The sequence below is a fragment of the Sphingomonas canadensis genome (genome assembly GCF_026013525.1).
Lineage (GTDB): Bacteria > Pseudomonadota > Alphaproteobacteria > Sphingomonadales > Sphingomonadaceae > Sphingomonas > Sphingomonas canadensis.
The window spans coordinates 40,412-148,811 of the sequence record NZ_JAPDRA010000004.1 but is presented as its reverse complement, the minus strand read 5'-3'; the positions used below and the strand labels follow the sequence as shown (position 1 = coordinate 148,811).

The 108,400-nt window shown below is 69.3% G+C and carries 122 protein-coding genes, 1 tRNA gene, 1 pseudogene and 1 riboswitch (1 of these 125 only partly in view); of the genes and pseudogenes, 69 read left to right on the top strand and 55 right to left on the bottom strand.

Annotation, left to right across the window (positions count from 1 at the left end; all coding sequences use genetic code 11):
- On the top strand, positions 1–174 hold the end of the coding sequence (locus tag OM513_RS10390) for an energy transducer TonB (protein WP_264944139.1). 198 nt of this gene lie to the left of the window's left edge; only the last 174 of its 372 coding nucleotides appear in the window; the start codon falls outside the window, past its left edge; its stop codon occupies positions 172–174.
- A gap of 42 nt (positions 175–216) precedes the next feature.
- On the opposite strand, the gene OM513_RS10385 is transcribed toward OM513_RS10390, so the two are convergent.
- Together OM513_RS10385 and OM513_RS10380 are read right to left on the bottom strand one after the other, a co-directional pair.
- Positions 217–630: a hypothetical protein gene (locus tag OM513_RS10385; RefSeq protein WP_264944137.1), complete on the bottom strand. Its 414-nt coding sequence runs from the start codon at positions 628–630 to the stop codon at positions 217–219.
- Complete coding sequence (locus OM513_RS10380; RefSeq protein ID WP_264944135.1) at positions 627–1,319, bottom strand: EI24 domain-containing protein; 693 nt, start codon at positions 1,317–1,319, stop codon at positions 627–629. Before OM513_RS10380 ends, OM513_RS10385 begins: the two co-directional genes overlap by 4 nt.
- A gap of 55 nt (positions 1,320–1,374) precedes the next feature.
- Between OM513_RS10380 and OM513_RS10375 the strand changes: the two genes are divergently transcribed.
- Entirely contained in the window at positions 1,375–2,373 is a 999-nt protein-coding gene (locus OM513_RS10375; RefSeq protein ID WP_264944134.1) for an adenosine kinase, read from the top strand.
- Positions 2,374–2,473: 100 nt separating this feature from the next.
- Here the strand turns inward: OM513_RS10375 and OM513_RS10370 are convergent, their stop codons facing one another.
- The 9 genes from OM513_RS10370 to hisB all read right to left on the bottom strand — a co-directional run bounded on the left by OM513_RS10370 (position 2,474) and on the right by hisB (position 8,173).
- Positions 2,474–4,033 carry an amino acid permease gene (locus tag OM513_RS10370; RefSeq protein ID WP_264944133.1) on the bottom strand — a complete coding sequence of 520 codons (1,560 nt, stop codon included), beginning with the start codon at positions 4,031–4,033 and terminating at the stop codon, positions 2,474–2,476.
- A gap of 69 nt (positions 4,034–4,102) precedes the next feature.
- Complete coding sequence (locus OM513_RS10365) at positions 4,103–4,480, bottom strand: histidine triad nucleotide-binding protein (RefSeq protein WP_264944132.1); 378 nt, start codon at positions 4,478–4,480, stop codon at positions 4,103–4,105.
- A 111-nt stretch (positions 4,481–4,591) separates the two neighbouring features.
- Positions 4,592–4,906 carry a phosphoribosyl-ATP diphosphatase gene (locus tag OM513_RS10360; protein ID WP_264944131.1) on the bottom strand — a complete coding sequence of 105 codons (315 nt, stop codon included), beginning with the start codon at positions 4,904–4,906 and terminating at the stop codon, positions 4,592–4,594.
- 47 nt (positions 4,907–4,953) lie between these two features.
- A complete protein-coding gene (locus tag OM513_RS10355) occupies positions 4,954–5,163 on the bottom strand; it encodes a hypothetical protein (RefSeq protein ID WP_264944129.1) in 210 nt (69 codons plus the stop codon).
- Positions 5,164–5,207: 44 nt separating this feature from the next.
- Positions 5,208–5,966, bottom strand: a complete 759-nt coding sequence (gene hisF / locus OM513_RS10350) for an imidazole glycerol phosphate synthase subunit HisF (RefSeq protein WP_264944128.1) — start codon at positions 5,964–5,966, stop codon at positions 5,208–5,210.
- Positions 5,963–6,715 (bottom strand): 1-(5-phosphoribosyl)-5-[(5-phosphoribosylamino)methylideneamino]imidazole-4-carboxamide isomerase, encoded by a 753-nt coding sequence (gene hisA, locus OM513_RS10345; RefSeq protein ID WP_264944126.1) that lies wholly within the window; start codon positions 6,713–6,715, stop codon positions 5,963–5,965. Before hisA ends, hisF begins: the two co-directional genes overlap by 4 nt.
- Positions 6,703–7,305 (bottom strand): imidazole glycerol phosphate synthase subunit HisH, encoded by a 603-nt coding sequence (gene hisH, locus OM513_RS10340; protein WP_264944124.1) that lies wholly within the window; start codon positions 7,303–7,305, stop codon positions 6,703–6,705. The genes hisA and hisH overlap by 13 nt, the downstream gene beginning before the upstream one ends.
- Complete coding sequence (locus tag OM513_RS10335; protein WP_264944122.1) at positions 7,302–7,586, bottom strand: YciI family protein; 285 nt, start codon at positions 7,584–7,586, stop codon at positions 7,302–7,304. Before OM513_RS10335 ends, hisH begins: the two co-directional genes overlap by 4 nt.
- On the bottom strand, positions 7,586–8,173 hold the full coding sequence (gene hisB / locus OM513_RS10330) for an imidazoleglycerol-phosphate dehydratase HisB (protein ID WP_264944121.1): 588 nt from the start codon (positions 8,171–8,173) through the stop codon (positions 7,586–7,588). Before hisB ends, OM513_RS10335 begins: the two co-directional genes overlap by 1 nt.
- Positions 8,174–8,295: 122 nt before the next feature.
- On the opposite strand from hisB, the gene OM513_RS10325 reads away from it, so the two are divergent.
- The 7 genes from OM513_RS10325 (at position 8,296) to OM513_RS10295 (ending at position 13,290) form a co-directional block, all read left to right on the top strand.
- Positions 8,296–8,781, top strand: coding sequence for an SspB family protein (locus OM513_RS10325; RefSeq protein ID WP_264944119.1), 486 nt, complete (start codon positions 8,296–8,298; stop codon positions 8,779–8,781).
- A 331-nt stretch (positions 8,782–9,112) separates the two neighbouring features.
- Positions 9,113–9,619 (top strand): hypothetical protein, encoded by a 507-nt coding sequence (locus tag OM513_RS10320; protein WP_264944118.1) that lies wholly within the window; start codon positions 9,113–9,115, stop codon positions 9,617–9,619.
- Positions 9,606–10,154: a DUF2846 domain-containing protein gene (locus tag OM513_RS10315; protein WP_264944117.1), complete on the top strand. Its 549-nt coding sequence runs from the start codon at positions 9,606–9,608 to the stop codon at positions 10,152–10,154. Before OM513_RS10320 ends, OM513_RS10315 begins: the two co-directional genes overlap by 14 nt.
- Positions 10,155–10,314: 160 nt before the next feature.
- A complete protein-coding gene (gene fumC / locus OM513_RS10310; RefSeq protein ID WP_264944116.1) occupies positions 10,315–11,706 on the top strand; it encodes a class II fumarate hydratase in 1,392 nt (463 codons plus the stop codon).
- A gap of 59 nt (positions 11,707–11,765) precedes the next feature.
- Positions 11,766–11,954, top strand: a complete 189-nt coding sequence (locus tag OM513_RS10305) for a hypothetical protein (protein WP_264944115.1) — start codon at positions 11,766–11,768, stop codon at positions 11,952–11,954.
- Between the two features lie 99 nt (positions 11,955–12,053).
- The gene (gene gmk, locus OM513_RS10300) at positions 12,054–12,707 is read left to right on the top strand and encodes a guanylate kinase (protein WP_264944114.1); all 654 of its coding nucleotides are present in this window, start codon (positions 12,054–12,056) and stop codon (positions 12,705–12,707) included.
- 10 nt (positions 12,708–12,717) lie between these two features.
- The gene (locus OM513_RS10295) at positions 12,718–13,290 is read left to right on the top strand and encodes a hypothetical protein (RefSeq protein ID WP_264944113.1); all 573 of its coding nucleotides are present in this window, start codon (positions 12,718–12,720) and stop codon (positions 13,288–13,290) included.
- Here OM513_RS10295 and OM513_RS10290 read toward each other — a convergent pair.
- The 8 genes from OM513_RS10290 to OM513_RS10255 all read right to left on the bottom strand — a co-directional run bounded on the left by OM513_RS10290 (position 13,287) and on the right by OM513_RS10255 (position 18,353).
- Positions 13,287–13,982 (bottom strand): ATP12 family chaperone protein, encoded by a 696-nt coding sequence (locus OM513_RS10290; RefSeq protein ID WP_264944112.1) that lies wholly within the window; start codon positions 13,980–13,982, stop codon positions 13,287–13,289. The genes OM513_RS10295 and OM513_RS10290 overlap by 4 nt on opposite strands.
- Positions 13,979–14,236, bottom strand: a complete 258-nt coding sequence (locus OM513_RS10285) for a hypothetical protein (RefSeq protein ID WP_264944111.1) — start codon at positions 14,234–14,236, stop codon at positions 13,979–13,981. Before OM513_RS10285 ends, OM513_RS10290 begins: the two co-directional genes overlap by 4 nt.
- Positions 14,233–14,892 carry an HAD-IA family hydrolase gene (locus OM513_RS10280; protein WP_264944110.1) on the bottom strand — a complete coding sequence of 220 codons (660 nt, stop codon included), beginning with the start codon at positions 14,890–14,892 and terminating at the stop codon, positions 14,233–14,235. The genes OM513_RS10285 and OM513_RS10280 overlap by 4 nt, the downstream gene beginning before the upstream one ends.
- A 16-nt stretch (positions 14,893–14,908) precedes the next feature.
- Entirely contained in the window at positions 14,909–15,409 is a 501-nt protein-coding gene (locus OM513_RS10275) for a hypothetical protein (protein WP_264944109.1), read from the bottom strand.
- Between the two features lie 50 nt (positions 15,410–15,459).
- Positions 15,460–16,074 carry an FMN-binding negative transcriptional regulator gene (locus OM513_RS10270; protein WP_264944108.1) on the bottom strand — a complete coding sequence of 205 codons (615 nt, stop codon included), beginning with the start codon at positions 16,072–16,074 and terminating at the stop codon, positions 15,460–15,462.
- Complete coding sequence (locus OM513_RS10265) at positions 16,074–17,186, bottom strand: RluA family pseudouridine synthase (RefSeq protein WP_264944107.1); 1,113 nt, start codon at positions 17,184–17,186, stop codon at positions 16,074–16,076. Before OM513_RS10265 ends, OM513_RS10270 begins: the two co-directional genes overlap by 1 nt.
- On the bottom strand, positions 17,183–17,560 hold the full coding sequence (gene crcB, locus OM513_RS10260; RefSeq protein ID WP_264944106.1) for a fluoride efflux transporter CrcB: 378 nt from the start codon (positions 17,558–17,560) through the stop codon (positions 17,183–17,185). Before crcB ends, OM513_RS10265 begins: the two co-directional genes overlap by 4 nt.
- Positions 17,561–17,630: 70 nt before the next feature.
- Positions 17,631–18,353 carry a hypothetical protein gene (locus OM513_RS10255; protein WP_264944104.1) on the bottom strand — a complete coding sequence of 241 codons (723 nt, stop codon included), beginning with the start codon at positions 18,351–18,353 and terminating at the stop codon, positions 17,631–17,633.
- A gap of 149 nt (positions 18,354–18,502) precedes the next feature.
- On the opposite strand from OM513_RS10255, the gene OM513_RS10250 reads away from it, so the two are divergent.
- A complete protein-coding gene (locus OM513_RS10250) occupies positions 18,503–18,730 on the top strand; it encodes a hypothetical protein (RefSeq protein ID WP_264944102.1) in 228 nt (75 codons plus the stop codon).
- A gap of 129 nt (positions 18,731–18,859) precedes the next feature.
- Here OM513_RS10250 and OM513_RS10245 read toward each other — a convergent pair whose 3' ends face one another.
- Complete coding sequence (locus OM513_RS10245; protein WP_264944101.1) at positions 18,860–19,429, bottom strand: glycine zipper 2TM domain-containing protein; 570 nt, start codon at positions 19,427–19,429, stop codon at positions 18,860–18,862.
- A gap of 76 nt (positions 19,430–19,505) precedes the next feature.
- Positions 19,506–20,330: a class I mannose-6-phosphate isomerase gene (locus OM513_RS10240; RefSeq protein WP_264944100.1), complete on the bottom strand. Its 825-nt coding sequence runs from the start codon at positions 20,328–20,330 to the stop codon at positions 19,506–19,508.
- A 120-nt stretch (positions 20,331–20,450) separates the two neighbouring features.
- Between OM513_RS10240 and OM513_RS10235 the strand changes: the two genes are divergently transcribed.
- From OM513_RS10235 to OM513_RS10225, 3 genes are all read left to right on the top strand, one after another.
- On the top strand, positions 20,451–21,260 hold the full coding sequence (locus OM513_RS10235; protein WP_264944099.1) for an outer membrane protein assembly factor BamD: 810 nt from the start codon (positions 20,451–20,453) through the stop codon (positions 21,258–21,260).
- A 58-nt stretch (positions 21,261–21,318) separates the two neighbouring features.
- Entirely contained in the window at positions 21,319–22,980 is a 1,662-nt protein-coding gene (gene recN / locus OM513_RS10230) for a DNA repair protein RecN (protein ID WP_264944098.1), read from the top strand.
- 143 nt (positions 22,981–23,123) lie between these two features.
- Complete coding sequence (locus OM513_RS10225) at positions 23,124–23,507, top strand: hypothetical protein (protein WP_264944097.1); 384 nt, start codon at positions 23,124–23,126, stop codon at positions 23,505–23,507.
- 69 nt (positions 23,508–23,576) lie between these two features.
- Here OM513_RS10225 and OM513_RS10220 read toward each other — a convergent pair whose 3' ends face one another.
- The 3 genes from OM513_RS10220 to tgt form a co-directional block, all read right to left on the bottom strand.
- Positions 23,577–24,596 carry a cell wall hydrolase gene (locus OM513_RS10220; protein ID WP_264944096.1) on the bottom strand — a complete coding sequence of 340 codons (1,020 nt, stop codon included), beginning with the start codon at positions 24,594–24,596 and terminating at the stop codon, positions 23,577–23,579.
- A 151-nt stretch (positions 24,597–24,747) separates the two neighbouring features.
- Complete coding sequence (locus tag OM513_RS10215; RefSeq protein WP_264944095.1) at positions 24,748–25,068, bottom strand: hypothetical protein; 321 nt, start codon at positions 25,066–25,068, stop codon at positions 24,748–24,750.
- A 110-nt stretch (positions 25,069–25,178) separates the two neighbouring features.
- A complete protein-coding gene (gene tgt / locus OM513_RS10210; protein WP_264944093.1) occupies positions 25,179–26,309 on the bottom strand; it encodes a tRNA guanosine(34) transglycosylase Tgt in 1,131 nt (376 codons plus the stop codon).
- A gap of 93 nt (positions 26,310–26,402) precedes the next feature.
- Here tgt and OM513_RS10205 point away from each other — a divergent pair, with 93 nt between their 5' ends.
- The gene (locus OM513_RS10205) at positions 26,403–26,717 is read left to right on the top strand and encodes a cupin domain-containing protein (RefSeq protein ID WP_264944091.1); all 315 of its coding nucleotides are present in this window, start codon (positions 26,403–26,405) and stop codon (positions 26,715–26,717) included.
- A 43-nt stretch (positions 26,718–26,760) separates the two neighbouring features.
- On the top strand, positions 26,761–27,492 hold the full coding sequence (locus tag OM513_RS10200) for an NYN domain-containing protein (RefSeq protein WP_264944090.1): 732 nt from the start codon (positions 26,761–26,763) through the stop codon (positions 27,490–27,492).
- A 492-nt stretch (positions 27,493–27,984) separates the two neighbouring features.
- Here OM513_RS10200 and OM513_RS10195 read toward each other — a convergent pair whose 3' ends face one another.
- Genes OM513_RS10195 through OM513_RS10185 form a run of 3 tightly spaced genes read right to left on the bottom strand, consistent with a single transcriptional unit; the run spans position 27,985 to position 30,168 of the window.
- Positions 27,985–28,632, bottom strand: a complete 648-nt coding sequence (locus tag OM513_RS10195; RefSeq protein ID WP_264944089.1) for an HAD hydrolase-like protein — start codon at positions 28,630–28,632, stop codon at positions 27,985–27,987.
- Positions 28,625–29,581: a cation diffusion facilitator family transporter gene (locus OM513_RS10190; protein ID WP_264944088.1), complete on the bottom strand. Its 957-nt coding sequence runs from the start codon at positions 29,579–29,581 to the stop codon at positions 28,625–28,627. Before OM513_RS10190 ends, OM513_RS10195 begins: the two co-directional genes overlap by 8 nt.
- Positions 29,582–29,616: 35 nt before the next feature.
- Positions 29,617–30,168 carry an EF-hand domain-containing protein gene (locus OM513_RS10185; protein ID WP_264944087.1) on the bottom strand — a complete coding sequence of 184 codons (552 nt, stop codon included), beginning with the start codon at positions 30,166–30,168 and terminating at the stop codon, positions 29,617–29,619.
- Positions 30,169–30,446: 278 nt separating this feature from the next.
- Here OM513_RS10185 and OM513_RS10180 point away from each other — a divergent pair, with 278 nt between their 5' ends.
- Both OM513_RS10180 and OM513_RS10175 read left to right on the top strand, forming a co-directional pair.
- Positions 30,447–30,824, top strand: coding sequence for a TrbC/VirB2 family protein (locus tag OM513_RS10180; RefSeq protein WP_264944085.1), 378 nt, complete (start codon positions 30,447–30,449; stop codon positions 30,822–30,824).
- A gap of 54 nt (positions 30,825–30,878) precedes the next feature.
- Positions 30,879–31,523, top strand: a complete 645-nt coding sequence (locus OM513_RS10175) for a DUF2238 domain-containing protein (RefSeq protein WP_264944084.1) — start codon at positions 30,879–30,881, stop codon at positions 31,521–31,523.
- 1 nt (position 31,524) lies between these two features.
- Here OM513_RS10175 and queA read toward each other — a convergent pair whose 3' ends face one another.
- The 7 genes from queA to OM513_RS10140 all read right to left on the bottom strand — a co-directional run bounded on the left by queA (position 31,525) and on the right by OM513_RS10140 (position 38,578).
- On the bottom strand, positions 31,525–32,550 hold the full coding sequence (gene queA, locus OM513_RS10170; RefSeq protein WP_264944083.1) for a tRNA preQ1(34) S-adenosylmethionine ribosyltransferase-isomerase QueA: 1,026 nt from the start codon (positions 32,548–32,550) through the stop codon (positions 31,525–31,527).
- A 26-nt stretch (positions 32,551–32,576) separates the two neighbouring features.
- Entirely contained in the window at positions 32,577–33,284 is a 708-nt protein-coding gene (locus OM513_RS10165) for a peptidylprolyl isomerase (protein WP_264944081.1), read from the bottom strand.
- Positions 33,285–33,390: 106 nt separating this feature from the next.
- On the bottom strand, positions 33,391–33,897 hold the full coding sequence (coaD, locus tag OM513_RS10160; RefSeq protein WP_264944080.1) for a pantetheine-phosphate adenylyltransferase: 507 nt from the start codon (positions 33,895–33,897) through the stop codon (positions 33,391–33,393).
- A gap of 64 nt (positions 33,898–33,961) precedes the next feature.
- A complete protein-coding gene (locus tag OM513_RS10155; RefSeq protein WP_264944079.1) occupies positions 33,962–34,861 on the bottom strand; it encodes a polyprenyl synthetase family protein in 900 nt (299 codons plus the stop codon).
- 9 nt (positions 34,862–34,870) lie between these two features.
- Entirely contained in the window at positions 34,871–35,116 is a 246-nt protein-coding gene (locus tag OM513_RS10150) for an exodeoxyribonuclease VII small subunit (protein ID WP_264944077.1), read from the bottom strand.
- Between the two features lie 64 nt (positions 35,117–35,180).
- On the bottom strand, positions 35,181–36,869 hold the full coding sequence (locus OM513_RS10145; RefSeq protein WP_264944075.1) for an AMP-binding protein: 1,689 nt from the start codon (positions 36,867–36,869) through the stop codon (positions 35,181–35,183).
- A gap of 77 nt (positions 36,870–36,946) precedes the next feature.
- The gene (locus tag OM513_RS10140) at positions 36,947–38,578 is read right to left on the bottom strand and encodes a GGDEF domain-containing protein (protein WP_264944074.1); all 1,632 of its coding nucleotides are present in this window, start codon (positions 38,576–38,578) and stop codon (positions 36,947–36,949) included.
- 200 nt (positions 38,579–38,778) lie between these two features.
- On the opposite strand from OM513_RS10140, the gene OM513_RS10135 reads away from it, so the two are divergent.
- Positions 38,779–39,981 (top strand): DUF418 domain-containing protein, encoded by a 1,203-nt coding sequence (locus OM513_RS10135; RefSeq protein WP_264944073.1) that lies wholly within the window; start codon positions 38,779–38,781, stop codon positions 39,979–39,981.
- Between the two features lie 77 nt (positions 39,982–40,058).
- Positions 40,059–40,580: a UrcA family protein gene (locus tag OM513_RS10130; protein ID WP_264944071.1), complete on the top strand. Its 522-nt coding sequence runs from the start codon at positions 40,059–40,061 to the stop codon at positions 40,578–40,580.
- A gap of 208 nt (positions 40,581–40,788) precedes the next feature.
- On the opposite strand, the gene clpA is transcribed toward OM513_RS10130, so the two are convergent.
- Together clpA and OM513_RS10120 are read right to left on the bottom strand one after the other, a co-directional pair.
- Entirely contained in the window at positions 40,789–43,110 is a 2,322-nt protein-coding gene (gene clpA / locus OM513_RS10125) for an ATP-dependent Clp protease ATP-binding subunit ClpA (protein ID WP_264944070.1), read from the bottom strand.
- Positions 43,111–43,248: 138 nt separating this feature from the next.
- Positions 43,249–43,446, bottom strand: a complete 198-nt coding sequence (locus tag OM513_RS10120) for a DUF1192 domain-containing protein (protein ID WP_264944069.1) — start codon at positions 43,444–43,446, stop codon at positions 43,249–43,251.
- 94 nt (positions 43,447–43,540) lie between these two features.
- Between OM513_RS10120 and OM513_RS10115 the strand changes: the two genes are divergently transcribed.
- The 6 genes from OM513_RS10115 to OM513_RS10090 all read left to right on the top strand — a co-directional run bounded on the left by OM513_RS10115 (position 43,541) and on the right by OM513_RS10090 (position 48,650).
- Positions 43,541–44,542, top strand: a complete 1,002-nt coding sequence (locus OM513_RS10115) for an NAD(P)H-quinone oxidoreductase (RefSeq protein ID WP_264944067.1) — start codon at positions 43,541–43,543, stop codon at positions 44,540–44,542.
- A gap of 5 nt (positions 44,543–44,547) precedes the next feature.
- Positions 44,548–45,120, top strand: coding sequence for a hypothetical protein (locus OM513_RS10110; RefSeq protein ID WP_264944065.1), 573 nt, complete (start codon positions 44,548–44,550; stop codon positions 45,118–45,120).
- Between the two features lie 101 nt (positions 45,121–45,221).
- On the top strand, positions 45,222–45,839 hold the full coding sequence (locus tag OM513_RS10105) for a glutathione S-transferase family protein (RefSeq protein ID WP_264944063.1): 618 nt from the start codon (positions 45,222–45,224) through the stop codon (positions 45,837–45,839).
- Positions 45,840–45,935: 96 nt separating this feature from the next.
- Positions 45,936–46,814: a UDP-2,3-diacylglucosamine diphosphatase gene (locus tag OM513_RS10100; protein WP_264944062.1), complete on the top strand. Its 879-nt coding sequence runs from the start codon at positions 45,936–45,938 to the stop codon at positions 46,812–46,814.
- A gap of 14 nt (positions 46,815–46,828) precedes the next feature.
- Positions 46,829–47,851, top strand: a complete 1,023-nt coding sequence (locus tag OM513_RS10095) for a glycosyltransferase family 4 protein (protein WP_264944060.1) — start codon at positions 46,829–46,831, stop codon at positions 47,849–47,851.
- 139 nt (positions 47,852–47,990) lie between these two features.
- Entirely contained in the window at positions 47,991–48,650 is a 660-nt protein-coding gene (locus OM513_RS10090) for a cell cycle transcriptional regulator TrcR (RefSeq protein WP_380916318.1), read from the top strand.
- 72 nt (positions 48,651–48,722) lie between these two features.
- Here the strand turns inward: OM513_RS10090 and OM513_RS10085 are convergent, their stop codons facing one another.
- Complete coding sequence (locus OM513_RS10085; protein WP_264944059.1) at positions 48,723–49,541, bottom strand: arylamine N-acetyltransferase family protein; 819 nt, start codon at positions 49,539–49,541, stop codon at positions 48,723–48,725.
- Positions 49,542–49,632: 91 nt separating this feature from the next.
- On the opposite strand from OM513_RS10085, the gene OM513_RS10080 reads away from it, so the two are divergent.
- The 3 genes from OM513_RS10080 to OM513_RS10070 are packed head-to-tail and all read left to right on the top strand — an operon-like array spanning position 49,633 to position 51,752.
- Complete coding sequence (locus OM513_RS10080) at positions 49,633–50,502, top strand: dienelactone hydrolase family protein (protein WP_264944058.1); 870 nt, start codon at positions 49,633–49,635, stop codon at positions 50,500–50,502.
- A complete protein-coding gene (locus tag OM513_RS10075; RefSeq protein WP_264944057.1) occupies positions 50,499–51,083 on the top strand; it encodes a hypothetical protein in 585 nt (194 codons plus the stop codon). The genes OM513_RS10080 and OM513_RS10075 overlap by 4 nt, the downstream gene beginning before the upstream one ends.
- A 45-nt stretch (positions 51,084–51,128) precedes the next feature.
- A complete protein-coding gene (locus OM513_RS10070) occupies positions 51,129–51,752 on the top strand; it encodes a glutathione S-transferase family protein (protein ID WP_264944056.1) in 624 nt (207 codons plus the stop codon).
- A gap of 132 nt (positions 51,753–51,884) precedes the next feature.
- On the opposite strand, the gene OM513_RS10065 is transcribed toward OM513_RS10070, so the two are convergent.
- The 3 genes from OM513_RS10065 to OM513_RS10055 form a co-directional block, all read right to left on the bottom strand.
- Positions 51,885–52,079: a DUF1289 domain-containing protein gene (locus OM513_RS10065; RefSeq protein ID WP_264944055.1), complete on the bottom strand. Its 195-nt coding sequence runs from the start codon at positions 52,077–52,079 to the stop codon at positions 51,885–51,887.
- A gap of 9 nt (positions 52,080–52,088) precedes the next feature.
- Positions 52,089–53,531 carry a DEAD/DEAH box helicase gene (locus OM513_RS10060; RefSeq protein WP_264944054.1) on the bottom strand — a complete coding sequence of 481 codons (1,443 nt, stop codon included), beginning with the start codon at positions 53,529–53,531 and terminating at the stop codon, positions 52,089–52,091.
- A 135-nt stretch (positions 53,532–53,666) separates the two neighbouring features.
- Complete coding sequence (locus OM513_RS10055; RefSeq protein ID WP_264944053.1) at positions 53,667–54,128, bottom strand: hypothetical protein; 462 nt, start codon at positions 54,126–54,128, stop codon at positions 53,667–53,669.
- Between the two features lie 77 nt (positions 54,129–54,205).
- On the opposite strand from OM513_RS10055, the gene OM513_RS10050 reads away from it, so the two are divergent.
- From OM513_RS10050 to OM513_RS10040, 3 genes are read left to right on the top strand one after another with little or no spacing between them, the layout of a single operon-like run.
- Positions 54,206–55,654, top strand: a complete 1,449-nt coding sequence (locus OM513_RS10050; protein WP_264944052.1) for an FAD-binding oxidoreductase — start codon at positions 54,206–54,208, stop codon at positions 55,652–55,654.
- A gap of 49 nt (positions 55,655–55,703) precedes the next feature.
- Positions 55,704–56,483 (top strand): SapC family protein, encoded by a 780-nt coding sequence (locus OM513_RS10045; protein ID WP_264944051.1) that lies wholly within the window; start codon positions 55,704–55,706, stop codon positions 56,481–56,483.
- A gap of 4 nt (positions 56,484–56,487) precedes the next feature.
- On the top strand, positions 56,488–57,036 hold the full coding sequence (locus OM513_RS10040; RefSeq protein ID WP_264944050.1) for a cytochrome b: 549 nt from the start codon (positions 56,488–56,490) through the stop codon (positions 57,034–57,036).
- A gap of 203 nt (positions 57,037–57,239) precedes the next feature.
- Here OM513_RS10040 and OM513_RS10035 read toward each other — a convergent pair whose 3' ends face one another.
- Positions 57,240–58,079 (bottom strand): N-formylglutamate amidohydrolase, encoded by an 840-nt coding sequence (locus tag OM513_RS10035; RefSeq protein ID WP_264944049.1) that lies wholly within the window; start codon positions 58,077–58,079, stop codon positions 57,240–57,242.
- A gap of 117 nt (positions 58,080–58,196) precedes the next feature.
- On the opposite strand from OM513_RS10035, the gene cpdR reads away from it, so the two are divergent.
- The 6 genes from cpdR (at position 58,197) to OM513_RS10005 (ending at position 63,603) form a co-directional block, all read left to right on the top strand.
- Entirely contained in the window at positions 58,197–58,574 is a 378-nt protein-coding gene (cpdR, locus tag OM513_RS10030) for a cell cycle two-component system response regulator CpdR (RefSeq protein WP_264944048.1), read from the top strand.
- 90 nt (positions 58,575–58,664) lie between these two features.
- Positions 58,665–58,739 (top strand) — tRNA-Val (locus OM513_RS10025).
- 88 nt (positions 58,740–58,827) lie between these two features.
- Positions 58,828–59,017: riboswitch (cobalamin riboswitch) on the top strand.
- A 125-nt stretch (positions 59,018–59,142) separates the two neighbouring features.
- Positions 59,143–61,029, top strand: a complete 1,887-nt coding sequence (locus tag OM513_RS10020) for a TonB-dependent receptor plug domain-containing protein (RefSeq protein ID WP_264944046.1) — start codon at positions 59,143–59,145, stop codon at positions 61,027–61,029.
- Positions 61,026–61,871 (top strand): ABC transporter substrate-binding protein, encoded by an 846-nt coding sequence (locus OM513_RS10015; RefSeq protein WP_264944045.1) that lies wholly within the window; start codon positions 61,026–61,028, stop codon positions 61,869–61,871. The genes OM513_RS10020 and OM513_RS10015 overlap by 4 nt, the downstream gene beginning before the upstream one ends.
- Complete coding sequence (locus OM513_RS10010; RefSeq protein WP_264944043.1) at positions 61,868–62,839, top strand: FecCD family ABC transporter permease; 972 nt, start codon at positions 61,868–61,870, stop codon at positions 62,837–62,839. Before OM513_RS10015 ends, OM513_RS10010 begins: the two co-directional genes overlap by 4 nt.
- Positions 62,830–63,603, top strand: coding sequence for an ABC transporter ATP-binding protein (locus OM513_RS10005; RefSeq protein WP_264944042.1), 774 nt, complete (start codon positions 62,830–62,832; stop codon positions 63,601–63,603). Before OM513_RS10010 ends, OM513_RS10005 begins: the two co-directional genes overlap by 10 nt.
- 125 nt (positions 63,604–63,728) lie before the next feature.
- On the opposite strand, the gene OM513_RS10000 is transcribed toward OM513_RS10005, so the two are convergent.
- The gene (locus tag OM513_RS10000; RefSeq protein WP_264944041.1) at positions 63,729–64,598 is read right to left on the bottom strand and encodes a LysR family transcriptional regulator; all 870 of its coding nucleotides are present in this window, start codon (positions 64,596–64,598) and stop codon (positions 63,729–63,731) included.
- 109 nt (positions 64,599–64,707) lie between these two features.
- Between OM513_RS10000 and OM513_RS09995 the strand changes: the two genes are divergently transcribed.
- A complete protein-coding gene (locus OM513_RS09995; RefSeq protein ID WP_264944040.1) occupies positions 64,708–66,204 on the top strand; it encodes a CoA-acylating methylmalonate-semialdehyde dehydrogenase in 1,497 nt (498 codons plus the stop codon).
- Positions 66,205–66,233: 29 nt separating this feature from the next.
- Here OM513_RS09995 and OM513_RS09990 read toward each other — a convergent pair whose 3' ends face one another.
- Both OM513_RS09990 and OM513_RS09985 read right to left on the bottom strand, forming a co-directional pair.
- Positions 66,234–67,019, bottom strand: a complete 786-nt coding sequence (locus OM513_RS09990; protein WP_264944039.1) for a sterol desaturase family protein — start codon at positions 67,017–67,019, stop codon at positions 66,234–66,236.
- A gap of 96 nt (positions 67,020–67,115) precedes the next feature.
- The gene (locus tag OM513_RS09985) at positions 67,116–68,168 is read right to left on the bottom strand and encodes an AraC family transcriptional regulator (RefSeq protein WP_264944038.1); all 1,053 of its coding nucleotides are present in this window, start codon (positions 68,166–68,168) and stop codon (positions 67,116–67,118) included.
- 69 nt (positions 68,169–68,237) lie between these two features.
- Between OM513_RS09985 and OM513_RS09980 the strand changes: the two genes are divergently transcribed.
- The 7 genes from OM513_RS09980 (at position 68,238) to OM513_RS09950 (ending at position 75,080) form a co-directional block, all read left to right on the top strand.
- Positions 68,238–69,176, top strand: coding sequence for a polysaccharide deacetylase family protein (locus tag OM513_RS09980; RefSeq protein WP_264944037.1), 939 nt, complete (start codon positions 68,238–68,240; stop codon positions 69,174–69,176).
- Between the two features lie 34 nt (positions 69,177–69,210).
- Positions 69,211–69,945 (top strand): glycoside hydrolase family 19 protein, encoded by a 735-nt coding sequence (locus OM513_RS09975; RefSeq protein WP_264944035.1) that lies wholly within the window; start codon positions 69,211–69,213, stop codon positions 69,943–69,945.
- 78 nt (positions 69,946–70,023) lie between these two features.
- Positions 70,024–71,169: an acyl-CoA dehydrogenase family protein gene (locus OM513_RS09970; protein WP_264944033.1), complete on the top strand. Its 1,146-nt coding sequence runs from the start codon at positions 70,024–70,026 to the stop codon at positions 71,167–71,169.
- Entirely contained in the window at positions 71,166–72,233 is a 1,068-nt protein-coding gene (locus OM513_RS09965) for an enoyl-CoA hydratase/isomerase family protein (RefSeq protein ID WP_264944031.1), read from the top strand. The genes OM513_RS09970 and OM513_RS09965 overlap by 4 nt, the downstream gene beginning before the upstream one ends.
- Positions 72,230–73,003 carry an enoyl-CoA hydratase gene (locus OM513_RS09960; RefSeq protein WP_264944030.1) on the top strand — a complete coding sequence of 258 codons (774 nt, stop codon included), beginning with the start codon at positions 72,230–72,232 and terminating at the stop codon, positions 73,001–73,003. The genes OM513_RS09965 and OM513_RS09960 overlap by 4 nt, the downstream gene beginning before the upstream one ends.
- Positions 73,004–73,120: 117 nt before the next feature.
- Positions 73,121–73,996 (top strand): 3-hydroxyisobutyrate dehydrogenase, encoded by an 876-nt coding sequence (gene mmsB / locus OM513_RS09955; RefSeq protein ID WP_264944029.1) that lies wholly within the window; start codon positions 73,121–73,123, stop codon positions 73,994–73,996.
- A gap of 145 nt (positions 73,997–74,141) precedes the next feature.
- The gene (locus OM513_RS09950) at positions 74,142–75,080 is read left to right on the top strand and encodes a right-handed parallel beta-helix repeat-containing protein (RefSeq protein ID WP_264944028.1); all 939 of its coding nucleotides are present in this window, start codon (positions 74,142–74,144) and stop codon (positions 75,078–75,080) included.
- An 84-nt stretch (positions 75,081–75,164) separates the two neighbouring features.
- Here the strand turns inward: OM513_RS09950 and OM513_RS09945 are convergent, their stop codons facing one another.
- Positions 75,165–76,829 carry an alkaline phosphatase family protein gene (locus tag OM513_RS09945; RefSeq protein ID WP_264944027.1) on the bottom strand — a complete coding sequence of 555 codons (1,665 nt, stop codon included), beginning with the start codon at positions 76,827–76,829 and terminating at the stop codon, positions 75,165–75,167.
- Positions 76,830–76,899: 70 nt separating this feature from the next.
- On the opposite strand from OM513_RS09945, the gene OM513_RS09940 reads away from it, so the two are divergent.
- Positions 76,900–78,990: a protein-disulfide reductase DsbD family protein gene (locus tag OM513_RS09940; protein ID WP_264944026.1), complete on the top strand. Its 2,091-nt coding sequence runs from the start codon at positions 76,900–76,902 to the stop codon at positions 78,988–78,990.
- 27 nt (positions 78,991–79,017) lie between these two features.
- Here the strand turns inward: OM513_RS09940 and OM513_RS09935 are convergent, their stop codons facing one another.
- Positions 79,018–79,701 (bottom strand): hypothetical protein, encoded by a 684-nt coding sequence (locus OM513_RS09935; RefSeq protein WP_264944025.1) that lies wholly within the window; start codon positions 79,699–79,701, stop codon positions 79,018–79,020.
- A gap of 203 nt (positions 79,702–79,904) precedes the next feature.
- Between OM513_RS09935 and OM513_RS09930 the strand changes: the two genes are divergently transcribed.
- Genes OM513_RS09930 through OM513_RS09920 form a run of 3 tightly spaced genes read left to right on the top strand, consistent with a single transcriptional unit; the run spans position 79,905 to position 83,106 of the window.
- Positions 79,905–81,350: a circularly permuted type 2 ATP-grasp protein gene (locus OM513_RS09930; protein WP_264944024.1), complete on the top strand. Its 1,446-nt coding sequence runs from the start codon at positions 79,905–79,907 to the stop codon at positions 81,348–81,350.
- A 5-nt stretch (positions 81,351–81,355) separates the two neighbouring features.
- Positions 81,356–82,291, top strand: a complete 936-nt coding sequence (locus OM513_RS09925) for an alpha-E domain-containing protein (protein ID WP_264944381.1) — start codon at positions 81,356–81,358, stop codon at positions 82,289–82,291.
- Positions 82,292–82,302: 11 nt separating this feature from the next.
- Positions 82,303–83,106, top strand: a complete 804-nt coding sequence (locus OM513_RS09920) for a transglutaminase family protein (protein WP_264944023.1) — start codon at positions 82,303–82,305, stop codon at positions 83,104–83,106.
- A 91-nt stretch (positions 83,107–83,197) separates the two neighbouring features.
- On the opposite strand, the gene OM513_RS09915 is transcribed toward OM513_RS09920, so the two are convergent.
- Together OM513_RS09915 and OM513_RS09910 are read right to left on the bottom strand one after the other, a co-directional pair.
- Positions 83,198–83,986, bottom strand: a complete 789-nt coding sequence (locus OM513_RS09915; protein ID WP_264944022.1) for an arginyltransferase — start codon at positions 83,984–83,986, stop codon at positions 83,198–83,200.
- 331 nt (positions 83,987–84,317) lie between these two features.
- Entirely contained in the window at positions 84,318–85,580 is a 1,263-nt protein-coding gene (locus OM513_RS09910; protein ID WP_264944021.1) for a threonine ammonia-lyase, read from the bottom strand.
- A 157-nt stretch (positions 85,581–85,737) separates the two neighbouring features.
- On the opposite strand from OM513_RS09910, the gene OM513_RS09905 reads away from it, so the two are divergent.
- Together OM513_RS09905 and OM513_RS09900 are read left to right on the top strand one after the other, a co-directional pair.
- Entirely contained in the window at positions 85,738–87,414 is a 1,677-nt protein-coding gene (locus OM513_RS09905) for an amidohydrolase (protein WP_264944020.1), read from the top strand.
- Between the two features lie 10 nt (positions 87,415–87,424).
- Entirely contained in the window at positions 87,425–88,123 is a 699-nt protein-coding gene (locus tag OM513_RS09900) for an HPP family protein (protein ID WP_264944019.1), read from the top strand.
- 58 nt (positions 88,124–88,181) lie between these two features.
- Here OM513_RS09900 and ctrA read toward each other — a convergent pair whose 3' ends face one another.
- Positions 88,182–88,883 (bottom strand): response regulator transcription factor CtrA, encoded by a 702-nt coding sequence (ctrA, locus tag OM513_RS09895; protein ID WP_264944018.1) that lies wholly within the window; start codon positions 88,881–88,883, stop codon positions 88,182–88,184.
- A gap of 335 nt (positions 88,884–89,218) precedes the next feature.
- Here ctrA and OM513_RS09890 point away from each other — a divergent pair, with 335 nt between their 5' ends.
- The gene (locus tag OM513_RS09890; RefSeq protein ID WP_264944017.1) at positions 89,219–92,176 is read left to right on the top strand and encodes a TonB-dependent receptor domain-containing protein; all 2,958 of its coding nucleotides are present in this window, start codon (positions 89,219–89,221) and stop codon (positions 92,174–92,176) included.
- A 153-nt stretch (positions 92,177–92,329) separates the two neighbouring features.
- On the opposite strand, the gene OM513_RS09885 is transcribed toward OM513_RS09890, so the two are convergent.
- Positions 92,330–93,253: a LysR family transcriptional regulator gene (locus OM513_RS09885; RefSeq protein WP_264944016.1), complete on the bottom strand. Its 924-nt coding sequence runs from the start codon at positions 93,251–93,253 to the stop codon at positions 92,330–92,332.
- Between the two features lie 101 nt (positions 93,254–93,354).
- Here OM513_RS09885 and OM513_RS09880 point away from each other — a divergent pair, with 101 nt between their 5' ends.
- On the top strand, positions 93,355–94,053 hold the full coding sequence (locus OM513_RS09880) for a pirin family protein (RefSeq protein ID WP_264944015.1): 699 nt from the start codon (positions 93,355–93,357) through the stop codon (positions 94,051–94,053).
- A gap of 125 nt (positions 94,054–94,178) precedes the next feature.
- Positions 94,179–94,781, top strand: coding sequence for an NAD(P)H:quinone oxidoreductase (gene wrbA, locus OM513_RS09875; protein WP_264944014.1), 603 nt, complete (start codon positions 94,179–94,181; stop codon positions 94,779–94,781).
- A gap of 12 nt (positions 94,782–94,793) precedes the next feature.
- Here the strand turns inward: wrbA and OM513_RS09870 are convergent, their stop codons facing one another.
- Positions 94,794–95,648 carry a M15 family metallopeptidase gene (locus OM513_RS09870; RefSeq protein ID WP_264944013.1) on the bottom strand — a complete coding sequence of 285 codons (855 nt, stop codon included), beginning with the start codon at positions 95,646–95,648 and terminating at the stop codon, positions 94,794–94,796.
- 111 nt (positions 95,649–95,759) lie between these two features.
- Here OM513_RS09870 and OM513_RS09865 point away from each other — a divergent pair, with 111 nt between their 5' ends.
- The 5 genes from OM513_RS09865 to OM513_RS09845 all read left to right on the top strand — a co-directional run bounded on the left by OM513_RS09865 (position 95,760) and on the right by OM513_RS09845 (position 99,125).
- On the top strand, positions 95,760–96,365 hold the full coding sequence (locus OM513_RS09865; RefSeq protein WP_264944012.1) for a mannan-binding lectin: 606 nt from the start codon (positions 95,760–95,762) through the stop codon (positions 96,363–96,365).
- Between the two features lie 55 nt (positions 96,366–96,420).
- On the top strand, positions 96,421–97,071 hold the full coding sequence (locus OM513_RS09860) for an RluA family pseudouridine synthase (protein ID WP_264944011.1): 651 nt from the start codon (positions 96,421–96,423) through the stop codon (positions 97,069–97,071).
- Entirely contained in the window at positions 97,064–97,465 is a 402-nt protein-coding gene (gene arfB / locus OM513_RS09855) for an alternative ribosome rescue aminoacyl-tRNA hydrolase ArfB (RefSeq protein WP_264944010.1), read from the top strand. Before OM513_RS09860 ends, arfB begins: the two co-directional genes overlap by 8 nt.
- A 75-nt stretch (positions 97,466–97,540) precedes the next feature.
- A complete protein-coding gene (locus tag OM513_RS09850; protein ID WP_264944379.1) occupies positions 97,541–98,029 on the top strand; it encodes a GAF domain-containing protein in 489 nt (162 codons plus the stop codon).
- A gap of 115 nt (positions 98,030–98,144) precedes the next feature.
- Positions 98,145–99,125 carry an RcnB family protein gene (locus OM513_RS09845; RefSeq protein WP_264944009.1) on the top strand — a complete coding sequence of 327 codons (981 nt, stop codon included), beginning with the start codon at positions 98,145–98,147 and terminating at the stop codon, positions 99,123–99,125.
- Positions 99,126–99,327: 202 nt separating this feature from the next.
- On the opposite strand, the gene OM513_RS09840 is transcribed toward OM513_RS09845, so the two are convergent.
- A complete protein-coding gene (locus OM513_RS09840; protein ID WP_264944008.1) occupies positions 99,328–100,605 on the bottom strand; it encodes a M28 family metallopeptidase in 1,278 nt (425 codons plus the stop codon).
- A gap of 106 nt (positions 100,606–100,711) precedes the next feature.
- Between OM513_RS09840 and OM513_RS09835 the strand changes: the two genes are divergently transcribed.
- Positions 100,712–101,455, top strand: coding sequence for a serine protease (locus tag OM513_RS09835; RefSeq protein WP_264944007.1), 744 nt, complete (start codon positions 100,712–100,714; stop codon positions 101,453–101,455).
- A gap of 6 nt (positions 101,456–101,461) precedes the next feature.
- On the opposite strand, the gene OM513_RS09830 is transcribed toward OM513_RS09835, so the two are convergent.
- Positions 101,462–101,914, bottom strand: coding sequence for a universal stress protein (locus OM513_RS09830; protein ID WP_264944006.1), 453 nt, complete (start codon positions 101,912–101,914; stop codon positions 101,462–101,464).
- A gap of 120 nt (positions 101,915–102,034) precedes the next feature.
- Here OM513_RS09830 and OM513_RS09825 point away from each other — a divergent pair, with 120 nt between their 5' ends.
- The 8 genes from OM513_RS09825 (at position 102,035) to OM513_RS09790 (ending at position 106,850) form a co-directional block, all read left to right on the top strand.
- A complete protein-coding gene (locus OM513_RS09825; RefSeq protein ID WP_264944005.1) occupies positions 102,035–103,324 on the top strand; it encodes a pyruvate dehydrogenase complex dihydrolipoamide acetyltransferase in 1,290 nt (429 codons plus the stop codon).
- A 13-nt stretch (positions 103,325–103,337) separates the two neighbouring features.
- Positions 103,338–103,562, top strand: a complete 225-nt coding sequence (locus OM513_RS09820; RefSeq protein WP_264944004.1) for a hypothetical protein — start codon at positions 103,338–103,340, stop codon at positions 103,560–103,562.
- Positions 103,555–103,953: an acyl-CoA thioesterase gene (locus tag OM513_RS09815; RefSeq protein ID WP_264944003.1), complete on the top strand. Its 399-nt coding sequence runs from the start codon at positions 103,555–103,557 to the stop codon at positions 103,951–103,953. The genes OM513_RS09820 and OM513_RS09815 overlap by 8 nt, the downstream gene beginning before the upstream one ends.
- Positions 103,950–104,378 carry a hypothetical protein gene (locus OM513_RS09810; RefSeq protein ID WP_264944002.1) on the top strand — a complete coding sequence of 143 codons (429 nt, stop codon included), beginning with the start codon at positions 103,950–103,952 and terminating at the stop codon, positions 104,376–104,378. The genes OM513_RS09815 and OM513_RS09810 overlap by 4 nt, the downstream gene beginning before the upstream one ends.
- Positions 104,371–105,768: a dihydrolipoyl dehydrogenase gene (gene lpdA / locus OM513_RS09805; protein WP_264944001.1), complete on the top strand. Its 1,398-nt coding sequence runs from the start codon at positions 104,371–104,373 to the stop codon at positions 105,766–105,768. The genes OM513_RS09810 and lpdA overlap by 8 nt, the downstream gene beginning before the upstream one ends.
- A 35-nt stretch (positions 105,769–105,803) precedes the next feature.
- Positions 105,804–105,926 carry a hypothetical protein gene (locus OM513_RS09800; RefSeq protein WP_264944000.1) on the top strand — a complete coding sequence of 41 codons (123 nt, stop codon included), beginning with the start codon at positions 105,804–105,806 and terminating at the stop codon, positions 105,924–105,926.
- Positions 105,899–106,312 (top strand): hypothetical protein, encoded by a 414-nt coding sequence (locus tag OM513_RS09795; RefSeq protein WP_264943999.1) that lies wholly within the window; start codon positions 105,899–105,901, stop codon positions 106,310–106,312. The genes OM513_RS09800 and OM513_RS09795 overlap by 28 nt, the downstream gene beginning before the upstream one ends.
- 112 nt (positions 106,313–106,424) lie before the next feature.
- Positions 106,425–106,850 carry an MAPEG family protein gene (locus OM513_RS09790; protein WP_264943998.1) on the top strand — a complete coding sequence of 142 codons (426 nt, stop codon included), beginning with the start codon at positions 106,425–106,427 and terminating at the stop codon, positions 106,848–106,850.
- A gap of 82 nt (positions 106,851–106,932) precedes the next feature.
- On the opposite strand, the gene OM513_RS09785 is transcribed toward OM513_RS09790, so the two are convergent.
- Together OM513_RS09785 and OM513_RS09780 are read right to left on the bottom strand one after the other, a co-directional pair.
- Positions 106,933–107,367, bottom strand: a complete 435-nt coding sequence (locus tag OM513_RS09785) for a bactofilin family protein (protein WP_264943997.1) — start codon at positions 107,365–107,367, stop codon at positions 106,933–106,935.
- 28 nt (positions 107,368–107,395) lie between these two features.
- Positions 107,396–108,058 (bottom strand): hypothetical protein, encoded by a 663-nt coding sequence (locus OM513_RS09780; RefSeq protein WP_264943996.1) that lies wholly within the window; start codon positions 108,056–108,058, stop codon positions 107,396–107,398.
- Between the two features lie 262 nt (positions 108,059–108,320).
- Here OM513_RS09780 and rpsL point away from each other — a divergent pair.
- A pseudogene (gene rpsL / locus OM513_RS20815) lies at positions 108,321–108,400 on the top strand (30S ribosomal protein S12); the annotation flags it as partial.

Below are 108,400 nucleotides of genomic sequence, written 5' to 3'. Positions count from 1 at the left end.
GCGCAGGGCGTGCCTGCCGGATGCACCATCCTCGATTCCAGCGGCGTGGAGGAGATGGACGCGCTGGTCTGCCGCTTGATGCGCCAGCTCGCGCGGTTCGAACCCGCCCGCGACGCGCAGGGCAACGCCGTGCCTTCCACCTGGGAAAGCAAGTTCAGGGCTTCCAACTATTGATCCGCGCGCGGCCCGCGACGGGCCGGGCGCGAACGGGATGGCTCAGGATCCCGTTCGCGTAAGCGCGGCGACGCAGCCGGCTTCGTCGGCGGGATTGCCGTCGCGGCGGCGGGCGTCGACATGGGTGACCACCGCTTCGCGCCCGCCAGCGGCGGCGTAGAGATAGGTGTCCAGCACGCAGCTCGTCCCCAGGAACTGGAGCTTGCGGCCCTTGCCCTCGGTCGTGTCGATGCGCGGCTTGCCGAAGCGGGCGATCAGCGCGCGCGCGTCCTGGCCGCGGACGTTTGCGGGCAGCGCGGCGGCTGCGCCCGGCTGCGCCGCCGTGCCGCTCACCGCGCCGGGAACGGGGACATAGGGCGCGGGCTTGGCCGCCACGCTGGACGGGCGTGCCACCTGCGCCTCGCCGCATCCGGCCAGCAGCAGCGCCAGCGCCCCGATTGCCGCGAACCGAGTCATTTCCGTCTCCCCAGGTGAAAGGCATGCGCCGCCATCGCCGCGCCGAGCACGGGGGCAAGCAGGTTGAGCACCGGCACCAGGAACATGCCGGTGCCGATCGCGCCAAGCGCAAAGCGGCGAAAGCGCGTCCGCTTGCGCCAGCCCGCCAGATCACGCTGCGGCATGTGGCGCGCGGCCACCATGTCCCCCAGATCGCGGCCCAGCAGCCAGGCGTTCACGGCGAAGAAGGCCAGCGCCGTGCCCACCCCGGTGATCAGCAGCGCGATATAGAGCGGCGACAGCAGCAGGTTGACCAGCAGCAGCCGCCCGGCCGATCCTAGCCCCATCAGCAGCGAACGGCCGAACGGCACGTCGATCGCGGCGGCATGGGCGCCGGGATAGTGGCGGGCCTCCACCGCCATCACCACCTCGTCGGCGAAGATGCCGATCACCGCCACGGCGATCGCGCGGAACAGCAGCCAGCAGGCGAAGGCCAGCACCACGATCGTGCCGACATCGGCCAGCCCGCGCGCCATCTGCGCCCCGCCCAGCCACGCCGCGAAGCCCTCCGCCAGCCGGTGCATCCCCAGCCACACGCCCACCGCGGCGGCAGCGAAGATCACCAGCGTCACCAGCAGCGACTTCACGAACACCGCCGCCACCCGCCGATCGAGCAACTGGCCCAGCGAAAGGAAGAATGTATGCAACATTGCGCTCTCCTTTGCCTGTCCCTAGGCAGCCTAGGCAACCAAAATGGAGCAGCCGGTGACCGCACCCACCTATGACGTCATCGCGATCGGCAACGCGATCGTCGATATTCTATCCCAGGCCGAAGACAGCTTCATCGTCGAACAGGGCATGACCAAGGGCTCAATGGCGCTGATGTTCTCGCCCGAGGAGGCGGATGCGCTCTATGCCAAGATGGGGCCGGGGCGCGAGGTTTCGGGCGGATCAGCGGCCAACACGGTTGCGGGCATCGCCGCGCTGGGCGGCCGCTGCGGCTTCATCGGCCAGGTGGCCGACGATCAGCTCGGCGAGGTGTTCGCGCACGATATCCGCGCGGCCGGCGTCGATTTCGACACCGCCCCGCGCGCCGGCGCGCCGACCACCGCGCGCTGTCTGATCTTCGTCACGCCCGATGGCCAGCGCACGATGAACACCTTCCTGGGCGCGTCGCAGTTCCTGCCCGCCAGCGCGCTGGACGAGGATCTGATCGCCAGCGGCGCGATCCTCTATCTGGAGGGCTATCTGTGGGATCCGGAGGAGCCGCGCGCGGCGATGCGCAAGGCGATCGAGATCGCGCGCGCCAACGGCCGCAAGGTGGCCTTCACGCTCTCCGACGTCTTCTGCATCTCGCGCCATGGCGGCGATTTCCGCGCGCTGATCGCCGATGGGCTGATCGACATCCTGTTCGCCAACGAAAACGAACTGCTCGCGCTGTGCGAGCATGAGGATTTCGAAAGCGCGGTGGCGCACATCCACGGCAAGGTGCCCGTGCTGGTGGTGACGCGCAGCGAGAAGGGCGCGATCGCGCTGGTCGGCGACGAGCGCGTCACGGTGTCCGCGGAGCCGATCGAGGCGGTGATCGACACCACCGGCGCGGGCGACCTGTTCGCCGCGGGCTTCCTGCACGGCCAGGCGCAGGGGCTGGGGATCGAGAAGTCGCTGAAGCTCGGCGCACTGTGCGCGGCCGAGATCATCCAGCACTACGGCGCCCGCCCGGAAGCGGACCTGAAGGAACTGGCCGCCGCCCGGCTGGGCTGAGACCTCCCCTCCCCGGCGCCGAAGCCGGGCCGGAAAAGGAAAAGGGCCGGAGGAGCGATCCTCCGGCCCTTTGCTTTGGGTGCCCGCGGGCGGGAAGGGATCAGTCCTCCACCGGCCCGGGGAACTCGTGCATCTCCGGTCCCGGGTCCTGCGGCTCGCCATGCTGCAGGTTCGAGTTCCAGATGCCGTAGGCGAAGTAGAGCACGACGCCGCCCAGCATGTACCACAGGAAGAACTTGAGGACGTCCCAGGGCACGGTGGTGATCAGGTACACGCACGAAAGGATGCCCAGCACCGGCAGCACCGGATAGAAGGGCACCTTGAACCCGCGCGGAAGCTCCGGCGCGGCGCGGCGCAGGTAGATCACCGAGAGGCAGACGATCGCGAAGGCCGCCAGCGTGCCGACCGAGGTCATGTCGCCCAGCACGTTGATGTCGAAGAAGCCCGCCGCCACCGCGGTGATGACGCCCACCAGCACGGTGTTGAGCGCGGGCGTCTTGAACTTCGGATGGACGTGGCTGAACACCTTGGGCAGCAGGCCGTCGCGCGCCATGGTGTAGAAGATGCGGGTCTGCGCATACATCAGCACCAGGACGACCGAGGTGAGGCCGATGATCGCGCCGACCTTGATCGTCTTGGCCAGCCAGCTCCAGCTTTCGCCGAAGCTGTCCACCACCACCGCGACCGGATCGGGCACGTTGAGCGACGAATAGGGCACCAGCAGCGTCATAACCGCGGCGACCAGCATGTAGATCACGGTGCAGACCACCAGCGATCCGATGATGCCGAACGGCATGTCCTTGGCGGGGTTGCGCGCCTCCTGGCCCGCGGTGGAGACCGCTTCGAAGCCGATATAGGCGAAGAACACGATCGACGCCGCGCGCATGATGCCGTCGACGCCGAACTTGCCGTCGCCCTGGTTCTCCGGAATGAACGGCACCCAGTTCTTGGCAGCCAGTTCGGAGAAGTTGGAGAGCACGATCAGGCCGCCGACGACGATGAACGCGGTCAGCACGCTCACCTTGATCGCGACGATCACGTTGTTGACCTTCGCCGATTCGGAGACGCCGAGCACCAGCAGCGCCGCGAGCGCGAGACAGATCAGGAAGGCGGGCAGATTGAAGATCGTCGTCACCGTCTGGCCGTCGACCAGCACGGGCGCGCCGTCCTTCATCAGCGTGTATCCGGCCGGGCCGGTGAGCTGTGCGGGTATGTGAAGGCCGAAGTCCGCCAGCAGGCTGACGACATAGCCGCCCCAGCCCACCGCGACGACCGAGGCCGCCAGCCCATATTCGAGCAGCAGCAGCGCGCCCATCACCCAGGCGACGAACTCGCCCAGCGTGGTGTAGCCATAGGTATAGGCCGATCCGGAAACCGGCAGCGTCGACGAAAGCTCCGCATAGCAGAGGCCGGCGAACGCGCAGACGATGCCCGCGACGACGAACGACAGCAGCACCGCCGGGCCGGCGTGCAGCGCCGCCGCGCTGCCGGTGCGGACGAAGATGCCCGCGCCGATGATGCAGCCGACGCCGAGCAGCAGCAGGTTCCACTTGCCCAGCGTGCGCTTCAGCTCGCTGGACTCGGTCTCGCGCTGCACCTGCGCGATCGTCTTGCGGGCGAACATGCGCCCGATGATGCTTTTATTGGGTGCCGAAGCCATCAATGATCCCCCAATGGCCGGATGAAGAGTGGCGCGGAGCCTAGTCGCAAATGGGGGCGGCGCAATCCCCTATCGCGCCAGCATCGGCCCCAGCGGCCTTCCCGCGAAAAGGTGGATGTGCAGGTGCGGAACCTCCTGGTGGCCGTTCAGTCCCACATTGGCGAGCAGCCGGTATCCGGGCTCGACGAAACCCAGGTCGCGCGCCACCTTGCCCACCGCGCGCACGAAGCCAGCGATCTCCGCCTCCGAAGCCCGCGCGCTGAAATCGTCCCACGAGACATAGGGGCCCTTGGGGATCACCAGGATATGGTGCGGCGCCTGCGGATTGATGTCGTGGAAGGCGAGGGCGTGATCGTCCTCATGCACCTTCTTCGACGGAATCTCGCCGCGCAGGATCTTCGCGAAGATGTTCTGGTCGTCATAGGGCTGGGTGGCGTCGATGGGCATGCGATCCTCCCGCCTGCGGGAGGGGTTTGGGGAGGGGTGTCCTCCACGGTTCCCGCCGGGGCGTTCGCGCCATGCCCTCCCCAGACCCCTCCCGCAAGCGGAAGGGGAGATTCAGGCGGGGCGCGATGCCTTCTCCGCGATCCCGGACACGCCCTCGCGCCGGGCAAGTTCGGCGCGGACGTCGGCGAGGGAGAGGCCGGCGTCGGCGAGCAGGACCAGCAGGTGGAACACCAGGTCGGCGGCCTCCTTGGTCAGCTCCTCGCGGTCGTCGGCGATGGCGGCGATCACGGTTTCCACCGCCTCCTCGCCCAGCTTCTGCGCGATCTTGGCGCGGCCGCGCGCGCTGAGCTTGGCGACATAGGAGGTGGAGGGGTCCGCGCCGCGGCGCTCGCGGATCACGGCTTCCAGGGCGTCGAGCGGGTCCATGACGGTGCGCTGCGGGAGCGGCGCGCGCCTGTCAATCCTTGGGCCTGTCAATCCTTCGGAATGCGGCGGAAGCGCGCGCGCAGCGCCCGGCGGGCCAGCCACACGCCCGCCACCGCGACCGCGAACAGCAGGAAATCGGAGAGCTCCGGCATCGAACGGGTGGCGATCGCGCCCGAATGCGGCGCCACCGCCAGCGCGGGCGCGGCAATGGCGGCGAGGGCCAGCAGGGCAAGGGCGGGGGCGATGGTCCGGCGCATGGCGAGGGTCTAGCGCGCGCGGATTGGGGAAGCGTTAAGGCGGATCAGCGCCGCACGGGTATCCCCGCCGCCGCCAGGGCGGCATGCGCGTCGGCGATGCTCGCCTCGCCGAAGTGGAAGATCGACGCGGCCAGCACGGCGGAGGCATGGCCCTCCACGATCCCCTCGACCAGGTGCTGGAGATTGCCCACGCCGCCGCTGGCGATCACGGGCACGGCCACCTGGTCGGCGATGGTGCGGGTCAGCTCCAGATCGAAGCCGCCGCGCGTTCCGTCGCGGTCCATCGAGGTGACGAGCAGCTCGCCCGCGCCCAGCGCCGCGAGCCGCAGCGCATGCTCCACCGCGTCGATTCCGGTGGGGCGGCGGCCGCCGTGGGTGAACACCTCCCAGTGATCGCCCGACCGGCGCGCGTCGATCGAAGCGACGACGCACTGGCTGCCCATCCGCTCGGCGATCTCGCTCACCACCTCGGGCCGGGAGACGGCGGCGGAGTTCACCGCCACCTTGTCCGCCCCGGCGAGCAGCAGCGCGCGCGCATCCTCCACGCTGCGCACGCCGCCGCCGACGGTGAGCGGCATGAAGCACACCTCGGCGGTGCGGCGCACCACGTCCAGGATGGTGCCGCGCGCCTCATGGCTGGCGGTGATGTCCAGGAAGCAGAGCTCGTCGGCGCCGGCGGCGTCATAGGCGCGCGCCTGCTCGACGGGATCGCCCGCGTCGCGCAGCTCGACGAAGTTGACGCCCTTGACGACGCGGCCCTCGGCCACGTCGAGGCAGGGGATCACGCGCGCCCGGACGGTCACGCCTTCGCCACCTTCAGCGCCTCGGCCAGGTCGAGGCGGCCGTCATAGAGCGCGCGGCCGGTGATCACGCCTTCGACGCCGTCCTTCACATGGCCGGCCAGCGCCTCGATATCGCCCAGGTTGCTCACGCCGCCGCTGGCGATCACGGGGATGCGCACCGCCTTGGCCAGCGCCACGGTGGCCTTGACGTTGCAGCCCTTGAGCAGCCCGTCGCGGCCGACATCGGTGAAGAGCAGGGCGGCCACGCCCGCGTCCTCGAAGCGGCGGGCGAGATCGGCGACCGCCACATCGGTGACATTGGCCCAGCCGCGCGTCGCGACCATGCCGTCGCGCGCGTCCACCGCCACCACGATGCGGCCGGGGTGCAGCCGGGCGGCTTCCTTCACCAGATCGGGGTTCTCCAGCGCGGCGGTGCCGATCACGGCGCGGTCGACGCCCAGCGCCAGCCAGCCCTCGACCGACTTGAGCGTGCGGATGCCGCCGCCGAGCTGAACCTTGCCGCGGAACCGGGCCAGGATATCGGCCACCGCACGCCCGTTCACCGATTCGCCCGCAAAGGCGCCGTCCAGGTCCACCACATGCAGATATTCGCTGCCGGCCGCGGCAAAGGCGGCCGCCTGCGCACCCGGATCGTCGCCATAGACGGTGGCGCGCGCCATATCGCCCTCGGCCAGGCGCACGACCTGCCCGGCCTTCAGGTCGATCGCGGGAAAGATCTTCAGGCGCGAAACCTGGCCTACGGACGCCATGACAGGAACCTTTCGAGCAGCGCGATGCCATAGCGCTGGCTTTTTTCCGGATGGAACTGGACGCCCGCGATATTGTCGCGCGCGATCGCGGCGGTCACCGGGCCGCCGTGGCCGGTGATCGCCACCACGCCCTCGCCCTCATAGGCGAAGCCGTGGAGGAAATAGGCCTCGCCCGGCACGATCAGCGGGTGGGGCAGGGTGGGGGTGACGTCGTTCCAGCCCATGTGCGGCACGCGGATGCCGGGCCGCGGCGCGATCGCGCGCACCGCGCCCGAAAACCAGCCGAGCCCGGCATGGGTGCCCAGCTCCTCGCCATGTTCCGCCAGCAACTGCATGCCCACGCACACGCCCAGGAAGGGCGCGCCGCCGCGCAGCACGCGCTGCTCGATCGCCTCCACCATGCCCGGGATCGCGCGCAGCCCGCCCGCGCAGGCGCCGAACGCGCCGACCCCGGGCAGCACGACGCGCTCCGCGGCCAGCACGGCATCGGGATCGGCGGTGACGGCCACGTCGCGCGCGCCCGCCGCCTTCAGCGCATTGTGGACCGAATGGAGATTGCCCGCGCCGTAATCGATCAGCGCGACGCTCATGGCGCCAGCGTCTCCAGCCCCGGCGCCACCAGCGTCACGGCCACTTCGGTCAGCAGATATTCGGCCACGCCGCCGGTGACGAACGGATCGGTTGCGGACCAGGCGCGCACCGCGTCGATCGTGCCGCGCGCCAGGATCATGCCGCCCACCGGGGGCACCTGGCGCCCGGCGGCGAGCACGCGGCCCTCGGCGATCGCGTCCTTAAGCCATTCGACATGCGGCTCGCGCAGCGCGGCGACGGCTTCGGGGGCGGCCAGGTAACGCACGGTCGCGACGATCATCACAGCACTCCCTTGGTGCTCGGCACCATGCCCGCCTTGCGCGGATCGATCTCCACCGCCTCGCGCAGCGCGCGGGCCAGGCCCTTGAAGCAGCTTTCGGCGACATGGTGGTTGTTGGTGCCGTACAGCGTCTCGACGTGCAGCGTGATGCCCGCCGCCTGGGCGAAGCTCTGGAACCAATGCTCGAACATCTCGGTGTCCATCTCGCCCAGCCGCTTCTGGGTGAAGGCGGTGTTGAACACGCAATAGGGCCGGCCGGAGATGTCGATCGCGACGCGCGTCAGCGTCTCGTCCATCGGCGAAAGCGCGTCGGCATAGCGGCGGATGCCCTTCTTGTCGCCCAGCGCGCGCAGGATCGCCTCGCCGATCGCAAGGCCGGTGTCCTCCACCGTATGATGCTGGTCGATGTGCAGATCGCCGATCGTGCGGATGTCCATGTCGATCAGCGAGTGGCGGCTGAGCTGTTCGAGCATATGGTCGAAAAAGCCGATGCCGGTGGAGACGCTGTAGGCGCCGGTGCCGTCCAGGTTGACGGTAACGTCTATCGCGGTCTCGCTCGTCTTGCGGCTGATCGTGGCGGTGCGCATGGATGGCGCACATAGCGCCTGTGCGGGCGGGCGCAATCGCGAGCGCGCAATGTTATGCGCCCCGATCGCCCGCGCTGCGCAATCTTGTTGACCCGCAAGCGCCATCCGCTACCCAAGGGGCCATGAACGGCACCGTGCCAGACAGCATGATTCCCTATGACGAGATCGTCCAGGAGGCGCTCCGTGCCGTGGTCGGCCGCGTGCTGGGATCGGTCGCGCAGACGGGCGGGCTGCCCGGCTCGCATCATTTCTACATCACGTTCAAGACGCATGGCGCCGGGGTCGATATTCCCCAGCGGCTGATCGAGCGTTTCCCGGACGAGATGACGATCGTGCTCCAGCACCGTTTCTGGGACCTGAAGGTGGACGGCGAGAAGTTCTCGGTCGGCCTCAGCTTCAACCAGGTGCCCGCCACGCTGACGATCCCCTTCTCGGCGATCACGGGCTTCCACGATCCGGCGGTGAATTTCGAGCTGCGCTTCCAGGCGCAGGAAGGCCCCGACGGCCCCGGCCCGCATGACGAGGCGGAAAACGACGCCCCTCCCGCCGCCGCTCCGGTGGAGGACGGGTCCAACGTCGTCTCGGTGGATTTCAAGCGCAAGAAGTAGACGCGGGCCGCGCGGCGATGCCGTTGGCTGAAGTAATGATCCTGGCGCATTTCGTTGCGCTAGTGGCGCAATAGTGACCGCTTCGAATCTATTTGCGGAAACCTGCGGGTCGAACTAAGCCGACGGTAGTTCGGGGGGACTGTTCTTGTTTCTGCAAATATTTATTGGGTGCGCGGCGATAGCCGGGCTGTGCGCGGGGCCGCTTGCCGGGGAGCTGCGTGCCGCGGTCCAGGAGGCGCAACCGCCTACGGCTGGCGAGCCAGTGCGGCAGGCGCCTGCGGACGCGACGTGCGAGGGCTGCGTCACCATCCCCGCGCTCACTCTGGTGAGATTGGAGATACTGGCGCCGCTGGGCAGCAAGGTCAGCAAATCCGGCGATACCTTTCCGATCCGCCTGGCTGAGCCGATCCTTGTCGGCGGCAGAGAGATTATCCCTGCCGGTGTGACCGGCATGGGCGAGGTTGTCCATGCCAAGAAGAACGGCGGCGGCGGCGGCGCAGGCGAACTGGTGCTTGCCGCGCGCTACCTCGACATCGGTGCGCGCCGGCTCCGCCTCCGCAGTCTTCGGCTGACCGAGGTCGGAGAGTCTCGGATCAATACGGTCAACGCGATGAACCTTGCGAGTGCCGCAAGCCCGTTGCCGGTCGCGCTGATTGGCTTCCTTATCAAGGGCGGTGAAGTCACGGTTCCCGCAGGCCGCGTGGCCGAGGCCAAAACCGCCGAGGCATTCGTACTGCCGCTTCCTACTCCCGTCGCAGTGGCGCCTCCGGTCCCGGCCGCGGGCAACGCGCCTGAAAACACATCCTCAGTGGAAGGAAATGCCAATGAAGTTCCGTAAGCCGGCGATTGCCGTCATCACGCTCGCCACCCTCGCGGCGCCGCAGTTCGCTGCCGCCCAGGCCAAGGAGAAGGCCAAGAGCGAGCCGATCGCGATTCCCGCGCCGCCGCCGGGCAAGGGGCAGATCGTCTTCTTCCGCCCCGGGGGCATGGGCTTTGCCGTCGGCTGTTCGGTGAACGAAAAGGGCCAGAAGGTCAGCTCGCTCGGCGCGGGCAAGTATTTCATCATGGTGGCCGAACCCGGCCGGCACGAATTCAGCGTGAAGAGCGAGGCCAAGGACGTGCTCGCGCTTGAGGTCGAGGCCGACGAAACCCAATATGCTTCGTGCAAGATCAAGATGGGTATCATGGTCGGCCGTCCCGACATCCGCCCGGCGACCGAGGTCGAGTTCCGCGGCACCAAGAACCTCAAGATGGTCGATGTCGACGACATGGGGCCGGGCGAAGGCGCGCTCCGTCCGGAGCAGGTGGCGGCCGCGCTTGCTGGCCCCGCCCCGGTCGCTGAGGCTCCCGCGCCGGAAAACCCGCAGCCCTGACGCAATCGCGGCGGGTGGCCCTCGCCCCCCGCCGCGATCGCCAAGAGTATCGTAAGCTTACCCGGGTGGCACGCGCGTGCCCCCCTCCCGCTGGCATCGCCGGGATGCAGCCGCTACAGGGCGCGGCGACTCCCGCTGTCACGGGGCCAAGGAGGTAAGCTTGAGCAACACCCGCACCGAAACCGATTCGATCGGCGCCATCGAAGTTCCCGCCGATTGCTATTGGGGCGCGCAGACGCAGCGTTCGATCCAGAACTTCCCGTTCGGCGCGATGGAGCGCATGCCGCTGGGCATCGTCCACGCCCAGGCGATCGTGAAGCAGGCCGCCGCGCGGGTGAACGTGAAGCACGGGCTGGACCCCAAGATCGCCGAGGTGATCGACCGGGTCGCGCAGGAGATCGTCGACGGCAAGCTGGACGATCAGTTCCCGCTGGTGATCTGGCAGACCGGCAGCGGCACCCAGACCAACATGAACGTCAACGAGGTGATCGCGGGCCGCGCCAACGAGATATTGACGGGCCAGCGCGGCGGCAAATCGCCGATCCATCCCAACGATCACGTCAACATGGCGCAATCGTCGAACGACAGCTTCCCCACCGCGCTGCATATCGCCGCCGCGCGCGCCGTGACGATGAAGCTCTATCCGGCGCTCGATACGCTGCACGCCTCGCTCCAGGCGAAGGTCACGGCGTGGGATCACATCGTCAAGATCGGCCGCACCCACCTGCAGGACGCGACGCCCCTGACGCTGGGCCAGGAATTCTCCGGCTATGCCGCGATGCTCGAATCGGCGAAGGCGCGCTTCGCATCGGTGCTGGATCTCGACATCTTCAAGCTGGCGCTGGGCGGCACGGCGGTGGGCACCGGGCTCAATTCGCCCCCGGGCTATGCCGAGGATGTGGCGGCGGAGATCGCGAAGATCACCGGCCTGCCCTTCGTCACCGCGCCGAACAAGTTCGAGGCGCTGGCCACCAAGGACCAGCTCGTGAACCTCTCCGGCGTGTGCAACACGCTGGCGGTGTCGCTGACCAAGATCGCCAACGACATCCGCCTGCTGGGCTCCGGCCCGCGTTCGGGCCTGGGCGAGCTGGACCTGCCGGCGAACGAGCCGGGCAGCTCGATCATGCCGGGCAAGGTGAACCCGACGCAGAGCGAATCGCTGACGATGGTTGCAGCCCAGGTGATCGGCAACCACACCGCCGTCACCGTCGGCGGCATGCAGGGCCATTTCGAGCTCAACGTGTTCAAGCCGCTGATCGGATCGAACGTGCTGCGCTCGATCGAGCTGATGTCGGTGGGCATGGTGAGCTTCGCCGAGCGCGCGGTGGACGGCGCCCAGGCGAACGAGGCGCGGATCAAGGAACTGGTCGATCGATCGCTGATGCTCGTCACCGCGCTGGCGCCCGCGATCGGCTATGACAACGCCGCCAAGATCGCCAAGAACGCGCATGAGAAGGGGCTGACGCTGAAGGAGAGCGGCCTGGCGCTCGGGCTGGTCGATGAGGCGACGTTCGACCAGTATGTCCGCCCGGAAACGATGATCGGCCGCTGATCCGCGGAACCGCCGACGCCGTTCGTGCGATTCTTGCCTGAGCTTTCAGGGAGTTTCGCATGATCGGCAAGGCAATCGCGGGATGGATCGGCAGCCGGATCGACCGGCGCGACGGCAAGGGCGGGCCGCTGGGCGCGATCGCGGGCGTGGCGGCCTATTCGCTGGGCCGGCGTTTCCTGCCCGTGGCGTTGCTGGCCGGCGGTGCGATCGCGGGCGCGCGATTCCTGCGCGGCAGGCGCAAGGGCTGAGCGCGCAGGGCCGCACCCGCGCGATTTCGGGGCGATTCAGGGCCGGGGCGGATGAGCTCTCCGCTTGACGCGGGGCGCCCTCCCACGCCACTAGCGCCCATGCCCCATCGTACCGAGACAGACCCGCACGGATTCAAGCGCCGCGGGGTGTTGTTCGTCCTTTCCTCGCCCTCCGGCGCCGGCAAGTCGACGATCGCGCGCAAGCTGCTCGCCGCCGATTCGCAGCTCGAGATGTCGGTTTCCTACACCACCCGCCCGCCGCGCCCGGGCGAGGAGGACGGCAGGGACTATCACTTCGTCGATCTCGAACAGTTCCGCGCGATGGTCTCGAACAACGAGTTCCTCGAATGGGCGCATGTGTTCAACCACCGCTACGGCACGCCCAAGGCGCATGTGGACGCGATCCTTTCGTCCGGCCGCGACGTGTTGTTCGACATCGACTGGCAAGGCGCGCAGCAGCTCTTCCAGCTCGCGGGCGGCGATGTGGTGCGCGTGTTCATCCTGCCGCCGTCGCTGAAGATCCTGCGCGAGCGGCTGGTGAACCGGCGCACCGATTCGCCCGATGTCATCGACGCCCGCATGGCCCGCGCCGAGGCCGAGGTGAGCCATTGGGACGGCTATGACTATGTCCTCGTCAACGAGGACGTCGAGCAATGCTATGAAAGCGTGCATACCATCCTGCGCGCGGAACGGCTCAGGCGTTCGCGCCAGACGGGGTTGATCGGGTTCATCCGGGGGCTGAACAAGAGATAGGGAGGCGCAGATGCGGCGGCTTGTGTTGGGCAGCTTCGCGGCGGGGCTGGCGATGTGGGTCGTCGGCTTCATCTTCTGGGGGCCGCTGCTGGGCTGGATTCCCTTCACCGCCGCATCGGAGGCCAATCAGGCGACGCTGCAACAGGCGCTGCGCACCACGCTCGGCCCCACGGGCACCGGCGTCTATGCCGTGCCGTCGCCCGATACCCAGATCGGCACGGTGCTCCACGCCCAGGGGCCGGTGGCGATCGTGCAGTTCACCAACGCGGGCTTTCCGGCGTTCGACACCCAGGCGCTGCTCTGGGGCCTGGTGCTGGCGATCGTCTGCGGCTTCGTGATGGGGCTGGGGCTGCGCATCGCGGGCGCACATCTGGGATTTGGCGACCGGGTGAAGCTGGTGCTGCTCGTCGCCGTGGCGGTGGCCGGATACAGCGACATCGGCCAGCCGGTGTTCAACCATGCGCCCTGGCGCTACTGGACCTTCGCCTTCGTTGCCGATGTCGCGGCCTGGGGCGTGGCGGGGGTGATCTTCGCCCGCTGGTTCCTGCCCCAGCCCGACGTGGGGCCGGCGCAGGGATATTAGGACAGCAGCGACAGGAAGCGGACGCCCGCCTCGAAATCGGCCTGATGCGCCTCGCGCGTGCGCAGCGCATGGGGATCGTCGCCCCAATGTTCGACCTGCCAGTCCTCGTCCACCTGCGCCGCGCGCCACAGCGTTTCGCCGTTCGCCTGACCCTCTGCCAGTGCCAGCGCGCCGACCAGCGATCCGCTGACCGTCACGACATGGCTGAGCCCGGCGAGGCGGAAGGGATCGAGCGCCGCCACCGCATCGTGGAGCCGCGCCAGCGTCGCCTCCGGCTGGGGCCTGTGGATGACCCCGGCCGCGACCTCGAAATGCACGTCGTAGCGGCGGCGTGCCCAGTCGAGCAGCGGGTCCCAATGCGCCGCCTGCCGCGCGACCAGTGGCGCGGGATCGCTCGCGCGGTAGCAGAGCAGGTCGCTCTCGCCATATTTGGCCAGCCCCGCCGCGAAAGCTTCGCGCGCCGGGGCGATACGGTCGATCGCGGCGTTGGCCAGGCCGGTCAGCGGCATCGCGCGCGGGTCCACCGCCTCGCCCACCGCGCGCCATTCCTCCGCCACCGCTTCGGCAAGCTGCGGCGTGGGCAGCGCCAACGGCGCGCGGCCGGGCGTGCGCACCGGCTTACCGTCCAGCAGCAGCGCGTATCCGCCGTCCTCGCCGGGGACGGTCTCCACCTTCTTCCAGAAACGTCTCATTGGTCGGCCGGCTGCTCCGGCGGCGTGCGCCAGCGCCGCGCCATCGCGCGGGGCACCACCGCCATCATCCATAGCGAGGATAGCAGGATCGCGCCGCCCAGCACGGTCAGCTCCCATCGCTGCGCGCGCCCGGCGATCACCAGCCCGAACACCGCCCCGGCCACGGCCAGGATGTTGACCGCGTTCATCGCCAGATAGCGGTTGCGCGCCACCGTATCGGTATCGCGCGCTTCGGGTTCGGGCGGGGTCGTCATAGGTCCTCCAGCATCGCGGCGAGCTGATCGGCGTGCGCCGCCACGCGATGCGCGCCCGCGTCCGCCAGTTCGCCGGGGCTGTGATAGCCCCAGGCGACGCCGATCGCATGCGCGCCGGCCGCGCGCGCCATCGCCATGTCGAAGCTGGTGTCGCCGATCATCGCGCAGCGGTCCGCGGCCGATCCGGCTTCGGCGATCGCCGCCTCCAGCATCGACGGGTGCGGCTTGGAGGGGTGGCGATCGGCGGTTTGCAGCGTCACGAAGCGGTGGCGGATGCCGTGGTGTTCCAGCACGGCGGCCAGCCCGCGGTCGGACTTGCCGGTCGCAACGCCCAGCAGCCAGCCGGCGCCCTCCAGCGCGTCGATCGCCGCTGCCACGCCGTCGAACAGCGGCTCCGGATCGAGCGCGTTGTTCGATCGCATCGCGAAGAAGGCGCGCTTATATTCCTCCGCCATCGCGGCATGCAGCGCGGCGTCCGCATCGGGCAGCAGCCGGGCGATCGCGGGAACCAGGCTGAGCCCCACGATGCCGCGGATCGCGGCGCGATCGGGCGGTTCCATCCGGTGCGCGGCGAAGCAGGATTCCATCGCGCGGCAGATGTTCGCCTGGCTGTCGACCAGCGTTCCGTCGCAATCGAAGACGGCGAGCCGCGTCATCGCGGCGCGTGCGGCGTCACGGCGCCGCCGCGTCGACGCGGGCGACGCAGTCCTTGATCGCCGGGACCAGCGCGGCGGTGTCCTTCAGCGCCATCTCAAGGAGCGTGGCGCCGTTCAGCGTCGCGCGGATGCGATCGGCGCGGGCAAGCGGGCCGAGCAGGACGCTGCCCTTCTCGGTCTCGTGCCGCGCGTCCATGTCGTCGCTGAAGGGCTCGTAATAGGTCGCGCGCCAGTCGCCCAGCAGCGTCCGGCCGGCCAGCAGCTCGATCCTGATATACTCCACCTCGTCGTCCTCCACGTCGAAGGCGGGGGAGGCGGTCAGGCCCAGGTCGGTCTCCTCCCCGTCGGAACGCAGCGTTAAGATGGCCGTCGTGCCGTCGTCCAGATCGGTGATCGCGCGGCAGTTGTCGGGGTTCTCGAACACCGACCATGAGCCGACATTCTCCATCGGCTGCGCGAGCGCGGGGAATGGGAACAGCAGGGCTGCGGCAAGGGCGGCGGCTAGTCGGCGGGGCATCGGACCTCCTGGAATTTGCCGCGCCACCATGGCGGCGAAGCGCCGCGCGATCAACTCGCCGCGGTGCCCGCGTTGCGCATCCAGTGCGCCAGCGCCCGGCGGCCCTGCGCCTCGAGCGCATCCGTGGCGGCTTCGCGCGCGGCGGCGGGCTTGTTCTGCCCCAGCTTGCGGGTGCCGCGCCACGCCTGCACCTCCAGCCGGAAACCGGCGATGGCGCCCAGCAACTGATCGAGCCGCAAGGCGTCCATCTTGGCGCTGGTCCATTCGGGCTTTGGGGCCAGCCGCGCCTCGTTGGCGTGGCTCAGCGCGTCGACCTGGGCGCGAAGCTGCTCGCGGTCCATCCGCCGGATCGTGCCCTCAAGCTCGACCGCGACATAGTTCCAGGTCGGCACCTCGTCCGTGCCCAGCCCATACCAGTCCGGGCTGACATAGCCGTCGGGGCCGAAGGCGGTGAACAGCGCGGTTGCGCCGTCCAGGTGGCGGGCCAGCGCGTTGCCGCGCGACAGGTGCAGCCCCAGCGTCGAATCGTCGAGCCACACCACAGGCACATGCGCGACGCGCGGCCCGTCCGGCGTGGCCGCGAACAGCGCGCCGAAGCCGAGCGCGGCGACATAATCGCGCATCTCCGCGCGATCCTCCCAGCGGAACAGGCCGTTGGGGTGCATCAGCGCTTCGTGCCGCGGCTGCGCCGCTCGCCGCGCCGTTCCTTGCGCACCGTCTTGGCATGGGCGCGGGCCTTGGCCTTCTTCTGCTCGCGCGTGGCGGGCGGGGGGCCGTCATCCAGCGGCATGGCGTTGCCCGCGGCCTCCTCGAACCCCAGCGTCTCCATCGATTCGGCGAAATGGGCGGGGACGGCTGCGGTGACGTCGATCTTGCCGCCATCGGGGTGATCGATGCGGATGCGGCGGGCGTGGAGATGCATCTTGCGGCTGATCCGCCCGGTCAGGAACGCATCCTGCCCGCCATATTTGCCGTCGCCCACGATCGGGTGGCCGATCGCAGCCATATGCACGCGAAGCTGGTGGGTGCGCCCGGTGAAGGGCTGAAGCTCGACCCAGGCGGCGCGGGTGCCCGCCTGTTCGATCACGCGATAGCGGGTGCGCGCGGGCTGGCCCTCCGCCTCGTCCACATGCATCTTCTCGCCGCCCGTGCCCGGCTGCTTGGCGAGCGGGAGATCGATGATGCCGTCCTCGATATCGGGCACGCCGACCACCAGCGCCCAATAGACCTTCCGGGCGCTGCGGCCGGAGAAATGCTTGGAGAAGAACGCCGCCGCGCGCGCCGTCCGCGCCAGCAGCAGCGCGCCGGAGGTGTCCTTGTCCAGCCGGTGGACCAGCTTGGGCCGCCCCTCCGCCTCGAACTGGAGCGCGTCGAGCAGGCCGTCGACATGGTCGTGCGTCTTGGTGCCGCCCTGGGTGGCGAGGCCGGGGGGCTTGTTGATCACGATCGCGGCGGGATCGCGGTGGACCACCATCTCGCGCGCGAAGGCGGTCTGTTCCTCGCTGAGCGGCGGGCGCTGCGGCTTCGCGCGGGCTGGCGCTGCGGCGGGGGCGGGCTCGGCAGGGGGCACGCGGATCACCTGCCCCTCGGTCACGCGGTCGCCCGGCTGCGCGCGCGCGCCGTCGACGCGGAGCTGGCCGGTGCGCGCCCAGCGCGACACGATGTTGAAGCTGACATCGGCCAGATGCCGCTTGAACCAGCGATCGAGCCGGATGCCGTCGTCGTCGGCGGCGACGGTGAACTGGCGGACGGCGCCGGGATCCTTGGACGCGCTCATGCCACGGCCCGCATCACGGCCAGCCCCGCCGCCAGCGCGGCCACCGCGCCCGCGACCGAGGCAAGGATATAGCCCGCCGCGCCCAGCCATTCGCCGCGCTCCAGCATCAGCATCACCTCCAGCGAGAAGGCGGAGAAGGTGGTGAACCCGCCCAGCACGCCCACGCCCAGCAGCAGCCGCCATTGCTCGCCGCCGCCCGGGATGCGCGATACGCCGCCGGCCAGCAGGCCCATCAGGAAGCCGCCGGCCAGGTTCACCGCCAGCGTGCCCCAGGGATAGCCCGGCCCCAGCAGCGCGAGCATCGCGCGCCCGGTAAGGTGCCGCGCGCCGGCGCCGATCGCGCCGCCGAGCATGACGAGAAGAAGATGTGGCATGAGCGCGCGGTTAGCGCGGAACGGGGCGGCGCACAAATCCCGTGCCCTCGGGCCGGAGCCCGGCCCGGGATCAGACGCCGTTGTTGGCCACCAGATCGATGTCGGTGCCGCCGTCCTGGCGCGGGGTCATGAACAGCACATAGGCGCCGCCGTCGCGATCGCGCGTGCCGCCCAGGACGTGTTCGTTGCCGTCCGCCTGATGCTCGGCGGTGTACCCGGCGCGCACCGCCTTGGTGTAATACCAGTCGAGCATCGTCTGCATCGGCGCGGGCGAGGAGAAGCTGACCGCGCGCAGCGCACACTTGCCGTTGTTGCTGCCCGCCGCCTCGGTCACGCGGGCCTGGGGATAGAGCGGGATGTCCGCGGGCAGGCGCTGCGCCCAGGTGGCGGAATATTCGATCGAAGCCGCGCAGCCGCCCATGCCGCCCGCCTTCTGCCGCTCGGCGAGCCCGCCCAGCGTCGCGGCGTCGCGCGCGGAGCTGCACTGCTGGCATCCGCCCGCGGACTGCACGGGATCGGGCGCGCGCATCAGATCGCCGTCGTTGCCGCCGCCGCCGGCCGCAACGCCATCGGCAGGCACGCCCGCCGAATAGGGCTGGCCGGGCGGGCGCACGGCATCGCCATTGGCCTGCTGGCCCAGCGCGGGATCGACCATGATCTGGTCCTGGAGCGCACTCGCCACCGCGGGATCGACGCCATTGCCTTCGCCTGCCGAATCGATCGGATCGCGCGCGCAACCGGCGAGCGCGAGCGGCAGAAACACGAACAGGATAAAGCCAAGCTGGCGGATCATTCGGCACACTCCGAGAGCGTCCGGTATCCGCCGGGAAGGTTAAGATCGGGTTGGCGGCTATGGTTATCAGGCAAAGATCGCGGTAACCATGAACGGCTGAGCGGGTGTTTTATCTTGCCAACACACCAATGAGAGGACATGGTGCTGACATGCTGAACATCATCTCGATCCTGATCGGAATCATCGCGCTGCCGATCGCGCTGGTGGGGATCATCCCGATCCCCTTCGTCCCGCTGCTCAACTGGATCGCTCTGCCGATCGCCATCGTCGGCGCGGCGGTGGGCGCCATGTCCGACAGCAACGCGGGCCGCAACCTGAACCTGGTGATCATCCTGGTCAGCGGGCTGCGCCTGTTCCTGACCGGCGGCATCATCTGATCGCGGCGGAGCCCGGCCGGGCCGGGCTCCCTCCGCCGGATTCGTTTTCAGCTTCGCTGAATCGGCGCCGGGCGGGGGAGCGGGCCGGCGCCGCAACCGTTTCAGCTTGCTGAAACAAGCTCCGACGGCTCAGCTGCAGCGCACCTGGCCGCGATCGATCGCCACGCCCAGCGAAGCGCCGATCGAGGCGCCCAGCAGCGTGCCGAGCGTGGCGTTGCGGCCGTTGGACAGCGCGTTGCCGAACAGCGCGCCCGCCGCGCCGCCCACGATCAGGCCGGTCGTGCCGTCCGAACGGCGGCAATAATAGCGCCCGTCGCGCCCGCGATAGACGCGGTCGCTGCGGCTCAGCCGGCGATCGCGGTAATAGCGGCCGTCGCGATAGAAATCGTCGGCCCAATAGGTTCCGCCATAGGCCGGGCGGTTCCAGTCGTAATAGCTCCAGCTCCGCCAGTTATGGCGATCCCGGTTCCAGTCGCGCACGTCGCGGCGATATTCGCGGCGCACCTCGCGCATGTCCTTTGCGCAATCGCGCTGTTCGCGGCGGTATTCGCGCCGGTTGTCGGCATCGCGCAGGTCGCGCGCGCAATCGCGCTGCACCTCGCGCATGTTGCGGCCATATTCCTGGCGCGGCGTCTGGGCCATCGCCGGGAGCGCGGGCAGCACCACGGCGGCGGCCGCCGCGGCCATCAGGATACGCATGGTTACCTCCTCGTTCGTTTCGAACGGGGGGTGCAACGATCGCGGGTGCCGCCTGGTTTCGTCCGCCCGCGCCGGTTCAGACGCGCCGTTCGCCGGGATAGGCGAACAGCAGGTCGCTGCCCGGCGCAGCGTCGATTCGCGTGCTGCCGGTGATCGCCAGGCACTGGCCCGCCCGCCAGGCGACACCGTCCGCCACGCCTTCGCCGGTCACGGGCACCAGCCAGCCCGTCATACCTTCGGGCAGCGCCACGTCCCGGCTGCCGCCCGGCCAGCGCTCCAGCACGAACTTCGGCCCTTCGACCAGGATGGTGCGGCCCGGCGCCACCTCGCCGGGCATCGGCGGCGCCACGAAGGGTACGGGATCGGACACCGCCACGCCATCCTCCAGGTGCAGCTCGCGCGGGCGGCCATAGTCGTAGAGGCGGTAGGTGGTCTCGCTGTTCTGCTGCACCTCGATCAGCGTGATCCCCGCGCCGATCGCGTGGATCGTGCCCGACGCCGAATAGAGGAAGTCGCCGGCCTTCACCGGCTTCCAGTCGAGCAGCGCCTCGATCGATCCGTCGATCGCCGCCGCCTTCAGCGTGGCACGGTCCACCGGCTGCCTGGTGCCCAGCGCGATCGTCGAATCGGGCTCGGCATCCAGGATTACCCAGCATTCGTCCTTGCCGCGCGGCAGCCCGCGGGCGTGGGCCTGGGCATCATCGGGATGGACCTGGACCGACAGCTTCTCGCTGGTGAACAGATATTTGATCAGCAGATCGGGCGCCGTGTTGCCCGGTTCCTGGAACCAGACCTCGCCGACCGGCTCGCCGTCCGGCGCGGGATCGGCGAAGCCCGGCCACAGGCGATGACGCCCCCAGGGCTTCTCGACGCGGTGGGTAGTGAGCAGCGTGGCGGTCATCTGGCTCGCTTCCGATTCGGCTGTGTCATTCTAACGCATCCGGACCGTCCCGCGATCCGCCGCAATCGCGCCGCGAAAAGGATTGTTTGCCGCCCCAACGCTGGGCTAAGCAACCGTCCCATGCGTATACCCGCCCCCCGCACGATCGCGCTCGTGCTGATCGCCGCCGTCGCAATTCCCACGCTCAGCGGCTGCGCCCGCCGCGGCGCGCGATCCGACATCCCCTATGTCGCGCGCGACGTGGGCACGCTCTACACGGCGGCCAAGGAGCGGCTCGACCGCAAGCAATACAAGGTGGCGGCCGCGCTGTTCGACGAGGTGGAGCGCCAGCACCCCTATTCGGTGTGGGCCCGCCGCGCGCAGCTCATGGGCGCGTTCAGCTATTATCTCGACGGCAATTATTCGCAGGCGATCCAGTCTGCGCAGCGCTTCCTGGCGGTCCATCCGGGCAACCGCGACGCGCCCTATGCCTATTATCTGGTCGGCATCTCCTATTACGAGCAGATCAGCGACGTCACCCGCGACCAGAAGATCACCCAGCAGGCGCTGGACGCGCTGGGCGAGCTCACGCGCCGCTACCCGAACTCGCGCTACGCCGCCGACGCGCGGCTGAAGATCGATCTGGTGCGCGATCACCTGGCGGGCAAGGAGATGGAAGTCGGCCGCTTCTATGAGCGCCGCGGCCAGTGGCTCTCCGCCTCGATGCGCTTCCGCACCGTCGTCGACCAATATCAGACGACCACCCACGCGCCCGAGGCGCTGATGCGGCTGACCGAGACCTATCTGGCGCTCGGCCTGCCCGATGAAGCGAACAAGGCCGCCGCAGTGCTGGGCGCCAACTATCCCGGCACCGACTGGTATGAGCGCGCCTACAAGCTGATGCAGCAGAATGCGGACAAGCTGCAGCCCAAGCCTGCGGCGGCAAACTGAACGGCGCGCGCAAGACGGCTGTTCCGTTTCCGGTTCGTTCCTGTATTAGAGTGCGGGCATGCTGACCGCGCTATCCATCCGCGACGTCGTGCTGATCGAGGCGCTGGACCTTGAGTTCGGCCATGGCCTGGGCGTGCTCACCGGCGAGACGGGGGCGGGCAAATCGATCCTGCTCGACGCGCTGGGGCTGGCGCTGGGCGCGCGCAGCGATTCGGGGCTGGTGCGGCAGGGCGCGGCCCAGGCGGTGGTGACCGCCAGCTTCGAACCCGGCGCACACGGCGGCATCGCCGCGCTGATGGCCGAGAACGGGCTGGATTTCGACGCGGCCGAGCCGGTGATCGTCCGGCGGCTGGTGAAGAAGGACGGGGGCAGCCGCGCCTTCGTCAACGATCAGCCGGTGTCCGCCGGCCTGTTGCGCGAACTGGGCGCCTTCCTGGTCGAGATTCACGGGCAGCATGACGATCGAGGCCTGCTGAACCCGCGCGGCCATCGTGCGCTGCTGGATGCCTTCGCGCGTGCCGATACCGGCGCGGTCGCCGCCGCGCATCGCGGCTGGCGCGAGGCGGTGGACGCGCTTGCCGCCGCCCGCGCCGCACAGGCGGAGGCCGAGCGCGACCGCGAATGGCTGGAACATGCCGTGGCCGAGCTGCGCGCGCTGGCGCCGGAACCGGGCGAGGAGGAGCGGCTGGCCGAACGCCGCGCGGCGATGCAGCGCGGCGAGAAGGTGGCCGGCGAGCTGCAGGCGGTGGCGGAGCTGCTCGACGGATCGGACGGCGGGCTCGCCCGGCTGCGGCAGGCGGCGCGCATCCTGGACCGGATCGCGGAGGCGCATCCCGCGCTGGCCGATGCGCTGGCGGCGGTGGACCGCGCGATCGACGAGGCCGGGCAGGCGCAGGACGGCGTGGACCGCGCCGCCGAAGCGCTCGCCTTCGATCCCGCCGCGCTGGAGGCGGACGAGGCGCGGCTGTTCGAGCTGCGCGGGCTGGCGCGCAAGCACCGCGTCCAGCCCGACGATCTGGCCGCGCTCACCGAAGAACTCGCGGAACGGCTGGAGCGCGTGGAGGGCGGCGAGGCGTCGATCGCGCGGCTGGAGCAGGCGGTGGCGGCCGCGCGGCGCGACTATGCCGCGGCGGCCGAGGCGCTGTCCGCGCTGCGCGGCGAGGCGGCGGCGCGGCTGGACCAGGCGGTGGCGGCCGAGCTGGCCCCGCTCAAGCTGGATGCCGCGCGCTTCCGCACCGTCGTCCAGGAACTGGGCGAGGAGGGTTGGGGCGCCGCCGGCCGCGACCGCGTGGAGTTCGAGATTTCGACCAATCCCGGCGCGCCCTTCGCCCCGCTGATGAAGATCGCGTCGGGCGGCGAGCTTTCGCGCTTTATCCTGGCGATGAAGGTGGCGCTGGCGGAGGAAGGCGGCGCGCGCACGATGATCTTTGACGAGATCGATCGCGGCGTGGGCGGCGCGGTGGCCAGCGCGATCGGCGACCGGCTGGCCCGGCTGGCGGCGCGCACCCAGGTGCTGGTGGTGACCCACAGCCCCCAGGTGGCGGCGCGCGGCGCCCGGCACCTGCTGATCGCCAAGAGCCACGACGGCATCGTGACGCGCACCGGGGTCCACGCGCTCGATCCGGGCGAACGGCGCGAGGAGATCGCGCGCATGCTTTCCGGCGCGGAGATCACCGACGAGGCGCGCGCCCAGGCGGAACGGCTGCTGGAACCGGCCTGAACGCGCCGAACCTGAACGAAGCTTCCGCGGTTGCGACAGAATGCGACACAAAAGCGTTATCCCCGTCACAAGTTCGCGACATGAAGTCCCGATAAAGGCCTTCGACCGCAGGGACGGTCCTGTTTTGTAAGAGGAGTGTCGAAATGAAGAAGTTCATCATCCTGGCCGCGACCGCAGCCGTTGCCGCCACCAGCATTCCGGCCACCGCGATCGCGGCGCCCGCGCATGGCCCGGCCTATGGCGCCGACTATTTCCAGGGCGGCCCGTGGCAGAACATCAACGCCCGCCAGTCGCGGATCGAGGCGAAGATCGCCCAGGGCATCCGCTCCGGCGCGCTCACCCGCCGCGAGGCGACCAGCCTGCGCGCCGAGTTCCGCGCGATCGCCAAGCTCGAGGCCCGCTACCGTGCGTCGCGCCCTGGCCTGACGATGGCTGAGCGCCGCGACCTGGACCGCCGCTTCGACGCGCTGGAGCGCAAGATCCGCGTGCAGAAGACCGATCGCGACCATCGCGGCCACCGCCGCTAAGCGATTCGGGGTGGGGAATGAAGGACGGGTTCCGCCTTTGGGCGGAGCCCGTTCCCTTTTGCGCGGCCTTCAGCGGATTGGCTTGCCCGAATCCTTCCATTTATCGAGGATCTGCGAATCGGGATCGTCCGCGGGCGCGGCATAGCCGCCGACGGGGCGGCCGCTGTCGGCATAGGCGGGCTGGATCTGCGCACGCGGCGTTTCCGGGGCCTTGGCCGGTTTGGCGGGGGCGGCCGCGGGCGGCGCCGCGGCGGGAGCGGACAGCGCGGCGGCCTCGGCCTTTTCCGGCGCCAGCGGGGCATGCGGCCCCGGCGCGGGTTCGCGGCCGCGATAGGGCTGGGTGAAGGCGGCGGCGGTTCCCCATCCGCCCTTCCAGCGATGGAAAAAATGTGCGCCGAAGGTGCCGGTCATCACCATGGCCCGGTTCCATTTCGGCGTGACCGCATAGGTGTGATAGAAGGTCGCCAGCCCCACCGGGCCGAACACGCCGCCGTCCAGCGCGGCCTGCGCCACCCGTTCGGCGCGCTGCCAATATTCGCGCATCGGCCGCCGCGCCATCGCCCCGTCGCAGGCGAAGCTGAACTGGCATCCGGGCTTTTCCGATCCCTGGAACACCACGCCGCAAACGGTGGCGGGGAAGGCGGGATGGCGCACGCGGTTCAGGATCACCTGCGCCACCGCGCGCTGGCCGTCGAGCGGCTCGGTCCCCGCCTCATAATAGATGGCGGTGGTGAGGCATTGGAGCGCGCGGGCGCGATCGGCGCCGCTGCCCGCGAAGCGGAAGGGCTGGGCCGGGACGATCGACGCATCCGCGCCCAGGTCCGCCGGGGCGGCGCCTTCGGGCAGGTCGACCAGCCCGGTCATCCCCGCGGCGAACGCATCGGCATCGTCCAGCGCCAGATATTGCGCGGCGCCGGGGAAGTGATCGTCGGTCTCATAGCTGGGCTGGGCGGGCGCGGGTGCGGCCGGGGCGGGCGTGGCGGTGCGCGGCCCCAGCGCCTGGGCGGAGAAGCCCGCGCCGATCAGCGAGGCGATCGCCGCCGCCGCCAGCCCATGCGCCTGCATCCGTGTGAACCGCCGCCAGAACAAGCGCCCGCGTCCTTTCGCCCGGGCGCCCCGGATGGGCCTCCCGCAGCGTTCCAGATAGGCGATTCGCGCGCGCTTTTCGCCCCCGCAATTTCCGTTGTGCCGGGGCGAAACACTTGATGGTTAAGGTAATTTTAGGGAATCGGCCCGCGGGTCAATGGCTGCCCGGCCGCGGCATCAGCAGGAAGATCGTCGCCAGGTTCACCGCCATGCCCGCCAGCAGCAGCGGGTCCACCGGCCGCCCCGGCACCATGTACTGCGCCAGCGCGACCGAGAACACGCCGAGCGAATAGGCGCTGGCGGCGAGCAGCGCGGTGGGCGCCTGTGCGCGCGGCAGCAGCGCGGCGACCACCAGCACCACGCCCAGCACCAGATCGGGCACCTTGAAGATCGACGCGGTCATCGATCCGTCTAGCACCCTCCAGGCGGTGAATCCGCCGGTGAGGATCGCGAGCAGGCGCAGGACGAACAGCATTGGCGCAAGGCCCCCCTTGGATTTCCGCACCGGGGAATAGGGCAAGACGGCGCCGGGGTGAATCCCCCATGCGTGTGGGCGCGGAATGGGGCCGCCTGCGCGCTGGCCGGCTATTCGCGCCCGTAATAGGCGGCGCGGAAATCATTGGCGAAATCGCGCAGCCGCCCCTCGCCGATCGCCGTGCGCAGGTCCGCCATCAATTGCTGGTAGAACCAGATGTTATGCTCGGTCATCAGCATCGCGCCCAGGATCTCGCCCGCGCGGACGAGGTGGTGGAGATAGGCGCGGCTCCACTGGCCGCACACCGGGCAGCCGCAGGCGGGATCGAGCGGCCCCTGGTCCTCGGCGAATTTCGCGTTGCGGATGTTGATCGGGCCGTTGCGGGTGAAGGCCTGGCCGGTGCGGCCGCTGCGCGTGGGCAGCACGCAATCGAACATATCGATGCCGCGCTCCACCGCGCCGACGATGTCGTCTGGCTTGCCCACGCCCATCAGGTAGCGCGGGCGCGCGGGATCGAGCTGGCCGGGCGCGTAATCGAGCACGCCGAACATCGCCTCCTGCCCCTCGCCCACGGCAAGGCCGCCGATGGCGTAGCCGTCGAACCCGATATCGAGCAGCGCATCGGCCGACGCCTTGCGCAGCCCTTCGTCCAGCGCGCCCTGCTGGATGCCGAAGATCGCGTTGGCCTCCGCATGTTCGCCGCCCGCGTCGAAGCCGTCGCGGCTGCGGCGTGCCCAGCGCATCGAACGCTCCATCGCCGCCGCCTGCACCTCGCGCGTGGAGGTGGTGGGCACCAGCTCGTCGAACGCCATGACGATGTTGGAGCCGAGCAGCCGCTGGATCTCCATCGAACGTTCGGGGCTGAGCATGTGGCGGCTGCCATCGAGGTGCGATTTGAAGACGATGCCTTCCTCGCTGCGCTTGGTCAGCTCGGAAAGGCTCATCACCTGATATCCGCCGCTGTCGGTCAGGATCGGGCGGTCCCACCCCATGAAGCCGTGCAGCCCGCCCAGCCGGTGGACGCGCTCGGCGCCCGGGCGCAGCATCAGGTGATAGGTGTTGCCCAGGATGATGTCCGCGCCCGCCGCGCGCACGTCCTGCGGCTTCATCGCCTTCACGGTGGCGGCGGTGCCCACGGGCATGAAGGCGGGCGTGCGGATATCGCCGCGGCGCATGGCGATGGTGCCCAGGCGCGCCTTGCCGTCGGTGGCATGGATGGTGAACTGGAAGCGCACAGACATGGCGGCGGCAATGCCGCGTACCGGCGGGGAAGGCAAATCCGGGGGAAGCGGCCCCGATTGCCGCGGCGCGCGCCGATCGGCTAATCCGCAGCCATGCCCAGCCTGCTCTCCCCGTTGCCCGATGCCCGGATGGGCGAGGCGTTCACCGAGGTCCTGACGCGGCCCGGCGTGCGCGTGGAGCGGATCGTTTCGCTGGGCCAGGCGACCCCGCCGGACGCGCCGATGGTGCAGGGCTGGGACGAATGGGTGCTGCTGCTCGCCGGATCGGCGGGGCTGAGGATCGGGGAAGGGGCGGAGATCGCGCTGGCGCCGGGCGATCATCTGCTGATCCCCGCGGGCACGCCGCATTGGGTGACGCACACCGCGCCCGACGCGCCGACCGTGTGGCTGGCGCTCCACCTCGATTGAGGGGAGAGATTGCCGCCGGGTCCGCCGCTTGCGATACACGCCCATGGCAAACGGCAATCCCGAGGCGAACATCGCCCTTCTGATCGACGCGGACAATGCGTCGCCCGACACGCTGGATACCGCGCTCACCGTGCTGGCGGAGCTGGGCACGGTGAATATCCGCCGCGTCTACGGCAACTGGGCCAAGACCGCGCTGAAGGGCTGGGCGACGATGACGCACAGCCGCGCGCTGGACCCGCAGCAGCAGTTCGACGTGACCAAGGGCAAGAGCGCCACCGACATGAAGATGACCATCGACGCGATGGACCTGCTGATGCGCGGGCACATCCAGGGCTTTGGCATCATGTCGAGCGACAGCGATTTCATGCCGCTGGCGATGCGCATCCGCCAGGAAGGCCTGCCCGTCTACGGCTTCGGCACCGCCAAGACGCCCGAGAGCTTCCGCCAGGCCTGCACGCGCTTCATCGACGTGAGCGCGGTGAAGGAGGCGGCGGAGGCCGCGGAGGCGGCCGGGCCGGGCGAGACGGACAAGGCCGCCAAGGCGCCCCCGGTCGATGCCGCGCTGGTGGAGATACTGGGCCAGGCGGTGCGCGCGTCGAAGCGCGACGAGCGCGGCTTCGCCAGCCTCTCCGAAGTCGGCCAGCGGGCCAGCGCGCGATCCTCGTTCGATGCGCGCAACTATGGCTTCGCGCGGCTGGGCGATCTGATCGCCTCGCTGTCGAACTTCACCACCGAGAAGCGCGACGGCGCGATCTACGTCAAGCGCGTGCGATAGGGTGTCATGTTCTCCGCTCGCCTCTTGCCGAGCGTCACGACGAGTCCAATCGCGTCGGCGGCATGCTTCTCTCCAAGGGGGGCTTAGGAATTGGTCAAATCTCTCAATGTCGCTACGTAATAGGGATTTCCTCGGGTCATCCAGCCACCGCGAATCCCATTAGTCCGCGCGAGATCGAGGTGGTCCATAGGACGCTTACCCTTCTCCCTCCGGAGAGAGGATAAGACGATTTCGTCATCGCTTAGGTGGCGACACGCGAGGCGTTGCAGGATGGTACGAACTTCCAACTCCGATAGATTACCGGGCGCATCGCGCGCGAAAATTTGCCTCGCGCTGTCATAGCCGACGATCCTCCAAGCCCACTTCGCCAACTCTCTCCTCCATGCTTTCCACCAAACATAGCACATGAGGCGGCTGGCGGGACGGTGAGCCGGGCTTAGTTTACGCTGCGACACTACTAGGAAATGCTGCGGAAACCGTTCTGATGCGCGATCACCGGTGCGCCTTCACGAACGCCAGTATTTCATCCGGCGCGCGGAACATCACGTCGGGGCGGTGCTTGGCGAGGACGGCTTCGCTGGCATAGCCCCAGAGTACCGATCCGCAGCGCATTCCCACCTCGCGCGCGGCGTCCACGTCGCGGGTCTCGTCGCCTACTGCCAGCGTCTCCGCCGGAGAGACCGAGAGCTTGCGCAGCACGCGGCGGAACTTGGGCGCCTTGCCGAACAGCGAGGAGCCGCAGGCATAGAAATCGATCCGCGCCGCATTCTCCGGCCCCAGGATCGCGCGCGCGTTGCTCTCCGAATTGGAGGTGACGAGCGCGATCTTCACGCCGGTGCCCATCAACCGCTGGAGCAGGTCCGGCGTGCCGGGGAACAGCTCGATCTGGTGCGCGTGGCGGCCGACCAGCTTGCGCACGTGGCGCGCGATCAGCGGCAGCTTCCACCGCGAGATGCCGAGATGCTCGATCACCTCGCGCGAGCTCTTGTGGCGCAGCGATTCGACCTCGCCGGGCTGGACGGTGCGGAAGCGGAAACGCTGGGCGAGCTGGTCCACCACCGACAGGAACCAGTCGCCGCTGTCGGACAGCGTGCCGTCGAAATCGAAGATCACCAGGCGGATCGGGGGCGCGCTAGTCATGGGCGTGCCCGTGTTCATGGCCGTGATCATGTTCGTGCGGATGTCCATGGGCATGTCCGTCCGCATACATGCGGCATTCGGGGCCGTCTCCCAGCTCGATCTGTACGGTGCAATGGTCGATCCCGAATTCGTCCGATAGCCGGTGCTGGAGCGCGACCAGGAAATCGTCGCCCGGATGACCCGCGGGGATCACCAGATGCGCGGTCAGCGCGGCCTCGGTGGTGCTCATCGGCCAGATGTGGAGATCATGGACATGGGTGACGCCCGGCAGCGCGTGCAGCGTGCGTTCCACCGCCTCCGGATCGATGCGCGGCGGAACCGCGGCCAGCGCCAGCACCAGCGATTCGCGCAGCAGGCCCCACGTGCTCCACAGGATCACCGCCACGATCAGCAGGCTGACCACGGGATCGATCACGCCGCTGCCGGTGAAGAGGATCAGCGCGCCCGCGATCACCACGCCGGCCGATACCGCGGCGTCCGCGGCCATGTGGAGGAAGGCGCCGCGGATGTTGACGTCGCCCTTGCGGCCGCTGGCGAAGAGCAGCGCCGTGCCCAGGTTGACCGCGATGCCCAGCGCGGCCACCACCATCACCATCCGGCCTTCCACCTGCGGCGGGCTGCCCAGCCGCTGCACCGCCTCCAGCGTGATCGCGCCCACCGCCACCAGCAGCAGCAGCGCGTTGGCCAGCGCGGCGAGGATCGACGACCCCTTCAGCCCATAGGTGAAGCGCTTCGATGCCGGGCGCTTGGCCAGCTCGGCCCCGCCCCAGGCGATCAGCAGCCCCAGCACGTCCGACAGGTTGTGCCCGGCATCGGCCAGCAGCGCGACCGAATCGAACCACAGCCCCGCCGCGCCCTCCACCGCGACGAATCCCAGGTTCAGCGCGGTGCCCAGCGCGAAGGCGCGGCCGAAATCGGCTGGTGCGTGGTGATCGTGATTGGCGCCCATCGGGCTGACCTTTAGCTGCGGTGCGGCATGGAATGCTAGCGCGTCGGCTGCAATTCGCGCCGCGGGCGATCGCCGCCGCCGCGCCGCTCCTTGCCGCCTTCCGGCCGTGCGCCGATTCCGGGGCCGCGCAGCGTCACCAGTTCCGCGCGGACGATGGCGCCGTCCTTGTCCGTGTCGAACCGGGTGAAATAGGCCGCGAACCGGTCCGCAAGCTCGGCGAAGGTGATGCGGTTGTCGCCGTCGGTGTCGATCTCGAACGGGCCGGGCAGGGCGTTGCGATCGCCCAGGTAGCGCAGCGCCCAATCCGAAAAGCCGATATAGCCGATGCTGCCGCGCCCGCCGGCATCGAAGGCGTCGAAGCTGGCGCGCAGCCCGGCGTCGAACTCGGCGCGGGTGACGCGGGTATCGCCATCGGCATCGAACGCGGCGATCATCATCGCCACCGGCTCGACGATGATCGTCGCCAACGGCTGTTGCGGACCCTGTTGCCGGCCTTCCTTGGCGGGCGGGGCGGCCTCCTGCGCCAGTGCGGGCGCCGCGGCGGCCAGGGCAGCGGGCAGGCCGATGAGGAGGTGGAGACGCTTCAACCCTGTACCTCGCAATAATGGCGCACGAATCGCGCCGTGGCGGCGCGTGCCGCCCGGCCATCCCTAGAAGCGCGACTTTGCGGCGAGGGCGTGGCGGCCCGCCCGCCCGGCGCTGGGGCGGGCGTAGGCGCGTGGAAAGTCGTTTCCTTATTATTCCTTCGACAATTCAATATTATTTCGAAGGTTATGAAATACATTCCAGCGAAAATTACGAAAGCGCGCAATAAAATGTAGTGGCGTGTAGAAATATCCTTGCGCGATATGATAGGTTTAGCGGCATGGAACTGTCGCTGGCAGATCCGGCGGGGGCCGACGTATTGACCGCGGCGATGCTGTGGCTGCAGCAGACGCTGATGGGTACGATCGCGCTCACCGTGGCTACGCTGGCTGTCGCCTTCACCGGATTCCTGATGCTGAGCGGCAGGATCGCGTTCCGTCGCGGCCTGACCGTGGTGACCGGCTGTTTCGTGCTGTTCGGCGCGCCTGGAATCGCTGCGGGCATCCTGGGCGCGGCGCGGCAGGGGGTGACCGGGGCGGCGCAGGTGCCGGCGGCGGCCGGCGAACCGGCCGGATCGGCGATCGTGATCCCGCCCGATCCGCCCGGCCAGCCCAAGGGCTATGACCCTTATGCCGGCGCCTCCGTGCCGAGCGGCTGAGCGGCGCGCCGGGGTTTCCTTCCTTTCCGGGCCGTTTGCTGCCATCAGACGCGCATGGGGGGATATCTGAATAGCTGGCGGGCCTTGCCGCCGCCGCAGCTTGCGGCGTTGCTGGTCCTTGCGCTCGCGGTGGCGGCGGCGAACATCGACCAGCCCTATCCGGAGATCGCGCCGCTCCAGCATCTGCCGACCATGGCGCTGATCCTGGCCGCGCCCGCTCTGCTGACGCGCTGGCCATTGTCCAATGCGGCGGTGGGCGGGCTGTTGCTGTTCTGGCTGATGCACACGCTGGGCGGCCGCTACACCTATTCGAACGTGCCCTATGACGCCTGGGCGGATGCGCTGACCGGGCACACGATCAGCGGCGCGCTGGGCCTGGGCCGCAACGGATATGACCGGCTGGTTCACCTCGCCTTCGGCCTGTTGTGGGTACGCCCGTTCGCGGAGGTGGTCCGGCGGTCCGCGGCGATTCCGTGGCGGGCGGGTGTGTGGGCCGGGCTGCTGTTCGTCGGCACGGCGGGCGCGCTGTACGAGGTTTCTGAATGGCTGCTGACGCTCAGCCTCGCGCCGGAAATGGCGGACAGCTACAACGGCCAGCAGGGCGATCCATGGGACCCGCAGAAGGACATGGCGGCCGCGATGGCCGGCGCCGCCATCGCCGCCTCATGGCTTGGCCGCAGGCCTCCGCCCGGCGGATGACCTATGGCAGCAGCAGCGAGGCATCCCCGTAAGAGTAGAAACGATAGCCCTCCGCGATGGCGTGGGCGTAGGCCGCTTTCATCCGGTCCAGTCCCATCAGTGCCGATACCAGCATGAACAGCGTCGATCGGGGGAGGTGGAAGTTGGTGATCAGGCCATCGATGCCGCGAAAGCGGTAGCCGGGGGTGATGAAGATCGCGGTGTCGCCCGCGAACGCGCGGATCCGGCCGTCTTTCCCGGCGGCGCTTTCGAGCAGGCGCAGGCTGGTGGTGCCCACCGCGATCACGCGGCCGCCCGCTGCGCGCACGGCGTTCAGCCGGTCTGCGGTGGCGGTGTCGATGCGGCCCCATTCGGCGTGCATGCGATGCGCGTCTGTATCCTCCGCCTTCACCGGCAGGAAGGTGCCGGCGCCGACATGCAGCGTCAGCGTCTCGTGCGCCACGCCGGCATCGGCCAGCGCGGCGATCAGCGCGGGGGTGAAGTGGAGCGCGGCGGTGGGGGCGGCGACGGCGCCGGGCTCGGCGGCGAACATCGTCTGGTAATCCTCGGCGTCGCGGGCGTCGATCGCGCGCTTCGAGGCGATATAGGGCGGCAGCGGCACCCGGCCGCAGCGTTCGAGCAGCAGCTCGACCGGCTCGTCGCCCGCGAAGTCGAGCGCGAAGCTGCCGTCCTCGGCGCGATCGGCGGCGACGGCGGAGACGCCCGCGCCGAAGTCTATCGCATCGCCCTCGCGCAGCCGCTTGGCGTTGCGGATGAAGGCGCGCCAGCGGCGTGGCCCTTCGCGCTTGTGGAGCGTGGCGCCGATCCGCGCATCGCCGCGCATGCCCTGGAGCTGTGCCGGGATCACGCGCGTGTCGTTGAACACCAGGCAATCGCCGCGCCGGAGCTGGGCGGGCAGATCGCGGACGTGCAGATCGCGCGTCGCGGCGCCGTCCAGCACGAGCATGCGCGCCGAATCGCGCGGGCTGGCGGGCCTCAGCGCGATCCGTTCGGGCGGCAGCTCGAAATCGAAGAGGGCGACGTCCACCGGCGCGCCTGTGCCCGCACCCGCCCTTAGGAGCCGGACGGCCCCGGCGGCAGCGTGATCTCCTTCTCGCCCGGCGGCAGCACCGTCTTGGGCGCTTCGGGCGCATAAGGCGGGGGATTGTCCGCCGCGATATAGGCGTGGATGATCCGGGTGGGGTTCGCGGGCGGCTCGCCGCGGGCGATCTTGTCGACCCACTGCATGCCGGAGATCACGCGGCCGAACACGGTATAGTTCTGGTCGAACGCCAGCTTCGGCCCCAGCATGATGAAGAACTGGCTGTTCGCGCTGTTGGGATCGCGGGTGCGCGCGGCGGAGACGGTGCCGCGCACATGCGGCAGCGTGCTGAACTCCGAAGGCAGGTCCGGCAGGTCCGATCCGCCGGTGCCGTCGCCCTTGGGATCGCCGCCCTGGGCCATCGATTCGGGCTCGTCGATCACGCGGTGGAACTTGATCCCGTCATAGAAATGGCTGCGCGTCAGCGTCTTGATGCGCTCGACATGCTTGGGCGCGACATCGGGCCGCAGCCGGACGAGAACGCGGCCGCCCGACGAAAGATCGAGCACCCACACATTCTCCGGATCGTCGTTCGGCACGGTCGACGCGGGATCGCTGGTGCGATCGGCGGCGACGGCATCGGCGCGGAAGGGTTCGGGCTTCGGCTGTTCCTTCTGCGCCGAAGCGGGCGCGGCGGAAAACAGGGCGGCCAGGGCGGCCAGGGCTGCTACGAAACGCATCGAACTCCTCGGGATAGCGGAAGCGGTGCCGGGGCCATGGTCTGCCCCGCTGTGGCCGGAACACTAGAACAATCGCGGCGGCGCGCAAAGGGCGTCCGGCCGGGGTTCAATCGCCCTTTCGTCCGATTTCGGCCACGCGCGCGGCGACGTCGATTTCCACCGCGGGGGGCACGAACTTGCGGATCGCCCCGCCGAACAGCGCGATCTCCTTCACCAGCCGGCTCGCGATCGGCTGGAGCGAGACATCGGCCATCAGGAACACCGTCTCGATCCGGTGGTTGAGCTGCTGGTTCATGCCCGCCATCTGATATTCATATTCGAAATCGGCGACGGCGCGCAGCCCGCGCACGATCATGCTGGCGCCCTCGCGCTCGGCGAAATCCATCAGCAGCGAGTTGAAGGTCACCACCTTGATGTCGCCGGGGATGCCTGCGGTTTCGCGCTCCACCATCGCCACGCGCTCCTCGACGGTGAACATCGGGTTCTTGGACGGATTGGTGGTGACGCCGATCACCAGCCGGTCCACCAGCTTCGCGCCGCGGCGGATGATGTCCATATGGCCCAGCGTGATCGGATCGAAAGTGCCGGGATAGACGCCGATACGGGTGGTCATTGCGCGGTTCCTCGTGGTCGCGGGACGGTTGCGGTGCTTCCCCGGGGAGGAGGTGCGGCGCGCGTCAACGATCGCGTTCCATGACGTAGCGGGCGATGTCGCGCAGCAGATCGGCCTCGCTGCCGAAGGCGTGGAGATGCTCCACCGCCTGGCGGACCAGCAGCCGCGCCTGTTCGCGCGCGCGATCGAGGCCGAGCAGCGAGAGGAAGGTCTCCTTGCCGCGCCCCGCGTCCTTGCGCAGCTTCTTGCCGGCGGCTTCCTCGTCGCCCTCCGCGTCGAGGATGTCGTCGGCGATCTGGAAGGCCAGGCCCAGGTCGCGCGCATAGCCGCGCAGCCCCGTGCGCCCCTCCGGCGGGATGCGGCCCAGGATCGCGCCGCTTTCCACCGCGCAGGCGATCAGCGCGCCGGTCTTCATCGCCTGGAGCCGGGTGACCGTGGGAAGATCGAAACTGGCCTTCTCCGCCTCCAGATCCATCATCTGGCCGCCCGCCATGCCGGCCGGGCCGGCGGCATGCGCCAGCGCGCCCGAAAGCTCGATCCGCACAAAGGGATCGGGGTGCGTCGCTTCCGCCGCCAGCACCTCGAAAGCGAGCGCGTGGAGGCAATCGCCCGCCAGGATCGCGGCGGCCTCTCCGAACGCGCGGTGGACGGTGGGCTTGCCGCGGCGGATGTCGTCGTCGTCCATCGCGGGCAGATCGTCATGGATCAGCGAATAGACGTGGATGCACTCCACCGCCGTTCCCACGCGCGCGGCGCAGGCGCGATCGACGCCGAAGATCTGGGCGGTGGCCATCACCAGCAGCGGGCGCAGCCGCTTGCCGCCGCCGATCGCGGCGTGGCGCATCGCACGGTACAGGTCGGCGCGGGGATCCTGCGGAACGGGCAGCAGCAGATCGAACTGGCGGTCGATCTCGACCGCCACCTGCCGCAGCGCGGCCTGGAGAGCGAGGCTGGCTTCCCCCATCGCCGCCGGTCAGCCCGCGGCGAAGGGCGTGGTGCCCGCCGCACGCCCATCGGCGTCGACGCGGATCGCCTCGATTCGCGATTGGGCGGCGTCCAGCCGCCGCTGGCACTGGCGGCGCAGAAGGTCGCCGCGTTCATAGAGGTCGATCGCCTCCTGCAACGCGGCGTCGCCGCGCTCCAGCCGCGCGACGATATTCTCAAGCTCCTTTAGCGCTTCCTCGAACGAAAGCTGCGCGACGTCGCTGTCCTCGGCCATGGCGCCGCTATGCGGCAGCGATCCGGGGGTTGCAACCGCCTATCCGGGGCGGCGGCGGAGCCGGTCAGGAAGGCTGGACTTCCTTGAGCAGATCCTTGCGGCTCAGCTTGCCGATCATCGTCTTGGGCAGGTTGTCGCGCACCACCACCTCGGCCACGCGCTCATGCTTGCCAAGCCGCGCGTTGAGCCAGGTGCAAAGCTCCGGCCCCTCGATCGTCTCGCCCGCGTTGAGCGTGACATAGGCGTGGGGAAGCTCGCCATGATAGGCATCGGGCAGGCCGAGGACGAGCGCCTCCTTCACCGCGGGATGCCGGTAGAGCACGTCCTCGATCTGGCTGGGGAACACCTTGAACCCGCCGACCGCGATCATGTCCTTCAGCCGGTCGACGATGCAGATATAGCCGTCGTCGTCGATCGTTGCGACGTCGCCGGTGCGCAGCCAGCGCGTGCCCTCCGCGTCGGTGACGAACACGGCGGCGTCGGCTTCCGGCCGGTTCCAATAGCCCTGCATCACCTGCGGCCCGGCGATCACCAGCTCGCCCGGCTCGCCATCGGGCGCGGGCAGGGAGGGATCGCCCTTGTCCACCAGCTTCACGCGGGTGCCGACGATCGGCTGGCCGATCGTGCCGGGCTTGTTCAGCCCCTCATAGGGATTGGCGGAGACGACGCCGGAGCTTTCGGACAGGCCGTACCCTTCGATCACGCGGGCGCCGGTGACCTTTTCGAACACGGTCTTGATCTGCTCGGGCAGCGGCGCGCCGCCGGAGATGCAGAAGCGCAGGCTGGAGAAATCCTCCGTCTTCATCCCCGGCGCGTCGAGCAGCGCCTGAAACATCGTCGGCACGCCGGGCAGCGAGCGCGGGCGGGTGCGGCGCAGCTCTGCGATCGCCTGCTTGGCGTTGAAGCGCGGCAGCATCACGATCTCGCCCCCGGTCACCACGGTGCGGTTCAGCACGCAGGTATTGGCGAAAACGTGGAAGAAGGGCAGCACGCCCAGGATGCGGTCGGTCCGGCGGCCCATCTCCGGGTCCAACAGCGCCACCTGGCGTGCGTTGGCCGACAGATTCTGGTGGGTGAGCATCGCGCCCTTGGGCGTGCCGGTGGTGCCGCCGGTATATTGGATCAGCGCGATATCGCGTTCGGCGTCGATCGCGGGCGCGGCGAAGACGCCGTTGTTGGCGATCAGCGCGGAAAAGGCAGAGATGCGCGGATCATCGGGCTTGGCCGCCACCTCCTTGCCGCGGAACAGGCGGTAGAACAGCGACTTGGCCGGCGGCAGCGCGCCCGCCACCGATCCCACCACCAGCCGGTCCAGATGTGCCTTCTCCAGCACCTGGAGCGCGGTGGGCAGCAGCGACGAGGCGGAGATGGTGAACAACAGCCGCGTGCCCGAATCGGCGACCTGCGCCGAAAGCTCGTCCACCGTGTAGAGCGGCGAGAAGTTCACCACCGTCGCGCCCAGCATCAGGACGCCGTAATAGGCGGCGACATAGTGCGGCACGTTGGGCAGGAACAGGCCGATGCGGTCGCCCTTGCCATATCCCAGCCCCGCCAGGCCGGCCGCCACGCGGTTCGCGCCGTCCAGCGTCTCGGCATAGCTATAGTGCCGACCCATGAAGTCGATAAGCGGCGCCTGGGGGTGCGCGGCGGCGCTGGCGCGGAACAGATCGGCCATGGTTTCCGGCGCGAAGACCTGATCCCAGGGGCCGGGATGGCGATAGGCGTTGCGCCAGGCTTGTTCGGGCTCTGTCATTGACATTGGTGTAAGCAACGGGGGTCGCGGAGGCAATGGGCTCGCCGCAGCATAGCCGCTCCGGCGCGTGCTGGAAATCAGGCGGCTTCGCGGGCCGGCGCGTTGCGGACGCGATCGCGGCCGGCCGATTTCGCCTCGAACAGCGCCGAATCGGCGCCGCGATACAGCGCCTTCCAGTCCACCTCGGTCCCGATCGGGCCGCAGCAGGTGCCCACGCTGGTGGTGATCTGAAGATCGAAGGGCATGCGCGTGGCGCGCAGGCGGGCGAGCACGATCTCCGGCTCGACCGCTTCGTCGCGGGCGCTGAGGATCGCGAACTCCTCGCCGCCCATCCGCGCGACCAGCGCGCCGGGCGGGGCCACCTGGCGCAGCACGCGGGCGAACACGCGCAGCACCTCGTCGCCGCCGTCATGGCCCAGCGTTTCGTTGACGCTCTTGAAATGGTCCAGGTCGGCGATCTGCAGCATCTGATCGCCGGGGCGCCCGATCGCCTTTTCCAGGAAGGCGCGGCGGTTGAGCAGGCCGGTGAGCGGATCGGTCTCGGCCAGGCGCAGCGCGGCCTCCTCGCCGCGCATGGCCGCGTCGCGTTCCTTCGACAGCAGCTTGATGCGATAGGCGATCGCCAGGCTGGAAAGCACCGCCTCCGCGCACATCGACAGCACCGTCGAATTGTCGAGCCAGAAGTTCCACGGCAGCAGGTGGATATTGCCCAGCATGCGCAGGATCGCGGTGAGGATCGGCGCGCCCCAGGCGATCGCGAACAGCCACAGATAGTTGCTGCGCAGCCGCCACGCCCGCCACAGCGTGGGCACCACCACACAGGTGAGCCCGACGAAGATCGAGGTGAAGATCAGGTCCGCCGCATGGATCGCGACCGGCGCGGCGAGATAGACCAGGATGCCGGCTGCCGCGATCAGCACCGCCACGCCCTCGGCCACGCGGCCCAGCCGGCCGGTGTACACCCGCTCTTCGAAGAAGGTGCGCGCGAACATCAGCGCCGCGCCGCCCATCAGCCCCAGCCACAGATAGTTGAGCCGCATCCGATCGTTGTTCGCGATATCCGGCCAAACCCAGGCCAGCGCGCCGGACGACGAGAAGGCATAGGCGAGGAGCCCCGCCGTCATCGCGCAGTACCAGAGCTGGAACCGGTGACGCAGCGCGCCCCATAGCGCGAGGTTATAGATGATCAGCGCCAGCGCCAGCCCGCCGAACGCGGCGTACATCGCGGCCATCTTCAGGTTCGCCTCGACGCTTTCCGCCGCGGTGGAGATGCGTGCGCCGAGCAGGATGCCGCGCAGGTTCGCCGAACCCTCCACATGCCATAGCAGCCGCATCACGCGCGCCTGCGCCGGGGGCAGGCGGATTTCCGCCACCGCGCCGAGCTGGATATAGGGGGTCAGGCCGCGCGGATCGGCCGGCACGCGCACGATCCGGCCGTCTTCATAGAGGATGTCGAGCGCGATGGATTTCTGCCAGACGCTGGCGAAGCGGATGCTGAGCGGCCGTTCGGGGGTGGAACGCTCGCCGATCTCCTCCGAGAGCGCCCAATAGTCGCCCGGCCCCAGCGCATGCTGGGTGCTGGCGCAATCGAAGCGGCCCGGTTCGCGGATCAGCCGCGCGGCGGACATCGCGCCATCGTCGCGCAGCACGCAGACGCTTACGGGATGGCCGGCGACGCCCGCCTGGGCGAGCGCGGGCGCGCCCGGCATCATCAGGGCAAGCCATGCGGCGACGAGTGCGACAAACCGCGGAAACCACCCGGGAAACATTGCAGAGGGTTAAACCGGACATCACCAACAAGCCGTAAAGAAAGCCGTGCGCGGCGGGTTGCGGCCGGTGGGGCGCGGCGGGCCTTTGCCTGCGCGCGCAGTACCCTATAGGGAGCGCGAAACTGGCGGAGTGTTCGGGTTTGTCGGGTTCGCGTGAAGCGGTGAAGGGCGGCGGCGATTCGCGGCTGGAGGTGGTGGACGCGGTGCGCGGCTTCGCGCTCGCCGGGCTGTTCCTCGTCCATATGATCGAATCGTTCGAGCTCTACTGGTTCGATCCGAAGCCCGGCCCGATCTCCGACGCCATCTATTTCCTGCTGATGGGCAAGAGCTTCTCGCTGCTCGCGCTGTGCTTCGGCTTCAGCTTCTACATCCTGATGGATCGCGCCGCGCGCCGCGGGGTGGATTTCACCGGGCGCTTCGCCTGGCGGCTGACCGTGCTGTTCGGCATCGGCACGCTGCATAGCTGGGTCTATCGCGGCGACATCATCCAGTTGCTGTCGGCGATGGGTTTCCTGCTGCTGATCGCGCATCGCGTGAAGGACAATCGCGTGCTGGCCGCGGTGGCGGCGCTGTCGCTGGCGGGGCCGGTGCTGATGGTGCAGTTCCTGGCGGCCTTTTTCGGCGCGGGATGGGCCAATCTGCCGCCCAACCATTGGATCGATCCGGCGATGCCGGTCTATGTCCATGGCAGCTTTTCCGAATATGTCCGTGCCAACCTGTGGGCAGGCCAGGTGCCCAAATGGTGGTTCATGATCGAATCCGGGCGGTTGCTGAACATCCTGGGGCTGTACATCGCCGGCATGTTGCTGGGCCGGATCGGCTTCTTCGCGCGGCCGGAGGCGTTTGCGCGGGCGCGCTGGATCGCGCTTGCGGTGGCGGTGCCGCTGGGGGCCTTGCTCTATTACGTCCGCGAGCCGGCGGCGCAGTGGGTGCTGGCGGCGGGCCATGGCGAGGCGGCGGCGCGCGAGCTGCGCTATCTGCTGGGAAGCTGGTTCGATCTGTGCGGCACCACGATCTGGGCGCTGGTGGTGATCGCGCTGTGGCAGGGGCCGGCGCGCTTCCTGACGCGCCCGTTCGCGGCGATGGGGCGGCTGACGCTGACCTTCTATGTCGCGCAGAGCCTGGTGTTCGTGCCCGTATTCTATGGCTTCGGCCTGGGGCTGTGGGACGATTGGAGCCAGGCGACGCGGCTGGCGGTGGGGCTGGGCGCGGTGGCGGCGCAGATGATCGCGGCGCACGAATGGCTGCGGCGATTCCATTACGGCCCGCTCGAATGGGCGTGGCGCGCGCTGACCTATCGTTCGTGGGACGTGCCCTTCCGCAAGGCGCCCGCGGCCGCCTGAACGCCTGTCCGGTGGCGGGACGGCGGCAGTGCGAACGCGCGGTTCCGGCGCGGCGCACGGGGGAGTATGCTTAACGCATGATCCGGCCGATCCTTTTCGCCCTGGCCGCGCTGACGGCGGCGCCCGCTTCACCGGCAATGGCGGCGGGCGGGCAGGGCGAGACGCGATCGCTGGCCGTGCCTGTCGCGGATCTCGATCTTTCCACCGCCGCGGGAAGACGCGAGCTGGAGCGGCGCGTGGAGCGGGCCGTGTCGCGCATCTGCGGGCCGGACCGCCGCTGCCGCGACGAGGCCTGGGCCAGCGCCTGGGACCAGGCGAACGCGGCGATCGCGCGCGACGAATGGATGCGCCGGCTGGCCGCCGAGCGTGAGGCGCAGCTTCGCGCCTGCGGCCGATGGGCCGGCCCCTATGGCTGCCCGCCGCCGGGGCAGGCCCCGGTATGGCAGAGCCCGGTGTGGCAGGGCCCGGCCTATCCGCCGCCGCCCGCGGTTACCGTGATCGTAATCGGGCCGGGATATTATCCCCCCGCGCCGATGCCGCCGCCGGGATATTATCCGCCGCTGCCTATCCCCCAGCCGGGATACGGGCCGGGCTGGTAGGGCCGCGCGGGGCGGTTTCGAGGGTTGCCGCCGCCATCGGTATCCACCCCGGCCTGGGCGAGGTGCGCCGGAAGGGGAGGGTGCGCCTGGCTTCGTTCTGGCATCCGCCCGCTGCGTCACGCTACGCATGCCACCTCCCCCTGGCGGGGGAGGATAGGGGGGCTGCCCGAGCGGCTCCGTCTCCCCCCGGCGGGGGAGGCGGGCCGGATCATTTGGCCTTGGCGGGGACGGCCTTCTTGCCGCCCTTGCCGGGCTTCTTGGGCGCGGCGGGGGTGATCTGGAAGGACAGCGCGCCGTCCTTCAGCTTCACGTTCACCTCGCCGCCGTGGACGAGCTTGCCGAACAACAGCTCCTCGGCCAGCGGCTGTTTCACCTTCTCCTGGATCAGGCGGCCCATCGGCCGCGCGCCATAGAGCTTGTCGTAGCCGCGCTCGGTGAGCCACGCCTTGGAAGGCTCGTCGAGCTGGATATGGACGCCGCGATCCGAAAGCTGGAGCTCGAGCTGGAGGATGAACTTGTCCACCACGCGGCTGACGATCTCCGGCGGCAGATAGTCGAACGGCACGATCGCATCCAGGCGGTTGCGGAACTCCGGCGTGAACAGCTTCTTCACCGCGTCTTCCTGGACGTCGTCGCGGCTGATCTGGCCGAAGCCGATCGATTCGCGCGCCATGTCGGACGCGCCCGCGTTGGTCGTCATGATCAGGATGACGTTGCGGAAATCGACGGTCTTGCCGTGGTGATCGGTCAGCTTGCCGTTGTCCATCACCTGCAACAGGATGTTGTACAGGTCCGGATGCGCCTTCTCGATCTCGTCGAGCAGCAGCACGCAATGCGGCTGCTGGTCCACCGCGTCGGTGAGCAGGCCGCCCTGATCATAGCCGACATAGCCCGGGGGCGCGCCGATCAGCCGACTGACCGAATGGCGCTCCATATATTCGGACATGTCGAAACGCTGGAGCGGGATGCCGAGCAGCTCGGCGAGCTGCTTCGCCACCTCGGTCTTGCCCACGCCGGTGGGGCCGCTGAACAGATAGTTGCCGATCGGCTTGTCCGGATCGCGCAGGCCCGCGCGGCTGAGCTTGATCGCCGCGGACAGCACCTCGATCGCCTTGTTCTGGCCGAACACGACGCGCTTCAGGTCGGTCTCCAGATTGGCGAGTACGCGGGTATCGTCGGTGGAGACGCTCTTCGGCGGGATGCGCGCCATGGTGGCGATCACCTGCTCGATCTCCTTGGGCGTGATCACCTTCTTGCGGCGGCTGGGCGGCACCAGCATCTGCATCGCGCCCACCTCGTCGATCACGTCGATCGCCTTGTCGGGCAGCTTGCGGTCGTTGATGTAGCGCGCCGAAAGCTCGACGGCGGACTTGATCGCGTCCGGCGTGTATTTCACCGAATGATGCCCCTCGAACGCGGGGCGCAGGCCGGTGATGATCTTGATCGTGTCCTCGATGCTGGGTTCGTTGACGTCGATCTTCTGGAAGCGCCGGAGCAGCGCCCGGTCCTTCTCGAAATGGTTGCGGAACTCCTTGTAGGTGGTCGATCCGATGCACCGGATCGTGCCGCCGGAGAGCGCGGGCTTGAGCAGGTTCGATGCGTCCATCGCGCCGCCGCTGGTGGCGCCGGCGCCGATCACCGTATGGATCTCGTCGATGAACAGGATCGCGTGGGGCAGCTTTTCCAGCTCGTTCACCACCTGCTTCAGCCGTTCCTCGAAATCGCCGCGATAGCGGGTGCCGGCCAGCAGCGCCCCCATGTCGAGCGAATAGATGACGGCGGGCTTCAGCACCTCGGGCACGTCGCCCTCGACGATCTTGCGCGCCAGGCCTTCGGCGATGGCGGTCTTGCCCACGCCCGGATCGCCGACATAGAGCGGGTTGTTCTTGCTGCGGCGGCACAGGATCTGGACGGTGCGGTCCACCTCCGGCCCGCGGCCGATCAGCGGATCGACCTTGCCGTTCTTCGCCTTCTCGTTGAGGTCGACGGTGAACTGCTTGAGCGCGCTTTCGCCCTTGCCGCTCTTGGCCTCGGCCTTGGCGGGCTTCTCCTCCTCGGCGCCCTTGGGCGTCTGGGTCTCGTTCGATGCGGCGTTCTTGCCGACGCCGTGGCTGATGAAGCTCACTGCGTCGAGCCGGCTCATGTCCTGCTGCTGCAGGAAATAGACGGCGTAGCTCTCCCGCTCGCTGAACAGCGCGACCAGCACGTTGGCGCCGGTCACCTCGTCGCGGCCGGAGGACTGGACGTGCAGGATCGCGCGCTGCACCACGCGCTGGAACCCGCTGGTGGGCGAGGGATCGGTGGCCTGCTCGACCTTCAGCGCCTCCAGCTCGGTGTCGAGATAGTTGGCGACGGTGTTCTTCAGGTCGCCCAGGTCCACCCCGCACGCACTCATCACCTTGCTGGCATGCTCGTCATCGACGAGCGCGAGCAGCAGATGCTCCAGCGTCGCATATTCGTGGCGCCGCGAGCTGGCGGCTTCCAGCGCCTTGTGGAGGGTCGATTCGAGCGCGGAGGCGAAACTAGGCATTGGGTGCAACTCCAGTCGGGCCGATGGGATACGAGGCCCGGTTTCTCCCTATGTCGGGACGACGGGACCTCGCATCAAGCGCTGCGGCCCGGCACCGGAGTGTAGCGGCGTATCGCCCCTTGCCCGGTGCCCTCACGCTCATCGTTTGAATAGGGAGTCAGCGCTTGCGCGATGGTTAACGGCGCGTTCCATCCGCGCCTTTGTGCGGACGATCTCCGCCTCCAGCGCGGCGACGCGCTCGTTCAGCTCCTCGACCGACAGGGGATCAAGGTCCTGCCGGGCCAGCTCGGCCAGCAGGTCCTGCTTGCGGCGGGGCAGATTCTCTTCGAGGTCCACGGTTCGCAGCGTTGACCGGCGCGAGAGCGAAGTCAATAACGGCCAGGGTTCATACGGACCCAGGGTTGTTACGGGGTCTGCGGGGGGCAGGACCATGGCGTTTCCCGAAGTGATGCGTGCGATCGATCCGGCCGGCCCCGGCGGGCCGGAGGTGCTTGTGCCGGTCGAGCGGCCCGTGCCCAGGCCGGGCGAGGGCGAGGTGCTGATCCGCGTCGCGGCGGCCGGCGTGAACCGGCCGGACGTGATGCAGCGCAAGGGCCTTTATCCGCCGCCGCCCGGCGCATCGAGCATCCCGGGGCTGGAGGTGGCGGGCACCGTGGTTGCGGCCGGGCCGGGCGTGCCGCCGGAGCTGATCGGCCAGCCGATGTGCGCGCTGATCGCGGGCGGGGGCTATGCCGAATATGCCGTCGCGCCCGCGGGCCAGTGCCTGCCGGTGCCGCACGCGATGACGATGGTGGAGGCCGCCGCCGTCCCCGAGACGCTGTTCACCGTGTGGACCAACCTGTTCGAGCGCGGATATGCCGCGGAGGGCGATACGGTGCTGGTCCATGGCGGCACCAGCGGCATCGGCACGATGGCGATCGCGCTGTGCAACCTGTTCGGCGTCACGATCATCGTCACCGCCGGATCGCCGGAGAAATGCGCCGCGGCGCTCTCGCTCGGGGCCGATCACGCGATCGACTATCGCGCGGAGGATTTCGTGGCGCGGGTGAAGGAGATCACCGGCGGGCGCGGCGTTGCGGTGGTGCTCGACATGGTCGGGGGCGATTATGTGCCGCGCAATCTGAAGTGCCTGGGCGAGGAGGGGCGCCACGTCTCGATCGCGATCCAGCGCGGGCCGGAGGCGACGATCCCGATCTTCGAGGTGATGCGCAAGCGGCTGATCATCACCGGATCGACGCTGCGCGCGCGATCGGCCGAGTTCAAGTCGCTGGTCGCGGACGAGCTGGCACAGACCGTGTGGCCTTTCGCCGCGGAGGGGCGGCTGAAGCCCGTGATCGACGCCGTATTTCCGCTGGAGGCCGCCGCAGACGCGCACCGGCGGATGGAAGCAGGCGAGCATGTGGGGAAGATCGTGCTCGCGATGGGGGAGTGATGCCGATGCGATGGCTGCCGTTCACCGCGGTCACCTGCCTGGTGGTGGGCGTGCTGTGGTTCGCGCTGTTCTTCACCGAACGTTCCTGGACCTTCGCGGAGCGGCCGGTGGTCGCCCCGCTCGACAAGGTGGCGGCCGATCCCGAGGGCGTTTTCCGCAAGTCGCTCGACGATTACGGGCTGCATCTGGTGCGCCCGCAGACGATGTTCGACATCCTGGTGAACGGCCGCAAGCTGCCGCCGGACGAGGACGACAGCTATAATCCCGGCAAGCCCGGCCAGCTCTTCGCCGGGCGATCGATCCGCGAATATGGCGTGCTGGGCATGCCGTTCGGCTGGTCCACCGAATATGGCGACGTGGTCTATTACCGCACCGATCGCGAGACGGTCTATTCGGCGCTCAACGCCTATGGCCACGATCAGGCCAGGCGCGCGAACGGCGGCGACGTGTTCCAGGGCACGACCTTCCCCTTCTGGATGTACCTGTGGGGCTGGCTGTGGGTCGCGGGCGTGGGCCTGGCGATCTGGCTGTGGCTGCGCGTGCAGGCGAAGATCCGCGAGGAGACCGGCATCCTCTGATCATCCGGCGCATAAGCCGCGCTTATGCGTTTCGCCTTGCTTTCGATTGGACCCCGCCGCGCTTGCGGGCATGAGCGCGGGCATCGGACTGGGAGGAAGCGATGCCGGAACTGATCCTTCACGAATATGCCCGCTCGGGGAACTGCTACAAGATCCGGCTGACCGCGGCGCATGTCGGCGCCGTGCTGGAGCGGCGCGAATATGACATCATGAAGGGCGAGACGCGCACCCCCGCCTTCCTGGACGGCGTCAGCGCCAACGGCCGTATCCCGGTGTTGCAGGCCGGCGGCCGCTTCCTGCCGGAAAGCAACGCCGCCTGCTTCTACCTAGCCAGCGGCACGCCGCTGATCCCCGATGACGATTTCGATCGCGCGGACATGCTGCGATGGATGTTCTGGGAACAATATAACCACGAACCCAACATCGCGACGCTGCGCTTCTGGCACGTCTGGATCGGCGAGGCGGGGTTCAGCGACCTCCAGCGCGCCAACGAACCCGCCAAGCGCGCCGCGGGGCTGGCCGCGCTGCAACTGATGGAGGAGCATCTGGCCGCGCACGACTGGTTCGCGGCCGGCGCCTTCACCCTGGCCGACATCGCGCTCTATGCCTACACCCATGTCTGCGAGGACGCGGGCTTCCGCCTGGCGGACTATCCCAACGTCCAGGCATGGCTGGCGCGGGTGGCGGCGCGGCCCGGTCATGTCACGATCGAGGTCTGAACGGTAACCGAACTGTCGCCGCGGCGGAATCGGCGTGTAACAATCCGTGGTCATAGCGGCGCCCCAGGGCAAGGGTAATCTCTGGGGGTTCGCGACATGGCGACGGTAACCAGGCTTCCGTTCGGGCTGGATCCGGCGGACTTTTCGTCTTCGTCTCCGTCGATCCCCGAACGCGCGGTGAGCGAGCGGCGGCGCTATCGCACGGTGTGGATCTCCGACGTCCACCTGGGCACGCGCGGCTGCAACGCTGCGATGCTGATCGACTTCCTGGATCATGTCGACAGCGAGACCATGTACCTGGTCGGCGACATCATCGACGGCTGGGCGCTGAAGAAGAAATTCTACTGGCCGGCGGCGCACAACGACATCCTGTGGCGCGTGCTGAAGCGGGCCAAGCGCGGCACCCGGATCGTCTATGTTCCCGGCAACCACGACGAGATGTTCCGCCAGTTCACCGGGCTGAACTTCGGCGGGGTCGAAATCCGCCGCCACGCGATCCACGAGACCGCCGACGGCAAGCGGCTGTTGGTGCTGCACGGCGACGAATTCGATGCGATCATGCTGTCGCACCGCTGGCTCGCCTATCTGGGCGATGCGGCATATGAGGCGATCATGGGGCTGAACCGCTGGTTCAACGCCGTGCGCGCGGCGCTGGGCCTGCCCTATTGGTCGCTGAGCAAATACGCCAAGCAGAAGGTGAAGAACGCCGTCGAGTTCATCTCGCGCTTCGAAGAGGTGGTGGCGCACGAGGCCGGCGCGCGCGGCGTGGACGGTGTCATCGCGGGGCATATCCACACCGCCGAAATGCGTGCTATCTCCGGCATCGAATATTACAACGACGGCGATTGGGTCGAAAGCTGCACGGCCTTGGTCGAGCATCATGACGGCCGGATGGAGATCCTGCACTGGGCGGACGAGCTGGCAGCACGGGAAAGCGCGCCACGGAGCGATGCGATGCGGAAAGCGGCCGCCTGACGCCGCACGATCCGATGCGCATCGCGATCATCACCGACGCCTGGGAGCCACAGGTAAACGGCGTGGTCCGCACCCTTCAGGCGATGCGGGCCGAGCTGACCAAGGCGGGGCATGAGGTGCTCGTGATCTCGCCCGATCTCTTCTATTCGCTGCCGTGCCCCACCTATCCGGAAATCCGGCTGGCGGTGACGCGGGTGGCCAGCGTGGGGGCGATGCTGGAGGCGTTCGCGCCCCAGGCGATCCATCTGGCGACCGAAGGGCCGCTGTGCGTCGCCGCGCGCCGCTGGTGCCTGCGCACGAGCAATCCCTTCACCACCGCCTATCACACCCAGTTCCCGGACTATGTCTCGGCGCGGTCGGGCGTGCCGGCGGCGTGGATCTGGCGCTATATCAAGTGGTTCCACGGGCCGAGCGAGGCGATCCTGGCCTCCACGCCGTCGATCCGCCAGTCGCTGGTCGATCACGGGCTGACCCAGGTGCGCAACTGGGGCCGCGGCGTGGACCTGGACAATTTCCGCCCCGGGCTGGCGCCGCATCCGGCGATGCAGGGGCTTCAGGGGCCGGTGCAGCTCTATGTCGGCCGCGTCGCGGTGGAAAAGAATCTGGAGGCGTTCCTGGCGTGCCGCCATCCGGGGACCAAGGTGGTGGTGGGCGACGGGCCTGCGCGCGCCGCGCTGGAGGCGCGCTATCCCCAGGCGCGGTTCCTGGGCGCGATGTTCGGCGAGGAGCTGGCGAGCGCCTATGCCGCGGCGGACGTGTTCGTCTTCCCCAGCCGCACCGACACCTTCGGGCTGGTGATGATCGAGGCGCTGGCCTGCGGGGTGCCGGTGGCGGGCTATCCGGTCACCGGCCCGGTGGACGTGCTGACGGCGGAGACCGGGGCGATGGACGAAGACCTGGACGCCGCCATCGCCGCCGCGCTGACGCGCGACCGCGCGGCGTGCGCCGCCTATGGCCGCACCTTCACCTGGCGGGCGAGCGCCAGCCAGTTCCTCCACGCGCTGGCCCCGATCGGCGACGAGGCGGTGGCGGCCTGAAGCGGGCGGCCGCAAGCCATTAATTCCTCGAACAACTTGCCCCCGCCGCGTTCCGGGATTAATGCTCGCCCCGTGAACGGCCGCCCGGTGAGGGCGGCCCTTGTTGTTTCTGGAGAATATCACCGTGGCCCAGCCGCTGATGCCGCATGCGACCGCTTCCTGGCTGGTCGAGAATACGTCGCTCACCTTTGAGCAGATCGCCGAGTTCTGCGGGCTCCACATCCTGGAGGTTCAGGCGATCGCCGACGATACCGCCGCGACCAAGCTGACCGGCCGCGATCCCGTCCGCGCGCACGAGCTGACGATGGACGAGATCGAGAAGGGGCAGAAGGACGCCAACTACGTCCTGAAGATGATGAAAGGCCCCGAGCAGGTCCGCCGCACCAAGGGGCCGCGCTACACCCCGGTTTCCAAGCGCCAGGACAAGCCGGACGGCATCGCCTGGATCCTGCGCCACCATCCGGAGATTTCGGACGGCGCGATCGGCAAGCTGATCGGCACCACCCGCACCACCATCGCCGCGATCCGCGATCGCAGCCACTGGAACATCGGCAACATCGTGCCGAAGGACCCGGTGACGCTGGGCCTGACCACCCAGCGCGAGCTGGACGCCGCGGTGGCCAAGGCCGCCAAGGCCGCCGGCATCGAGGCGCAGGTCGACACCCGCCTGGAGGGCGACCGCGAGGCGCTGATCGAGCAGCTCCGCGCCGAGCGCGAGGCCGCGGCCCATGCGGCCGAGCTGGCCGCCAGCGGCGAAGAGGCCCCGGCACCCGCGTTCGAGGACCCCTTCAAGCGCTGAGCGGCGCCCAGGGCGAACGCCCAGGGACCATGCACAAGGCCCCTTCCCCGGCGGGGAGGGGCCTTTGCCGTTTCAGGCGCCTGCGGTTTCGGGGAACAGCGCGGCGTGGCGTTCGCAGATCGCGTCCCACAGCCCGGCCGCGGCGGGCACCCGGAGCCCGAATTCGTCCGCCAGAACGGCCACCAGCTCGTCCGCGCTGCCGATCGTGCGGGTCGCGACGCCGTCCGGCCCGCGCTCGCTGAACACGCGGCCGCGCAGCGTGCGGTGGCGATCGCCCACGCGCCGCTGCACCACCAGATTCTGGACGAAGGGCGATTCGGGGATATCCTGGAGCTCGGCGCACTTGGCCGCGAGCAACGCCTCGTCCGCGGGGCCGTCCAGGAAATCATAGGTAAAGGGGCTGCCGCCGTCGAACAGTTCGGCGAAGCGCCAGTGGCCGCCGGGCTCGCGCGCCAGCCATATGCGGTACGGCGGATGTTCGTGCGCGCCCTCCGCCAGCGGCACCGGCGCGGCCTGGCTGCCGCCGAAGCCGGCGTCCACCAGCCAGTCGCGCTCCAGCGACACCTTGAGCGCAAGGTGGTTGCCCATGGCCGCCTCGCCCTGCCGTTCGCGCATCACGCCGCCGCTCAGCCGGGTCACGCGGAAGCCAAGTGCGGCCAGCGCCCAGCCGAGCAGGCCGTTCTGCTCGAAGCACCAGCCGCCGCGCCGATCGCCGACGATCTTGGCATAGATCGCGGGCAGCGCGGTATCGAGCCTGCGGCCGAGCTGGACGTCGAGATTCTCGAAAGGCACGGCGGCGACGTGCGCACGCATCACGCCCTCCAGCGTCGCAAGGTCCGGCGTGCGCGGGCCGGCATAGCCGATACGGTCCAGATAGGCGTCGAGTTCCATGCCCGGGCGGTAGCGCGGCCCGCGCCGCGGCGCTACCCTTGGCCGGCCGCAGCGGGGGAACCCGGCCCGCGCGCGGACGGGAGGATGCCGCATGTGTGATCAGGATACCGCCGCCGACAACGACCGCTATCTTTCGCGCCGCGCGTTCGGCGCCGGAGTGGGGGCGGCGGGGCTGATGGCGATGCTGCCCACGCCCGCGGACGCGCGCCCGCTCAAATCGCGCGAGGTGACCGTGGCCATGCCCGATGGCAGCGCCGAAGCCTATTTCGTCGCGCCCGATGCGGGCAGGCATCCCGGCGTGCTGGTGTGGCCCGATATCGGCGGCCTGCGCCCCGCCTTCCGCAAGATGGCCGACCGGCTGGCCGCGTCGGGCTATGCGGTGCTGACGGTCAACGCCTTCTACCGTTCGGCCCGGCCGCCCTATACCCAGCCGGGCGAGGCGCCCGACGCCCCGGCGATTCGCGAGCGGGCGATGGAATATCGCAAGCTGCTGACGCCCGATGCCGCCGCCGGCGACGCCCGCGCCTTCATCGATTTCCTGGATGCGCAGGGCGAGGTGGATACCGCGCGCGGCATCGGCACCACCGGCTATTGCATGGGCGGGCCGCTGGTGATGCAGACCGCGGCGGCGCGGGCGGACCGGGTGCGCGCGGGCGCATCCTTTCACGGCGGCGGGCTGGCCACCACCGCGCCGGACAGCCCGCACCTGCTGATCCCGCAGATGAAGGCGGGCTTCCTGATCGCCGTCGCGGAGAATGACGACGGGCGCACGCCCGAGGAGAAGGTGCGGCTGCGCACCGCCTTCGACGCGGCGAAGCTTGCGGCCGAGATCGAGGTTTATCCGGGCACGCTCCACGGCTGGTGCCCGCCCGACAGCCGGGTGTACAACGAACCGCAGGCCGAGCGCGCCTGGGCGCGCCTGCTCGCGCTGTTCGAGCGCACGCTGGGCGCCGCCGCATGACCGGTGGCGCCGCGCTGGCGGGGCGCGATGCGCCGCCGGACGCGGACGTGCTGCTGGCACCGGCTTTTGTCAGCGAGACGGAGCGCCGCGCGCTGCTGGCCTGGGCGCGCGCGATGGAGCCGCATCTGCGCGCCAACGCCACCGCCTCCACCAGCGGCAACGCGCCGCGGCGGTTCCGCCGGGTGGAGCGGCTGCCGCGGATCGACCCGCTCTACACGGCGGTGCGGTTGCGGCTCCAGCATGCGCTGGGCATTCCCGCCGATGCGGAGCCCGAGCCGCAGTTCGGATGGTATCTCAGCATCATCCGCGCGGGCGGGCTGGTGCATCTGCACATCGATTCGGCGCCGCCGGGCAAACGCCATCTGCGCGCCAACCTGTTCCTCCAGCTTCCCTACAAGGGCGGGCTGCCGGTGATCGAAACGCGCGCGCGGCAGGTGGCGGAGGGAATGGTGCTGGCCTTCTTCCCCAGCGAACGGCCGCATATGTCGCAGCCGGTGTTCGGCCGCAGGCGCCGGATCATCCTGTCGTTCGGCTATCTGGTGCCCGGCGATTACGCGCTGCCCGCCGCGTTGACGCGCTGACGATTGTTCCGTATTTGTTCCAAAATCGGTTCGCAGGAGGATGTGATGGCCGGCCAGCTCGTCTTGTACACTAATCCCATGTCGCGCGGCCGCATCGCGCGCTGGATGCTGGAGGAAACCGGCGTCCCCTATGAGGCGGTGGTGGTCGATTACGCATCGACGATGAAGGCGGCGCCCTATCTGTCGGTCAATCCGATGGGGAAGGTTCCGGCGATCGTGCATGACGGCAAGGTGGTCACCGAATGCGCGGCGATCTGCGCCTATCTGGCGGAGGCGTTCCCCGAGGCCGGGCTGGCGCCACGGCCGGAGGAGCGCGCGGACTATTACCGCTGGCTGTTCTTCGCCGCCGGCCCGGTGGAGCAGGCGGTGACCAACAATCATGCCGGGTTCGTGCCCAGCGCCGATCAGGCGCGGATGTTCGGCTATGGCAGCTATGACCAGACGGTGGACGTGCTGGAAAAGGCGGTACTGGCGAATCCCTATATCGCCGGCAGCCGCTTCACCGCGGCGGACGTCTATGTCGGATCGGCGGTGGGCTGGGGCGTCCAGTTCGGCACGCTGCCCAGGCGCGACGCCTTCGCCGATTATTTCGCCCGGGTCAGCAGCCGGGAGGCCTATGTCCGCGCGACCGCGATCGACGATGCGCTGATGGCACCGGCGCAGGCATAGGCGCGCGTTGGAGTCGGCTCGCGGCCGTTCCCCGGCGTTCGGCGGGGACCGGACCGGTCCGGTCTCGCCGGACCCCATGCCGGATACATCTCGCTGGGAATTGGAACCGGCGGTCCCGGCCGTGCGGGCGGCTCAATAGCCGCGGCGCATCGCCCGCATCCGCGCGGGCAGCTCCGCCATCACGGCCTTGCGGTCGGCGTCGTCGGTCTCGCCCCAGCGGGTGATCTCGGCGGCGGTGCGGCCGCAGCCTTCGCACCAGCGCGTCTTCCGGTCGATCCGACAGATGTTGACGCACGGGCTCTCGATGACGGGAACGACCTCCCACATCGCGCGGGCTCAGCCGCCGATGGAGAAGTTGAGGAAGTCCGGCATCGGGCCGTTCCAGCCATCGTCGGGGCCGTCGTCGGCGGGCTCGTGGCGGCGCTGGCGCTCGGGACGGGGCTGGCGTTCCTGGCGGGGCTCGGAACGCGGCGGCCGTGCCTCGCGCGGTTCGCGTTGCGGACGCTCGTCGCGCTCCGCCCGCTCGGGCTTGGCGGTCCGTTCGGGCCGTTCGGCCTTGTCCGCCTGTTCGGCCCGCTCGGGCTTCTCGCCCCGGCGCGGCTTTTCGGCCCGGGCGCGTTCGCGGCGGGGCGGCGCCTCTTCGCCGGCATCGGCCGATCCGCCGCCCGGCGCGGCGATCCGCTCGATCTTCTGCCCGGTCAGCTTCTCGATCTCGGCGATGTTCTCGGCATCGTCGGGGGTCACCAGCGTATAGGCGGTGCCGGTGGCGCCCGCGCGGCCAGTGCGGCCGATGCGGTGGACGTAATCGTCCGGATGCCACGGCGCGTCGAAGTTGAAGACGTGGCTGACGCCCTTGATGTCCAGCCCGCGCGCGGCGACGTCCGACGCGACCAGGATGTTGACGTCGCCCTTCTTGAACCGGTCCAGCTCTGCCAGCCGCGCGGGCTGTTCCATGTCGCCATGGATCTCGCTCGACGCGAAGCCCGATCGCTGGAGGCTCTTGTTGAGCTCGCGCACCGTGGTCTTGCGGTTGCAGAAGATGATCGCGGTGTGCAGGTCCTCGGCGCGCAGCAGCTCGCGCAGCGCCTCGCGCTTCTTCGCCGCGGCGACGGGCACCACGAACTGGCGGATGTTGGTGTTCGTCGTGGCGGGCCGCGCCACCTCGACCCGCTTGGGATCGTTCAGGAACTTGTCGGCCAGCTTCTTGATCACCGGCGGCATCGTGGCCGAGAACAACAGCGTCTGGCGGTTCTTCGGCAGCTTGGTGCAGATCTCCTCGATATCGGGGATGAACCCCATGTCGAGCATCCGGTCCGCCTCGTCGATCACCAGCAGGCTGCAGCCGGTGAGCAGGATCTTGCCGCGGCCGAACAGGTCCATCAGCCGCCCGGGCGTGGCGATCAGCACGTCGACGCCCTTTTCCAGCGCCTTCACCTGATCGCCCATCTGAACGCCGCCGATCAGCAGCGCCATGGATAGCTTGTGGTGGACGCCGTATTTCTCGAAATTCTCGGCCACCTGCGCCGCCAGCTCGCGCGTGGGCTCCAGGATCAGGCTGCGCGGCATCAGCGCGCGGGTGCGCCCTTCGCCCAGAATGTCGATCATCGGCAGCACGAAGGCCGCGGTCTTGCCCGTACCCGTCTGGGCGATGCCGATCAGGTCCTTGCCCATCAGCACGCTGGGGATCGCCTGGCGCTGGATCGGGGTCGGCTCGGAATATCCGGCCGCTTCTACTGCGCGTAGCAGTTCGTCTGAAAGGCCGAGGTCGGCAAAGCTCATGCAAATGTCCGGAAAGGGGGCGTGGACACCACGCCGCTAACCCGCCCGGCGCTTGCCTATTTGGGAAGCGATGTCAAGCACTCTGGGCGTTCTCTTGCGGCGGAGTGGGCCGAGGCCGGCTAAACAGGGCGGCCCCTACCGCGCCGGCACCAGCGCCCGGAAGCTGTCGATGCTGCATGTGCCGCCCGATCGCGAGCGGATCGAATCGCGTTTGGCGCACATCTTCCCGTCCTTGTGCGGGCGCACGTAGAAGCCGGAATAGAAGCCCAGCGCCGGGCAGTTGGAGCCCAGCCGCGCGCGCAGCCGCTTGCCGTCGCTCAGCATCAGCTCGATCGTGTCGCCCGGGCTGACGGCGAAGCCGACGATCTTGTCCAGCTTCACGCAATCGTCCGCCTTGCGTTCGGTGAACACCATGGGCGGGGGGCGGCGGGGGAAGCTGCGCGTCACGATCGTGGTGCGCGTCACCGTCATCCGCGGCACATGGATCACCATCTGCTGGGTCGTGACTCCCCATCCGCCAGGGCTGGCCGGCGCCGCCGCGGGCACGGCGAGAAGCGCCGCCAGCGCGGACGCAGTCAGTGCAGTCTTCCTCTTCACATCGCCCGGCATAGCGCCCGGGCTTGAACATGAGATGAATTGGAACGGCCCCGCGCGCCATGCTATTGCCCGCGCCGATGACCCCGCAGCAGCAGAATCTGGTCGAAACCGTCCGCGAACGCTTCGGCCCCAAGTCCGTGACCACCGATGCCGATGCGATCGCGCCCTGGCTGAGCGATTGGCGCGGCCGCTACCATGGGGCGTCCGCGGCGCTGCTCACGCCGGGATCGACCGGGGAGGTCTCCGCGATCGTCGCGCTGGCGGCGGCGGCCGGGGTCGCGCTGGTGCCCCAGGGCGGCAACACCGGCATGTGCGGCGGCGCGACGCCGCCGGCGGACGGATCGGCGCTGCTGCTCTCCACGCGCCGGATGAACCATATCCGGCGGATCAGCGCCGAGGAGAATCTGGCGGTGGCGGAGGCGGGCGTGATCCTGGCCGATCTGCACGAAGCCGCGCTGGAGCAGGGGCGGCGCTTCCCCCTCACGCTGGGCGCGCGCGGATCGGCGACGATCGGCGGGCTGGTGTCCACCAACGCGGGCGGCACGCAGGTACTGCGCTTCGGCAACATGCGCAGCCTGGTGGCGGGCGTGGAGGCGGTGCTGCCCGATGGATCGGTCCACAACGGCCTGCCGGTACTGAAGAAGGACAATCGCGGATACGATCTCAACCAGCTCCTGATCGGGGCGGAGGGCACGCTGGGCATTGTCACCGCGGCCAGCCTGCGGCTTGTTCCCGCGGTCGCGTCGCGCGCGGTGGCCTGGGTGGGGCTGGAGACGCCGCAGGCCGCGCTAGACCTGCTGCGCGCGATGGAGGCGCGGACGAACGCGATCGAAAGCTTCGAGATCGTGCCGGCGAGCGCGCTGTCGCTGGTCCTGGAGCAGATCCCCGGCACCCGCGCGCCGCTGGCCGCGCCCCAGCCGTGGAATGCGCTGATCGAGGCGGTGGCGAGCGGCGCGGACGACGAGGCGCCCGGCGCGCTGCTCGAACGGCTGCTGGGCGATGCGCTGGAGGCCGGGATGGCGGTGGACGCGGTGGTCGCGGCCAGCGAGGCGCAGGCGGAGGGCTTCTGGCGCATCCGCGATTCGATCTCGGAGGCGGAGCGCACCGCGGGCGTCACCATCGCGCACGACATCTCCGTGCCGATCCCGGACATGCCGCGCTTCATGGTGGAGGGGGCGGCGGCCGTGGAATCGCGCTTCCCCGGCACGCTGGTCAGCCCCTATGGCCATCTGGGCGACGGCAATGTCCATTTCCATGTGCGCGCGCCCAAGGGAGCCGACGAGGTGCATTGGTATCCCGCCCATGCTCCTGAAATCACGCGATTTGTTCACGATCTGGTGGTCGCTTCCGGGGGCTCGATCTCGGCCGAGCACGGCATCGGCCAGTTGAAGCGCGCGGAGCTGGAGCGGCTCGGCCCGCCGGTGCGCGTCGCGACGTTGCGGGCGATCAAGCACGCGCTCGATCCGCGCGGTATCCTCAATCCCGGCAAGCTCGTCACGCTTGCGCCGGAAGCGCCCGCGCCATAGAGCGCAGCATCCGAGAATCCATACTACAAGCCGTTCCCAGGAGATTTCGATGGCCACCGCGCCGCAGCAGCAGCCGCTTCCTCTCTTCTACCAGGACCTCCAGCCGCTTTCGAGCCAGCTTCATGGGGAGTTCCGCGCGCGCCCTGTCGATCGCGCGCCGTTCCTTGTCCACCAGCATGCGGTGCCGGTGACGGTCGAGGAATTCCCGATCCTGCAGCGTTTCATGCCGATCGTCTTCTCGATGGGCGAAGACCCCGTGCCGCTGGCGCTGATGGGCCTGAACGAGGGCGTCAACGTCTTCTTCGACGATGAAGGCAAGCTGATCGAGCAGAACTTCTACGTCCCGGCCTATATCCGCCGCTATCCCTATATGCTGGCGCGCCTGCGGCAGGACAGCGACGAGCTGTCGCTGTGCTTCGATCCCACCTCCGACGCGATCGGCCCGGGCGAGGAAGGCGAGAAGCTGTTCGGCGAAGACGGCCAGCCGAGCGAGGCGACCAAGGGCATCCTGCAGTTCGCCGAGCAGTTCGAGCGCGCGGGCCAGAACACCGGCCTGTTCGTCAAGGAGCTGGCGGACCTGGACCTGCTGATGGACGGCGAGGTCTCGATCCAGCCCGAGGGCGCGGCCCAGCCGTTCGTCTATCGCGGCTTCCGCATGATCGACGAGCAGAAGCTCAACGATCTGCGCGGCGACCAGCTTCGCAAGATGATGCAGAACGGCATGCTGCCGCTGATCTTCGCGCACCTCTTCTCGCTAGGCCAGATGCGTGAGATCTTCGGGCGCCAGGTGCAGCAGGGCAAGATGCCCGCGCCGCAGCTTGTGAGCTGATCCGATGGCGATCCAGCGCGGCGACGGCTACAGCAAGGGCGCGATCGCCTTTCATTGGGTGATCGCCGTGCTGGTTCTTTTCAACCTGTGGCTGGGGCTGTTCCACGACGCCCTGCCGCGGGAGTGGCGGGTGATCCCGCTGCACAAGACCCTGGGCATCCTGATCCTGGTGCTCAGCGTCGCGCGGCTCGGCTGGCGGCTGGCGCACACGCCCCCCGCGCTGCCGGACGCCATGCGCGGCTGGGAACGCGCCGCGGCCAAGGCGATGCACTGGGCGCTCTATGCGCTGATGATCATCCTGTCGATGAGCGGCTGGGCGATGTCCTCCGATCCGGAACGGCCGCGCGCGGTGAGCATGTTCGGGCTGTTCGATATGCCGCTGCTGCCGGTGGGCCATGGCGCCGCCGAGGCGGCGCACGAGGCGCACGAGCTGCTGGGATTCCTGATGGCCGGGCTGGTGGTGCTGCATATCGCCGCCGCGCTGCGCCATCATTTCCTGCTGCGCGACGATGTTCTCGCGCGGATGATTCCGGGGCTGCGCCGCCGCGGCTGAGCGGAGTCCGGCTGCCGGGTTTTTTGCCCGAAATTTTGTTTTGACATGTGACCTTGAAACCACAGGTCCCGTTATTTATATTCGTGGGGTACGGCTTCGTGTTCCCCCTTTCGCGGGGTCGTACGGCACGCCTTCGGGCGTGTCTCCTCCCTGAACCTTGGCCACCTCGTGCCTAGTCACGAGGTGGCTTTTTTCTTGCCCGGCTATTCGGCGGCCAGCGCGGCCGGCATCGCCTCGTCCGCGGCGGCGTCGATCATCGCGCGCAGCGCGGCGGCGGCGGCGGCCAGCCCCAGCCCGGGGCGATCGAGCGCCGCATCGAGATAGAGCGCGCGGCAGAATTCGATCTGGATCGCGTGGATGCCGCGGCGCGGATCGCCGTGGCGGTTCAGTATGTGCCCGCCCGAATAGGGCGCGTTGGCGGCGCAGGCCAGGCCGTGCGCGCGTGCCGCGCCCTCGATCCTTCCCATGAACCGTGCCGAGGCCGATTTGCCGAACCGGTCGCCAAGCACGATCCGCGCCCTGCCGTGGCCCAGCGGCGGCATCGAATGCACGTCGAGCAGCACCGCCACGCCGAACCGGGCGCGCGCCGCCGCAAGGGCCGCCGCCACCGCTTCGTGATAAGGCCGGTGGTCCGCGGCGATGCGCGCGCGCACCTCCTCGTCCGAAAGCCGGCGGCGCAGGAAATCGCCCGCCGCGCCCGCGCGCCGCGGCACCAGCCCCAGCCCGCTGCGAATCTTGGACGATTGCGGCTGCCCGCTCAGCGAGGCGCCGTCGTCGATCCGCGGATCGCGCTCGTTCTCGGCGCGGTTCAGGTCGATCCAGGCGCGCGCGCGTCCGGCGATGAACAGCGTCTCGCCGCGCACCGCCTCCAGCGCGATGGCGTCGGCATGCCGGTCCTCCAGCGGGCGCAGCGCCTCCAGCGGAAGCTGCAGCGCCGCGCGCAGCGGCAGCGGATAGTCGCGCCCGGCATGGGGCACCGATACCACCACCGGGCTCTGCGGCTCGGACGGGCCATGGCGAAGGAAGGAGGGTGCCGGAATCACGTATGCGAAAGCTATGCCGGGCGTCCCGATACGGCAACATCGTCTGTCGGCTGCGTCTGGAAATTCTTAAGGGCTGCGGGCATATAGGGAACGCCGTCGCTCACGGATGGGACCGCAATGTACCGAATTCTGCTGGCCGAGGACGATCGCGTGATGCGCGACTATCTCACGCGCGCGCTCGAACGCTCCGGCTATGCGGTCACGGCCGTCGATCGGGGGACGGCGGCGCTGCCGCTGATCGAGGCGGAGCGGTTCGATCTGCTGCTGACCGACATCGTGATGCCGGAGATGGACGGGATCGAACTGGCCCAGCGCGCCGGCGAGATCGCGCCCGACATGCGCGTGATGTTCATCACCGGCTTTGCCGCGGTGACGCTGAAGGCGGGCAAGCAGATGCCCCAGGCGCGCGTGCTTTCGAAGCCGTTCCACCTGCGCGATCTGGTGCTGGAGGTGGACCGGCTGTTCGAGCAGGGCAGCTTCACGACGAGCGGCTAGATACCCGCATAGGATTCCTGTTTCGCAGCGCTTGCGCGGGCCAAGAGGACTCGCTAATGCGCCGCTTCCCGTTTCGGCCCGATGGGCCATGGGCGCGTAGCTCAGTGGTAGAGCACTGTGTTGACATCGCAGGGGTCGCAAGTTCAATCCTTGCCGCGCCCACCATTTAAAGGCCCGCCGTCGCAAGACCGGCGGGCCTTTGCTTTTCCGGCCCGTTTGCGCAGGCCCTTGCCGCGCCGCACCATCGGCCGCTAGAAGCGCGGCCGTGACGGGTTCCCCGCAAGGGGATCAAAAGGGAACTTCGGTGCGATGCCGAGGCTGCCCCCGCAACTGTAACCGGCGAGCAGGCGCGCCAGCATGCCACTGGGCCAGATGGCCCGGGAAGGCGGCGCGTCCGGCAGCGACCCGGGAGCCAGGAGACCTGCCCGCCACCGTCGATTCCTCTGCGCGGGCGGGGTGCACCGGGCGGACGGGGGAGGGTGACCGGCACCCGATCCCGCGCGAGCGACACCGCAACGTGCCGCCCGCGCCATTTCAGGCAGGGCGGCCCAACGAAGGGTGTCTTGTCATGAAGTTGCTGGTTTCAATCCTGTTTTCGTCGGCCGCGCTGCTGCCCGCGGTTTCCGCGCATGCCCAGATCCATAGCGACGACGCGGACGGCGGCCGTGCCTATTATGTGGAGCAGGAGGCGGACGACCTGATCGTCGTCGCCAGCGGCGTGGCGCAGCAGGCGCGCGAATCGGGCCGCGCCGTCACCGTGCTGGATCGCGCCACGATCGAGCAGCGCCAGGCGGTCTCGCTCGCCGATCTGCTCGCCACCACGCCGGGCGTCACCCTGTCGCGCAACGGCGGGCCGGGGGCGGTGACCGCGGTGCGCGTGCGCGGCGCCGAGGACGCGCAGACGCTGGTGCTGATCGACGGCGTGCGCGCCAACGATCCCTCGTCGCCCGCGGGCGCGTTCGATTTCGGCAACCTGCTGGCCGGCGCGATCGAGCGCGTCGAGCTGTTGCGCGGCCCCAATTCGGTGGTGTGGGGCAGCCAGGCGATCGGCGGCGTCGTCAATGTGGTGACGAAGCAGCCGGAGGCGGGGCTGAGCGCACGCGCCAGCGCCGAATATGGCTATGCCGACCAGGTTTCGGCCAATGCCGCGATCTCGGGCGGCTCCGATCGCGTGCAGGGGGCGCTGACCGGCGGCTGGTTCCGCACCGACGGCGTCTCGCAGGCCGCGTCTGGCACCGAGCCCGACGGATATCGCCAGTATAGCGCCAGCGGCCGTCTGAAGGTGGAACTCATCCCGGGCGTGCGCGGGGAGCTGGGCGGATATTGGGCCGACAGCCGCACCGATCTCGACGGCTATCCGCCCCCCAGCTACGGCTTCACCGATACCGCCGAATATTCCACCGCACGCGAGTTCTATGGCTATGCCGGGCTCCACGCCGATGTGGGGCCGGTGGCGAACCGGCTGAGCTTCACCGTGGCCGACATCGATCGCGACAATTTTGATCCCGCGGCAGGCGCCGCGCCGCTCTATTTCTATCGCGGGCACAGCGAGCGTTTCGCCTATGGCGGCGATGCGCGCGTGGCGGACGCGCTGCGGCTGGTGTTCGGGGCGGAGCGCGAGCGGCTGGGCTTCTTCGACGGGGCCAGCCGGTTCCGCTCGGCGATCACCAGCTTCTACGGCCAGGCGATCGTCACCCCGGTTGAGGCGGTGACGGTAACCGCGGGCGTGCGCAACGACGATCACAGCCGCTTCGGCAGCCACGCGAGCTGGGGCGCCAGCATGGCGTTGCGCCCCGCATCGGGCACGCTGCTGCGCGCGGCCTATGGCGAGGGGTTCAAGGCGCCCACGCTCTACCAGCTCTTCGCGCCCTTCTACGGCACCGGCACGCTCGATCCGGAAACGGCCAAGAGCTATGAGCTGGGCGCCGAGCAGGAGCTGATCGGCGGCGCGCTGCGGATCGCGGCGAGCTGGTTCCACCGCGATACGCACAACCAGATCGATTTCGATCTGGGCAGCTTCACCTATCGCAACATCGCCCGCACCCGCACCAGCGGCGTCGAACTGGAGATCGCCGCACGCCCGGCGGAGGGGCTGACCTTCACCGCTAGCTACAGCTTCATCGATGCGGAAAACCGTTCGCCGGGCTATGCGGGCAACCGGCTCGCCCGCCGTCCGCGCGATTCGGCGAGCGTTTCGGCCGACTGGCGGACGCCGCTGGGGCTGGCATTGGGGGCAACGGTGACGATCGTTGGCGACAGCTTCGACGATGCCGGGAACTTCACCCGGCTGGACGGCTATGCGCTGGCGGCGATCCGGGCCGAAATGCCGGTGAGCGCGGGGCTGTCGCTCTATGGCCGTGTCGAGAATCTGTTCGACGAACGCTATCAGACGGTCGCGGGCTACGGCACCTATGGCCGCGCGGCCTATGCCGGCGTGCGCGTGCGGTTGCCGTGATACGGGGCGCCGCGCTGCTCGGGACGCTGGCCGGCGTGCTCGTCGCGGGCTGTGCGGCGCCGCCCTCGCAGGGGGCGGGGGGGATCGTCTCGCTCAATCCCTGCGCCGATGCGATGCTGGTCGAGCTGGTGCCGCCGGATCGGATCGCGGCGATCAGCCATTATTCGCAGGACCCCGGCGCGACCTCGATCGACCTCGCGGTCGCGCGCCGCTTCCGTGCCACCGCGGGCACGGCGGAGGAGGTGATCGCGCTGCGCCCCGGGCTGGTGATCGCCAGCAGCTTCACCCAGGCCGCTACGCGCGAGGCGTTCGCGCGCGCCGGGCTGCGCACGCTCTATCTCGATTCGCCGGTAACGATCGCGGCCAGCCGGGCGCAGGTGGCCCGGCTCGCCCGGGCGGTGGGGGCGGAGGATGCCGGGCGGGCGATGATCGCGCGGATCGACGCGGCGATCGCCGCCGCCGCGCCGCCGCCGGGACCGCGCGTGCCCGCGCTGATCTGGATCGGGGGCAACCTTGCCTCGGGCGGGAGCAACCTGGTCAACCAGATGCTGGCGCTCGCGGGGTTCGAAGACCGGGCGGCGCGCTATGGCCTGGCCTATACCGGCTATCTGCCGGTCGAGACGGTGGCCGCCGATCCGCCGCGCGTGATGTTCGTGCCTGATGACGGCAGCGGGCGCGACGCGGGTTCGCGCGCGGCGGCGATGCGCGCGCGCGTGCTGGCGCATTCGCCCGCGCGCGTCACCGAGGCGCGGTTTCCCCGCGATCTGGTCAATTGCGGCGGCCCGGTGATCGCGCGCGCGATGACCCGGCTGGCTGAGGTGCGGCGGAGCATCGCGCCATGAGCCGCGCCGCGCTGATCGGGGGGCTTGCGGCGCTGGCCGCGCTGTTGTTCGCGGCGTCGCTGATGGCGGGCAAGGCGTGGGTGCCGCCATCGGCCTGGTTCTCGGCCGATCCGCTGTGGTGGATCGTCGTCGAGCTGCGCCTGCCGCGCGCGATCCTGGCGCTGGCGATCGGCGCCGCGCTGGGCCTGTCGGGCGCGGTGTTGCAGGGCTATCTGCGCAATCCGCTCGCCGATCCGGCGGTGCTGGGGGTCTCGTCGTGCGCGGCGCTGGGGGCGGTGGCGGCGATCACGCTTTCGGCCATGGCCGCGCCGCTGCTGCTGTTCGGCGCGGCGATGGCGGGCGCGGGCGGGGCGATGCTGCTGCTCGCGGCGCTCGCCTGGCGATCGGAAAGCCCGGTCGCGTTCGTGCTCGCCGGCACCGTGCTGGCCAGCCTGGCGGGTGCGCTCACCGCCTTCCTGATTTCGATCGCGCCCAATCCGCTGGCGGTGGCCGAGGTGATGGACTGGATCATGGGGGCGCTCACCGACCGCAGCTTCGCGGAGGTCAGGCTGGCGCTGCCCTTCCTTGCGGCCGGTTGCGGGCTGCTGCTGTTCACCGGCCGCGCGCTCGACGCGCTGACGCTGGGCGAGGACGCGGCGCGATCGATGGGCGTGCGGATGGACCGGGTACGGCTGCTGGTGGTGCTGGGCACCGGGCTGGCGGTTGGCGCCAGCGTGGCGGTGACCGGGGTGGTCGGCTTCGTCGGGCTGATCGTGCCGCATCTGCTGCGTCCGCTCGCGGGGGCCAGGCCCGGGGCGCTGCTGCTCCCCTCGGTGCTGGGCGGCGCGGCGCTGCTGCTGGCGGCGGACAGCCTGGTGCGGCTGGCCCCCGGCGCGGGCGAGGTGCGGCTGGGCGTGGCGATGGCCCTGCTCGGCGCTCCCTTCTTCCTCGTGCTGCTGCTGCGCGAACGGAGGCGGGCATGGATCTGACGGTCAGCGATCTTTCGGTCACGCTCGGCGGGCGCAAGGTGCTCGACGCGGTGGCGGCGCGGCTCCAGCCCGGCCGGGTGACCGCGATCCTCGGCCCCAACGGATCGGGCAAGTCCACGCTGGTCAAGGCGCTCGCGGGGCTGATCGACCTGGATGCCGGCCATGTGCGAATCGGCGGGCGGCTGGTGCAGCGGATCGACCCGCGCGAACGCGCCCGGACGATCGGCTATCTGCCGCAGGACGCGACGGTCCACTGGAACCTGGCGGTGCGCGAGCTGGTGGCGTTGGGGCGGCTGCCGCATCGTTCGCCCTTCGCGGGGCCATCGGCGGCGGACGAGAGCGCGGTGATCGCCGCGCTGGCCGCCACCGGCACGCTCGCGCTCGCCGATCGCGCGGTGGACACGCTTTCGGGCGGGGAGCGCGCCCGGGTGCAGCTCGCGCGCGTGCTGGCGGGCACGCCCGATTGGCTGCTGGCGGACGAGCCGCTCGCCAGCCTCGATCCCGCGCACCAGCTCGGGCTGCTCGAGCGGCTTCGCGGGCTGGCGGAGGCGGGGATGGGCGTGGTGGTGGTGCTCCACGACCTGGTCCAGGCGGCGCGCGCGGCGGACGAGGTGCTGCTGCTGCGCGACGGCCGCGTGATCGCGTTCGCCCCCGCGCGCGAGGCGCTGGCGCACCAGCCGCTTCGCGAGGCCTTCGGTGTCGAGGTGATGGTGGTCCCCGACGCGGAGGGCCGCCTGCTGCCGATCCCGATCGGGCGGAGTTAGGGAACGGCGATCCATCCTCCCCCTGGCGGGCGAGGGCGCGGAAGCGCACCGGCACGTTCTGGCATCCGCCCCCTCCGTCGCGCTGCGCACGCCCCCTCCCCCTGGCGGGGGAGAATTGGGGGACTTTAGCCCAGCGTCTCGCCCAGTTCCGCCAGCCAGGCGCAGACGGCGCGGATGCGGGGCGAGGCGTGGGTGTCGCGGTGGGTCACCAGCCAGAAGGTGCGGTGGAGCGCGACCGTCTCGCCCAGCACCACCGCCAGCCGCGCGTCGCCCGCCGCCATGAAATCGGGCAGGATGCCGATCCCGGCGCCCGCCGCGATCAGCCCGTGCTGCACGTTGATGCTGGTGCTGCGAAGCTTGGGCGAAAGGCCCGGCGCCACCTCGGCGATATAGTCCAGCTCGGGGGCGTAGATATGCTCGGGGACATATCCGATCAGCGCGCAGCGTTCGAGCGCGGACGGGTCCGCCGGGGTGCCGTGCCGCGCCAGATAGTCGTGCGAGGCATAGAGCCGCAGCCGGTATAGCGCGAACTCCGCGATGTTCAGTTGCGCGCTGCGCGGGCGGGCGAGCATCAGCGCGATGTCGCTCTCGCGCCGCGACGGGTTGAGGAATCCCGATGCTGTGATCAGGTCCAGCCGGATGCGCGGATAGCGTTCGCGGAACCCCTCGATCGCCGGCGCCAGCACGCGGGTCGCCAGCCCCTCGGCCACGCTCAGCCGTACATGGCCGGCGCCCGCCTCGCCGCCCGTCCGTTCGGTGGCGGCGATCACGGCGTCCTCGATCGTCTCGGCATGGACCAGCAGCGCCTGGCCCTCCTCGGTCAGCCGCCGGTCGCCGCCCAGCGATTCGAACAGCGGCTGCTCCGTCCGCCGCTCCAGCCGCGCCAGGCGCCGGGTGACGGTGGTCGCGTCGATCCCCAGCATGCGCGCCGCCGCCGCGATCCGCCGCGCCCGCGCCACCGCCAGGAAGATGCGAAGGTCATCCCAATCGTGCATCGCTGCCGCGTTACTGCAAAATTGCAGGCCTTGTCCGCAATTAAATCGGGTTGCATGCGAAATTGCAGAGTGAAATAGAGCCTCAAAGCCGCCAGCCGGGAGAGGTGCCATGCGTGTCGTCGATCATGTGATCGTGGGTAATCCGGGGGGCGCCGCCGCCCGTTCGGGCGAGGTGTTCGATCCCAACACCGGCCAGGTCCAGGCCCAGGTGCCGCTGGGCACGGAGGCCGATCTGGAAAAGGCGGTGGCTGCCGCGCTCGCCGCGCAGCCCGGCTGGGCCGCGACCAATCCGCAGCGGCGCGCGCGCGTGCTGTTCAAGTTCAAGGAGCTGGTGGAGGCGAACATGGATTCGCTCGCCCATCTGCTCTCGTCCGAGCACGGCAAGGTGGTCGCCGACGCCAAGGGCGACATCCAGCGCGGGCTGGAGGTGGTCGAGTTCGCCTGCGGCATCCCGCATGCGCTGAAGGGCGAATATACCCAGGGCGCAGGCTCCGGCATCGACGTGTTCAGCATGCGCCAGCCGATCGGCATCGGCGCGGGGATCACGCCGTTCAACTTTCCGGCGATGATCCCGATGTGGATGTTCGGCGTGGCGATCGCGTGCGGCAACGCCTTCATCCTCAAGCCGTCGGAGCGCGACCCCAGCGTTCCCGTGCGCCTGGCCGAGCTGATGGCCGAGGCCGGCCTGCCCGCCGGCGTGCTCCAGGTCGTCCATGGCGACAAGGAGATGGTGGACGCGATCCTGGATCATCCCGCGATCGGCGCGGTCAGCTTCGTCGGATCGTCGGACATCGCCCATTATGTGTACCGGCGCGGCGTGGCCGCCGGTAAGCGCGTGCAGGCGATGGGCGGGGCGAAGAACCACGGCATCGTCATGCCCGACGCCGATCTGGACCAGGTGGTGGCGGATCTTTCGGGCGCGGCCTTCGGCTCCGCGGGCGAGCGCTGCATGGCGCTGCCGGTGGTGGTGCCGGTGGGCGACAAGACCGCCGATGCGCTGCGTGCGAAGCTGATCCCCGCGATCGCCGCGCTGAAGGTGGGCGTCTCCACCGATCCGGACGCGCATTACGGCCCGGTGGTCAACGCCGCGCACAAGGCGCGCGTCGAGAACTGGATCCAGACCGGCGTGGACGAGGGCGCCGAGCTGGTGGTCGACGGCCGCGGGTTCAGCCTGCAGGGGCATGAGCAGGGCTTCTTCATCGGCCCGTCGCTGTTCGATCGCGTCACGCCGCAGATGCGCTCCTATCAGGAGGAGATCTTCGGCCCGGTCCTCCAGATCGTCCGCGCGCCCGATTTCGAAACCGCGCTACGGCTGCCGAGCGAGCATCAGTACGGCAACGGCGTGGCGATCTTCACCCGCAACGGCCATGCCGCGCGCGAATTCGCCAGCCGCGTCAACGTGGGCATGGTGGGCATTAACGTGCCGATCCCGGTGCCGGTCGCCTATCACACCTTCGGCGGCTGGAAGCGCTCGGCCTTCGGCGACGTCAACCAGCATGGCATGGAGGGCGTGCGCTTCTGGACCAAGGTGAAGACCGTAACGCAGCGGTGGCCCGACGGATCGGCCGACGGCGGCAACGCCTTCGTCATCCCCACGATGGGGTGACCGGGGCGATGCCCGCGGCCGATCGTGCCTCAGGCAACCACATCTTTCCGCCCGAACCAAGGGATCGCCGCGGTTTCGAAGGCATCGTGGTAGCGGGGGTGTTCGGTGCCCATCATCCGGTCCCACCAGGTGAAGTAGAGGCCGAAGTTATAGGCGCCCTGGCTGTGGTGCAGGTCGTGATGGGTGGTGGTGGTCAGCCAGCCGGTCCAGCGCGACCGGGTGAAGCCGGGCCAGGCGAGTTCATGCCCCATATGGCCGATCACGTTGCGCACGATCTGGTGGAGCACGAAGGCGATCAGCGCCACGCCATGGATGGGCACCAGGAACAGCACCAGCGGGATGAACGCCGCTTCGAACACGCCCTCGATAGGCGCGAAGCTGTACGCGGCCCAGGGCGTCGGCGTGCGCGACAGGTGATGCTCCAGATGCGCGCGGCGGAACATCGCGCGGCTGTGGAGCGCGCGGTGCATCCAGTAGAAATAGGCGTCATGCGCCAGGATCAGGCCGACGATCTCCGCCAGGCCCAGCCACAGCGGCGGGACGGCGAAGGGGATGCGGTACACGCCCAGCCCGGTCATCGCGAAGGTGTAGACCGCGACGATCGCGAAGATGCCGATCGTAAGCAGCGAGTTGACCAGCTCGCGCCGGCGGTCGTCCCAGCCGGCGATGCGCGCCTGGATGCGGCGCGGCAGCGTCCAGCCGCGGCCGAGCCACAGCAGCAGCGTGACGCTGCCCGCCGCGAGCAGATAGCGGGACGCCTCGATCATATACATGTGCAGGCCATGGTCTGCGAAACGCCGGATCCAGTCGGGCATGGCGGGTCTCCATCGGGTTCGATGGCGGGGGCCTACCGGCAGGCGGCGGGGGCGGTCGCCGCGCCGCTGGAGAAATCGCGCCGATTTCGAAATCGATCAGGGATTTCCGGGAACGGCGAACGCGGCGCGGCGAAAGTCGGTGGGCGTCTGGCCCGTCGCGTCGCGGAAGGCGCGGTTGAACGGCGCCAGGCTGCCGTACCCCAGGTCCATCGCGATGGTGAGCACCGGCAGCGCGACCTTCGCCGGATCGCTCAGCCAGGCGCGGGCGTCGGCGATGCGGTGCGCGTTCAGGAAGGCGGAGAAGTTGCGATAGCCCAGCCGCTGGTTGATCAGCGCGCGCAGCCGATGCTCTGGCACTTCCAGCCGCTCCGCCAGCGCGCCGATGCCGAGGCCGGGCTCGCGATAGACGCATGCGGCGATCGCCGCCTCCAGCTTGCCGTTGAGGACCTGTTCGGCGGGGGAGAGCGCGGGGCGGGGCGGCGGCGCGGCATCGGCGTCGAACAGCAGATCGCCGTTGCTGGAGAGGAAGACGGCGCCCATCAGCAGCACCGACACCAGCGTGCCGGCGGATTGCGCGAGCATCAGCCAGCCGTCGGTATGGGCGAAGCCGTACCAGCTTTCCGCGATGATCACGCCCAGCGCCTGGATGCCGACCAGCAGCACGAAGCCGACGCGGAACATGCGCCGCCGCTCGATCAGGTCGTCGCCGCGTTCGCGCCAGGCGATCCAGATCGCGTGCAGCGTCAGCGCCGCCGACAGCAGGTGGAAGGCGATGTTCGCGGCCACCGGCGGCCGGTATGTCCAGTGAATCGCGATCTGGAAGTCCGCCCAGCAGGCGACCACCGCGACGGCGGAGGCGATCAGCACGCGCCGGTCCACCGGCCGTTCGAGCAGAAGGTGGGTGAACAGCCAAAGCAGCAGCGGCACCGATTGCGAAGCGAGCTGGACGGGCGCCCACAGGGGCGAGCGCCACAGGTCGAGCAGCGGCGAGACGTTGGCGAGATAGGCGGCGATGCCGACGAGCAGCAGCATCGTCACGCCGCGGATGCGCCATGGCGCCGCGCCGCGTCCCACCACCAGCACGATCAGCAGCAACTGTCCCGCCGCGAGCAGGCGCAGGCAGGTGTCGAGAAGCAACAGGCGCGGCATGGGGCAGGCTTATGGCGCCGCAGCCCGGCAACGTCTATTCCCGCGCCATCGGCTGGAGGGGATCTGGGCATGCGGCTGTTCGCGAAACTGATGCTGGCGGTGGCGCTGCTGCTGGCCGGGCTGGCGCCCGCGGCGGCGCAGAAGCGGATCGCGCTGACCTTCGACGATGTACCGCGCGGGCGCGGCGCCTTCCTGACCCCCGACGAGCGCACGGTGAAGCTGATCGCCGGGCTGCGCCGCGCGGGCGTGCCTCAGGCGGCGTTCTTCGTGAACCCCGCCAACCTCGGCAATCCGGACGGCAAGGGCGGGGAGGAGCGTATCCTGGCCTATGTCGCCGCTGGCCATGTGATCGCCAACCATAGCTGGAGCCACCCGCACCTGTCGGAAACGAGTGCGGCGGATTTCCTGGCGAACATCGATCGCGCCGACGCCTGGCTGCGCCCGCGCGACGGCTTCCGCCCCTGGTTCCGCTTCCCGTTCCTGGACGAGGGCATGGCCGACAAGGCCAAGCGCGACGCGGTGCGCGCGGGGCTGAAGGCGCGCGGGCTGCACAACGGCTATGTCACCGCCGACGGCGCCGACTGGTTCCTGGAACAGCTCACGATCGACGCGGCGAAGGCGGGCAAGCCGATCGACATGGCCGCGCTGCGCGACCTGTATGTCGAGACGCATGTTGGTGCGGCGGAGTTTTTCGACGGGCTGATGGTCAAGGCGATCGGCCGTTCGCCGATCCACGTCATGCTGATGCACGAAACCGATCTGGCGGCGCTGTTCCTGCCCGATCTGGTCGCGGCGCTGCGGGCGAAGGGATGGGAAATCGTGACCGCCGACGCGGCCTTCGCGGACCCGGTCAACCAGCTTTTCCCCGACACCCCCAGCGCCAACGGCACGCTGACGGAGGCGGTGGCCTGGGAAAAGAACCTGCCGGCGCCGCGCTGGTACGAACGCAACAGCACCAAGCTGCTCGGCGCGCTGTTTGCCGCGCGCGTGCTGCACGAAGGGGAATGACGCGCCGGGATGCCCGGCCGGGGAAGGAGACGGCATGGAGAATGCAAAGCGCGCGCAGCAGCGGCTGATCTCCCGCGGCTATGCGCTCACCGCCGATGGCGATTTCGGCGCGCGCAGCTTCGCCGCGCTGATGGGCTGGATCGCGGGCAAGAAGCCGGTGACGCCGATGCGGGGCGATCTGGGCGCCGCGGCGGCCAGCCATTTCGGCGGGGTGGGGATCACCAGCGCGCTGCGCACCGCGCACGCGCTGGCGCAGCAATGCGTGGAGACCGGCGGCTTCGCGCTGATGGTCGAAAGCTTCAACTACACCGTCGCGGGGCTGCGCAGCACCTTCCCGCGATCGCGCATCAGCGATGCCGATTGCCAGCGGCTGGGGCGCAAGGCGGGCGATCCCCCGCTCGACGCCGCGACCCAGGCGGAAATCGCCAACCTGGTCTATGGCGGCGCCTGGGGAACCGCGAACCTGGGCAACAGCCAGCCGGGCGACGGATGGCGCTATCGCGGGCGCGGCGCCAAGCAGGTGACCGGCCGCGCCAACTATGCCGATGCCGCGCAGGTGACGGGCGTGGACCTGATCAACGATCCCGATCTGCTGGCGGATACCGATGTCGGCATGCGCGCGGCCTGCGCCTTCTGGGACCGGCGCAAGTGCAACCCGATCGCCGACGCGGACGATATCGAGCGGCTGACCCGCACGATCAACGGCGGCACCAACGGACTGGCCGCGCGCAAGGCGGCGCTGGCGCTGGCGAAGGAGATATTGCTCTAGGGAGCGCGTAACAAAGTTACGCCGAACGACCGGATTTCAAACTGTACCCACCCGCGCACGAGCGCCAATAGGACCACCATGACACAGCAATTCGACCTGACCGACGAGCAGCGCCAGATCCAGCAGATGGCGCAGCAGTTCACGGCGGATGCGATCATCCCCTTCGCCGCCGAATGGGACGAGCAGCACGTCTTTCCCCGCGACACGATCAAGGCCGCGGCGGAGCTGGGCTTCGCTTCGATCTATGTCTCAGAGAAATCGGGCGGCATCGGGCTGGGCCGGCTGGAAGCCGCGCTGATCATGGAGGCGATGGCCTATGGCTGCGTGCCGACCAGCGCCTTCGTGTCGATCCACAACATGGCGACCTGGATGATCGACCGGTTCGGATCGCAGACGGTGAAGGACAAATATCTCCCGTCGCTGATCACGATGGAGGCGATGGCCAGCTATTGCCTTACCGAACCTTCGTCCGGCTCCGACGCGGCCGCGCTGAAGACGCGGGCGGTGCGCGACGGCGATCACTATGTCGTCAACGGATCGAAGCAGTTCATCTCCGGCGCCGGGGTGAACGACATCTATGTCACCATGGTCCGCACCGGCGCGGAGGGTCCGAAGGGCATCACCTGCATGGTGATCGAGAAGGACATGCCCGGCGTCAGCTTCGGCGCGAAGGAGCGCAAGCTGGGCTGGAACGCCAGCCCCACCGCGGGCGTGACCTTCGAGAATGTCCGCGTGCCCGTGGAGAACATCGTCGGCGCCGAGGGCGAGGGCTTCCGCATCGCGATGATGGGGCTCGACGGCGGCCGGCTGAACATCGGCGCAACCTCGCTCGGCGGGGCGCAACGCTGCCTGGACGAGGCGATCCGTTATACCAAGGAGCGCCAGCAGTTCGGCCAGGCGATCGCGGATTTCCAGAACACCCAGTTCATGCTGGCCGACATGGCGACCGAGCTGGAGGCGGCGCGCGCGCTGCTCTATCTCGCCGCCGCCAAGGTGACGGCGAACGCGCCGGACAAGACGCGCTTCGCCGCGATGGCCAAGCGCTTCGCCACCGACACCGGCAGCGCGGTGATCGATCGCGCGCTCCAGCTCCACGGGGGCTATGGCTATCTGAAGGACTATCCGATCGAGCGTTTCTGGCGCGACCTGCGCGTCAACTCGATCCTGGAGGGCACCAACCAGGTGATGCGGATGATCGTCGGCCGCGATCTGGTGCGGCAATGAGCGGCGACGTCCTGACCTTCGTCCAGGGCTGCGCGGGCCGCATCCGGCTCAACCGGCCCAAGGCGATCCATGCGCTAAACACCGGCATGTGCGCGGCCGTGCTCGACGCGCTGGCGGCGTGGGAGGCGGACGCGGCGGTGGGCGCGGTGCTGATCGATCATGCGCCCGCGCCGGACGGCGATCCCAAATACTCGCGCGGCTTCTGTGCGGGCGGCGACATCCGCGTGATCGCCGAGAGCGGCGCGGGCGACGGGCGCGCGGCGGCGGACTTCTTCCGCGTCGAATATCAGATGAACCACCGGCTGTTCGAATATCCGAAGCCGATCGTGGCCTTCATGGACGGGATCACCATGGGCGGCGGCGTGGGTATCTCCCAGCCCGCTCGCTACCGGGTGGCGACGGAGAACACCCGGTTCGCCATGCCCGAGACCGGCATCGGCCTGTTCCCGGACGTCGGCGGCGGCTGGTATCTGTCGCGGCTGCCGGGGCACATGGGCGAGTATCTGGCGCTGACCGGCCACCGGCTGGACGGGGCGGAATGCCTCGCGCTCGGGCTGGCGAGCCACTATCTGCCGGCCGCCGCGCTGGACGAGGCCAAGGCGCGCATCGCCGCCGCTCCCGCCGCGATCGAAGCGGTGCTGGCGGAGCTTTCCGTGGAGCCGCCCGCCGCGGCGGTGCTGGCGCGCCAGGGCGATATCGACCGCCATTTCGCGGGCGCGAGCGTGGAGGCGATCCTCGCCTCGCTCGCCGCCGATCCGGGCGAATGGGCGCAGGCGGCGCTGGCCGGGTTGCGCACCAAGAGCCCCGAATCGATGAAGGTATCGCTGCGCACCGTTCACCTGGGCCGCACCGCCGCGACCTTCGCCGAAGAGATGGCGCGCGAGTTCGCCGTGGCCACGCGCGTCGTGCGCCGCCCCGATTTCGTCGAGGGAGTCCGCGCGCTGATCGTCGACAAGGACAATGCGCCGAAGTGGAACCCGGCGACGCCCGAGGGCGTCTCCGGCGCTTCGGTCGATGCGATCTTCGAACCCTTGCCCGAACAGGAGGCCTGGAAACCGGCATGACCTATGAAACCATTCTCGTCGAACGCCGCGGGCCGGTAACGCTCGTCACGCTCAATCGCCCGCAGGCGCTCAATGCGCTCAACAGCCAGGTGCTGGCCGACCTGATCCATGCCCTGGAGGCGTTCGACGCCGACGAGAGCCAGGGCTGCGCGGTGCTGACCGGCAGCGAAAAGGCCTTTGCCGCGGGCGCCGACATCAAGGAGATGTCCACCAAGGGCTTCGCCGACATGTACGGCGGCAATTTCTTCGCGGGCTATGACCGGGTTACCGCGGTGCGCAAGCCGGTCATCGCGGCGGTCGCGGGCTATGCGCTGGGCGGCGGATGCGAGCTGGCGATGATGTGCGACTTCATCCTGGCGGGCGAGAACGCGAAGTTCGGCCAGCCGGAGATCAAGCTGGGCGTTACCCCCGGCATGGGCGGATCGCAGCGGCTGGCCCGCGCCGTGGGCAAGGCCAAGGCGATGGAGATGTGCCTCACCGGCCGGATGATGGACGCGGCCGAGGCCGAGCGCGCCGGGCTGGTAAGCCGCATCCTGCCCACCGCCGAGCTGGTCGAGGAGGCGCTGAAGACCGCCGAGCTGATCGCGGGCATGGCGCCGCTGGCGGTGAAGGCGAACAAGGAGATGGTCAACGCCGCGTTCGAGACCACGCTGGCGCAGGGCATCGCGTTCGAACGCCGGCTGTTCCACGCCATCTTCGGCACCGAGGACCAGAAGGAGGGCATGGCCGCCTTCGTCGAGAAACGCCCCGGGGTGTGGAAGGGCCGGTAACCCGGGCCCGCGACGCCTCTCCCGCCTGGGGGAGGGGCCGGAACGAAAGCGGAGGCCCGGACCGGCACTCCGCCGCGCGCCGCCTGGGCGGGCGCGAGACCGCTGAGAGGAAGAACCGTGACGAGCATCGCATTCATCGGCCTGGGCAACATGGGCGGCGGCATGGCCGCGAACCTGGCGAAGGCGGGCCACGACGTCCGCGCCTTCGATCTTTCGGCAGATGCGCTGGATCGGGCGAAGGCGGCGGGATGCCTGGCGGCCGAAAGCGCCGCGGCGGCGGTGGCCGGGGCTGAGGTCGTCGTTACCATGCTGCCCGCGGGCAAGCACGTGGAGGCGGTCTATGCCGATGCGGTGCTGCACGTGGCAGCGCCCGCCACGCTGCTGATCGATTGTTCGACGATCGACGTCGCCACCGCGCGCCGCGTCGCCGATGCCGCTGCGGCCAAGGGGCTGGTGGCGGTCGATGCGCCGGTATCGGGCGGGATCGCGGCGGCCAATGCGGGGACGCTCACCTTCATGGTCGGCGGCACGCAGGACGCCTTCGACCGTGCCCGCCCGATCCTGGAGGCGATGGGCAAGGCGGTGATCCACGCCGGCGGCACCGGCGCGGGCCAGGCGGCCAAGATTTGCAACAACATGCTGCTCGGCGCGACGATGGTGGCGACGTGCGAGGCGTTCGCGCTGGCGGAGAAGCTGGGGCTCGATCTCCAGCGTTTCTACGACATCTCCTCGGTCAGCTCGGGCCAGAGCTGGTCGATGACCAGCTATTGCCCGGTCCCCGGCGTGGGGCCGGAAACGCCCGCCGACCGCGGCTATCAGGGCGGCTTCGCGGCGCCGCTGATGCTGAAGGACCTGCGGCTGGCGATGGAAGCGGCGGCATCGGTGGACGCCCAGACCCCGATGGGCGCACGCGCGGCCGAGCTTTACGAGGCCTTTGTCGCGGGCGACGGCGCTGGGCTGGACTTCTCCGGCATCATCCAGACGCTGCGCTGAGGCGCCTCCAGATTCTCCCCCCGCCAGGGCGAGGTGACGGTGGGGCGGCTTCCGGAACGAAGCGGCGGGCTGCCCCCCGCGACGCGCTCGGTTAACCCTCTATTCGCCTTCCCATGCGAAGCCTGCGCGTGAGAAGGATATCGCCATGCCTCGCGCCGTCATCCTGCTGGCCGCCGCCGCCGCGCTTGCCGCGCCCGCCATGGCGCAGCGCCAGGGCGCGCCCTTCACCATCGCGGAGACCGGCGAGGGTTTCGCCACGCTGGCCGATGCGCTGCGCCAGGCGGGGGATCGCCGCGCCACCATCCTGATCGCGCCGGGCACCTATCGCCAATGCGCGGTGCAGGAGGCGGGAGAGATCACCTTCAAGGCCGTCCAGCCCGGCACCGCGATCTTCGAGAAGGAGACGTGCGAGGACAAGGCGGCGCTGGTGCTGCGCGGCCGGGGATCGGTGGTCGATGGCCTGGTGTTCCGCCATTACGAGGTGAGCGACGGCAACGGCGCCGGCATCCGCATCGAGCAGGGCGACCTGATCGTGCGCAATTCGATGTTCCTCGACAGCCAGGAAGGCATCCTGGGCGGCAATCCTTCCGGCCAGCGGATCACGATCGATCATTCCACCTTCGCGGGCCTGGGCCAGTGCGAGACCTGGGATTGCAGCCATTCGATCTACCTCGCCAACAAGGGGCAGGTGATCATCACCAGCTCGCGCTTTGAACGCGGCACCGGCGGGCATTACGTCAAGCTGCGCGTGCCCAACGTCCAGATCCTCGATTCGAGCTTTGACGATACGGCGGGCAGCAAGACCAATTACATGATCGACCTGCCCGAAGGCGGCACCGGCCTGATCGCGCGCAACACGTTCGTCCAGGGCGTGGACAAGGAGAATTGGTCGGGCTTCATCGTCGTCGCGGCGGAGAACAAGAACTACAGCGCGGCCGGCCTGACCGTCACCGACAACGACGCATCGCTGGCGCCGGGCGTGAAGGTCAGCCCGGCCTTTGTCGCGGACCTGAGCGGCGAGCCGCTGCGCATCTCCGGCAACCGCCTTGGCCCCGGCCTGCGCGAGTTCGAACGGCGGAAATAGATTCGGGGCCGTTCAGGCGCTCCCCGCCCGCGTTCCCCTCCCCCGCGACGGCGGGAGAGGGGCGTCAACGGAGCGCTGCCCGTCTCAGCGCGCGCAGGTGCTCGCCGGTCCGGCGTCCAGGTCCAGGCAGCGGCCGTCGATCTCCACCGGAACCTTGATCCCCAGCAGACCGGCCAGCGATGGCGCGATGTCCACCGTCTCCACCGTGTGCGGCTGCTCGAAGCCGGTGATGCCCTTTCGCCAGAACAGGATCGGCACGCGCCGGTCGTAATCCCAGAAGCTGCCGTGGGTGGAGACATAGCCCGGCCCCGGCCGCGCGATCGGCATCACGCGCGGCTTCAGCGCCACCACCAGATCGCCCGCGCGCGAAGGCTCATAGGCGGCACGGGCGCGCTCCAGCAGCGTCCAGGTCTCGGGCGGCCCCTTGGGGCTTGCGGCGGCCATGATCTCGGCGCGGGTGAACACCGCCTGCACCTGCGGGTGCGCGGAAAAGGCCTTCACCGCCTCGGCCAGCACCGCGCCGCGCTTCGCCGCGGGCACGGAGGGATCGAGGTAGATGTCGCCGTTGTTGCCGCCGACCAGCACCGGCCCGGCGATGCCCAGCTTGGCGCCGATCGCCGCGCCGAACTTGGCCGCGGTCAGGTCCGGGTCGGCGCGCTGCGCCTCGGTGATGCCATGGTCGCGCGCGCGCTCCGAAATGTCGGTGCCGCCGTGATCGGCGGTCAGCACCGCGGCGTAATCGATCCCCAGCCCGTCGAGCACCGCGAACAGCTTGCCCAGATTCTCGTCGAGCGAGAGGAGCTGGAGGCACATCTCGGTGCCTTCGGTCCCGGTGCTGTGGCCGACATAGTCGGTGGCGGAGGCGCCGACGATCAGCAGGTCGGTCACGTCGCCTTTGCCCAGCTTCATGTCGCGCGCCAGCCCGGCGGCCAGCGCCAGGATCGATTCGTCGAATTCCGGCGAGACGCGATAGGCGCGCGCGTCGCCCGCCGCGCGCTCGAACCGGCCCGATCCGACGGTCACCGATCCCAGGTTATAGGGGCGGTCCTTCGCCTTGCAGAATTCGGGGAGCGGCAGCGCGGGCTGGGCGGACGCGATTCGTTCGGCGATGGTGGCGTTCATCTGCGCCACCACCGCGGGCTCGGCGCGGCCAGGATAGGAACGGAACGCCTTGTCCTTGTCCCACCAATACCAGACCTCGTCGATCTTGTGCCCGCCCATCATCACGGCGGCGCGATCCTTGCCCGCCACCGATACGACGCGGCTGGCCGGGCTGGCGGCCTTCAGCCACTCACCCAGCGTCGGCACCTTCAGATGGGTGTCGGAGACCTGATAGTTCTTGGAGCTGGTGCCGGGGACATGCTCGTCCTCGGCGCAATAGACGGTCTTGTCGTCGCGCGGGGCGGCGAAATCGGTCCATTCGTTGGCGATGATGCCGTTTCGCGAAGGGCGCGCGCCCGACAGGATCGTCGAATGGCCGGGGCAGGTCTCGGTCGCGGCATGGCTCTGATAGGCGGAGGGGAACACCACGCCCGACGCCATCCGCGCCAGCCCGAAGCGGAACTGGCCGCGATATTCGGCGAACAGGTCTGCCGAGAACTGATCGACGGAGATCACCACCATCAGCTTCGGCGGGCCTGCCGGGGCGGGCGCGGGGGCAGGCGCCGGGGCGGGAGCGGCAGTCTGTGCCACCGCCTGCGGCGCGGCCGCCGCCATTGCGATCGCGGCGATCGGATAGAGCAACTTCATGAGACCTCCGGCTTCAAACTGCGCGCTGCGCTGCTATGGTCCAGCCGCTCGCTGGCGGCAAGGACGGGGTATGGCTGCGGTACGTTTCGCGCTGATGGCGCTCCTGCTCTGCCTGGGCGCGCTGCTCCCGGGCCGCGCGGCGGCGCAGCCGGACGAGCAGCAGAAGCATGTGAAGGTCACGCTGGTCGCCGAAACGCTTACGCCCGCGGCGGGCGGCACGGTGACGATCGGCTTCGCATCGGTGCCCGATGCCGGCTGGCACGCCTATTGGAAGAACCCCGGCGACGCGGGCCTGCCGCCCGCCATGGCCTGGACGCTGCCCAGTGGCGTAACCGCCGGGGAGCCCGATTTCCCGGTGCCGCAGACGCTGATCATCGGCGGGCTGATGAACTATGTCTATGAAGGCCCATTCACCCCGCTGGTGAAGCTGACCATCCCCGCCGGGCTGGCGCGGGGGACGAAGCTGCCCGTTGGGGTGCGCTATGATTTCCTGGTCTGCACCGACAAGATCTGCGTGCCCGATCATGCGATCCTCTCCGCCGAACTGACCGTGGGCGATGGCGCGGTGGAGCCCGGCCAGCGTGCGCGTTTCGACGGCTGGCGCACGGCGCTGCCCCGGCCGCTGGGGGCGGAGGGCAGCTATCAGCTCGACGCCGGGCGCTTCCGCATCGCCATTCCCTTCCCGGCGGGCGCGGCGGCGGACGGCGCGGTCTATTTCTTCCCCGCGACCGACGGCCTGGTCGATTATGCCGCCCCCCAGACGGTGGCGCGCGAGGGCGACCGCTTCGTGATCGAGACGCGCGCCAAGCCCGATGCGAAGGCCGGGGAGGCGATCGAGGGGCTGCTCGCCTTCGGTAAGGACCGCGGCTTCGCGCTGCGCGCCGTGCCGGGGCAGGTTCCGGCAGTGCCGGGTACGGCCGGCGCGGCGCCGGGCGGCCAGCCGCTGTGGATCGCCGCGCTGCTGGCATTCGGCGGCGCCGTGCTGGGCGGGCTGCTGCTCAATATCATGCCCTGCGTCTTCCCGATCCTGAGCCTGAAGGCGCTCAGCCTGGCCAAGGCTAACGACGGCGGCGGCCGCCCGCGCGCCGAGGCGCTGGCCTATACGGCGGGCGTGGTGCTGGTGTGCCTGGCGCTGGGCGGCATGCTGCTCGCGCTGCGGGCCGGCGGGGCGACGCTGGGCTGGGCGTTCCAGCTCCAGGACCCGCGCGTGATCCTGTTGCTGCTGCTGCTCGTCACCGGCATCGCGCTCAATCTGGCCGGGCTGTTCGAGGTGATGACGCCGCGCTTCATCGGGGCCGCGGCCGGGGCGGGGAGCGGGGACGGCACGGGCGGCGCGTTCCTGACGGGCGCGCTCGCCGCTTTCATCGCCACGCCCTGCACCGGGCCGTTCATGGGCGTGGCGCTGGGCACCGCTCTGGTGCTGTCGTGGCCGGCGGCGCTGGCGGTGTTCGGCGGGCTGGGGCTGGGGCTGGCGCTGCCCTTCCTGGCGATCGGCTTCGTGCCCGCGCTGCGCCGCCGCCTGCCGCGCCCTGGGCCGTGGATGGAGGCGTTCCGCCGCATCCTTTCGATCCCGATGTTCCTCACCGCCATCGCGCTGCTGTGGGTCTATGGCCGCCAGACCGGCGTGGACGGGATGAGCTTTGCGCTGCTGGTGACGCTGGGGCTGGCGCTGGTGCTGTGGGGCGGCGGGCGCAAGCAGGCACGCGGCGGCGCCTTTGGCCCGTTCGGGCTGGCGATGATCGCGCTGGTGGCGGCGGGCGGCGTCTGGCTCGCCTCGCGCACGCCGGCCCCATCCGGCGCGGCGGACCGCAAGGTGGCGGCCGGGGCCGAGCCCTTCACCGAAGCCCGCCTGGCCGCGCTGCGCGCCGGGGGCCGCCCGGTCTTCGCCTATTTCACCGCCGACTGGTGCCTGACCTGCAAGGTGAACGAGAAGGCGGTGATCGAGACGCAGGCCACGGCCGACGCGCTTGCCGCGGGCAAGGTGGCGGTGCTGGTCGGCGACTGGACCGACGGCGACCCCGTCCTCGGCCGCTTCATCGAGGCGCACAACCGCGCGGGCGTGCCCCTGTACCTGTGGTACAAGCCCGGCGCGGCGGAGCCCGAGGTGCTGCCCCAGATCCTGACGCAGGAGATGATGCGCCGCTACGCCAGCGGGGGATGAGCGCGGGCGCCGTGCTGGCCTCCGGCCTCAGATATAGCCGCCCTCGGGGTCGTCCAGCCGGTCGCGGTTGCGTTCGGAGAAGAAGCGGAAGGCGCCATAGCCCGCAACCAGCAACGCGAGAATGAGCGCGAAGATCGCCGTGTCCCGCCCGCTGGTGCTGGGTGCCAGGCCGGCGGTGCGGCCTTCCTCGAACGGATCGACCAGCAGCGCAGTGGGCGCGAGCTGGATCTTGTCCGCTATCTCGTCGAGCGCTTTGCGCTCGTTCGACGGCTCCACCATCTGGCCGTCCAGCACCATGATCGGTCCGAAGGCGCCTTCGGCCGCGATCAGCTTCTGAAGCGCGGCGTCGCTCACATGGCCGCGCTGGATCATCTGGCCGATCGCGGGCTCGGCGTTGCTGGTGGCGTTGGTGGGATAGACCGGGGCCATCACCCAGCGATCGCTCTCCACGCCACGCTTGGTGCGCGTCAGCTCCACCATGCGGGTCACGTCGACCTGGCCTAGCACGTTCACCTCATGCGCAGGCCCGACGTTGCGGCCCTTCTGGAACTCCTCGATCTTCACCAGCGCGGGCGGTTTTCCGGCGCGCGCAGCGGCCTTCTCCGCCTCTTCGGCGCGATCCTGGAAATAGAGGGTGACCGCCATAACGACGCCGAGCGGCGCGATCGCGAAATAGGCGATGGCCGGCAGCCGAAAAAGCATCGAAAGCATGTGTTCTCCCCCAAGAACGATATTCCCGCCGCAATATTGCGTGCGCCCCGGCCGTGGTTTGCGCGGTTGTTTCCCGGCCCCGGCAAGCGCGATCGGCGATATCCCCAAACGGGGGAGCGCCCCGTTGCGACACCCCCTTGTGCGACGCAGCAAAGCGTTGCAGCATGCGTCCGGGTTGCAGCATGTTGCGCAGGGAGCTTTGTTTGGCGGCATCTGGGGCGTTCGACGAAATCTGGGGCCACGGCGGGCCTGAAGCGCCGCGACCGGAATTCGCCGCGCTTTCCCAATGGATCGCCGATACGCCCCCGGCGGAGCTGCAGCGGCGCCAGCAGGCCGCCGAACAGGCGTTCCGCCAGCTCGGCATCACCTTCGCCGTCTATGGCGACAGCGAGGCGGCCGAGCGCATCATCCCCTTCGATATCGTGCCCCGCATCTTCCTGGCCGACGAATGGGCGCGGCTTTCGGAAGGGCTGGTCCAGCGCGTCCAGGCGATCAACGCCTTCCTGGAGGATATCTACGGCGATCGCCGCATCCTGGCCGAAGGGGTGATCCCGCCCGAGCTGGTGCTGATGAACGAACAGTTCCGGCCGGAGGTCGCGGGCGTGCGGCCGCCGCACGGCGTTTGGGCGCATATCTGCGGCATCGATCTGGTGCGCACCGGCCCCGACGAATTCTTCGTGCTGGAGGACAATGCCCGCACGCCATCCGGCGTATCCTATATGCTGGAAAACCGCGAGGCGATGATCCGCCTGTGCCCGGAGCTGTTCCGCGATTTCCGCGTCGCACCGGTCGACAGCTATCCGGATATGCTGCGCCAGACGATGCAGTCCGTGGCGCCCGGCGGCAACGCCAATCCGGTGTGCGTGGTGCTGACCCCCGGCCACTTCAACTCGGCTTATTATGAGCACAGTTTCCTGGCGGATTCGATGGGGATCGAGCTTGTCGAGCCCGCCGATCTGGTGGTGGACGACGATATCGTGTGGGTGCGCACAATCGCCGGGCGGGTGCGCGTCGACGTGATCTATCGCCGGATCGACGATGATTTCCTCGATCCGCTGGCCTTCCGCCCGGATTCGATGCTGGGCGTGCCGGGGCTTATCGCCGCCTATCGCGCGGGCAACGTCGCCATCCTGAACGCGCCCGGCAACGGCATCGCCGACGACAAGGCGATCTATAGCTACATGCCGGAGATCGTGCGCTTCTATTCGGGCGGCGAGGCGAAGCTGCCCAATGTCGAGACCTATCGCTGCCGCGAGCCGGACGCGCTGAAATATACGCTCGACAATCTCGACAAGCTGGTGGTGAAGCTGGTGGACGGATCGGGCGGATACGGCATGCTCGTCGGCCCCACCGCCACCCGCGCGCAGATCACCGAGTTCCGCGCCGCGCTGGAGGCGGAGCCGCACCGCTACATCGCCCAGCCCACGCTGGCGCTCTCCACCGTGCCCACCGTGACCGAGAAGGGGCTGGCGCCGCGCCATGTGGACTTCCGCCCCTTCGTGCTGACCGGCAGCGACGGGGTGCGTGTCGTTCCCGGCGGCCTTACCCGCGTCGCGCTGCGCGAGGGATCGCTGGTGGTGAACTCCAGCCAGGGCGGCGGCACCAAGGACAGCTTCGTGCTGCTCGATCAGGGGGCGGGGGCGGCCTGATGCTGATGCTTTCCCGCACCGCCGCTGCGCTCTACTGGCTCGGCCGCTATGTCGAGCGCGCGGACTTCACCGCGCGGCTGGTCGAGGCCACCGTGCGGCTCGACGCGCTCTCCGCGCGGCCGGCGGGCGAGGCCGCGTGGCAATCCGCGCTGGCGGTCAGCTATACCGAGGAATCCTTCGCGGCGACGGGGCAGGCGGTCACCCAGGCGAACGTCGCGCGCTTCCTGACGCTCGACAACACGCATCCCGGATCGATCGTCCACTGCCTGGACATGGCGCGCAACAACGCCCGCGCCGTGCGCACCGCGCTGACGCGGGAGGCGTGGACCGCGATCAACCGCGCCTGGCTGATGTTCCAGAACCGCGCCTCGACGGGCGGCTCTACCGCGACGCTCAACCTGCTCGAACAGGTCAAGGGCGAGACCCGCGGTTTCGAGGGCGCGATCCACCGGATGCTGCGCAACGAGGCGACGCTGCTCATCCAGCTCGGCGCCGCGGTGGAGCGGGCGGACAACACCGCGCGGCTGCTCGACGTCAAATATCATATCCTGCTGCCGGAGGGGGAGCCGGTGGGCGGCGCGGTGGATCGCGACCAGTGGACCACGATCCTGCAGACCGTCTCCGCGGTCACCGCCTATCGCTGGCTCTATCGCGACGGGCTGACGCCAGCGAACGTGATCGACCTGCTGATCAGCCGGTTCGAGCTGCCCCGCAGCCTGGCCGCCTGTGTGGAGGAAGTGGTGCAGCTCCTAAGCGCGGTCGCCAAGCGCACCGGGCTCCAGGGCGAGGCCGATCGCATGGCGCGCGCCCGGCTGTCGCGCATCCAGAAGACGCGGACCAGCGATGTGATCGTATCGGGCCTTCACGAATTCCTGGGCGCCTTCATTCGTGAGAATGCGCTGCTCGACGGCGCCATCGCCCGGCAGTTCCGGTTCGTCTAGGGAGGAAGCGGATGCGCATCGCCGTCGATCATCGCACCCATTACCGCTTCAGCGAGCCGCAGGCGCGGATCGTCCAGATGCTGCGCCTGACCCCGACGGACACGCAGGACCAGACGGTGGTGAGCTGGTCGATCGGCGTCGATTGCGACGCCCGGCTGCGCCACGGCGCCGACGGTTTCGGCAATGCCATCACCATGCTCTATGCCGAGGGGCCTATCGCGGCGCTCGACATCACCGTGATCGGCGAGGTGCTGACGATGGAAGCAGCGGGCGTGATCCGCGGATCGCATGAGCCGTTGCCGCCGCTGCTGTTCCTGCGCACCACCCCGGCCACCACGGCCGATGCGGCGCTGGCGGCCTTCGCGGCCGAAGCCGCGGCCGGCGAGCCGCTCGACCGGCTGCACCGGCTCAACGCAGCCTTTCACGCCCGCTTTCCCGATGTCGCCGACGTGCGCGATCGCGGGCGCGGCGCGGCGGAGGCGTTCGGCTGCACCGCGCCCAGCTCACGCGAGGCGGCGCAGATGTTCCTCGCGGCCGCCCGGTCGCTGGGCGTGCCTGCGCGCTATGTGTCGGGATACCGCAGCGACGGCTCCGCCCATGGCGCGCCGCATGGCTGGGCGGAGGCGCATGTGGCGGGGCTCGGCTGGGTCGGCTTCGATCCGGCGACGGGGCTGAGCCCGGATGAAAGCTATGTCCGCGTGGCCATCGGGCTGGACGCTGCCGGAGCCGCGCCCACCGCGGGCACCCGCAGCGGATCGGGCGCCGAGGAGCTGGACGTCGACGTGATCGCCGAACCGCTGGGGCGCGAGGAATAGCCGCAGGCACGCTCGGGCCAGGTCAAAGCGAACGATCCACCTTCGGCATGTCCGGCATGCGCCCCGCCGGGCTGCCGCGCGTTTCGTGCGCTCAGGCCAGTTCGCGCATCATCGGCGACGGAACGGGCATCGATACCGGCGCATCGCCATCCTCGTAGCGCGACCAGCCGTTCGGCCCCAGCACCTCCATCGGGCGATAGCGCGTCTTGTACGCCATCCGCGCCGAACCCTTCACCCAATAGCCCAGATAGACATAGGGCAGCCCCGCCGCGTTCGCGCGCAGGATGTGGTCCATGATGATGAAGTTGCCCAGGCCCGGGCGGCCTTCCTCGTCGGCCAGGAAGAAGCTGTAGATCATCGAAAGCCCGTCGGCCTGCTGATCGGTGATGCAGGCGCCCACCAGCCGCCCGCGCTCGCCCTCGGCCGCAGGTTCGCGATATTCGATCACATAGGAGGAGACGGGGCTCTGCTCGACCATGTCGGCATAGTCGTTCTCGTCCATCGCGGCCATGCCGCCGCCCGGATGCCGCGCGCGCAGATAGCGGTGCAGCAGCTCGAACTGCTCCTCGGTCGCCCAGGGCTTGCAGGCGGTAACCTCCAGGTCCGAATGGCGGCGCAGCAGCTTGCGCTGGGTGGCGTTGGGGCGGAACTCGCCCGCCACGACGCGGACCGAGACGCAGGCGGTGCAGCCCGCGCAGCTCGGGCGATAGGCGACCGACTGGCTGCGGCGGAATCCGATGCGGCCCAGCGCGTCGTTCAGCTCGGCGGCGTGGGCGCCTGAAAGCTCGGTGAAGATCTTCCGTTCCTGCCGGCCCGGCAGATAGGGGCACGGGCTGGGGCTGGTCACGAAGAAACGCGGGAAACGGGAAAGTGCAGTCACCGCCTATTCGCCCCTTGCTCTCTGGCCGCCCTGAACCGGCCTTCGAGCGGGACTATGATACGGAAAAATGATGATGAAAAGCCGCTTTACCATGAAAGAGGGTTAACGGCGGGACGGTGGGAAAGCGCTCCCCGGGTGGGCCGCGGAGATACGCCCGCGGCCCGATGGGAGACTGTAGTGGCGCCATCATAGCTGCGGGGGCGAATCGTGTGAATCGCGCGGCGACTCGCTTCGCCGCACGTGCGATTCGCTTTGGCTCAGTAAAGCTACGTAGGCTGCGCGTCCGGGGCTGCGCGTCCGGACCGGCGGCTTCCCGCCGGGGGAGGAGAAACTACTTCAGGACGATCAGCTCGGTGCGGTATCCCGCCTCCGCCAGCGCATCGAGCAGCGCCTGGCGCTGGATAGCGTCGCGCGTTTCGAACTCGATCTCCGCGCGCGTTTCCTTGGCCGATCCCACGCCGAAGATGCGGTTGTGCGACACCTCCAGGATGTTCGCGTCGCAATCGGAGAAGATCTTGGTCACCTCGTGCAGCGCGCCCGCCTTGTCGGCCAGGATGATCGCGATGCGCGAAAGCCGCCCGGTGCGCGCCATGTCGCGCAGGATCACATTGGCCAGCACGCGCGGATCGATGTTGCCGCCGGTCAGCACCAGCCCCACCTTGCGCCCGGCGAACTCGCTGCGCACGCCGTTGGGCTTGGGCAGCAGCGCGGCCAGGCTGGCGGCGCCCGCGCCTTCCACCACGGTCTTCTCGACCTCCAGCAGCAGCGAGATCGAGCGTTCGATATCGCGCTCGCTCACCACCTTCATATCGGTCACCTTGCGGCGGATGATCCGCATGGTGAGCGATCCGGGCACCTTCACCGCGATGCCCTCGGCGATCGAATCGCCGCCGTCGCCGAAATCCTTGCCCTTGATGGCGTTGTGGACGGCCGGATAGCGCTTCGACTGGACGCCGATCACGTCCACCGGCCGCGGCTGCGCATGCGCCACCAGCGAGATGCCCGAGACGAGCCCGCCGCCGCCCACGGGCACGACGATGCAGTCCAGATCGGGCACATCCTCCAGCATCTCCAGCGCGACGGTGCCCTGGCCGGCGATGATCTCCGGATCGTTGAACGGATGCGCGAACACGAGGCTCTCGGCCTCCGAAAGCGACACCGCGTGGTTATACGCATCCTCGAAACGCTCGCCGTGCAGGATCACCCTGGCGCCGTGGCTGGCGGTCTGCTGCACCTTCACCGCGGGGGTGAACTGCGGCATCACGATGGTGACCGGGATACCCAGCCGCGCGCCGTGATAGGCCAGGCCTTGCGCATGATTGCCCGCCGAAGCCGCGATCACGCCGCGCGCGCGCTCCTCGTCCGAAAGCTGGAGCAGGCGGTTGAGCGCGCCGCGCTCCTTATAGGCGGCGGTGAACTGCAGGTTCTCGAACTTAAGGTACACCTCGGCGCCGGTCAGCTCCGATAGCGTCTTGCTGAGCAGCGTCGGCGTGCGCACCACCGCCCCGGCAATGCGATCGCGCGCGGCGAGTACATCGTCGAAGGTGACCTCGGGATGGTCATGGGCGTGATCGTGGTGCGTTGCGGTAGCCATGGTGGCCCCGCCCTAGACCATCCGCGCGTGCGGGGAAACGGGCATGTTGGGCGCTTGCCGCTCGCGCGCTCCGCGCTGCGGCGATGTCCGGAATCGAGCGCGCTCCGCCCGCGCCGCGTCTGGCGCCCGCCGCGGGCAGGCCCTATGCCCGGCGGCGATGAAGACCTTCGCCCGGATCGCCCGCCGCATCCCCGCCGTCGCCGCCATGCTCGCGATGCTGCTCGCGCCCGCAGCGCGGGCCGACACGCTGATCGACAACGTCAACGGCATCACCCTCGACGCGCAGGGCAAGGTGGTGCGCTTCACCGGGCTGGTGTTCGGCAGGGACGGCAAGGTCGCGAAGCTGCTGTCGCGCACCGACAAGCGCCCGCGCACCCGCGATCTGGACTGGTGGACCGACATGAAGGGGAAGGTGATGCTTCCCGGCATGGTCGATGCGCACGGCCATGTGATAGGGCTGGGCTTCAACCTGCTCCAGCTCGACCTTTCGGCGACGCGCAGCCTGGACGAGGCGCTGGCCAAGATCGCCGCGTATGCCGCCGCCAATCCCTCGCGCTGGATCGTCGGGCGCGGCTGGAACCAGGAACGCTGGGGTCTGGGCCGCTATCCCACCGCCGCCGAGCTGGACAAGGCGGTGGGCGACCGGCCGGTGTGGCTGGAGCGGATCGACGGCCATGCGGGCTGGGCCAACAGCCAGGCGATGGCGCTGGCGGGGGTGAGCGCCGCGACCGCCGATCCCAAGGGCGGGCGGATCGAGCGGCTGGCCGGCGGCGCGCCCGCGGGCGTGTTCGTCGACGGTGCGATGGCGCTGGTCGACCGCCACCTGCCCCAGCCGACCCCGCGCGAACGCAACGCCGCGCTGCTGGCGGCGCAGGAAGCGCTGCTGAAGCTGGGCATCACCGCCACCGCCGACATGGGCACCAGCGTGGAGGATTGGCTGACCTTCCGCCGGATGGGCGACCTGGGGCTGCTACGCATCCGCATCATGAGCTATGCCGCCGGGATCGAACCCGCGCTGGCGGTGGGCGGGCAGGGGCCGACGCCCTGGCTCTATGCCGACCGGCTGCGCATGGGCGGGATCAAGCTCTATGCCGATGGCGCGCTGGGCAGCCGCGGCGCCTGGCTGAAGGCGCCCTATGCCGATGCGCCGGGGCAGGTGGGGCTGCCGTTCCTTTCCGACGACCAGTTCCTCAACCTGATGGCGCGCGGGGCGATGGACGGTTTCCAGATCGCGGTGCATGCGATCGGTGATCGCGCCAACCAGCAGGTGCTCGACGCGATCGAGGTGCTCGCGGGCAGCTATACGGGCGACCGGCGCTGGCGGATCGAGCATGCGCAGGTGATCGATCCCAAGGATCTGCCGCGCTTCGCCGCGTTCGGCACGATCGCTTCGATGCAGCCCGTCCACCAGACATCGGACCGGCTGATGGCCGAGGCGCGGCTGGGGGCGGAGCGGCTGAAGGGCGCCTATGCCTGGGCGTCGATCCTGCGCGCGGGCGGGCGGCTGGCGTTCGGATCGGACTATCCGGTGGAAAGCCCCGATCCCTGGGCGGGCTGGGCCACGGCCTTCACCCGGCAGGACGCGGACCTCCAGCCCTTCGGCGGCTGGATGCCGCAGGAAGCGGTGACGCGCGAGCAGGCCTGGGCAGGCTTCACCACCGGCGCGGCCTATGCCGGCTTTGCGGAGGGGGTGTTCGGCCGGCTGGAACCCGGGCTGCGCGCCGATTTCATCATCGTCGATCGCGATCCGCTGCTTGCCTCGCCCACCGAACTGCGCGCGACGCAGGTGATCGAGACCTGGGTGGGCGGCGAGCGCGTGTGGGCGCGCAAATGAGCCTGCGCGGATGAGCCGGGCGGACCGGCTGTTCGCCCCGCTGCTGGCGGGGGCGAACTGGCGTGACCGGATGGTCGCCACCTTCGGCGCGCTGGCCGGAATCGCGCTGACCGCGCTGATCTGCACCCGGTTCGCCGGGGCCGGCGGCGGCGCGGGGCAGGGTGCGCCGCTGCTCGTCGCGTCGATGGGCGCCTCCGCCGTGCTGGTGTTCGCGGTGCCCAGCAGCCCGCTGGGCCAGCCCTGGCCGGTCATCGGCGGCAGCACGGTCTCCGCGCTGGCGGGGGAGCTGGCGCTGCACCTGCTGGGCGGCGGCTGGCTGGCCGCTGGCGTGGCGGTGGGGCTGGCGATCGCGGCGATGTCCGTGCTGCGCTGCCTGCATCCGCCGGGCGGCGGCGCGGCGTTGATCCCGGTACTGGGCGGGCCGGCGATGCTGGCGCACGGCTATGGCTTCGCGCTCTATCCCGTGGCGATCAACGCGGTGGTGTTGGTCGCGCTCGGCTGGCTGTTCCACCGTTTTTCCGGCCACAGCTATCCGCATCGCGCGCCCGCGCCGCCGCCGGGCGGCCCGCTGAAGCCCGAGGATATCGACGCCGCGCTGGCCGAGGCGGGCGAGGGATTCGACATCAGCCACGAGGATCTGACGGCGCTGATCGCCGGTGCCGAGCGCCATGCGCGGACGCGCATGGCCGCCGGACGCCGCCGAAAATGAGAAAGGCCGCGGCTCCATCCGGAACCGCGGCCCTCGCTCCCCGCGTTGACGAACTGGGTCAGGCGACCTGCGCGGCCACGTCTTCTTCCGGATCGCGCAGCACATAGCCGCGGCCCCAGACGGTCTCGATATAATTCTCGCCCTCGGTCGCCATGCTGAGCTTCTTGCGCAGCTTGCAGATGAAGACGTCGATGATCTTGAGCTCGGGCTCGTCCATGCCGCCATAGAGATGGTTCAGGAACATCTCCTTGGTCAGCGTCGTGCCCTTGCGGAGCGAGAGCAGCTCCAGCATCGCATATTCCTTGCCGGTCAGGTGCACGCGGGCGCCGTCGACCTCCACGGTCTTGGCATCCAGGTTCACCGCCAGCTTGCCGGTGCGGATCACCGACTGCGAATGGCCCTTGGAACGGCGCACCACGGCATGGATGCGGGCGACCAGCTCCTCGCGATGGAAGGGCTTGGTGACGTAATCGTCGGCGCCGAAGCCGAACGATCGCACCTTGCTGTCCATCTCGTTGATGCCCGACAGGATCAGCACCGGAGTCTGCACGCGGGCGACGCGCAGCTTCTTCAGCACGTCGTATCCGTGCATGTCCGGCAGGTTCAGATCCAGCAGGATGATGTCGTAGTCATAGAGCTTGCCGAGGTCCAAGCCCTCTTCGCCCAGGTCCGTCGTGTAGACGTTGAAGCCTTCGGTGGTGAGCATGAGCTCGATCGCCTTGGCGGTGCTCGGCTCGTCCTCGATCAGCAATACGCGCATTGCCAGTCCCCTTGCCCCCGGGTCTAACCGTCCGTGTGACAGCCGAGCCCTGAGCGATTTATTAACCTAAGCACCTCTGAAGGCAAAAGGTTAATTTTGCGCTAACCGGCCTGAATCCACGAGTCGCGGGGATTCTACGTAGGCTGGGTAGGGTAAATTGCGGTGAGTCGAGTCATTTTTCCGGGCCGTGCGCGGTTGTCACACCTGCCGGGACAATTGTTGCAGAAGCGAGAATCGCGTTTGCATTTGCGAGAACCGTTGGTCTAGCCTCTCCGGATGAGCCGCGCGCGGGGCTAAGGATGCGGGCGGCCTGCTGGAATAGGGGGCAGTCGGTCATGACCAAGTTCAAAGTAGCGTTGCTGTTCACCGCTTCGTGCCTGAGCGTTCCTGCCTGGGCGCAGGGCGAACTCCCGGCGCAGGACGATCAGTCCGCATCGGCGCCGGAAGAAGAAGCTATCCTGGTCACCGGTTCGCGCATCAAGCGCGACCCCAATGACAGCGCGCTGCCGCTGCAGATCATCTCCACCCAGGATCTGACGCGCGAGGGCATCAACAGCCCCGAGCAGTTGATGATGTTCCTCACCACCAGCGGCAGCGGCCCGGAGAACCTGGCGTCCAACGCCGACGTGGTCACCGGCGCCCAGCGCGGCACCAACGGCCTGTCCGCCGCCAACCTGCGCGGCCAGGGCAGCGCAGCCACGCTGGTGCTGCTCAACGGCCGCCGCGTCGCCGCGCACGGCCTGTCGGGCTCTGCGGTGGACGTGAACCAGATCCCGTTCTCCGCGATCGAGCGGATCGAGGTCCTGAAGGACGGCGCATCGGCCATCTACGGCACCGACGCGGTCGGCGGCGTGATCAACTTCATCACCAAGACCGATTTCACCGGCCTTGCGCTCAACGGCTTCACCGATGTCACCGAACAGGGCGGCGGCAATATCTATCGCCTGGGCGCGACGGCCGGCTACGGCGATCTCAGCGAAGACGGCTTCAACATCATGGGCGCCGTTTCCTATAGCTGGAACAAGATCCTGCGCGGTTCGGACCGCGATTTCGTCAACGGCAACCAGCCCAACCGCGGCCTTTCGGTGGATACGCGCGGCACGCCGATCGCCACCGCGTTCAACATCGGCGCCAACGCATTCCAGAATCCGGCGGGCACGCTTCTCACCGGCCTGACGCTGACCGCGCCCAACGGCGGCAACGCCGCGGCGGGCGGCATCAACATCCTCGATCTGCCCGGCGGCGCCGGCTGCGATTCGATGGATGGCGGCATGGCCTATGACGAGGTGCTCTGGGGCTCGCCGAACAACTATTATGCCTGCGCCTGGGATACGGGACGGGCGGCGGTGATCCAGCAGCCGCTGGAAACGCTTACCTATTATGCCCGCGGCACGGTTCGGATCGGCGGCATCCACGATCTCTCGCTGGAGGTCACCGGATCGGACGCGGATTCGGCCAAGAGCTTCTCCAATGCCCAGCTTTCGGCGAACACCACCAATCTCAACATCGCCTATCCGCTGAACGCGATGACCGCGGATACCTATAACGCGGTGTTCAATTCGATCCGGTCGGCATTTTCGGGCAATCCCGCGCAGGTGGCGGCGCTGAACGCCCGCTATGGCCTGCCGATCTCCTATCGCTGGCGCTGCGTCGCCTGCGGCCCGCGCGAATATCAGACGAACACCAAGACGTTCCGCGCGGCGCTGGGCCTGGAAGGGCCGCTGTTCGCCGGCTGGGATTACCGCACCGGCGCTTCCTACGCGAAGAGCGAGAGCTCGTCGCTGCTGGGCAGCGGCTATTATTACCGCGGCACGCTGGCCAACGGGTCCTACGATCCGCTGGCGCCCCAGGTGGCGGGCGCGCCCGCGGGCTATCGCGGCCTGGTCGGCGTGATGAACAGCGGCCTGATCAATCCCTTCAGCCTGAACCAGACCGCGGCCGGCCTGGCCGCGCTGGAATCGGTTTCGGCGGCAGGCACGACGCTCTACGGCGGCCGCTATGAGGTGCGCCAGTTCGACGCATCGGTGGCCGGCAGCCTGTTCCCGATCTGGGGCGGCGACGTTCAGCTTGCCGCGGGCGTCGATTATCGCCGCGAAACCTATGAGTTCAACGGTTCGGCGGCGGCCGCCGCCACCGCGCCGGTGATCTTCCTCGCCGCGTTCGACAATGTGAACGCGCTGACGCCCAAGCGCCGCAACGTGAAGGCGGCCTATGCCGAGCTGCTGGTGCCGATCCTGCCGATGCTGGAGGTGACGGGCGCCATCCGCGTGGACGATTATTCCGGCTTCGGCACCACGACGAACCCCAAGGTCTCGTTCAAGTTCAAGCCCTGGGACATGCTGATGTTCCGCGGTTCGTACAACACCAGCTTCCGTGTCCCGACCTTCAACCAGATCTTCAACGGCGTCACCGAATCGCCCTATTCGGGATCGGATCTGGCCGATCCGGTTTCGTGCCCGGGCGGCGTTCCGACCAGCGCCTATGGCAGCGGCCTGCCCTGTGCCCAGATCCGGCCGAACATCTGGACCGGCGGTACGCCCACGCTCGCCCCGGAAACCGCCAAGCAGTTCAGCCTGGGCGGCGTGTTCCAGCCGTTCAGCGATTTCAGCCTGTCGGTGGATTGGTGGTCGATCGCGGTTGACGACACGATCCAGTCGCTCACGCTGCGCCAGTTGATCGACAACGCCGCGCTCTTCCCGGATCGTTTCATCCGCGATCCCGGCACGAACGAGATCGTGACGATCGATCAGCGCTGGATCAACGCGGGTTCGCGCCGCACCGAGGGGCTGGAGTTCTCGGCGCGCGGGCGGGTTCCGGCGTTCGGCGGCGCATTCACCGGCGGATTCGACGGCACCTGGCTGCTCAAGAAGCGCGAGAAGCTGACTCCCACCGCCGCCTATGGCCCCAGCCTTGTCGGCGTCTTCACCTTCTCGGGAGACCTTGGCAACGAGTGGAAGCACAATGCGTACCTCACCTGGGCGAACGATGATCTTTCGGTCTCGCTGAGCCAGATCTTCCGTTCGGGCTACAAGAACTATGCGATCTCGGCGGCGGGCGCGGCCCGGCCCGACTATAACGCGAACGTCGATGACTATATCATCTACAATGCGTCGCTCGCCTTCACGGGGATCAAGGGGTACAAGTTCACGATCGGCGTGAAGAACCTGTTCAACACCGATCCGCCCTTCGCGATCACCTATGACGGCAACACCGGCGCCGGCAGCTCGTGGGAGCCGCGTGTGGCCGATCCGCGCGGCCGTTCGTTCACGGTGGCCGCCGAGGTCAAGTTCTGATCCGGCACGGGCGGCCGGAGCATATCGCTCCGGCCGCCCGCCATCCCGGCGATCCGGGATCTGGATAGTTTCGCTGGCCGGGCCGGGTGGCCCGGCCGTTTTTTTTGTGCGATCCGCGGCGCCGACTCGCTTCAACCCCGGCTGAATCCAGCTCTATGCCGGTTGCGCGCTGCCCTCGTTGCAAGAGCGGCGCAGGCGTTCGGTCAGGAAGTCGATCAGAAGCTCGACGCGCGCGGGCCGCACGGTGCCCGGCGGGGTGAGCAGGTGGAGCGCGGCCGATCCGCGCGACCAGTCGTCGAGCACCGTTTCCAGCGTGCCGTTCTCCAGATCTCGCGAAACCATCGCCCAGGGCAGATAGGCCAGGCCCAGCCCGGCTCGGAGCGCGGGCAGCATCGCATCGCCATTGTCGGCGCGCAGCGGGCCTTCGATCCGCACCGCCGCCTCCTCGCCGCCCGCGCGGCGGAAGCGCCACACGTCGGGCATCGCGGTGTTGGTATAGGCGAAGCAGGCGTGGTTCGCGAGGTCCGCGGGATGGCGCGGCCGGCCGCGCGCGGCGAAATAAGCGGGCGATCCGACGATATGCCCGGTCACCGGCCCCAGCCGCCGTGCGCGCAGCGAGCTGTCCGGCAGCTCGGCGATGCGCAGCGAGATGTCGAACCCCTCGTCGACGATATCGACGAAGGCGTCGGACAGGCTCAGGTCGATCCGCACGCCCGGATGCGCCGCCATGAACTCGGCGAGCAGCGGGGCCACGAGCAGGATGCCGAAGGTCATCGGCGCGGCGACGCGGACCAGGCCGGAAGGCGCGCTGGCGGCATCGCGCGCCGCCTCCTCGGCCGCCTCGCCCTCGGCCAGGATGCGCCGGGCGCGATCGGCCAGCTCCTGCCCGCTGGCGGTGAGCGTCAGCCGGCGCGAGGTGCGGTGGAACAGCGTGGTGCCCAGCCGCGCCTCCAGCCGCGCCACCGCCTTGGACACGGTGGCCTTGGAAACGCCCAGCACCGCCGCCGCGCCGCTGAAGCTGCGCTGCTCGACCACCGCGGCGAAGATAGCCCAAGCCTCGAAATCGGGAAGTTTCATGTCTGGATGGCTATCACACGAAACGATCGGTTTCCAACGTTTCCATTTACGCGATCTTGGGGCACCCTATCTTGGCGGCAACCAATCGGGAGTTTCCTCCAATGATCGACCGCCGACCCTTTGAGACGCTGGGCCACGAAAACCATGGCTGGCTCAACGCGCGTCATCACTTCAGCTTCGCCAACTATCACGATCCGGCCCGGATGGGCTGGGGCGCGCTGCGCGTGTGGAACGATGACGAGATCGCGCCGAACAGCGGCTTCCCGCCGCATCCGCACCGCGACATGGAAATCATCACCTATGTCCGCAAGGGCGCGATCACCCATCAGGATTCGATGGGCAACACCGGCCGCACCGCCGCCGGCGATGTGCAGGTGATGAGCGCCGGATCGGGCGTCCGCCATGCCGAGTATAACCTGGAGCCGGAATCGACCACGCTCTTCCAGATCTGGATCCTGCCGCGCCAGGCGGGCGGGCTGCCGAGCTGGGGCACCAAGCCCTTTCCCAAGGGGGACCGTTCGGGCCGTTTCGTCACGCTGGCTTCGGGCTTTTCCGAGGATGGCGACGCGCTGCCGATCCGCGCCGACGCCCGGGTGCTGGGCGCGACGCTGAAGGCCGGCGAGAGCGTGGAGCATAGCGTGGGCGAAGGGCGGCACGCCTATCTCGTCCCCGCGGCCGGCACCGTTACCGTCGACGGCGAGCGGATCGAGACCCGCGACGGCGTCGGCCTGGCGGGCGGCCGGACCTACACCATCGCCGCGATCGACGAGGCGGAGATCGTCCTAGTCGATTCGCAATAAACCCATCCCCCTCCCGCTCCGGCGGGAGGGGCCGGGGGAGGGCCTGTCATTCTCCCCCTCCATGGACAGACCCTCCCCCTTAGTCTCCCCGCGCCTGCGGGAACGCATCAGAAAGGACCCGACCTATGCCCAAGATCCTGGTTCTCTACTATTCCTCCTACGGCCATCTCGCGAAGATGGCCGACGCCGTGGCCGAAGGCGCGCGCGAGGCGGGTGCCGAGGTGGACGTGCGCCGCGTGGCCGAGACCGCCCCGTTCGAGGTGGCGAAGGCCGCCGGCTTCGTGGCGGACGGCAGCCATCTCCAGCTCGACGATCCCAATGAGCTTGCCAATTATGACGGCATCGTCGTCGGCGCGCCCACGCGCTTCGGCCGGATGCCGAGCCAGATGGCGGCCTTCTGGGACAAGGCGGGCGGCGTCTGGTTCCAGGGCAAGCTGATCGGCAAGGTCGGCGCGGCCTTCACCTCCACCGCCACCCAGCACGGCGGGCAGGAGACGACGCTGTTCTCGATCCTCACCAACCTGCTGCACTTCGGCATGACGATCGTCGGGCTGGACTATGGCTTCGCCGATCAGAATGGCGTGGACGAGGTGAAGGGCGGCGCGCCCTATGGCGCCACCACCATCGCCAACAACGACGGCAGCCGTCAGCCGAGCGGCACCGAACTGGCAGGCGCCCGCCACCTGGGCGCCCGCGTGGCGCGGACGGCGGCGAAGCTGGCGGCCTGAGCCGGACGGCCTCTAGTCCAGCCTGGCGGCGTGCCAGGCGGCGCTGGAGGCGACGCGCGCGAACAGCGGGGACGGCGGTGCCGGGCTATCCGGTGCCGCCGCCTCGCTATTCCGCGCGGCCGGGCGGGCAGCGGGGCGCGGGGCAGGGCCGGTGGCCACGAGCGCGGCTCCGCCGGGCCTGGCCGCCGCCATCGCCCGTGCGCGCTGGAACGTCAGGCGCGCGCCGGCCGTGGCGCCGCCCGCGCCATCCCCCGGCGGGCCGATCCAGCGCCAGTGCCAGGGTTCCCACTCCACCCCCTGCGCGTTCCCTTCGGGAAAGGACATCTCGAACCCGAACACGGCGCCGTTGCGGGCCAGCCAGCGCCCGGCGGGCGTCTGCGCGAAACAGGGCTGCACATCGGGGCAGGTTACCGCGCGCTGGGTGAAGTCCACCGCGAAGCCGGTCGAATGTTCGCTGTGTCCCGGCGGGGCGACGGTGCGGGCCGCGCGCACCACATCGGCGCAATGCCGGCCGCCCGCCGCGCGGCAGAATAGCTGGCGCTGATGGGCGTGCGAACGGAAGCAGGAGAGCAGGCGGATCTCCACGCCGTCCGCACGCGCGCTGGCCAGCATCCGGCTCAGCGCCTCGCGCACCTCGCCATGCACCATGCAGCCGCCGCGCACGCTGCCCGGGGCGGGCACCAGCTCCGATCTCGGCGCTTCGGGATAGGGGAGGTGCCCCAGGAAGGCGACCGCCTCCGCGCCCGGCCGGTCGCCACCGTCGCTGGCACGCGCGGCAACCGGGCCGATCGCGGCCAGCACGAACAATATGCACAGGATCGCGCGCACCGCCTGCCTCGCCGTTCCGTGGTCGCCCACAAATGTCACGCTTGCGAATCGACGTAAAGAGTCAGGGGGCGGCTTCCTGGCGGAATGTTCATTTCACGGCCAGAAACATTTCGCTATCCCGGCGATCCAATAGTGGTGGGGAGACCGGTTATGTCTGGATTTCGCAAGGTTCGTGTCGCGATTGCCGCGGGGATGATGCTGGGCATGGTGCCCGCGCTGGGCGTGCCGATGGCCGCGCATGCGCAGGGATTTCGCGACAGCGCCAACGGCCGCAACGTCGACCAGGTGGATTATGGCAGGGGCAGCTTCGAGCAGACCGGCGGCGACCAGTGGGTCGAGCGTGACGGTTCGGGGCGGATCAACTTCCGTTTCCGCGAAACCGGGCGCGACGACTGGTCGGTCTATCTGTTCGACGAGGGCCGCGGCGTGCGCATCCAGCTCGACCTGCACCGGCGCAAGGTGGTCTACACCGCCCGCAATGCCCGCCCCGTGGATCTCTATGACATCCGTTCGGCCCGCAGTGACGGCGGCTGGCGCGGCGATGGCCGGGGCGACGGGCGTGGTGACGGGCGCGGCGGCGGCGGCTGGGGCGGCCGCGGCGTGACCTTCAACATCGAAGCCGGCCCGATCTGGAACCAGCAGGGCGCCGAACAGCGCTGCCGCACCATCGCGGACCAGACGCGCGGCGAATGGACCGGCAACTGGCACACCACGACGCAGGGCCGCATGTCGGTGTGCGAGATCCGCTTCCGCTGACCCGCCAAGGCCCCCGGGGCTGGCGCGCCGGGGGCCAAGCTGGCAAGGGCAGGCGATGCTTGAGGATCGCGTGCTCTTCATCGACGGCGAGGCGATCGTGATCGACAAGCCCGCGGGCCTGCCGGTCGATCGCCCGCGCGATCGTTCGCCCGCGGTCGAAACGATGCTGGGCGATCTGACCTTCGGCTTTCAACGGCTGCCGGTGGCGGTCCACCGGCTGGATCGCGATACCAGCGGCTGCCTGTTGCTGGCGCGCAATCCCAAGGCGCTCAAGCGCTTCGCCCAGTCGTTCGAGGCGGGGGCGGTATCCAAGAAATATCTGGCGGTGCTGGATGGCGTGCCCGAGGGCGCCAGCGGCACGATCGAGCTGGCGCTGGCCAAGGTCTCCAGCGCGGCCACCGGCTGGCGGATGCACGGCGATCCGCGCGGCAAGCCCGCGCTCACCCGCTGGAAGCTGATCGATTCGGGCGGCGGCCGCGCGCTGGTCGCCTTCTATCCGGAAACGGGGCGCACGCATCAGATCCGCGTCCACGCGGCCGAAGGGCTGGGCATCCCGATCATGGGCGATCCGGTCTATGGCGCGGGCGGGCCGCACATGATGCTCCATGCCGCCGCGCTCACCGTGCCGCGCGGCGCCAAGCCGGAAATCCGTGCCACGGCCCCGCTGCCCGGCCATTTCGCCGCGACGGGATTCGGCGATGGTTGAGCTGCCCGAGGAAGCGATCGTGGAGGAGAAGTTCCTCGCCGCCACCGGCCCCGGCGGGCAGAATGTCAACAAGGTGGCGACCGCGGTGCAGCTTCGCGTCGACGTGTTCAAGCTGGGGCTGGCGCCGCACGTCTATGCCCGGCTGAAGGAGATCGCGGGAAGCAAGCTCACCGCTTCCGGCCAGCTCCTCGTCACCGCGCGTTCGCACCGCACCCAGGAGGCGAACCGCGCCGAGGCGCGCGAGCGGCTGATCGCGGTGCTGGAGAAGGCGCATGAACGCCAGGCCAAGCGGATCAGGACCAAGCCCAGCAAATCGGCCAAGGCCCGCCGCGTCGACGCCAAGAAGGGGCGGAGCGCGGTGAAGGCGGGACGGGGCAAGGTGGTGGTGGACTGATTCCGCGTCCGCATTCCCGCGCCGCCTGGGGAAAGCCCCTCCCGCTCGCCGGTGATCGCGCCTACATCGGCGGCCATGTACGCCTTCACCATCGATGCCGCCGGAAAGCCGGCGCTTTATCGCGATCTGCTCTCCGCGCTCGACGCGCTCACCGCGGACGAGGACGATGCCGTCGCCAACATGGCCAACGCATCGGCGCTGCTGATGCAGTATCTGCCGGGGCTGAACTGGGCGGGTTTCTATCGCAACGTCGATGGCGCGCTGGTGCTGGGGCCGTTCCAGGGCAAGGCGGCGTGCATTCGCATCCCGTTCGGCAACGGCGTGTGCGGCGCGGCGGCGGCGAGCGGGGAGACGCAGGTGGTGGAGGACGTCCACGCCTTCCCCGGCCACATCGCCTGCGATGCCGACAGCCGGTCCGAGCTGGTGGTGCCGATCATCCATGACGGGCGGCTGATCGGGGTGCTGGACCTCGACAGCCCGGAGCCCGCGCGCTTCGACGCCGCGGACGCGGCGGGATGCGAGGCGCTGATGCGGCTGCTCGCCCCGCGCATCTGTCTCCCCTGACCCGTAGCGGGACAGCGTCCCGCAGACTCGCCGCTGCCGCGAATCGCAAGGATTCCTTAAGGATAGACTCGGGCTGCGGCATCTTGCCGCGCCGGGTTGCCGGGAGTGTGTTGCGGTGAAGCGGATCCTGTGGAGGGCTGCCCTGATGGCGCCGGCGCTGATCGCGGTGGGGGCCGCGGACGCGCAGGTATGGACGCCTGGGCCGGGCTCGAACCAGCCGATCCCCGCGCCGCCGGGCGGCTGGAACGCCGGCCAGCAGCTTCCGCAGACCCGGATGCCCGCGCCGCCGGTGGCGATGCGCGGGGGCGGCCAGCACGGCGGAAACCATGGCGGCCGATGGGGCGGCTCCATCGGCGGACGCTGGTATGGCGGGGTTCAGGCGCCGGGCGGCTGGGGCGCCTATCGCCGGCCCTCGCGCGGCTGGACGCTGCCCGGATATTGGATGACGTCCAACTTCCGCATCCCGGACTATTATTCCTTCGGCCTTTCCGCGCCCGCGGCCGGGATGTTCTGGGTCCGCTATTACGACGATGCGGTGCTGGTCGACGCGCGCGGGCGCGTGATGGACTGGAGCGGCGGGATCGCCTGGGGCGATGCGGGCGCGTGGGACGGCGGCTGGGGCGGCGGCGCGGTGGCGGGCGCCTGGTCCAATTCCGAAAGCTATTCGAACGTGACGGTTGGGGGGAACGGCATCGCGACCGTGGACCCCAATGGTTACTATGCGGCGCCCCCGGGGGGGTATGCACCGCCGGTGGCGCCCCCGCCGCCGGCGGTGCAGATACAGCCCGCGCCGGCATGCCCCGCGGCATGCCCGCCGCAGGGCTGGCAGGGCCAGGGCGGCTATTACGGCCAGGGCTATTACGGCCAGTATGGCCAGAGCTATTATGGCGCGGGCGGCTATTATGGCGGCGGATATTATTACTCCGCGCCGGTCACCACGGTGGTGATCCAGTCGGCCCCGGTGATCACTACCACGACCGTGATCGAGGAGGTGATCGAGGACAGCTATGTCACCGAGACCTATGTCACCCAGCCGGTGAAGCGCGTGCTGCGCAAGGCGCGGCCGGTGAAGCGGGTGAAGCGCTGCCGCTGCTGAGGGGGGTGGGTGCCCGAGCCTTGGCCCTGGGGTATTTTCTCCCCCGTTCGCCCTGAGCCCGTCGAAGGGCTCTTTCCACAGGCGATGCGCTTCGTGACAACGCCCTTCGACAAGCTCAGCGCGAACGGACCATATTCCGCGTGCGCCGTTGGCAACCCGGCCGCTGCTCTGGAGGGCAAGCCGCGAGGCGGGATATTCCCGGCTACCGCCCGCCGAAGGTGACCAAGCTTTCCGATCCGTCCGCCGCCAGCGCGGAGACGCCGACGAAATAATCGTCGACGATCACGCCCTTCAGCACCGCATCGGTGCCGGTCACGTCGCGCGAGGCGGTCCAGTCCTGCGCGTCGGCGCGGCGCCAGCGGATGCGGTATCCGGCCGCGCCCGGCACGGCATCCCATTTGACGTTGGTATCGGTGCCCAGCGCGCCGCCGATCGTCACCTTCGCGGGCGCGGGCGGCGCCTTGGCCAGGCGGCGGATGGTGGCGATGTTGATCGCGGTCACCTTCGCCAGATAGTCGAAATCCATCCGGTCGGGCGTGTCGCCATAGGATTTGCCGCCCTCGGTCCGCAGGTCCTGGTGCTGCGCGTCCCAATTCTCGACCGCTACGGTGAAGCGCACCGCCGGATAGCCGAGTTCGAGGAAGGGCAGGTGATCGCCGCCGCGCTGGAACCGGTCCGGCCGGCGGTCGAGGAACACGTCGAGCCCGCCGGGGATGGTGCCCGCGATGCCGTCGATCGCCTTGGCCAGCGCGCGGCTGGGGCCGTCGTCCTCGCCGCCGGTCATGCGGCGTTCCTTCTGCTGCTCGATCGATTCGGAGACGCGGATGCCCTCCGAAAAGACGCGCACGCGATCCGCGACGCGGCCGCCGTCCTGGCCGATCGTGTTGCCGACGATATCGTTGTTGAGCACCGCGACGACGTTCCAGTTCATCGCCTTTGCGGTGTCCGCCAGCAGCTTGCCGCCCCACAGCCCCTGTTCCTCGCCGGAAAGCAGCGCGTAGACGATGGTGGCGTCGAGATTCTCCTTCGAAAGGATGCGCGCGGCCTCCAGCACCAGCGCGGAGCCCGAGGCGTTGTCGTTGGCGCCCGGCGCGTCGGCGGTGGCGTTCATCACATCGGTGACGCGGCTGTCGATATGGCCCATCACGATCACGACGCGCTTGGGGTCCCTGCCGTGCTGGAAGCCGAGCACGTCGACCACCTCCACCCCGTTCGGCGCGCGCGGGCCGCTGAAGGTGCCGGCGATGTTCGCCACCTCGATGCAGCCGCAGGCGTCGCCCAGCCGCGCCAGCTCGGTTGCGGCCCAGCGCCGGGCGGCGCCGATCCCGCGCGTTTCGCTCTCGGTGTCCGACAGCGTGTGGCGCGTGCCGAATCCGGCGAGCTTCTCCACGCTGGCCTTCAGCCGGGCGGGGTCGGGCGCCTCCTGCGCGGCGGCGGGCAGGGCGGCGAGCAGGGCGAGCGGAGCAAGCAGGATACGCATGGCGATGAGCGTGGCGCGGGGCGGGGCGGGGGTCAATCGCCTCCGGCGCTTGCGGGGCCGCGTGGCTGGCGTAGAGCGGGTGGCGGAGCCTGCAGCTTCCGGGGGAATGCGTGTGATTCGAATCGTCATCGCGATCGCGGCGGGCCTGATCGTTGGCCCCGCGCCCGGGCAGGCCCAGACCGTACCCGCACCGCCCGCACCGCCCGCGCCGGAGCAGGCGGCGGCGTCGGTCTGCCGCCCCAGGTTCCTGGTGGACGGCAAGCCGTTGGAGGCGGGCACGGGGTTCGTGGTCCTGCCGGGTGCGGCCGGGGCCAAGCCGTTGCTGGTCACTGCCATCCACCTGTTCGGCCCGTCCGGCGGGCTGGCGGCCGAGGTTCCCTGGGCGCAGATGGCGTTGCGGGCGCGGCTGGACCTGTGCGTGCCGCAGAGCGGCGGGAGGGTGCCCTGGCACGGCGGCGCGGCGCTGGTCGTGCCGGGCGCACGGCCGATGGGGACGCTGCCCTATCGGGACATGGCCGCGTTCGTGATCGATTCCGGAGCGCCCGCGCTCACGCTGGCGCCTGCGCCGCCGCGCGCCGGGGAAAAGGTGTGGCTGATCGCGCCGCTGGCCGGACGGCCGGACGGGCCGCTGCTGCATCGCGCGACGGTGGCCTATGCGGGAATCGAGGCGCTGCAATATGTGTTCGACGATCCCCGGCTGCCGCTCCGCGCGACGAGCGGCGGGCCGGTGGTCAACGCGGCGGGGCAGGTGGTGGGCGTCCACCTGGGCGGCGGGATCGACAAGGGCGAGCTGATCGGCATGGCGACCGGCCTGCAGGTGCTGACGAACGCGCTGCGCGACGCGCGGTGAGGCGGCTCAGCTCAGCCGGTCGATCGCGTCGGTGCCGAGCGAGCCGGGGACGATCATCAGCGGCACGCTGAGCGATCCCGCGTCGGCGGCGAAATGGGTGACGAGCGGGCCGGGCGATCCGCCCGCCGACGCGCCCAGCACCAGTGCGGCGATCGCCGGATTGGCGGCCAGCATCTCGCGGATAACCCGCGGACCGTCTCCGTCGCGCACGGTGATCGAGGGCGTGATTCCCGATTCGGCGAGCAGCGTGCCTGCCGCGCGCGTCACCAGCGCCTCGGCCCGTTGCCGCGCCTCTTCCTCGATCGCGGCCATCACCCCGCCCCACTGGACGAACTCCGGCTGGGGGACCAGCGTGAGTATCTCCACCGTGCCCCCGGTCTTCACCGCGCGCCGCGCCGCGAACCGCAGCGCGATCTCGGCTTCCGGGCTTTCGTCGATAACCACCAGATAGGTGCGCATGCCTGCCTCTCCGCCCGGCAGAGGGTGACGCGGCTTTGCAACTTGTGCAAGACCATGACTTGACCCTGCGCAAAGCGGCGGCAAAGGAGGGGCCGACGCTTCCCCGGGGTTCAGCCAAACATGTCGATCGAGATCAAGATGCCTGCGCTCTCTCCCACCATGGAGGAAGGGACGCTCGCCAAATGGCTTGTGAAGGAAGGTGACACGGTCCGCTCCGGCGATCTGATGGCGGAGATCGAGACCGACAAGGCGACGATGGAGTTCGAGGCGGTCGACGAGGGCACCGTCGCGAAAATCCTGGTGCCCGAGGGCAGCGAGGGCGTGAAGGTGGGCACCGTGATCCTGGTGCTGGCGGGCGAGGGCGAGGATGTCTCCGCCGCCGCTTCGGCCCCGGCCACCGCGACTCCGGCTCCTGCCGCCGCCGTGGCGGCTTCGGCGGCTCCCGCCGCGGTGCCCGTTGCCGCTCCGGCCCCCGCCGCGCCCGCCGCCGCTTCGGGCGACCGGGTGAAGGCGAGCCCGCTCGCGCGCCGCATCGCCGCGCAGAAGGGCGTGGACCTGGCCTCGTTGAATGGCTCCGGCCCGAACGGACGGATCGTCAAGGCCGATGTGGAAGGGGCCAAGGCCGGCGCTGCCGCCCCGGCGGCCCAGCCCGCCGCGGCTCCGGCACCGGCTCCGGCCGCCGCGCCGGCCGAGCACAAGGCCGTGTGGTTCGACGACACGATCCCGCACGAGGCCGAGAAGCTCTCCAACATCCGCAAGACGATCGCGCGCCGCCTGACCGAATCGAAGCAGACGGTGCCGCACATCTATCTGACGGTGGACATGCGCCTCGACGCACTGCTGAAGCTGCGCGGGGACCTGAACAAGTCGCTCGAGCCGCGCGGCGTGAAGCTGTCGGTCAACGATCTGCTGATCAAGGCGCTGGGCGTGGCGCTGATCCAGGCGCCCAAGTGCAACGTCACCTACACCGGCGACCAGCTCATCAAGTACGGCCGTGCGGACGTGTCGGTGGCGGTCTCCACGCCCACCGGCCTGATCACCCCGATCATCCGCGATGCCGCCAGCAAGAGCGTTTCCGCCATCGCCACCGAGATGAAGGAACTCGCCGGCCGCGCCCGCGACGGCAAGCTGCAGCCGCACGAATATCAGGGCGGCACGGCCAGCCTGTCCAACATGGGCATGTACGGCATCAAGCAGTTCGACGCGGTCATCAATCCGCCACAGGGAATGATCATGGCGATCGGCGCGGGCGAGAAGCGCCCCTATGTCGTCGACGACGCGCTGGCCGTGGCCACCGTGATGAGCGCCACCGGCAGCTTCGACCACCGCGCGATCGACGGCGCGGACGGGGCGGAGATGATGAAGATCTTCAAGGAGCTGGTCGAGGCTCCGCTGGGCATGATCGCCTGAAGGGGAAGGCGCGATGCGCGTCCTGATCGAGGTGTTGCACATCGTCATCGGGCTGTGCGCCGCGATATTGATCGGGGCGCTGGCTTCCTGGTCCTATCCGCTGGCGGCCGACGATATCTGGCTGGTCACCTATGTCGCGTTGGCGGCCGTGGCGGTGATGGGCATCGGCCCGCTGCGCCGCGCCTATGCCGCCGATCGCGCGAAGCTGGATGCGGAGGCCGGCGGCAAGGATGGCTGACACGCCCCCCGATCGCGCGCCGACGATCCGCGTCGTCGCGATGCCCGCCGACGCGAATCCCTATGGCGACATCTTCGGCGGCTGGCTGATGAGCCAGATGGACCTGGCCGCCGGATCGGTCGCGTCGCGCCATTCGCACGGCCGCGCGGTGACCATCGCGGTGGAGGCGATGCAGTTCCACCTGCCCGTGGCGGTGGGAGATGAGGTTTCGGTGTTCGCGGAGCTGGTCCGCACGGGAAGGACCTCGATGACGATCGAGGTCGAGGCGTGGCGCCGCCACCGCCATGAGGAACAGATGCACAAGGTAACCGAGGCCCGTTTCACCTTCGTCGCGATCGACACCGATCGCATGCCGCGCCCCGTGGCGCCGATGGCGGGCGGAGCGGCATGAGCGATTATCCCGCGCTGCTGTTCCTTGTCCTCCAGGCGGTGGTCACCGCGTTGATCGCCGCCGCGCCGTTGCTGGTGGTGACGGTCGGCTGGGGCCTGTTCGCCTCGGCCAGCGAAATGCTGCTGGCCGCAATCGCGCTCGCCGCCTTCGCGCTCGCCAGCTTCCTGCTGTTCGGGCTGCTCGAGGGGGAATGGGCCGCGGCGGCCTTCGGCCCATTGGCGGGCGTGCGAAGCATTATCGTCGGCGCTGCGGGCGTCGCCATCGGCATGGGCTGGCACAGCCTGGGCTCGTCCGAAGGGCGGGCGCGGCTGTTTGCCCAGCCATGGAATATCGCGGCGACGCTGCTCGCCGGCGCCTTCTGGGGGGCGATCTGGCTCCTGGCGGGCTGGACCCTCCAAACTCTCGGGATGTTGCGTGATGGCTGATACCTACGATCTCATCGTCCTCGGCTCCGGCCCCGGCGGCTATGTCGCCGCGATCCGCGGCGCCCAGCTCGGGCTCAAGACCGCGATCGTCGAACGCGAGCTGCTTGGCGGCATCTGCCTCAACTGGGGGTGCATCCCCACCAAGGCGCTGCTGCGATCGGCCGAGATCTTCCATTATATGCAGCACGCCAAGGACTATGGCCTGGCGGCGGAGAAGATCAGCGCCGACCTGGAGGCGGTGGTGAAGCGCTCGCGCGGCGTGGCGTCCCAGCTCAACAAGGGCGTCACCGGGCTGATGAAGAAGAACAAGATCGCGGTCCACATGGGCACCGGCGTGCTGACCGGGAAGGGCAAGCTGACCGTCACCGACGCCGAGGGCAAGAAGACCGAGCTGGCCGCGAAGAACATCATCGTGGCGACCGGCGCCCGCGCCCGCGAGCTGCCCTTCGCCAAGGCCGACGGCAAGCGCATCTGGACCTATCGCACCGCGATGACCCCGCCGGAGATGCCCACGAAGCTGCTGGTTATCGGATCGGGCGCGATCGGCATCGAGTTCGCCTCCTTCTACAACGACATGGGTGCCGATGTGACGGTGGTCGAGATGCTCGATCGCGTCGTGCCGGTGGAGGACAAGGACATCTCCGCGCATCTGGAGAAGGCGCTGAAGAAACAGGGCATGACGATCCTGACCAGCACCGGCGTGGACAAGCTGGAGGTGACGCCCGCCGGCGTGAAGGCCGCGATCAAGGGCAAGGACGGCAAGGTCAGCGAGGCCGAGTTCAGCCACGTCATCGTCGCGATCGGCATCGTCCCCAACACCGAGAATATCGGGCTGGAGGCGCTGGGCGTGAAGACCGAGCGCGGCCATATCGTGACCGACGGCGCGTGCCGCACCAATGTGGACGGGCTCTATGCGATCGGCGACGTCACCCAGCCGCCCTGGCTGGCGCACAAGGCGAGCCACGAGGGCGTGATCGCGGCCGAGGCGATCGCGGGCAAGCATCCGCACGCGATGGACCCGCGCAACATCCCCGGCTGCACCTATTGCCGCCCCCAGATCGCCAGCGTCGGGCTGACCGAGGCCAAGGCGAAGGAGGCGGGGTATGAGGTGAAGGTCGGCACCTTCCCCTTCATCGGCAACGGCAAGGCGATCGCGCTGGGCGAGGCGGACGGATTCATCAAGACCGTGTTCGACGCCAAGACCGGCGAGCTGCTGGGCGCACACATGATCGGCGCCGAGGTGACCGAGATGATCCAGGGCTATACCATCGGCAAGACCGGCGAGCTGACCGAGGCGGAGCTGATGGAAACGGTGTTCCCGCATCCCACGATCAGCGAGGCGATGCACGAAAGCGTGCTTGCAGCCTATGGCCGGGTGCTGCACATCTGAGCGTGAGGGTTCTTCTAGGGTAGGGGAGAGGCAATATGCGTATCGGATGGATCGGCGCTGCCGCGGTGGCGATTGCGGCGATGGCGCCGGGTGTGGCTCAGGCGCAGGATGGCACGCGCACGGTGGGCGAATGGAAGCTGACCACACCGGCAGCCTGAAGTGCATGGCCACCACGACCACGGGCAGCCAGACCTTCATCATGTATACGGACGCGGACGGCAACAGCGGCGTCCAGCTCCTGTCGCCCGAGGCGCAGGCCCAGACGCTGGGCGAGGACGGCACGCTCGACACCGCGCTGGACGGTGGCGATCCGATCGATTTCATGATCACGATCGAGAATTACGGCGGCAAGAAGGTGTTCGATATCCCGATCTCGCTCGACATCATGGTGATGGACCTGACCGAGGGCTTCACCATCGACGCGAGCTGGAAGGGATACGACGTCTTCTCGATGGACCTGCGCCGCGCGGGCACCGAGGAAGTGTTCCGCGAGATGATCGCCTGCGAAGACGGGATGAAGGGCGACAGCGAGGACGACGGCTGAGGCCGGAACCGCCCCGGCCCGATCCGGCCGGGGCATGTTCCTTGCGGCCGTGGCGCGGGCTGGACAGGCTGGCTCGGGCGCTCCACCATCCGCCTCCTGACAGGAGGGGATGATGCCGATCGATATCTTGTGGCCCGTGTTCGCGCTCGTCGCGTGGATCTTCGTGGTCTGGTTCTGGATGTATGTCGCACGATTCTCGCTGATCCGGCGCCAGCCGCCGACCGCGGAGGATTTCGCCAGCGGTGCCAACGCGCTGCGCTATTTTGAGCCGGTCGAGATGCCGGCCAACAACCTGCGCAACCTGTTCGAGATGCCGGTGCTGTTCCTGGCGCTGGTGCCGCTGCTGATGATCACGCACCAGGCGGGGCATGTGCAGGTGGCGCTTGCCTGGGCCTTTGTCGGGCTGCGTGTGGTTCACAGCTATGTTCAGATCGTGGTGAAGCGGATTCCGCTGCGCTTCATGGTCTATCTGGCTTCGTGCGCGGTGCTTGCGGCGATGTGGATCGGCTTCTTCGCCGATCTTGCCATGGCGCGCTGATCCGGCCTGCCCCGGAATACGAAAGGGGCGCGCTCCCGGCCGGGAACGCGCCCCTTTTGCGTATCTCCTCCCCGGAGGGGCTTCAGGCGGCCTGTTCGTTCGCCGCTCCGAAGGGCGAAGCCGCCGGCGCGACCACCGGGCGGGGCGCCGCCGAGGTGTCGACCGTGCTCATATGCTTCAGGCGCCCGTCGATGTGGCCGCCGTTCTCGATCGTGATATTCTCATATTCCACGTCGCCGGTGATCTTGGCGCTGCGCTCCACGGTCAGCGTCTTGACGCGCACGGTGCCCTCGATCGCGCCGGCCAGCCGGGCCACCTCGGCGGTGACGCTGCCGAAGATCTGGCTTTCCGAACCCTGCGCCAGCGTGCCGCAGTTCACGTCGCCCTCGACACGGCCGTCGATATGCAGGTCCGCGGTGGCGGTGACGTTGCCGGTGACGATCACGTCCGGCCCGAGGACCGAGAACATGCCGCGCTTGGCGGACGAGGACTGCTGCGGCGGGGCGGGGGGCACCATCGGCCCACTATCGCGACCACGACTATTGCTACCGAAAACTGCCATACTGCCCACTCCCCGATTGTGAGTCCCCACTAGCACAGCATTGTGCCGCCAGCAGCTGTGAAAACTGTCCGGCCCGTTCCATAGAGGGATTGTCGTTTGCCGCGCCCGAACGAGGACGTAGCAGCGCGATCCGGCCTCCCGCCAGCATTGCTGCGTACGCGAAACAAGTTACCGCTTCACTCCCGGCCGCTCCGAGTACGGAGAGGATCGCGATGCACTGCACCATAGCTGCGACGAGGCGTTTTCCGCCCGCCGCGAAAAGCCCCGGAATCGCCGCCAGCGCGGCCGGAAGAATGGCCCAGAGGCTGAGTCCCGGCAATGTGGCGCAGGCAATCAGCGCGGCCCCAAGCGCGGAGTCGGCGGGATCGGCGCGCGGCAGCGTGCTCAGCCGGGCCAGGTGGTGCGCGATCAGCCCGGCGCCGGCCACCGCCGGCAGCACGCCCAGCTCGGGCATGTGCAGGGCACCGGAGATCAGCGCGAATCCGGGCGCGGCCGGCGCGGCCATGCCCCATCCCAGCGCAAGCGTGGCGGCCAGTACCGCCGCGGCGGCGATCAGCGGTCGCTGGCCGCGCACGATGCGCAGCGCGGATGACAGGCGCGTGCGCGGCAGGGCGATCGTCGCCAGGCTGGTTTGCCATGCGGGCATGGCGCATGGCCTAGCGGCCAGAGGTTGCCACTCCCTTGACGCGCGGCCATTGACCGGTTGCCGCACCGCCGCTATAGGCGCCCGCGTTCCGCCGAGGGGCCGCTTGCCGGCCGATCACCTTGCGCGGGGCAGAGCTGAACGTTGCTGGAGACGTTGACGGCCCGGGGGGTCCGCAAGACCGCCGGGGCCTTTTCGCATTCCGCGTGAGGCGAATCCAGCAAAGTAACCGCCGGTTTTCCGGTAACAAAAGGTGAAGGGCTTCATGCCGACGATCAACCAGTTGGTCCGCAAGGGCCGCGAGCCGCAGAAGGCCAAGAGCAAGGTCCCTGCGATGGAGCAGAA

Bases quoted from the DNA above. Each gene is read 5' to 3' on its own strand.
- OM513_RS10010 (WP_264944043.1), top strand. From the start codon at position 61,868: ATGAGCCGCGCCGCGCTGATCGGGGGGCTTGCGGCGCTGGCCGCGCTG.
- OM513_RS10245 (WP_264944101.1), bottom strand. From the start codon at position 19,429: ATGCGTATCCTGATGGCCGCGGCGGCCGCCGCCGTGGTGCTGCCCGCG.
- OM513_RS10290 (WP_264944112.1), bottom strand. From the start codon at position 13,982: ATGAGACGTTTCTGGAAGAAGGTGGAGACCGTCCCCGGCGAGGACGGC.
- OM513_RS10130 (WP_264944071.1), top strand. From the start codon at position 40,059: ATGATCCGGCCGATCCTTTTCGCCCTGGCCGCGCTGACGGCGGCGCCC.
- lpdA (WP_264944001.1), top strand. From the start codon at position 104,371: ATGGCTGATACCTACGATCTCATCGTCCTCGGCTCCGGCCCCGGCGGC.
- OM513_RS09880 (WP_264944015.1), top strand. From the start codon at position 93,355: ATGATCGACCGCCGACCCTTTGAGACGCTGGGCCACGAAAACCATGGC.
- OM513_RS10020 (WP_264944046.1), top strand. From the start codon at position 59,143: ATGAAGTTGCTGGTTTCAATCCTGTTTTCGTCGGCCGCGCTGCTGCCC.
- OM513_RS09815 (WP_264944003.1), top strand. From the start codon at position 103,555: ATGGCTGACACGCCCCCCGATCGCGCGCCGACGATCCGCGTCGTCGCG.
- OM513_RS10075 (WP_264944057.1), top strand. From the start codon at position 50,499: ATGACCGGTGGCGCCGCGCTGGCGGGGCGCGATGCGCCGCCGGACGCG.
- OM513_RS10325 (WP_264944119.1), top strand. From the start codon at position 8,296: ATGAACGGCACCGTGCCAGACAGCATGATTCCCTATGACGAGATCGTC.
- OM513_RS09830 (WP_264944006.1), bottom strand. From the start codon at position 101,914: ATGCGCACCTATCTGGTGGTTATCGACGAAAGCCCGGAAGCCGAGATC.
- OM513_RS10180 (WP_264944085.1), top strand. From the start codon at position 30,447: ATGGAACTGTCGCTGGCAGATCCGGCGGGGGCCGACGTATTGACCGCG.
- hisB (WP_264944121.1), bottom strand. From the start codon at position 8,173: ATGCGCACCGCCACGATCAGCCGCAAGACGAGCGAGACCGCGATAGAC.
- OM513_RS09835 (WP_264944007.1), top strand. From the start codon at position 100,712: ATGCGTGTGATTCGAATCGTCATCGCGATCGCGGCGGGCCTGATCGTT.
- OM513_RS10235 (WP_264944099.1), top strand. From the start codon at position 20,451: ATGCGTATACCCGCCCCCCGCACGATCGCGCTCGTGCTGATCGCCGCC.
- OM513_RS10315 (WP_264944117.1), top strand. From the start codon at position 9,606: ATGAAGTTCCGTAAGCCGGCGATTGCCGTCATCACGCTCGCCACCCTC.
- OM513_RS09990 (WP_264944039.1), bottom strand. From the start codon at position 67,019: ATGCCCGACTGGATCCGGCGTTTCGCAGACCATGGCCTGCACATGTAT.
- OM513_RS10265 (WP_264944107.1), bottom strand. From the start codon at position 17,186: ATGAGCGCGTCCAAGGATCCCGGCGCCGTCCGCCAGTTCACCGTCGCC.
- cpdR (WP_264944048.1), top strand. From the start codon at position 58,197: ATGTACCGAATTCTGCTGGCCGAGGACGATCGCGTGATGCGCGACTAT.
- OM513_RS09975 (WP_264944035.1), top strand. From the start codon at position 69,211: ATGGAGAATGCAAAGCGCGCGCAGCAGCGGCTGATCTCCCGCGGCTAT.
- clpA (WP_264944070.1), bottom strand. From the start codon at position 43,110: ATGCCTAGTTTCGCCTCCGCGCTCGAATCGACCCTCCACAAGGCGCTG.
- OM513_RS09945 (WP_264944027.1), bottom strand. From the start codon at position 76,829: ATGAAGTTGCTCTATCCGATCGCCGCGATCGCAATGGCGGCGGCCGCG.
- gmk (WP_264944114.1), top strand. From the start codon at position 12,054: ATGCCCCATCGTACCGAGACAGACCCGCACGGATTCAAGCGCCGCGGG.
- OM513_RS09795 (WP_264943999.1), top strand. From the start codon at position 105,899: ATGGAAGCTGACCACACCGGCAGCCTGAAGTGCATGGCCACCACGACC.
- OM513_RS10200 (WP_264944090.1), top strand. From the start codon at position 26,761: ATGGCAAACGGCAATCCCGAGGCGAACATCGCCCTTCTGATCGACGCG.
- OM513_RS10380 (WP_264944135.1), bottom strand. From the start codon at position 1,319: ATGTTGCATACATTCTTCCTTTCGCTGGGCCAGTTGCTCGATCGGCGG.
- OM513_RS10275 (WP_264944109.1), bottom strand. From the start codon at position 15,409: ATGCCCCGCCGACTAGCCGCCGCCCTTGCCGCAGCCCTGCTGTTCCCA.
- OM513_RS10140 (WP_264944074.1), bottom strand. From the start codon at position 38,578: ATGCCGGGCGCGCCCGCGCTCGCCCAGGCGGGCGTCGCCGGCCATCCC.
- OM513_RS09920 (WP_264944023.1), top strand. From the start codon at position 82,303: ATGCGCATCGCCGTCGATCATCGCACCCATTACCGCTTCAGCGAGCCG.
- OM513_RS10155 (WP_264944079.1), bottom strand. From the start codon at position 34,861: ATGGGGGAAGCCAGCCTCGCTCTCCAGGCCGCGCTGCGGCAGGTGGCG.
- OM513_RS10000 (WP_264944041.1), bottom strand. From the start codon at position 64,598: ATGCACGATTGGGATGACCTTCGCATCTTCCTGGCGGTGGCGCGGGCG.
- OM513_RS09980 (WP_264944037.1), top strand. From the start codon at position 68,238: ATGCGGCTGTTCGCGAAACTGATGCTGGCGGTGGCGCTGCTGCTGGCC.
- OM513_RS10360 (WP_264944131.1), bottom strand. From the start codon at position 4,906: ATGGACCCGCTCGACGCCCTGGAAGCCGTGATCCGCGAGCGCCGCGGC.
- hisA (WP_264944126.1), bottom strand. From the start codon at position 6,715: ATGGCGTCCGTAGGCCAGGTTTCGCGCCTGAAGATCTTTCCCGCGATC.
- OM513_RS10365 (WP_264944132.1), bottom strand. From the start codon at position 4,480: ATGCCCATCGACGCCACCCAGCCCTATGACGACCAGAACATCTTCGCG.
- OM513_RS10225 (WP_264944097.1), top strand. From the start codon at position 23,124: ATGAAGAAGTTCATCATCCTGGCCGCGACCGCAGCCGTTGCCGCCACC.
- OM513_RS09985 (WP_264944038.1), bottom strand. From the start codon at position 68,168: ATGCCGCGCCTGTTGCTTCTCGACACCTGCCTGCGCCTGCTCGCGGCG.
- OM513_RS10240 (WP_264944100.1), bottom strand. From the start codon at position 20,330: ATGACCGCCACGCTGCTCACTACCCACCGCGTCGAGAAGCCCTGGGGG.
- OM513_RS10005 (WP_264944042.1), top strand. From the start codon at position 62,830: ATGGATCTGACGGTCAGCGATCTTTCGGTCACGCTCGGCGGGCGCAAG.
- OM513_RS09825 (WP_264944005.1), top strand. From the start codon at position 102,035: ATGTCGATCGAGATCAAGATGCCTGCGCTCTCTCCCACCATGGAGGAA.
- crcB (WP_264944106.1), bottom strand. From the start codon at position 17,560: ATGCCACATCTTCTTCTCGTCATGCTCGGCGGCGCGATCGGCGCCGGC.
- OM513_RS09820 (WP_264944004.1), top strand. From the start codon at position 103,338: ATGCGCGTCCTGATCGAGGTGTTGCACATCGTCATCGGGCTGTGCGCC.
- OM513_RS09925 (WP_264944381.1), top strand. From the start codon at position 81,356: ATGCTTTCCCGCACCGCCGCTGCGCTCTACTGGCTCGGCCGCTATGTC.
- OM513_RS10065 (WP_264944055.1), bottom strand. From the start codon at position 52,079: ATGTGGGAGGTCGTTCCCGTCATCGAGAGCCCGTGCGTCAACATCTGT.
- OM513_RS09910 (WP_264944021.1), bottom strand. From the start codon at position 85,580: ATGGCTACCGCAACGCACCACGATCACGCCCATGACCATCCCGAGGTC.
- OM513_RS10175 (WP_264944084.1), top strand. From the start codon at position 30,879: ATGGGGGGATATCTGAATAGCTGGCGGGCCTTGCCGCCGCCGCAGCTT.
- OM513_RS09785 (WP_264943997.1), bottom strand. From the start codon at position 107,367: ATGGTGCCCCCCGCCCCGCCGCAGCAGTCCTCGTCCGCCAAGCGCGGC.
- OM513_RS10205 (WP_264944091.1), top strand. From the start codon at position 26,403: ATGCCCAGCCTGCTCTCCCCGTTGCCCGATGCCCGGATGGGCGAGGCG.
- OM513_RS10105 (WP_264944063.1), top strand. From the start codon at position 45,222: ATGCCGGAACTGATCCTTCACGAATATGCCCGCTCGGGGAACTGCTAC.
- OM513_RS09940 (WP_264944026.1), top strand. From the start codon at position 76,900: ATGGCTGCGGTACGTTTCGCGCTGATGGCGCTCCTGCTCTGCCTGGGC.
- OM513_RS10285 (WP_264944111.1), bottom strand. From the start codon at position 14,236: ATGACGACCCCGCCCGAACCCGAAGCGCGCGATACCGATACGGTGGCG.
- OM513_RS10115 (WP_264944067.1), top strand. From the start codon at position 43,541: ATGGCGTTTCCCGAAGTGATGCGTGCGATCGATCCGGCCGGCCCCGGC.
- OM513_RS09995 (WP_264944040.1), top strand. From the start codon at position 64,708: ATGCGTGTCGTCGATCATGTGATCGTGGGTAATCCGGGGGGCGCCGCC.
- OM513_RS10080 (WP_264944058.1), top strand. From the start codon at position 49,633: ATGTGTGATCAGGATACCGCCGCCGACAACGACCGCTATCTTTCGCGC.
- OM513_RS09780 (WP_264943996.1), bottom strand. From the start codon at position 108,058: ATGCCCGCATGGCAAACCAGCCTGGCGACGATCGCCCTGCCGCGCACG.
- OM513_RS10190 (WP_264944088.1), bottom strand. From the start codon at position 29,581: ATGGGCGCCAATCACGATCACCACGCACCAGCCGATTTCGGCCGCGCC.
- OM513_RS09935 (WP_264944025.1), bottom strand. From the start codon at position 79,701: ATGCTTTCGATGCTTTTTCGGCTGCCGGCCATCGCCTATTTCGCGATC.
- OM513_RS10060 (WP_264944054.1), bottom strand. From the start codon at position 53,531: ATGAGCTTTGCCGACCTCGGCCTTTCAGACGAACTGCTACGCGCAGTA.
- OM513_RS09900 (WP_264944019.1), top strand. From the start codon at position 87,425: ATGAGCCGGGCGGACCGGCTGTTCGCCCCGCTGCTGGCGGGGGCGAAC.
- OM513_RS10335 (WP_264944122.1), bottom strand. From the start codon at position 7,586: ATGATCGTCGCGACCGTGCGTTACCTGGCCGCCCCCGAAGCCGTCGCC.
- OM513_RS09965 (WP_264944031.1), top strand. From the start codon at position 71,166: ATGAGCGGCGACGTCCTGACCTTCGTCCAGGGCTGCGCGGGCCGCATC.
- OM513_RS10040 (WP_264944050.1), top strand. From the start codon at position 56,488: ATGGCGATCCAGCGCGGCGACGGCTACAGCAAGGGCGCGATCGCCTTT.
- OM513_RS10070 (WP_264944056.1), top strand. From the start codon at position 51,129: ATGGCCGGCCAGCTCGTCTTGTACACTAATCCCATGTCGCGCGGCCGC.
- OM513_RS09970 (WP_264944033.1), top strand. From the start codon at position 70,024: ATGACACAGCAATTCGACCTGACCGACGAGCAGCGCCAGATCCAGCAG.
- coaD (WP_264944080.1), bottom strand. From the start codon at position 33,897: ATGACCACCCGTATCGGCGTCTATCCCGGCACTTTCGATCCGATCACG.
- OM513_RS10355 (WP_264944129.1), bottom strand. From the start codon at position 5,163: ATGCGCCGGACCATCGCCCCCGCCCTTGCCCTGCTGGCCCTCGCCGCC.
- hisH (WP_264944124.1), bottom strand. From the start codon at position 7,305: ATGAGCGTCGCGCTGATCGATTACGGCGCGGGCAATCTCCATTCGGTC.
- OM513_RS09800 (WP_264944000.1), top strand. From the start codon at position 105,804: ATGCGTATCGGATGGATCGGCGCTGCCGCGGTGGCGATTGCGGCGATG.
- OM513_RS10215 (WP_264944095.1), bottom strand. From the start codon at position 25,068: ATGCTGTTCGTCCTGCGCCTGCTCGCGATCCTCACCGGCGGATTCACC.
- OM513_RS09960 (WP_264944030.1), top strand. From the start codon at position 72,230: ATGACCTATGAAACCATTCTCGTCGAACGCCGCGGGCCGGTAACGCTC.
- OM513_RS10100 (WP_264944062.1), top strand. From the start codon at position 45,936: ATGGCGACGGTAACCAGGCTTCCGTTCGGGCTGGATCCGGCGGACTTT.
- OM513_RS10165 (WP_264944081.1), bottom strand. From the start codon at position 33,284: ATGCGTTTCGTAGCAGCCCTGGCCGCCCTGGCCGCCCTGTTTTCCGCC.
- OM513_RS10145 (WP_264944075.1), bottom strand. From the start codon at position 36,869: ATGACAGAGCCCGAACAAGCCTGGCGCAACGCCTATCGCCATCCCGGC.
- OM513_RS09890 (WP_264944017.1), top strand. From the start codon at position 89,219: ATGACCAAGTTCAAAGTAGCGTTGCTGTTCACCGCTTCGTGCCTGAGC.
- OM513_RS09810 (WP_264944002.1), top strand. From the start codon at position 103,950: ATGAGCGATTATCCCGCGCTGCTGTTCCTTGTCCTCCAGGCGGTGGTC.
- ctrA (WP_264944018.1), bottom strand. From the start codon at position 88,883: ATGCGCGTATTGCTGATCGAGGACGAGCCGAGCACCGCCAAGGCGATC.
- OM513_RS10280 (WP_264944110.1), bottom strand. From the start codon at position 14,892: ATGACGCGGCTCGCCGTCTTCGATTGCGACGGAACGCTGGTCGACAGC.
- OM513_RS10095 (WP_264944060.1), top strand. From the start codon at position 46,829: ATGCGCATCGCGATCATCACCGACGCCTGGGAGCCACAGGTAAACGGC.
- OM513_RS10295 (WP_264944113.1), top strand. From the start codon at position 12,718: ATGCGGCGGCTTGTGTTGGGCAGCTTCGCGGCGGGGCTGGCGATGTGG.
- OM513_RS09885 (WP_264944016.1), bottom strand. From the start codon at position 93,253: ATGAAACTTCCCGATTTCGAGGCTTGGGCTATCTTCGCCGCGGTGGTC.
- OM513_RS09865 (WP_264944012.1), top strand. From the start codon at position 95,760: ATGTCTGGATTTCGCAAGGTTCGTGTCGCGATTGCCGCGGGGATGATG.
- tgt (WP_264944093.1), bottom strand. From the start codon at position 26,309: ATGTCTGTGCGCTTCCAGTTCACCATCCATGCCACCGACGGCAAGGCG.
- OM513_RS10045 (WP_264944051.1), top strand. From the start codon at position 55,704: ATGGCCACCGCGCCGCAGCAGCAGCCGCTTCCTCTCTTCTACCAGGAC.
- OM513_RS10150 (WP_264944077.1), bottom strand. From the start codon at position 35,116: ATGGCCGAGGACAGCGACGTCGCGCAGCTTTCGTTCGAGGAAGCGCTA.
- OM513_RS10110 (WP_264944065.1), top strand. From the start codon at position 44,548: ATGCGATGGCTGCCGTTCACCGCGGTCACCTGCCTGGTGGTGGGCGTG.
- OM513_RS10195 (WP_264944089.1), bottom strand. From the start codon at position 28,632: ATGACTAGCGCGCCCCCGATCCGCCTGGTGATCTTCGATTTCGACGGC.
- wrbA (WP_264944014.1), top strand. From the start codon at position 94,179: ATGCCCAAGATCCTGGTTCTCTACTATTCCTCCTACGGCCATCTCGCG.
- arfB (WP_264944010.1), top strand. From the start codon at position 97,064: ATGGTTGAGCTGCCCGAGGAAGCGATCGTGGAGGAGAAGTTCCTCGCC.
- OM513_RS10270 (WP_264944108.1), bottom strand. From the start codon at position 16,074: ATGCACCCCAACGGCCTGTTCCGCTGGGAGGATCGCGCGGAGATGCGC.
- OM513_RS10370 (WP_264944133.1), bottom strand. From the start codon at position 4,033: ATGGCTTCGGCACCCAATAAAAGCATCATCGGGCGCATGTTCGCCCGC.
- OM513_RS10385 (WP_264944137.1), bottom strand. From the start codon at position 630: ATGACTCGGTTCGCGGCAATCGGGGCGCTGGCGCTGCTGCTGGCCGGA.
- OM513_RS09840 (WP_264944008.1), bottom strand. From the start codon at position 100,605: ATGCGTATCCTGCTTGCTCCGCTCGCCCTGCTCGCCGCCCTGCCCGCC.
- OM513_RS10090 (WP_380916318.1), top strand. From the start codon at position 47,991: ATGCCGCATGCGACCGCTTCCTGGCTGGTCGAGAATACGTCGCTCACC.
- OM513_RS10085 (WP_264944059.1), bottom strand. From the start codon at position 49,541: ATGGAACTCGACGCCTATCTGGACCGTATCGGCTATGCCGGCCCGCGC.
- OM513_RS09950 (WP_264944028.1), top strand. From the start codon at position 74,142: ATGCCTCGCGCCGTCATCCTGCTGGCCGCCGCCGCCGCGCTTGCCGCG.
- OM513_RS10305 (WP_264944115.1), top strand. From the start codon at position 11,766: ATGATCGGCAAGGCAATCGCGGGATGGATCGGCAGCCGGATCGACCGG.
- recN (WP_264944098.1), top strand. From the start codon at position 21,319: ATGCTGACCGCGCTATCCATCCGCGACGTCGTGCTGATCGAGGCGCTG.
- OM513_RS10050 (WP_264944052.1), top strand. From the start codon at position 54,206: ATGACCCCGCAGCAGCAGAATCTGGTCGAAACCGTCCGCGAACGCTTC.
- OM513_RS09790 (WP_264943998.1), top strand. From the start codon at position 106,425: ATGCCGATCGATATCTTGTGGCCCGTGTTCGCGCTCGTCGCGTGGATC.
- OM513_RS10255 (WP_264944104.1), bottom strand. From the start codon at position 18,353: ATGATCCGCCAGCTTGGCTTTATCCTGTTCGTGTTTCTGCCGCTCGCG.
- OM513_RS09860 (WP_264944011.1), top strand. From the start codon at position 96,421: ATGCTTGAGGATCGCGTGCTCTTCATCGACGGCGAGGCGATCGTGATC.
- OM513_RS09905 (WP_264944020.1), top strand. From the start codon at position 85,738: ATGAAGACCTTCGCCCGGATCGCCCGCCGCATCCCCGCCGTCGCCGCC.
- OM513_RS09850 (WP_264944379.1), top strand. From the start codon at position 97,541: ATGTACGCCTTCACCATCGATGCCGCCGGAAAGCCGGCGCTTTATCGC.
- OM513_RS10250 (WP_264944102.1), top strand. From the start codon at position 18,503: ATGCTGAACATCATCTCGATCCTGATCGGAATCATCGCGCTGCCGATC.